The organism is Salinifilum aidingensis, from assembly GCF_054782015.1.
The window spans coordinates 1-112747 of record NZ_BAAGTH010000014.1 but is presented as its reverse complement, the minus strand read 5'-3'; the positions used below and the strand labels follow the sequence as shown (position 1 = coordinate 112747).

Sequence of the window (112747 nt, the reverse complement as noted above, 5' to 3'; positions counted from 1 at the left end):
GTGCGGTTTCGGTGCAGCGCGTGCGGCGTCCGAGGCGTCGGGGTGGTGATGAGCACGCCGACGCGCCGCGCAGCAACAGGATCCGAGCGATATGACCCGTTCGGAGGGAAATGCTTCATGATCGAATCCAAACGCCTCCTCCGTCCCTCTAAGAAGAAGACGAACGTTGACTGGGGAGTGGAGGTGTCCCATGGCCGAGACGGCTCGGTCGACGAGGAGCACGTGCACGGGGAGCTACACGAGCACTGGGGCTGAGACGAGCACTGGGGTTCAGGCGAGCACTGGGGTTGAGACGAGCACTGGGGTTGAGACGAGCACTGGGGTTCAGGCGAGCACTGGGGTTCAGGCGAGCACTGGGGTTGAGACGAGCACTGGGGTTGAGACGAGCACTGGGGTTGAGACGAGCACTGGGGTCGAGGAACGTGCTGGGGCAGGCGCGGAGACCGGAGGAGGTGGCGGTGCCGTCGGTGGGGAGTGCGCCGGATCCGCGGGGCCGAAGCGGCTCGACGGGGAGAGCGTTGAGGACAGCGGTGCTCTCGTCCGGCGTGCCGTGCGCGGCGATGAGGAGGCGTGGCGTCGGCTGGTGAATCGGCACGGCCCCGCCGTGTGGAACCTGGTCAGGACGCGGACCGACAGCCGCGCCGATGCCGAGGACGTGTACCAGGCGACGTGGTTGCTGCTCGCGGAGAACCTGGAGCGGCTGCGGGACCCGGATGCCGTGCTGGCGTGGCTGGTCACCACGGCCCGTCGGGAGTCCGGGCGAGCGCGGCGCAGCCGGCGGCACGAATCGCCGGTCGGTCATTTCGGGGTGGACTTCGACCGGGCGCAGTCCGAGGACCCGCAGCAGGCACTGCTGAGCAAGATCGCGAATTCGCGGTTGGGCGCGGCCTTCGCGCGCCTGCAGCCGGGGTGCCAACGCCTGCTCCGCGTGCTCGCGGTGACGCCGGAGGCGAGCTACGCGCAGATCAGCGATTCCCTCGGGATTCCACACGGGACGATCGGCCCGAAGAAGTCGCGGTGCCTGACCTACTTGCGGCAGCAGCTCGCGCTCGTGGAGGAGCAGACCGAGGAGGTGGCATGAGGGACATGACTTTCCACCGCGCCACCGACCGCAGGGGCGAGACCGCGCCACCCGGGCAGGTGCGCAAACCGCCGGAACTGCGCGAACTGGGGGAGCTGCTCGACTCCTGCGATCCGGTCCCACCGGAAGTGCTGCACACCGCCTACGCCGCGGTCCGGCGGCGGTGGAGCGGCCGGACTCGCGCGCTCTCGCTCGTCGGTGACGCCGTGCGGACCTCATCGGTGCGCTCGGGCGGCAGCGCTCGTGTGCTGACGTTCCGGATGGAGGCGCACGTGCTCGAGATGGACGTGTGCGAGACGTGCCCGGGCTGGTGCGCCGTCCGCGGCAGCGTCCTGCCCGCGGACGGTGCGGATGCCCCGGGTGGTGATGTGGTGCTGCGGCACGCCGCGGGCGACAGCGCTGCCGAGTTGGACGAGTTCGGGGGATTCCACCTCTCGTGGGTGGCACGAGGGCCGTTGAGCGTGGTGTTCCGGGCGGGCGGGGAGCTGCCCGCGGTCGCGGATTGGTTGGTCTGTTGAGCGCGTCGGCGGTGGTGGTGAGCGGAGAGCCCCCGCAGCGCGGCGTCCGGGGCCGGGGGGAGCACGTCATCGCCCCTCCTCGCCGCGCCGTCGAGCAGGTGCGCCCGGCGCCGGCGGGTCCCGCCGCTGACGCCGTCCCGCTGCTGCGCGCGCACCACGCCGCGGCGCTGTCCTGCGCGGAGCTCGGGGATCACCGTGCGGCCCGGTGGCACGTGCGGACCGGGTTGAGCCTGGCCAGCCAGGCCTGCTCGCCCGCGGGCGAGGCGCGGTTGCGGTTGGTGCTGGCCTGGATCGACACCGAAGCGGGGTGTCCGGAGCGGGCGCGGGCGGAACTGCGGCGGGCGGAGCCCGCGCTCGAGGGCGGCGATGCCGGGAGGGCTGCGTGCGTGCGCGGGCTGCTGTGGTCGCGCGAAGGGCGGCACCGCAGGGCTGCGGAGGCGTTCTCGGCGGCGCTGGCTCTGCTGGGGCAGGAGGATCGGCGCTGGGGGGCGCGGGCGTTGTCGCAACGCGGGGTGGAACTGCTCCACATCGGACGTTCCCGGGAGGCAGAGGCGGATTTCTCCGCGGCGGAGCGGTTGTTCGCGGCCGACGGGCAGCCCGGGAACGCGGCGGTCTGCCGGCACCGGCGGGGCTGTGCGGCCTACCGCGCGGGCGAGCTGCCGCGGGCGCTGCGCTTGTTCGACGAAGCCGTGGACGCGGGGCTCGACGCGGAATCCGCACCGGAATTCCACGTGGACCGGGCGCGGGCGCAGGCGGCCGCGGGCTTGCGCGCGGACGCGCACCGTTCGGTGGCCGAGGTGGTGGACCGGCTGGCTCGCTCGGCGTGCGGGACGCGCCTGGCGCGGACGCGGCTGAAGCTGGCCGAACTCGCCTTCCTCGACGGTGATGCGGCGTGCGCGGAACGGGAGGCGCTGCGTGCCCGGCGGCTCTTCCGGTCCGAGCGGCAGCACGCGTGGGCGCGGTTGGCCGCGGCGGTGGTGTGGGACGCGCGCCTGCGCACGGGCCGTTGTTCGTGGGGAGCGATCGTGCTCGCGCAGCGGGCTGCGCGCGCTTGTGCCCGTGCGGGCTGGGAGCGCGCGGCCGCCCGCGTCCGGCTCAGCGCCGGCCGCGCGGCACTGCGCTCCGGCTGGTGCGGGCGGGCGCGCGTTCTGCTGGGGCAGGCGGGGGTGCTGCGCGCGCTTCGGGAGGTGCCGGCCCGGGAGCGGGCGCAGGGGTGGTTGGCCCTGGCGCTGGTGGCGGAGTTGGACGGGGACGTGCGCGCGGTGCTGCGCGCCTGTCGCGCAGGTCTGCGGGAGGTGGAGCGGCACCTCGCCGGGATCGTCGCGCTCGAGATGCGCGTGCACGAGTGGTCGGCGGGGGCCGAACTCGCCGATGTCGCGATGCGCGCGGCGCTCTCCACCGGTGACCCGTGTGCGATGCTGCGCTGGACCGAGCGGCTGCGAGTCGGCGCCCTGCCCCGGCAGTGCGCCTCCGCCGCGCTGGACCGCGGCCTGGGCGAGGCGTTGGAGCGGCTGCGCGCGGCTTCCTCGGCGGTGGAACGCGCCGGTGGGCGGCGTGCGGTGGTGGCGGGGCGGCCGACGCCGGCGATCGCGGAGCTGGAGCAGCGCGTGCAGCACCGGGCGGTGCGCACCCCCGGTCGGACGCGGCCCTGGCCGGAGGTGCCGGGGCTCGCCGACGTGGGCTCCCACCTCGGTCGAACCGTGCTGCTGGCCCTGTTCGAGCACGGCGACACCCTGTTCGCCGTGTCCGGTGTGGACGGGAGGTTCTCCGCGCACGTGCTGGGGTCCCGAGCCGAGGTGGAAAAGCTCGTCGGCCGGTTGCGGCACGCGTTGGCGCGGCGCGCCTACGGGGCGAGCGCGGCGGTGGACGCCGCGCACGCCGCGCAGGCGCGGCACTGCGCGCAGCGGTTGCACGAGCTCCTGCTCGGGCCGGTGGAGGCCGAGCTGGGCGGCGAGCGTCCGCTGCTGGTGATGCCGTCGGGGAGCTTGCACGTGTTGCCGTGGGCCGCGCTGCCCGGCTGCCGGGGGCGTCGCGTCACCGTCACACCGTCGTTGCGGTGCTGGTTGCGGGGAGCGGACCGGGAGGCGCCCGCCGCCCGGACCGGAGGTTCCGGGCAGCCCGAACAGGTGTGGATCGCGGGCCCCGGGTTGGAGCACGCCGAGGACGAGGTGCGGGCGCTGCACGCCGCCGGCGGCGGGCGGTTGCTCACCGGGGAGCGGGCGACGGCGGAGGCGGCGCTGCGCGAGCTCGACGGTGCCGGGGTGGCGCACATCGCCGCGCACGGGACGTTCCGCGAGGACCGGCCGATGCTGTCCCAGCTGCGGCTGGCGGACGGCCCGCTGTACGCCTACGACTTGGAGCGGCTCTCCCGCGGGCCGCGCACCGCGGTGCTCGCGGCGTGCGAGGTGGGCGGCGCCGCGGTCGGTCCCGGCGAGCAGGTCAGCGGCGTCACCGCGACGCTGCTCGGCAAGGGCACGCGCACCGTGGTGGCCAGCGTGCTGCCGGTGCCCGACGGGCGGGCCGCGCGGGTGATGGCCTCGTTGCACGAGGGGATGCGGCGCGGGCTCGCCGCGGAGTCGGCCCTGGCCGAAGCGCAGCAGCGGTGGCGGGAGCCGGGCTTCGTCTGCTTCGGACACGGCGGGTGACGTGGTGAGGGGCCGGTTCCGCTCCCACGGCGGCGCCGGTCCCTCGCGGCACGGCGGAGCGGGGCCGGCCGCCGCCTCACGCCAGTTTGCGCAGGCGGCGGAGGCCTTCGTCGAGGACGTCGTCCTGCTTGCAGAAGGCGAACCGGACCAGGTGCCGGGTGGCATCGGGGTCGTCGCAGAAGACCTGCACCGGGATCGCCGCGACACCGACCCGTTCGGGCAGGCTGCGGCAGAACTCGGCGCCGTCGGTGAAGCCGAGCGGACGCACGTCGGTGCAGATGAAGTACGTGCCTTCGCTGCGCAGCACGTCGAATCCGGCCTCGGCGAGCCCCGCGGCCAGCCGGTCGCGCTTGCCCTGCAAGTTCTCGCGCAGCTGCCGCACCCATTCCTGCTCGGCGCGCAGCGCGTGCGCGACGGCCGGCTGGAACGGGGCGCCGCCGACGAAGGTGAGGAACTGCTTGGCGGCGCGGACGGCCGCGATGAGTTCGGCGGGGCCGCAGGCCCAGCCGATCTTCCACCCGGTGGCGTTGAACGTCTTGCCGGCGCTGGACAGCGACACCGTCCGCTCGGCCATGCCGGGCAGCGTGGCCAGGGGGGTGTGCTGGCGCTCGTCGTAGACGAGGTGTTCGTAAACCTCGTCGGTGATCGCGATGAGGTCGTTGTCCCGGCAGACCTCGGCGATCACGGCGAGCTCCTCGCCGGTGAACACGGTGCCGGTCGGGTTGTGCGGCGAGTTGAGGACCAGCGCGCGCGTGCGCGGTCCCACGGCGGCGCGCAGCGCGTCGGTGTCGAGGGCGAAGCGGCCGTCCGCCGCGGGGCGCAGCGGGACGGTGCGCCGCTGCGCGCCGGCGAGCGCGACCGCGGCCGGGTACGAGTCGTAGTACGGCTCGAGGAGGACGACCTCTTCGCCCGGTTCGACGAGCGCCTGCACGGTGGCGGTGAGCGCTTCGGTCGCGCCGACCGTGACCAGCACTTCCGTGTCCGGGTCGTGCTCGAGGCCGTAGCGCTGGCGGCGGTGCTCGGCCACGGCGGCGCGCAGCTCGGGTTCCCCGGCCCCGGGCGGGTACTGGTTCACGCCGTTGGCGATGGCGTCGCGCGCCGCCTCGAGCATGCCCGCGGGGCCGTCGGTGTCGGGGAATCCCTGACCGAGGTTGACCGCTTCGGTGCGCCGGGCCAGTTCGGTGATCTCCGCGAAGATCGTGGAGGTGAACGGGCGCAGCCGGGAGGTGAGAGCTGGGGTACGCACGTCGCGCGAGCCTAGTGCACGGCGGGGGCGGTGCAGTAGGTCCCGGCCCGCCGGTCCGCGTGGTGGGAAGCGGGCGCGTCGGAGCGGGCGGCCCGACCGTGGTGCTCGGGCCTCCTCGCGCGGTGCGGCTGGAAGAATCGAACCGTGCAGGCTTTGACGCGAGCGGAGCAGGACAAGCGGCGCGCCCTGTGGCGGATGAAGGGCATGGCCACCGGCCTGTTGGTGCTGGCCGCGGTGATCTACCTCCTCGCGCGGTGGCAGGAGCACGCGGGCGCGGGGGCGTGGGCGGGCTACGTCCGCGCGGCGGCGGAGGCGGGCATGGTCGGTGCGCTCGCGGACTGGTTCGCGGTGACCGCCCTGTTCCGGCATCCGCTGGGATTGCCGATCCCGCACACCGCGATCATCCCGACGCGCAAGGACGCGCTGGGGCGCAGCCTCGGCGACTTCGTGGGCACGAACTTCCTGTCCGAGGACGTCGTGCGGGACAAGCTGGGGCGCGCCGAGCTCGGCAGGCGGACCGGGCGGTGGTTGCAGTCCGCGGAGCACGCGGAGCGGGTGACCTCGGAACTGGCCGCTGCGCTGCGGGGTGCGGTGCGGGTGCTGCGCGACGAGGAGGTGCAGTCCTTCCTCGAGCACAACGTTCTCCGCCGGGTCGTGGACCAGCCGTGGTCGCCGACCCTGGGGCGGATCCTCGGGCAGGTGTTCGCCGACGGTGCGCACCACAAGCTCGTCGACCTCGTCTGCGACCGGGCCTACGACTGGGTGCGGGACCACCACGACACGGTGCTGCGTGTGGTCAGCGAGCGGTCCCCGTCCTGGTCGCCGCGGTTCTTCGATTCGATGGTCGCGGACAAGGTCTACGCGGAGGTGCTCTCGTTCGCCTGGGCGGTCAAAACGGATCCGGACCACCGCATGCGGCACGCGGTGGATGATTTCCTGGTGGAGTTCGCGGAGGACCTGCAGCACGATCCGCGCACGATGGCCAAGGCCGAGCAGATCAAGCACCAGATCGTCGAGCACCCGGAGGTGCGCGACATGGTCGGCGCCGTGTGGGCCACGGCGAAGCGGATGCTGCTGGAGGCGGCGGAGAACCCGGACAGCGAACTGCGCAGGAGGGTTCGCGAGGAGCTGCGCGCCTGGGGGCGCCGGTTGGACGAGGACCCCGCGGTGCGGGGGAAAGTGGACGGCTGGGTGGAGAGCGCAGCGGTGTACGTGGTGCGCAACTACCGCGCGGAGCTGACCACGTTGATCACCGACACGGTGGACCGGTGGAACGGCCGGGAGACCGCGCGCAAGGTGGAGTTGCAGGTGGGGCGCGATCTGCAGTTCATCCGCATCAACGGCACGGTCGTGGGGGCTCTGGCCGGGCTGGCCATCCACACCGTCGCGGGGCTGCTGCTGGAGTGATCCCCGCCCCCCGGAGGAACCGCCCCCGGAGGTACCGCCCCCGGAGGTACCGCCCCCGGAGGTGCCGCCCCTGGCCGGAGGCCCGTGCGCGGGAGGAGCTGGCACCGGGAGCACCGGCACCGGCGCGCTCGCAGCGGAGCGCCCTGGGAGGCCGGGTCTGAAGGCGTCCCCGGGGGCTCGGAGCGGTTGTCTGCGGCGTTCGGGGGCTTCCCGGGACGCGCCTCGGCGCCGGGGCGCAGGACGCGCGCGGGCGTGCGCCGCGCGGTGCCCGGCCCCGGCGTGCCGCGGTGCGCTGCGGGCGGCACCGCGGTCGGTGGACGGTCGTTGTCAGTCGCGGGTCTTGTCGCGGGCGAGGTCTCCCGTGTGCCGTTCGCGCCACAGGCGGGCTTTCTCCCGGTTTCCGCAGACCCGCATGGAGCACCAGGTGCGCGATCTGTTGCGCGATCGGTCGTAGAAGGCCGAGAGGCAGTCCTCCGCCGGGCAGATCTTGATGCGGTTCCAGTGGCCGGTGTGCACGAGCCGGATCGCGGCGACGAGCACCGTCCCGAGCGCATCGGTGCCGCTGAGCACGGGCAGGCCCTGCCGCAGCTCCACCCGCACCGGCCACGCGTGGGGCACGGCCGTGTCCGGCAGCGAACCGAGGGTGACGGCGGTGCGCATCGCCTCGCGGGCTTGCAGGGTCGGTTCGGTGCTGCTGGGGATGCCGAGTCCGCGTTCGAGGCACCAGTGTCGCCAGCGCACGTGGTCGCGGAGGAGTTCGGTCCCGGTTTCAGCGTCGTAGGTGTTCAGGAACGCCAGGACGAGTTCGAGGTCGTGTTCGACGGTGGGCCCTGCCGAGTCCACGACCGGGGGATTGTCCATCACTGGAGCGACAGCTCTGCTGTTCACATCCCTATCGTAAGTCACGGAACGGCGTGTACCGAGCCCCTGTAACCTGCGTTCACGCAGTGGTGGTTGCGATGTCGCCGCTGGTGGGCGGCTGCTGCGGGGCGGCCGCGGTGCCGGCGCGGGCGCCGGCTGCCCTCGGGGCGTCGCCCGCGTTCCGGGCTGAGCGGGGTGTCCGCGGGGCGGGTTCGGTGGTAACGGGAACGCGCGGAAGCGGAGCGAGGTGTGCGGATGGTCACCGCGGATTCGAGTGCGGTGCGGGTGGAAGCCGCGGAGCCGGAAGGTCCGCTGCGGTTGCTCGCGTTCGTGCTGGACTGTCCGAACCCCCGGGCGCTGGCCCAGTTCTACGGGCGCTTGCTCGGCTGGGAGATCGACGAGGGCGAGTCGGACCCGGAGTGGGTGGAGCTCGCGGACCCGTTCGGCGGGGCGCGGCTGGCCTTCCAGCAGGACCCGGAGTTCCGGCGACCCACGTGGCCGGACGCGGAGCTGCCGCAGATGGCGCACCTCGACGTCCGGGTGAGCAGTCTCGACGCCGCGCACGAGCGCGCGCTCGCGGCCGGGGCGCGGCAGTTGCCGCAGCCGCCCGATCGCCGCGAGGCGTCCTTCCGGGTGTACGCCGATCCGGTGGGGCACCCGTTCTGCCTGTGCGCCGGTGCCGGTTCCTGAGCCGCGGGCGCCGCCGCGGCCGAGCCGGGTGCAAGCAGGTTGCTTGCAAAAGTTAGCACTTGTGGGTAGGCTGCGGGCGCAGTCGGAGGTGGCAGCACATGGGTCGCGTGAACAAGTCCGTTTCCAGCGTCAACGACGCCGTGAACCAAGCTGTCACCGATCTCGGCGGCTACATCCGCGCCCAGCGCACCAACGCGCAGATCTCGGTGCGCCAGTTGGCCGAGCGCGCGGGCGTGTCCAACCCGTACCTGAGTCAGGTGGAGCGCGGGCTGCGCAAGCCCAGCGCGGAGATCCTCCAGCAGATCGCGAAAGCGCTGCGGATCTCCGCGGAAGCGCTCTACGTCCAAGCGGGCATCCTGCAACCGCGCGCAGGCGGCCCGGTGGTGGACGCGATTCTGGCCGACTCGGAGCTCACCGAGCGGCAGAAGCAAGTGTTGCTGGACATCTACGGCTCGTTCCGCAACGAGAACGACGGGACGACGTCCGACAGCGAGGAGTGATCGCATGCCCGCCGAAACGAAGACCACGACCGACGCGACCAGCGGCCCAGCCGGGGCGGCGCAGACCCTGGGCAGCGTGGCGCAGCAGGCGCGCACCCCGCTGCTCGCCGCCCTCGGGGCGGGCGACCTCGCCGCGCAGGCCCTGCTGGAGCGGCTGGAGAAGGTCCGCGCGCAGCTGAGCGAGCGGGCCGAATCCGCCCGCCAGGACCTGCCGAACGACCTGGACGAGCTGCGCGGGAAGCTGGAGCCGGCGGAACTGCGCAAGCTCGCCGACCAGTACGCGCAGTCGGCGCGGCAGCTGTACGGTTACCTCGCCGACCGGGGCGAGGAGGCCCTGGACCGGCTGCAGACCGAGCCCCGCGTGCAGCAGGTCCGCGAGCGCGTGGAAACCGCGCAGGGCAAGATCGACGACGCGGTCGGCGAGGTGCGCGAGCTCGCCGACGACGTGCTCGGCACGGTGACCCCCTCCCGCGCCGACTCCGGCGAGCAGGCGGACCAGGCCGCCGAGGAGGACTCCTCCGCGACGGGCGCCGCCGGTTCGAGCGGTGGGACCTCCAGCGGCGGGAGCTCCAGCGGCGGGTCCTCGTCGAAGAACGCCTCCGCCGCGCAGGGCGGCCAGAAGGGCGCGTCCCGGGGCGGCTCGGACAGCTGAGCTCCTCCGCGCCCGCACCGGTGCGCCCGCGCCCCGCGCTCCTCGCGGGGCGCAGGCGGGTGTGCCCTGGAACTTCGACCACGTAGGGTGGGCGCCGTGCTGTTGGCAAGTGTGATTCTGCTGGTCCTGTGGATCGCCAGTCTGCCCGTGGGCGTGTACGCGTTCATCCACGCGGCCATGCAGCGGGCCGATGCCTTCACCGCGGCGGACAAGCTGAGCAAGCCCGCCTGGCTCGGGATCACCGGTGGTGCGGTGCTGGTGCTCGCGCTGTCCCGGGGGCCCGGCGGTGGCGGCATGATCTTCTGGATCGCCGGTCTCGTGGCCGCGCTGGTGTACGTCGTGGACGTCGGGCCGAAGCTCAAGGAGGTCCAGGGGGGCAGCTACTGGTGACCCGCTGGGACGCGCACGGACGCGGTGAGCCGGTCACGCTGGTGGTGCACGGCCTGGGCGCCACACCGGGCGAGGCGCGCATCCCCGCCTCGGGCCTGCGCGGCACCCGGATCGTGGTCACGCTGCCGGGCCACGGTGCCGCGCCGGACCCCGCCCCGGACTACTGGGACTACGAGAACGTGGCGCACGACGTGCTCCGCGCGGCCGACGAGGTGGGGGCCGACCGCGCCGTCGGCGTGTCCCTCGGTGCGGGAGCGCTGACGCGGATCGCCGCGGACAAGCCGGAGCGCTTCACCCGCCTGGCGCTGATCCAACCGGCGGCGCTGGACAGCCCGCACCACCCGGAGCGCTCCCGGGTGTTCGGCGAGCTCACCGCCGCCGTCGAGCGCGCGGGCGAGGACGACGGCGCCGCGCTCCGCGAGGACATCCGCGCTTCGCTGCCGGAGGGCCTCGACGCCGGGGAGTACGTCGAGCAGCGCGCCGCAGCGCTGCGCCGGCTGGAACCCGCGCTGCGGGTGCTGCCCGAGCAGGCACCCCTGAGCGACGCGGGCGCGCTGGCCGCGGTCGCGAGCGAGGTGCTGGTGGTCGCCGCGGCGGGCGATCCGATGCACCCCGAGTCGGTGGCCCGCGACGTGGCGCGCGCGTTCCCGCGGGGCACGTGCGCGCAGCTGCCGTCGCGAGCGCCGATGACGACGCACCGGGCGCAGCTGCGCGGGCTCCTCCGGGACTTCTTGGCCCCGTAGGGCTTCGTTGCGTCGTCTGCTCGCCGAGGGGCGGCCGGGAGGGGCCTCCGGCACGTGCCGGCTGTCCGGCCGCCCGCCCCGAACAGCGGACGTCGAGTCACCACCGGTGGCCGCGATTGGTGAACGGAGAGGATTGTGGACTGGAACTCCGCAGCTGGGCACCTGCACCCCGAGCCGGCCCCGGCCCGCGGTGACGCGCTCGCCGAGCCCGCGGCGGCGGCGGTGCGGGCGCTGCCGGCCGAGGAGGCCGAGCGCATCGGCGTGGCCGACATCGACCCGGAGCTGGCCGACACCGCCGCCTTCTGCGAGCAGTACGCCTCGCCGCTGGAGCTCTCGGCGAACTGCGTGGTCGTCTCCGGCAAGCGCGCCGGCGAGGTCCGCCACGCCGGGTGCGTCGTGCTGGCCACGACCCGGTTGGACGTGAACGCGACCGTGCGCCGGCGGTTGGACGTGCGCAAGGCCTCCTTCACACCGATGGACGAGGCCGTCGAGCTGACCGGGATGGCCTACGGCGGCATCACCCCGCTGGGCCTGCCGCGGGAGTGGCCGCTGCTGGTGGACAAGCAGGTGGTGGACCAGCCGGTCGTGGTGATCGGCAGCGGCGCGCGGGCGAGCAAGCTGTTCGTGCCCGGTGAGCTGCTCGGGCGGCTGCCGAACGCCGAGGTGCTGGGCGGCCTGGCCAGCTGATCCCCGAGCGCCGGTTCAGGACGCCTCCGCGGGGGCGACGGCTGACCAGTCCACCGTGACCTCCCCGAGGCGCCACCGGCGGCGCCGGTCCCGCACGGGCCAGCCGCGGGCGGCGAACAGCTCGATCGCGCGAGTCCAGCGCGCACGCGGCCCGAACGGCACCATCGGCGCGGCCCGCTGCCAGCACCGGTCCAGCTCGGTGAACATGGCGTGCACCCGGTGGCCTCCGGTGTTGCGGTGGATGAGCGTTTTGGGCAGCCGCTCGGCGAGGTCCGAGGGCCGCTCCAGGTCCCCGGGCAGGCACGCGAGCGTCAGCGTGCGCGGCCCGGAGCGGTCGAGGGTGGCCCAGCAGCACCGGCGCCCGATCTCGTTGCAGGTGCCCTCGATGAGCAGGCCGTCCGGGGCGAGCCGCGCGCGCAGCGCGTCCCACGTGCGCCAGGCCTCCTGCTCGGTGTACTGCCGCAGCACGTTCAGCGCCCGCACCACGGTGGGTCCGCGGAACCCGCGGGCGCCTGCGGCGAGCCCGGCGAGCTCGAACCCCCCGCGGCGGAACTCCAGGTGCGGCGGTTCGGCGGCGCGCTCGCCCGCCGCCGCGCGGTCCTCGTCGATCTCCAGGCCGACGACGCGCGCCCGCGGGTGCTGCCGGTGCAGCCGGCGCGTCAGCTCGACCGTGGTGACCGGGTTCGCCCCGTAGCCGAGGTCGACGACGAGGGGTTCCCGGTCGCCGCGCAGGTGGCGGCTCGGCCACGGGTGGTCGAGCATCCACCGGTCCACGCGGCGGAGCCGGTTGGGGTTGGTGGTCCCGCGGGTGGGCGCGCCGAGCGGCCGGGCGCGTCCCGCGGCCAGGCGGGGGTTGCGCTTCTTCGGTGCGGTCGTCATCGAGCGGGCGGTGGGGACGGCGGTCACCCGCGGCGGGCCAGCCAGCGGGTGGTGAACTGCTCCTCCTCGGTGAGGAGCTTCTGGACCTGCTCGGCCGCGAGGTCTTCGAGCTTGCCGCCCACGAGCGGCACGCCGACGCGGACGGTTCCGGACACGACCAGCTCGGACGCCGGGGCGGCCCCTGGTCCGGGCAGGTCGTGCAGCCACATCGAGCCCGTGATCGAGCAGGGCACCCCGCGCACCTCCGCGGCGAGCTCGCCCGCGTACCCCTCACCGGTGGGGCGCCAGGACTCGCTGCGGTCGAGGGTGAGGTCGTCGTGGATCACGCTGCGCGCGGCCGACGGCAGCGCGTTCAGCGCGATGCTGTGCCGCACCTGGTAGCGCGCGCCCTCCTCGTCGGGGGTCGGTTCGTGCGCCACGAGCGCGGCGCGTTGGCCGCTGAGCGCGTCGAGGCGTTCCCGCAGGCACTCCACGTCGATCAGCGCTGCGAAGACGCGAGCCGCAGGCCAGTCGTTGGTGCTGCGGTGCTCGATGCGGCGGGTCATGGGGAGGAGGTTACCGTTGGCGGACGTGCCCCCTTCGACCTCCGGTGCCGAGAACTTGTCCCGTACCACAGCCCCGCCCGACGCGGCGGCCGAGAAGCGGCCGCTGGCGGAGTTCACCACGCTGCGCCTGGGGGGTCCGGCGCGCTCGCTGCTGTCCGCGGACTCGGCCGAGGCGCTGGTCGAGGCGGTGCGCGCCGCCGACGCGGCGGGTTCGCCGCTGCTGGTGCTCGGCGGCGGATCCAACGTGGTGGTCGCCGACGCCGGCTTCGACGGCCGCGTGGTGCGCATCGCCACCCGCGGGCGCGAGTGCACCGAGCTGGGCGATGGCCGGGTGCTGCTGACCGTCGAGGCGGGTGAGGACTGGGACGACGTGGTCGCCGACGCGGTCCGGCGCGGGCTGGGCGGTGTCGAGTGCCTGTCGGGGATCCCGGGCCTGACCGGGGCGACACCGGTGCAGAACGTCGGTGCCTACGGGGTGGAGATCGCCGACGTGCTGGAGTCGGTGGACCTGTTCGACCGCACCACCGGCCAGGTGCGCACGGTGCCGGCCGGCGAGCTGGGGCTGGCCTACCGGTCGAGCTCGTTGAAGCCGGGCGCGGGTGAGCGCGGCGGCAGGGCCGTGGTGCTGCGGGTGCGTCTCGTGCTCACCGCCGACGGGCTGTCCGCGCCGATCCGGTATCCGGAGCTGGCGCGCGCGGTGGAGGCGGAGCCGGGGCAGCGGGTCCCGGTGGCCGAGGTGCGGGAGGCGGTGCTGGCTCTGCGCCGCGGCAAGGGGATGGTGCTGGACCCGGGCGATCACGACACCTGGAGCGCGGGCTCGTTCTTCACCAACCCGATCGTGGCGGAGGCGGAGCTGCCCGCGGTCCTCGCCCGGATCGAGCGGACGGTGGACGGCCAGCGGGTGCCGCAGTTCCCGGCGGGCGCGGCGACGAAGCTCTCGGCCGCGTGGCTGATCGAGCACGCCGGGTTCGGCAAGGGCCACGCGGGGCCGGGCGAGCGCGTTCGGCTGTCGACGAAGCACACGTTGGCGTTGACCAACCGGGGGGCGGCGACGACGGACGATCTGCTGCGGCTGGCCCGCGAGGTCCGGGACGGCGTGACCGCGGCCTTCGGCGTGTCCTTGGCGCCGGAGCCGGTGCTCGTGGGGTGCTCGTTGTGACGTCCGTTCAGAACGGCCAGCTGTGTGACTCTTCGTGACTGATCGATAACCGTCAGTGTTTAATGGGGGATCGGTTTCGGAAACCGGCTCACCGCCCCGCGGAGCCTCCCGCGGCGGTCCCGGTGCCGAACCGGCGGCGTGCGTGGAGGGGGTGCCATGCTGACGATCAGCGAACTGCGCGATCGGGCCGTCATCCGCCCGATCAAGCGGGCCGCCGAGGACGACCTGCTGGACCTTCCCGGGGTGACCGCGGTGGACATCGGCGAGAAGCGCAGGGCCGGGCGCGGCACGGGCGCGCAGGCGGTCGTCGTCTCGGTCGCGCGCAAGCGGGACCTGTCCGACGTTCCGGTCGGCGAGCGCGTTCCCGCCGAGATCTCCGGTGTCGTCACCGACGTGATCGAGGAGGAACCGGTGCTGTGGCACATCCACTGCACCCGCGACCAGGCCCTGACCTGGCCACCGGCGCAGCGGCCCGACTCGCTCGGCGCGCTGTCCGGGCGCGGCGTCACCCCCGCGCGCACGGCGCGGCTGTTCATGCCGCAGGTTCCGGTGGCCGACGAGTACCACCGCATCGGCACGCTCGGGCCGCTCGTGCTCTCCGAGGGGAGTGCGCTGGGGCTGACCACGTTCGACGTGGCCTGCCTCGACGACGCCTGGAGCGTCGGCGACGCCATGGTCGACCCGCTGCACGGGCGCACCTGCGGTGAGCTGGACCGCGCCGCCCTGTCCGGGCGGGTGGACGCCGCCGCGGTCGGCCTGGCCGGGGCGGAGGCCGACGCGCTCCTGCCCGACCCCGGCGCGGCCGACGGCGGGCAGGCGGGACCCGCTCGCGCGGAGCGCGGTGCGACGACCGCGTTCCCCGGGGGGCGGGTGTGCAAGGTGGGGTTCGGAACCGGGCTCACCCACGGCGTCGTGACCTCGGTGGACGCGAGCGTGCGCGTGGACCACGGGGATGCCCTGGGGGTGCGCGTGCTGCGGGAGCAGCTGCGCATCACCGGCACCGGCCGGTTGTACTGCGGCGCAGGTGACGCGGGTGCCGCGGTGCTCGACCCGCTCGGCCGCGTCGCCGGCCTGCACGTGGCCGGCAGCTGCACCGGCCGGGTGGGGTTCGCCAGCCCGATCTCCGAGGTGCTCGCGGAGCTCGACGTGCGGTTGTTCCTGGCCGGAGCGCGCGTCGGCGCGTGAGCCGGGGGCTCACTCCCGCCGGTGCGCCCGGGCCGCCGAGTGCTGATCGCGCGGCTTGAGCTCGATGAAGTCGAGGTTGACGTGCTCCGGGCGGGTGACGGCGAATCCGATGACGTCGGCGACGTCCTCGGCCGCCAGCGGGGTCAGTCCGCGGTAGACGGCGGCGGCCCGTTCGGTGTCCCCGCCGAAGCGAGCCTCGGAGAACTCGGTTTCCACCAGGCCCGGCGCGATCTCGGTGAACCGCACCGGCTCGCCGAGGTGCTCACCGCGCAGGGTGCGGTGCAGCGCCGATTCCGCGTGCTTGGCGGAGGTGTAACCGCCGCCGTTGTCGTAGACCTCGCGCGCGGCCACCGACGTCACCGTGACCACGTGCCCCGAACCGGAGGCGATCACCTTCGGCAGCAGGGACCTGGTTACCCGCAGCGTGCCGAGCACGTTCGTCTCCCACATCCAGCGCCATTCCTCCTCGTCAGCGGAGGCGATCGAGGCGGTTCCCCGGGCCCCGCCGGCGTTGTTCACCAGAACGTGGCACGCGGAGATCCGGTCGACGAAGGCCTGCACCGATTCGGCATCGGTCACGTCGAGCGGAACCGCGGTGCCGCCGATCTCCGCGGCGAGGTCCTCGATGCGTTCTTTTCGCCGCGCACCGACGGTCACCTGATATCCCTCCGAGGCCAGGCGCCGTGCCGTGGCCGCCCCGATCCCGGAGCTCGCGCCTGTCACGACCGCGTGATGTTTCAACTCGTTCACGTTCACGTCCTCCCCCGCCGTGTCGATCTTCGCGCACCCGTGCGGACGCCGGTGCCGATGGGGCTCGAGCAGCGGTTCGCGCCGCCTCCGAGATCGTGTCCTAGCAGCGCAACCGGTGCCCGCCGAGGGTGACGATACGCACGACATCCACATGCGAAACCCCAGATCTTGCGGCGTCATGTGGGATGCGGGGTTCGATTCGAGCAGTGGGTAGGGCGGTAGTCGTGTGGCGGAAACAGTTTCCACGAGCGCTCACCGCGATGCTGGGGCTCATCGCGGTCGCGGCCGTCGCCGCCGGGTGCGGCGAGTCCGGTGACGAGGTCTCCCAGCCCGCCGCGCAGGTGTCCGTCAATCCCGGAGACGGTGCGCAGGCGGTCAATCCGCGCGCGCCGATCAGCGCGGAGGTGCAGCACGGCCGGCTCGACCACGTCACGCTGACCGGTTCGGACGGCTCGGTGATCCCGGGGAAGCTCTCCCCGGACCAGAGCACGTGGCGCCCCTCGCAGCAGTTGCACTACGACGTGCGCTACACCTGGGCGGGCAAGGCCCTCAACTCCGAGGGCGAGCTCGCCCCCGTGGGCGGGCAGTTCCACACCCTGGCCCCGGAGAGCACCATCGGTGCGACGATCAGCCCCACCGACGGCCAGGAGGTCGGCGTGGGGATGCCGATCAGCATCCGCTTCGACGAGGCCGTGCAGGACAAGGCCGCCGTCGAGCGTGCGCTGGAGGTGCAGCCGTCCCGGCCGGTGGAGGGCTCGTGGGCGTGGCTCACCGACGAGAAGGTGCACTGGCGCCCGAAGGAGTACTGGCCCGCGCACACGCACGTGCAGGTGGAGGCGAACCTGCGCGGCGTCGCGTTCGGCGGCGGGGCGTTCGGCGAGGACAACGTGGGAGCGGAATTCGACGTCGGGCGGCAGCAGATCGTCAAGGCCGACGTGCAGAGCCACCAGATCGTCGTGGAGCGCGACGGGGAGCCCGTGGCGACCTATCCCGCTGCCTTCGGCGCCGAGTTCGACCCGGGCCGGCGCACCATGAACGGCACCTACATCGTGATGGCGCGCGTGCGGGTGCAGTACATGACCAATCCGGAGTACGGCTACTTCAACGAGCCGTACCCGTGGGCCGTGCGGTTCTCCAACCACGGCGAGTTCATCCACGCGCACGACGGGAACGCGTCCGCGATCGGCAACACGAACAACTCGCACGGATGCGTCAACCTGACCTCCGGAAACGCCCAGGAGTACTACCAGTCGGCGATGATCGGGGACCCGGTGGAGGTGACGGGTTCGGCCAGCGACATGCCCCCCGGCTACGACGTCTACGACTGGCTCATCCCCTGGGAGGAGTGGCAGGCGAAGTCCGCGCTGCACAAGCAGAGCTGATCCGGCCGGATGCCCGCCGCTGACCTGCGGCGGACGTGCTCCTCCGCAGGTCAGTCGCGCTCAGCCCGGCCCCGGCCCAGCTCAGCCCAGCCCGGCGCAGCCGAGCTCAGCGCAGCGCTGGGCGGGCGCGCCGACCGCGGCACGTCCGCGGGGCGGGCGCGTCACGCGGGGGAGGCCGCGGCGTCGGTGCGCAGCACCGCCCCGAGCAGGCCGGGGAAGCGGGCCTCGAGGTCCGCGCGGCGCAGGGTCGAGACGATCTCGCGGCCCTCGTGGCGCTGGTGGATCACGCCGGCCTCGCGCAGCACCCGCCAGTGGTAGGTCATGGTCGACTTGGAGACGGGAGCGGTCAGGGCGCCGCAGGGCATCTCCGCGCCTTCCGCGAGGACCCGCACGATGTGCAGGCGCACCGGGTGTCCCAGCGCGTGCAGGACCTCGGTGATCTCGATGCGGTCGCGGTTCGGGTGGGGCAGCGACACGCGCCCGATCGTACGGGTGGCGGCTGCTGCGGCAAGGCCGAGCCGGGCGGGCCGCGCGGGAGAGTTCCCGGACCCCGGCAGCGGGTTCCCCGCGGCGGGCGGACTCCGGCGGTGCGCGAGCACCCGGTGGACAGCTCCGGTTCACCGCCCGGTGTGGGGGCGGTCACGTGCCCGCCGCTGGCCGTGCGGTGCTCCCCCGCTCGAGCGGTAGCGTCTGCCCCGCTCACCTCGGCACGTGCGCGTGGAGCCCGGGTGGAATGCGCGAGGCAGCACCGCCGCGGGGAATGTTTCGGCCGCTGCTGGTGTCGGGGTGGACGGCGCCCGAAGATCTCGGGCTGCCGAACGCGCTGACGATGGGCAGCAGATGACCACGAACACAGTACGTTTCCGGCCGCGCCGTGTCGCTGTTCTCTCCCTGCACACGTCGCCGCTGGAGCAGCCCGGCACGGGCGATGCGGGCGGGATGAACGTCTACGTCGCGCAGACGGCCAAGCGCATGGCCGCGCAGGGCACCGAGGTCGAGATCTTCACCCGCGCCACCTCCTCGGAGGTGCCTCCCGTCGTGGAACTGGCCGACGGGGTGCTGGTGCGCAACGTGGTGGCCGGTCCGTTCGAGGGGCTGGGCAAGGAGGACCTGCCCTCGCAGCTGTGCGCGTTCGCCGCGGGCGCGCTGCGCGTGGAGGCCCGCAACGATCCCGGCTACTTCGATCTCGTGCACTCGCACTACTGGCTGTCCGGCCAGGTCGGCTGGCTCGCGCGGGAGCGGTGGGGTGTGCCGCTGGTGCACACGGCGCACACGCTGGCGAAGGTGAAGAACGCGGCCCTGGCCGAGGGGGACGCGCCCGAACCGCGCATCCGCGTGCTCGGCGAGGAGCAGGTGGTGCGCGAGTCCGACCTGCTCGTGGCGAACACGGACGCCGAGGCCGGTGAGCTCGTCGAGCGCTACGAGGCCGAACCGGACCGGGTGCGCACCATCCAGCCGGGGGTGGACCTGGACCGCTTCACCCCGGGTGACCAGGCAGCGGCCCGCGAGGAGCTGGGGTTGCCCCAGGACGCCGTGATCCTCGGGTTCGTGGGTCGGATCCAGCCGTTGAAGGCCCCGGACGTGCTGCTGCGGGCCACGGCGGAGCTGCTGCGGCAGCACCCCGAGTTGCGCAGCCGCCTGGTCGTGCTCGTCGTGGGGGGTCCGTCGGGCAGCGGCCTGGAGCGCCCGGAGGCGTTGCAGCAGCTCGCCGCGGAGCTGGACATCACCGACGTGGTGCGGTTCCTCCCGCCGCAGCAGGAGGCCTTACCGCAGGTGTACCGGGCGGCGGACGTGATCACCGTGCCGAGCTACAACGAGTCCTTCGGGCTCGTGGCCCTGGAGGCCCAGGCGTGCGGGACGCCGGTCGTGGCCGCCGCGGTGGGCGGGCTGCCGGTGGCCGTCCCGCACGGGGAGTCGGGGCTGCTCGTGGACGGCCACGACACCCGGCGCTGGGCCGCGGCCCTGGCCGAGGTGACCACGGCGCCCGAGTACCGGCGGCGGTTGGCCTCGGCGACGACCGCGCACGCGGAGAGGTTCTCCTGGGAGCGCACCACGGACGCGTTGGTGGACACTTACGCCCGGGCCAAGTGGGCGTTCCACGCGCGACTGCGTGTTCAGGAGGTGACGGCGTGAGTTCTGCGACGGGCTCCGGTGGCGAGGAGGACGCCGGCGGAGCGGCGGTTCCGGGCGATGCGGCTGCGGTCGTGGAGTCCGCGCTGGTCGACAGCGAATTGGACTACCGCGTGCACGGGCGGGGGCGGTTCTTCGTCACGTTGCCGGGCACGAAGAAGCTGCAGACGAACTGCTGGGTGGTGCTCGACGGGCACGCCCTGGTGATCGAGGCCTTCGTGTGCCGCCGGCCGGACGAGGCCCACGAGGAGGTCTACCGGTTCCTGCTGCGGCGCAACGCCCGGTTGTACGGGGTGCACTACACGATCGACGGCGACGGCGACGTCTACCTCGTGGGGCGGCTCGGCCGGCGGTCCGTGGAGCCGGAGGAGCTGGACCGGCTGCTCGGTCAGGTCCTGGAGGCCGCCGACGGCGATTTCAACACGCTGCTGGAGCTGGGGTTCCGCACGGCGATCCGGCGCGAGTGGGGTTGGCGCGAGGCGCGGGGCGAGTCGCTGGCGAACCTGCGCCCGTTCCAGCACCTGGTGGAGCGCGAGGGGGCGCTGCCGCCTGCGGAGGACTCCGGCTGAGGTGGTGCGCCGGCACCAGGCGCAGCGGGCGCGGGACGGGGTGCGCGGGGCGGGTGCCCCGTCGGTGCTGGTCCCGCCGAGCGGGCGGTGACCGCGGGGCGGCTCGGGAGAGAGGGGGGAGTCGCGAGCTCGAACCGCCCCGCGAACATGTCCCGCCGTGCCGACTTGCACGCGGTCCGCGCTCAAGCCGGGCGGGGCGCGGTCCGTTGGGGGAGAACGAACCGCACTGAACTCTCGCAAGACCGGGGAGTGCGTGGGAGCCGATCAAGGAGAGCTCTGCCAACTTCGCAGAGTCCGAAGCCAGCCACAAGGCCGGCATATTACTCCGTTCGTGTGATGTTTGACTGGAAATGTAACACAGAGCAATCGCGTGGCCGGCGCTTTGTCAGCAGAAGTGATGTCGGACACGCCGCTGTCACGAACGCACAGTGATCGGGTAACCGTCCGATGACGTGCACAACCCCGCGCGCTCTTCGGCGCACGCGCGCAGCGGCTGGCATGGTGAAGCCGTCCGAGCACCCGGCGTGCCCGTCCGGGCGCGTGCCGCGTCCGGACGGGCACGCCCCCCGGAGGTGCACGTCCGCAGGCAGGCACCTCCGAGGCGCGTCCGCAGACAAGGAGGAGCGTGATGGCCACGACCCGCACCGCCAGGACCGAATGGCGCGGCGCGCTCGCCGACGGTTCCGGCAGCGTCAGCCTCGTCTCGTCCGGCACCGGTGACTTCCCCGTCACCTGGGCCTCGCGAAGCGAGGAGCCGAACGGTCGCACCAGCCCGGAGGAGCTCATCGCCGCGGCGCACTCCTCGTGCTTCTCCATGCAGCTGTCGGGGCTGCTCACCTCCGCGGGCACCCCGCCCGAGCGGCTCGACACCAGCGCGGAGGTCGGTTTCGGGCCGAGCGGCGACGGGTTCGCCATCACCGGCATCACCCTCCGCGTGCGCGCCTCCGTTCCCGGCGCCGACGAGTCCGGGTTCCAGCGGACCGCGCAGCAGGCGAAGGAGATCTGCCCCGTCTCGGGGGCCCTCAAGGGCGTGGAGATCGACCTCGACGCCGCGCTGCAGTAGCGGGAAGCAGCCGCCGGGCGCTCGTCCGGGGCACCCGTGCGGCGGTTCCTCCCGCCGGGCCTTCGGCGCTGCCGGACCGCGTTCGCGAGCAGGGCGCGCCCGCGCATGCGGGCGCCGCGGCGCGCAGCCCCCGACCGGCACCTCCCGGCCGGGGGCGCGGCCCGGCGCGTGCGCGGACGTGACCGCGCCGGGCCGAGCGGTCACCGCTCAACCATTAGCCTGGTTGTATGACTGGGACTGTGGTGCTGCTCAGGCACGGCGAAAGCACGTGGAACGCGGAGAACCTGTTCACCGGGTGGGTCGACGTTCCGCTGTCGGAGAAGGGGGAGAGCGAGGTCCGCCGCGGCGGCGAGCTGCTGGCCGAGACCGGCGTCCTGCCGGACGTGGTGCACACGTCGCTGCTGCGGCGCGCGATCTCGACGGCGAACATCGCGCTGGACGTGGCCGACCGGCACTGGATCCCGGTGCGCCGGGACTGGCGGCTCAACGAGCGCCACTACGGCGCGCTGCAGGGCAAGAACAAGAAGCAGATCGCCGAGACCCACGGTGAGGAGCAGTTCATGCTCTGGCGCCGTTCCTACGACACGCCGCCGCCGGAGATCGACCCCGGCGACGAGTACAGCCAGGAGGGCGACCCGCGCTACGCCGACCTCGGATCGGACATGCCGCGGACCGAGTGCCTCAAGGACGTCGTGGCCCGGCTGGTGCCGTACTGGGAGCAGGCGATCGTGCCCGACCTGCGCGCCGGGCGCACCGTGCTGCTCGCCGCGCACGGCAATTCGCTGCGGGCGCTGGTCAAGCACCTCGACGGCATCTCGGACGAGGAGATCTCCGGGTTGAACATCCCCACGGGGATCCCGCTGCGCTACGACCTGGACGAGCAGCTGGCACCCACCAACCCGGGCGGGACCTACCTCGACCCGGAGGCGGCGCAGGAGGCCGCCGCCGCGGTGGCGAAGCAGGGCCGCTGATCCCGCGGCCGGACACGCTGCGTTCATCGGCGGGGCGTCCTCGGTTCGCGAGGGCGCCCCGCGGCCGTCCCGCGGTGAACACTTGATTGCTCGTTCGGGTGATGGCGGTGCTCCTGCGTCGAAATCCATCCGATCAGCAGTTGATCGACTGGTAACGAACGGGTGAAATCCGCCCGTTCACGTGTCACGGGTGTCACGGATGGGCCTCGCGGGGTGGCCTTGCCCGGTGGCCCCTTGCTTACGATGCGGACGTGACCGCATTGGGCTCGACCGCCCTGATCGTGGCCGCGTTGGTGCTCGGCGCGGTCGGCGGAATAGTTGCTACCAGTCTCGTGCACCGCCACCGGCGGCGCTCATCGGACGGACCGACCGTCGCGGAGCTCCTCCAACGCCTCGTGCACACGAGCGACGACGGGATCGTGATCCTCAACCGGTTCGGCGACGTGGTGCTGCACAACCCCCGTGCTGACGAACTCGGGCTGCTGCGCAGCCAGCAGGCCGACCCGCGGGCGCAGCGAGCCGCCGAGCAGGCGCGGGAAACCGGCGAACGCGTGTCCGCGGACCTGACCCCGCCGCGCCGCGGAGTGGTCTCCTCCGGGCGGGATCCGGCCTCCGTGCTCGGTGAGGTGCGCAGCATCGGCGACGAGTTCACCGTCATCGACGCGGCGGACGAGTCGGAGGCCGTGCGCCTGGAGGCCACGCGCCGCGACTTCGTCGCCAACGTCAGCCACGAGCTCAAGACCCCGGTCGGGGGAATGAGCGTGCTGGCCGACGCGGTGCTCGACGCCTCCGACGACCCGGAGGCCGTCCAGCACTTCGCGGAGAAGATCCGCCACGAGTCCAACCGCCTGGGCACGCTCGTGTCCGAGCTCATCTCGCTGTCCCGGCTGCAGGGCGCCGAGGCGCTGCCCGAGCTCACCACCGTGGACGTGGACGCGGTGGTGGACGAGGCGCTCGAGCGCAGCGGGATCGCCGCCGGGTCCGCCGGCGTCGAGGTCCACGCGGACCAGCCCAGCGGGTACCTGCTCGACGGGGACCGCACGCTGCTGGTCACCGCGCTGAGCAACCTCATCGACAACGCGATCTCCTACTCCCCGGAAGCCACCCCGGTCTCCGTCAGCCGTCGCCTGACCGAGGGCTACGTGGAGATCGCGGTGACCGACCGCGGCATCGGCATCTCGCCGGAGAACCAGGGGCGCGTGTTCGAGCGCTTCTTCCGCGTCGACCCGGCCCGGTCGCGCGCGACCGGCGGAACGGGTCTGGGGCTGGCGATCGTCAAGCACGTCGCGGCCAACCACGGCGGCGAGGTCCGGTTGTGGAGCCAGCCCGGAACGGGCTCCACGTTCACCCTGCGCGTGCCGCAGCACGGCGCGGGGGCGCCGCGTTCCGGCTCGGGCGGCGGCGTGTCGTGGGAGACCGGTGCCCAGTCGGCGGCCGCCGCGCAGCCGACCGCCGCGCAGCCGGCGGACGAGTCCGACAGGACCGATCAGGTCACGACGGCGAATACAGGAGGAGTTCGGTGACCAGGGTGTTGATCGTGGAGGACGAGGAGTCCTTCAGCGACCCGCTGGCCTACATGCTCCGCAAGGAGGGGTTCACCGCGGCGGTCGCCACGGATGGTTCCGAGGCGCTCGAGGAGTTCGACCGCAGCGGCGCGGACATCGTGCTGCTGGACCTGATGCTGCCGGGGATGAGCGGCACGGACGTGTGCAAGCAGCTGCGGCAGCGCTCCGCCGTTCCGGTGATCATGGTGACCGCGCGGGACGCGGAGATCGACAAGGTGCTCGGCCTGGAGCTCGGCGCGGACGACTACGTGACCAAGCCGTACTCCTCCCGGGAGCTCATCGCCCGGGTGCGCGCCGTGCTGCGCAGGCGCGGCGAGGTGGAGGACCCCGAGCAGCAGGTCCTGGTCGGCGGTCCGGTCCGGATGGACGTGGAGCGGCACGTGGTGACGGTCTCCGGCGAGGAGGTCACGCTGCCGCTGAAGGAGTTCGACCTGCTGGAGTACCTGCTGCGCAACACCGGCCGCGTGCTCACCCGGGCGCAGCTGATCGACCGCGTGTGGGGCGCTGACTACGTCGGTGACACGAAGACGCTCGACGTCCACGTGAAGCGCCTGCGCGCCAAGCTCGAGGAGAACCCGGCGGAACCGCGCTACTTGATCACCGTGCGTGGCTTGGGGTACAAGTTCGAGACGTGAGATTGCCCGCGTAACACGGAGCGCGAACACCGCCCGGCAGGGGTGGCCGGTTCCGCTGAGCTGCGTCGATTCCCCGCTGCGGGGGTGTGCTCAGCAGGGGCGGTCGGGGTGCGGCCCCGCCCCGGCGTGTCGGAATGTGACCACCTGCCCCGAATCCCCGGTCGCGGGCGGTAACTTGTCCAGGTGCACTCCCGCCAGCGGCAGCACCGGCGGTGCAGCGGTGGGCCGGGGGCGCGTGCGGGTGGACCGCGAGCGCTCCTCCGGTCGTCCTGCCGCGGGCTCGGGGTGCGCATCCCGCGTCGGGACGTGTCGCGGCACTGGCGCGGCACGTGGTCGACCGGTGGACGGAAGGCTCAGCACGGGGCACGGTGAATGCGATGAACCGGGACAGCGGGGCGGAACAACCTACCCAGCGCACCGTTGCGGAGCTGTTGGCGGAGTACGGCAACAGCCCGGACGGCGGAGGCGGTGGGGAACGCGGTAGCTCCCGACGGCGCCGGCGCCGTGCCGAGGACCCGACCGAGACCGCGCCGCAGGCGATCATCGACCGCGTCCTCTCGGACAGCGGCAAGATGCGCCCGATCGACCCGGAGCAGGACGAGCCGCAGCGCCGCGGCCACCGGGCGCGGTCGGACGAGGAGCCGGACGCGGATGCGGGTGAGGCCTCCGCGCAGGCCGAGGCGGGCGCCCCCGCCCCGGACGCCCCCGCCCCGGAGGGGGGTGCCCAGGAGGGAGGCGCTCCGGAAGCCCCCGCGGACGGCGGACCGGCAGCGCAGGCGCACCCGCCCGCCGGTCAGGCTCCGTCCGGTGCCCAGGAGCAGTCCGGTCGCGCCGGCAAGCAGTCGGGCAAGTCCGGCAAGGCCAACTACTGGGCCCGCCGGTTGTCCGGCAAGAAGTCGCAGGCGCGGCAGGAGCAGGCACCCGCTGAGGCCCAGGCCCCCGCGGAGTTCCCGTCCAACGAGGACACCAACCGGATGATCGCGCCGGTGGGGCAGCCGGAGGCGGCGTCACCGGAGGGGCAGCAGCCCGCTGCGGACGCCCGTGCCGAGCAGGGGGGTGCCCGCCCCCAGCAGGTCGGCCAGGTCGGATCGCCGAGCGGCGACCCGGAGGCGACGCAGCAGCAGGGCGTGCCGCCCGCCGCTCCCCCTCCCGCGCAGGCGCCCGCTCCGCAACCCCCCGCTCCGCAGCCCCCCGCGGGACCTGCCGGGTCCGCGGCTCCGGAGGCGGAGCCGCGCGTGGTCGAGGGCGCGACGGAGCAGTTCCCGCCGGTGACGGGGGTCCAGCCGCCCGAGGGCGGCACGGCGGTGCTGCCGCCCGCCGCGAGCGGTGCGGCCCTGCCCGCCGGTCAGGGCGCGGCCCGTGGGGCCGAGCAGGACGACTACGCCGACGAGGCGACCTACCTGGGCGAGGCGGCCCACGCCGACGAGGCGGGCCGCCCGGACGCCGGGAGCGACCCGCGCGGCGCGGGCTACGACTACTCCGACTACGGGGACTACTCCGACTACGACGACTACGCGGCGCTCGACGAGGAGTACTCCGGCTACGACGACCTCGACGACGAGTACGACCCCGAACTGCCCGCGGGCATGGCCGCGCAGGACTACGCCGAGGACGAGGACGGGGCCGAGCCCGCTTCCGGCCGCCGCGAGTGGCTCGCGTTCGCCGGGCAGGCCGTGGTCGGGCTGCTGCTCGGCGGCCTGGTGTGGGTCGGGTTCCGGTGGCTGTGGCTGGCCTTCGCGCCCGCGGCCCTGGTCGCGGCGCTGGTGGTCACCGGTTGCCTCGTGCTGGTGGCGCGGAAGGTCCTGCGCACCGACGACCTGCAGTCCGTCCTGCTGGCGGTGCTGGTGGGGCTGGTCTGCACGGTCTCACCGGCAGCCCTGCTCCTGATCAGCCTGTAGGGCTGCTGCCAGGACCAGTCCAACGGGTGCGAGCGGACACCGCCGTGCGACCGCGCGGCGGGCTTGCGGCATGCTTGGCAGGACATGACAGCGCACCAGTCGGATTCTTCGCGCCTACCGGTGACCGATCACATCCCGGTCGGGCTGTCCACCGCGTCCGTGTGGCCGCAGCCCGCGCGCGCCGCGTTCGAGTTCGCCGCGGACCTCGGGTTCGACGGGGTCGAGGTGATGGTGTGGGCGGACGCCGTGAGCCAGGACGTGGAGGCTCTGCGGCGGCTCTCCGAGCAGTACGGGGTCCCGATCCTCGCGGTGCACGCCCCGTGCCTGCTCATCACGCAGCGCGTGTGGTCGGCTGATCCGGAGGAGCGGCTGCGCCGCGCGGTGGTCGCGGCCAGTGAACTCGGTGCGGGCACGGTGATCGTCCACCCGCCGTTCCGGTGGCAGCGGCGCTACGCGGAGCGCTTCGACGACCTCGTGGCGGAACTGGAGGAGACCAGCGGGATCGCGCTCGCAGTGGAGAACATGTTCCCGCTGCGCCCGCCGCAGGGGCTGCGCCGCCGCGGGAACCGCTCGAACGGGTTGTCGGCGTTCGCCCCCTCGCCGGACCCCACCGAGGTGGGCTACCGCAACTACACGCTGGACCTCTCGCACGCGGCCGCGGCGGAGGCGGACACGTTCGGGCTGCTCGACCGGATGCGGGGGCGGCTGGCGCACGTGCACCTCGCGGACGGCACCGGCGTGGCCCGGGACGAGCACCTCGTCCCGGGGAAGGGGACGCAGCCGTGCGCGGAGGTGTGCGCGAAGCTGGCCGCTGACGGGTTCGGCGGTTCCGTGGTGCTCGAGGTGAACACGCGCAAGGCGAAGACGGCGCAGCAGCGGGCCGCGTTGCTGTCCGAGTCCTTGCTGTTCGCCCGGTTGCACCTGAAGCCGGTGCAGGACTGAACGCGAATCGGTCTCGTTCAAGAGACGAGCGCCACGCCCTCAAGATCAACTTCTCGGATGTCGGCGCATAGAATGCGGTGTGGATCAGCCCCGAGCCGGCTTCGCGGTCCAGCGCGGTGCGGCGGATCGCCCCGCTCGCGCGGGCGGCTCTCCGGTCCGGGGCAGCGTCGAGGCGCCACGTTTCCGTGGCGGGGAGGTGGCAACCCCCGTGAACGACTCCGCATCGCCCGAACCCGAAGGGCTCTCCGCGGCGTTCTCCGCCGCCACCGCCATCCGCGAGCTCGGCGGCGGTGACTTCACCACCCACCTGCACCCGGACTGGGTGGTCGGCGGCAAACCGCACGGCGGCTACCTCCTCGCCCTGCTCGCCCGCGCGGGATGCTCCGGCACCGACCTGCCGCCCGTGGCGATCAGCGCCAACTACCTGCGGGTGGCGCAGATCGGCCCCGTGCTGCTGCGCACCGAGACCCTCAAGGAGGGCCGCACGATCACCACGCGGCGCGTCGTGCTGGAGCAGAGCGGGCGCACCTGCGTGGACGCCACCGTCACCCTCGGCGAGCTCCCCGAGGAGGAACCGGCCTGGACGGACATCCCCGACATGCCCGCGGACCCGCCGGAGACGGCCCTCGACGCGGCCACCGCGCCGAAGAGCGCCTTCGCCGGCCTCTCCCGGGGCTGCGACCTGCGGCTCGACCCGGTCGGCGCGGGTTTCCTGCGGGGCGAGTCCGCGCCGCCGCGCCTGCGGCTGTGGGTCCGCCCCCGGCACGAGGTCCCGGACCTGTTCTTCGCGCTCTGCGCCGGGGACATGACGATCCCGGTGACCTACAACCTCGGCCACGTGGGCTGGTCGCCCACGGTGCAGCTGACCGCGCTGCTGCGGCACCGCCCGGCGAGCGGGTGGCTGCGGCTGGCGGTGGAGAGCAGAGCCGTGCACGGCGGTTGGTTCGACGAGGACGTGCTCGTCGTCGACTCCGCCGGACGCGTCGTGTGCCAGGCGCGGCAGCTCGCCATCGCCGCCTGACCGCAGCCCCGGTCGTGGGCGGCTACTTCCCGAGGTGCGCCACGTCGAGCAGCCCGTCCGCGTGCTGCTGCCGCAGGCGCTTCTTGTCGAACTTGCCCACGCTCGTCTTCGGCGCCTCGGCGACGAAAGCCCAGCGCTCCGGCACCTGCCAGCGCGGCAGGCGTTCGGCCAGGAGCTCCTGCAGCTCCTCGGCACCGGTCCGCTCGCCCTCGCGCAGGGCCACGGCCACCAGCGGGCGCTCGCTCCACCGCGCGTCCGGCACCCCGATGACCACGGCCTCGGCCACCGCGGGGTGGTCCATGACCGCGTTCTCCAGCTCCACCGAGGAGATCCACTCGCCACCGGACTTGATGACGTCCTTGGCCCGGTCGGTCAGCCGCAGGTACCCGTCCGGGGAGATGTGCCCGACGTCGCCGGTGCGCAGCCAGCCGTCGTCGAAGGTCCCGGAGTTCTCCGCGCCGTAGTAGCTACCGGTGATCCACGGCCCGCTCACCTCGAGCTCGCCGACGCTGCGCCCGTCCCGCGGCAGCTCGTCGCCCGCGGCGTCGACCACGCGCGCGTGCACGCTCGCCGGGAAGCGGCCCTGCGAGGTGCGGTAGGCCCAGTACTGCTCGCCCGTGGTGCCCGCCGGCGCCCGCGCGACGCTGCCCAGCGGCGATGTCTCGGTCATGCCCCAGCCCTGCAGCACGCGCACGCCGTGGCGCTCCTCGAAGGCGCGCATGAGCGATTCGGGGCAAGCGGCGCCGCCGACGAGGACCTCGCGCAGCGAGGAGATGTCGCGGTCGCCCCCGTCCAGCTGCTGCAGCACGCCGGTCCAGATCGTCGGCACCGCCGCGGCCAGCGTCGGGCGCTCGGTCTCGATCATGTTCAGCAGCGCGTCCGGCTGCAGGAACCGGTCCGGCATGACCAGCGAGGCGCCGACGAGCAGCGCGGCGTACGGCAGCCCCCAGCACATGGCGTGGAACATGGGCACGATCGCCAGTGAGCGATCGCCCGGGCCGATCGCCGTGGCGTCGGACATGCACGCCTGCATCGAGTGCAGGTAGATCGAGCGGTGCGAGTAGACCACGCCCTTGGGCTCGCCCGTCGTGCCGGACGTGTAGCACATCGCCGCGGCGGAGCGCTCGTCCAGCTCGGGCCAGGCGTAGGTCTCCGGCCGCCCGTTGAGCACCGCCTCGTAGTCGTGCACCTGCACGCCCCGCGGGGCTTCGAGCGAGTCCGCTCCGCCGCCGGTGACGACGACGTGGCGCACGGTCTTCAGCTCCGGCAGCACCGGTTGCAGCAGCGGGACCAGGGTGCCGTCGGCGATGACGACGTGGTCCTCGGCGTGGTCGGCGATGTGCGCGATCTCCTCCGGGTGCAGGCGGATGTTCAGCGTGTGCAGCACCGCGCCGATGCTCGGCACGGCGAAGTAGGCCTCCAGGTGCTCGGCGTTGTTCCACTGGAACGTGGCCACGCGCGTGTCCCGCTCGACGCCGAGCTCGCGCAGCGCGTGGGCCAGCTGGGCCGCCCGGCGGCCCGCGTTCGCGTAGTCGGTGCGCCGCGGTCCGTCCGCGGTCCAGGTCACGAGCTCCGCGGCCCCGTGCGGGCCGGTGCCGTGGCGCAGGATGTGCGGGATCGTCAGCGGGCTGTCCTGCATCGTGCTGAGCATCGGGCGGCACTCCTTCGTGATCGGGTGCTCGGATGGCGGGAGCTCGGACCTCGGGCAGGTGGTCGGTCGGTTCGTCCGGAGCGGCGGAACCGCGCGGCCCGCTCGTCGGCCGCGGTGCGGAGCGGTACCGACCGCCTGGTTTGTGCCGGGAGTCACAATAAACTCCTGCGCCCGGTCGGCGGAACGGGCAGCAGCGCGGCGGGTGCGCGTTCCCCGCCAGCGCCGCGCGCCCCTTCCTCCCTGCGCAGACGGTCCGGGCGGTGCTCGGGTGGTTCGGGGGCGCGCGGGAGGGTCTGGCACCCTGAGCGCATGACGACGATCGCCGTGCTGGGAGCCGGGAAGATCGGTGAGTCGCTGCTGTCCGGCCTGCTCGCCGCGGGCCACGGGACCGGCGCGCTGATGTTCACCGAGCGCTACCCCGACCGGGCCGCCGAGCTGACCGAGCGCTACGGCATCGCGCCGGTGGAGGTCGCCGATGCGGTGCGCGCGGCCGACGTCCTGGTGATCGCGGTCAAGCCGCAGGACGTGGAACCGGTGCTGGCCGAGCTCGGCTCCGTGCCGGAGGGCACGCTCGTCGTCTCCATGTGCGCCGGCCTGCCGCTCTCGCTGTTCGAGGGGCGCCTGCCGGCGGGCACGCCGGTCGTGCGGGTCATGCCGAACACCCCGATGCTGGTGAGCACGGCGATGAGCGCCGTGGCCGCGGGTGCGCACGTGGACAAGACCCACCTGGACCTCGTCGACGAACTGCTCGGCAGCGTGGGGCGGGTGGTGCACGTCCCTGAGGAGCAGCTCGACGCGGTGACCGCCGTCTCCGGCTCCGGTCCGGCCTACTTCTTCTACGTCGTCGAGGCGCTCATCGAGGGCGGCGTGGCCATGGGGCTCCCGCGGGCCACCGCGGCCGAGCTCGTGGTGCAGACCGCAGCGGGATCGGCGGAGATGCTGCGCGCGGAGGGGGCGCACCCGGCCTCGCTGCGCGAGGGGGTGAGCTCGCCGGCCGGCACGACGATCGCGGGACTGCGCGAGCTGGACCGCAACGGCGTGCGGGCCGCGTTGGTGGACGCGGTCGAAGCGGCCCGGGACCGCTCGGTCGCGCTGGGGCGGGCCCACCGGGCGGAGGACGACTCGGCCTGAGCGGCCCGCTCGCACATCGCAGGCATCCCACCTGTCCCGCTACTCTCGGAAGAGCACGTGCGTGAGGTTCCGCCGGAGGGGAAGCCGGCGGCGCGGCACGTGCCGAAGGGCACGGTGAACCATGTCTGCCAACTCCGATCCGAGCCCACCACCGATCGGCGAGGTCCGGTTCCTGACCGTGGCCGAGGTCGCCAAGGTGATGCGGGTGTCCAAGATGACCGTGTACCGCCTGGTGCACGCCGGTGAGCTGCCCGCCGCTCGGGTGGGGCGGTCCTTCCGGGTGGCGGAGAAGGACGTGCACGCGTACTTGGAGAACGCGTACTACAACGCCGGCTGAGACGGTCGCCCCGGCGCCGGATCCGCTCGGCGCCGGAGCGCCGGGCAGCGCGGGGTCGACGCGCCGCGCAGGTGCGTTCCGGCCGCGCGGCCGAGGCCGTAGGCTCGGTGGCACGGCCGCGTCGCTGGCGGCCGGTCCCTTGCCGCCGAGCACCGCGGGGGAGGCATGGCGCCGAACGTGGTACTGGTCACCGGTGTGAGCCGGTTCCTGGGCGGGCACGTCGCCGCCCGGCTGGCGGCCGAACCCGCTGTCGACCGCGTCGTCGGTGTCGACGGCGAACGGCCGAGCCGGGACATGGCCCGCCGCATGGGGCGCACCGAGTTCGTCCGCGCCGACATCCGCAATCCGGCGATCGCGCAGGTCATCGAGCGCCACGACGTGGACACGGTGGTGCACACGGCGCTGAACACCCAGCACGCGGGCAGCGCGCGGTCCGCGTCCAAGGAGATGAACGTGCTCGGCACGATGCAGCTGCTGGCCGCCTGCCAGCAGGCACCGCGGCTGCGCAAGCTCGTGCTGCGCTCCACGGCCGCGGTCTACGGCATCAGCCCGCGCGACCCGGCCGTGTTCACCGAGGACATGGAGCCGAAGGACGTCCCCTCGTCCGGCTACGCCAAGGACGCGGTGGAGATCGAGGGCTACGTGCGGGGCTTCGCTCGCCGCCGCCCCGACGTGGCGATCAGCACGCTGCGGTTCACCGACGTGATCGGGCCGCGCGTGGACGCGACGCTGCCCCGGTACTTCGCCCAGCCCGTGGTGCCCGTGGTGTGCGGCTACGACGCGCGGCTGCAGCTGCTGCACTCCGACGACGCCGTGGCGGTGCTGCAGCGCGCCGCGCTGACCGACCTGCCGGGCGTGTTCAACGTCGCGGGGCAGGGCGTGCTCATGCTCTCCCAGGCGATCCAGCGCGCGGGGCGGGTGGCCGTCCCGGTGCCGCGCACGGCCGTGCCCGCGCTGCACACGCTGCTGCGCGGGGCCAACCCCGGCTTCGACTCCGAGCAGCTGCGCTACCTGGCCTTCGGCCGCGTGGTGGACACGACTCGGCTGCGCGAGCACTTCGGGTACACCCCGCGGTGGGGCACCGGGGAGGCCTTCGACGACTACGTCCGCGGCCGCGAACTGCGGCGGCTGGTCGACGACGACCAGGTGCGCTGGGTCGAGCGCGCCCTCGGCGCCGCGCTGTCCCGGGTGGCCGGGGGCCGGGCGGGCGGCGACCGGTCGGCCAGCACCCGCACGACCGGCATCCGGGCGACCGACACGAGGGAAGGGTGACCGCGATGGGCGATGCACGCGTCATCCCGCTGCACGGGCGCGGCGAGCGCTCCGGGAGCGGAGCGGCGGACGGGCGGTCCGCCCCGCCCGCGGAGGCCGCGCAGCGGCCCGGTGGCGACTCCGGTGCGGAGGACGGCGGTGCGCCGAGCGGGTGGGAGGACGCGGTCGCCGACGCGCTGGCCTTCGCGCGGCGGCGCCTGCTCGGCGACTACGAGGTCGACGAGTTCGGCTTCGACCGCGAACTCGCCGACCGGGTGCTGTACCCGGCGCTGCGGCCGCTGTACGAGAAGTGGTTCCGGGTGGAGACCTCCGGCGTGGACAACGTCCCGCACGACGGGGCGGGACTGGTGGTCGCGAACCACTCGGGCACGCTGCCCTGGGACGCGCTGATGACCTCGGTGGCGCTGCACGACGACCACCCGGCGCGGCGCGACGTGCGCATGCTCGGCGCCGATCTCGTGTTCCGCCTGCCGGTGGTGGGGGCGGCGGCCCGGCGCGCCGGGCACACCCTGGCGTGCCAGCCCGACGCGGAGCGGCTGCTCACCGGCGGGGAGGTCGTCGCCGTGTGGCCGGAGGGGTTCAAGGGCATCGGCAAGCCGTTCAAGGACCGCTACAAGCTGCAGCGGTTCGGCCGGGGCGGGTTCGTGGCCGCGGCGCTGCGCACCGGCGCCCCGATCATCCCGTGCGGGATCGTCGGCGCCGAGGAGACCTACCCCAAGCTGGCCGACGTCCGGCCGCTGGCGCGGCTGCTGGGATTGCCGTACTTCCCGGTCACCCCGCAGTTCCCGCTGCTCGGCCCGCTGGGGGCGGTGCCGCTGCCGACGAAGTGGTCGATCGAGTTCGCCGAGCCGGTGCAGACGGCCTCGTACCCGGAGGGCGCGGCGGACGACCCGATGCTCGTGTTCAACCTGGCGGACCAGGTCCGCGAGTCCATCCAGCAGACGCTGTACCGCCTGCTCTCCCGGCGGGAGAACGTCTTCCTCGGTTAGAGCCCGATGTCGCGGCGCTTGTAGCGGAGCCCGGCCGCGACCGCACCGGCCACCGCGCCGGCGCCGAGCGCGGAGTGCACGCCGATGCGCGCGGCCTTGCGCCCGGTGCGGAAGTCCCGCACGCTCCACCCGCGGGCCCGGGCGATCTCGCGGAGCCGCTGGTCGGGGTTGACGGCCACGGCGTTGCCGACGACGGAGAGCATGGGCACGTCGTTGCTGGAGTCCGAGTAGGCGGTGCAGCGGCGCAGGTCGAGCCCGTCGCTGGCGGCCAGCGCGCGCACCGCGTGCGCCTTCGCGCGGCCGTGCAGCATCTCGCCGACGAGCCGGCCGGTGTAGACGCCGTTGGCGTTCTCGGCGACGGTGCCGAGCGCGCCGGTGAGCCCGAGCCGGCGGGCGATGATCTGCGCCAGCTCGACCGGGGTCGCGGTGACCAGCCAGACGCGCTGCCCGGCGTCGATGTGCCGCTGCGCCAGGGCGCGGGTGCCGGCCCAGATGCGGTCGGCCATGAGCTCGTCGTAGATCTCCTCGCTGAGCGCGATGAGCTCGGCCACCTCGCGGCCGGCGACGAAGGACAGCGCCTGCTCCTGGCTGCTCTGCATGGTCTCGGCGCTCTCGCGGCCGCCGACGCGGAACTTGAGCTGCTTCCAGGCGAACCCGGCCAGGTCGGAGGCGGTGAAGAACTTGCGGGCGGCGAGCCCGCGGGCGAAGTGGAACAGCGAGGCGCCCATCATCATCGTGTTGTCCACGTCGAAGAACGCCCCGGCGGTGAGGTCGGGCGGGGTGGTGTCGGCCCGGTCGGTGGCGGTCTCGGCGGCTTCGGCCGAGGCCCGACCGGCCAGCTTGGCCGTGTCCACGGTGTCGTCCTGACCCGCCCCGACCTGCCGGGCGCTGTGCTGCCGGGTGCCGTTCGCCGCGGTTCCGCCGGGGCCGGCGAGGGTGCGCACGTGGTGCTCCGGTGCGTCGAGCACCGCGGCCGCGTCGAGCACCGCGGCCGGTTCGGCGTGCGCCTCGTCCGCGACGTCGGGGGCCGCCTCGTCGGCCTCCGGCGCTGCGTGGGTGCCGGGGCCGGACATGCGTTCGTCGCCGTGGTCCGCGTCGCCGGCTCCGCCGTGACGTGTGGGCACCGCCGCGCCTCCCCGGGGTGATGCGTGCGGCACCGGTCGCGCCCGCGCGGCCCGTTCCCGCGGCCTGCGCGCCGATACCTGCCTGCTGAGGTTGTTCCGGATGGGCCGCGGACATCACCTTGGCCCGATTCGGCGGACCCCTAGCCTAAGACCTGTCCTCAAACCGCGGTGGGCTGCCGGGTGAACTGGGTGGGACAGCTCTCCGCAACGGGCGGTGACCGGCGGTAACGCCTGCGCCGGTGCGGGTGCTCGCGCGGCGGGGTTCGCCCAGCAGGGCTCGCAGCAGGGGCGCTCCCCGCAGCGGCGCTCACGGGTGTTCCGCGGAGAGCAGCTGGGCCAGCCTGCGCACCGCCCGGTGCTGGAGGGCTTTGATCGCGCCCTCGTTGCGGTGCATGGCCAGCGCGGTCTCGGTGACCGACAGGCCCGTGATGAAGCGCAGCCGGATGCACTCGCGCTGGTCGGAGTTGAGCCGCCGCACGCAGTGCCACAGCTCGCGGTGGGTGACCTCGGCGAGCACCTGGTGCTCGGGGTCGAGCTGCTGGTGCCCCCGCGCGGCCGCGGGCGAGTCGGCGGGATCCGAGGTGGGCACCTCCAGCCGCGCCCGGCTGGACTTGGCGTGGTCGAGGATGAGGTTCTTGGCGATCGTGATGAACCACGCGGCGACGTCCCGCCCCTGGTAGCTGATGGAGGCGATGCGGCGCAGCGCGCGCAGGAAGGTCTCGCTGGTGATGTCCTCGGCGAGGCAGTGGTCGCTGACCCGGAACAGCACGTAGCGGTACACCAGCTGGGCGTACTCGTCGTACAGGCGGCCGAACGCGTCGTTGTCCCCGTTCTGCGCGGCGTCGACGTACGCCCAGGAGTCGCCGGTCCCGTCGGGGCCGGGGGCGGCTCCGGGCGCGGTGCCGGTTCGGGTTCCGGCGTCGGTCCGCACCGGTGCGGTGGCGGTCGCGGGCGCGGTGGCGGGGGCGTCGAGTGCTGAGCGCGAAGCGGGCGGTGTGAGCGTGTGCGTGCTGCCCATGCCGACCTCCTGCCGTGGTGGTTGTGCGGACCGCGCGACTTCTTCCTGCGCATCGGCCCGACAGGCGCGGGGAGCGCGTGTTGGGTGATGCAGCATACGTGTTGTTACTCGGAAGTAGATAGTGGCGCGCCGTGTCGATCTCGGTCGCGGGCGTGGCCGGCGAGCGGGTTCCGGGTGATTCTTCGCACGTGGTGGGCATGATCACGGTCCGGGCGGGCGCTACCGTGGGCGGAAGAAATTTTCACTTCGGGAGGGTGGGTGCATGCCTCAGGTCAGCGTGCTCGTGCGCGAGCACTGCCCCGCGTGCGAGACCGCGGTCGCCGACGCCCGCGCGATCTGCGCCGAGCTCGACGTCGCCTGCGAAGTGCGCGACGTGGACGCCGACCGGGAGCTGCGCGCCGAGTACGGCGACCGCGTTCCCGTGGTGCTGATCGACGAAGTCGAGCACGGCTTCTGGAAGGTCGAGCCGGAGCGGTTCCGCGCCGCGCTGCACGCGGCCGGGGTGTGATTCGTGCCGGTTCGTCCGTCCGGTCGCCCTCCCGCCGGGCCGCGCCCGGGAGGGGCGCGTCGGACCGCCCGCGTGCCGCATACCACGCGTTTTGGCACGTCGGGGGGCGATCAGCGATGATGTGCGCGGAGGTTCGCACGGCCGTCCGGGTGACCCTGTGACGGTGGTCCTGTGACTTTGTTCCCGCGTTCACAAGTTCGGTACCGTGGGGCAGGCGCGTCATCGGGACACCGAACGCGGAAGGGTCGAACGCGGAAGGCCAGTGCTCGCGACCGCCCCGGTGCGGAAGTCGTCCGGCGGGAGAACCTCACCACTGCCCGTGCGGATCGCGCAGGCCGCGGTGCGCACCGGGTACGGACAGGCGAACGAGCAGCAAGAGGAGAGCCAGCGTGACGGCGCACCCAAAGTCGGGGCACGCGGAATCCGGGCAGGGCCGGGACTCGCCGGACGGTGCCGAGCGAACCGCGGCCGACGTCCCGACTGGCCGGTCCGCCGCGCCGGAGGAGTCCGAGGCGCAGCGCGCCAAGGTCATCCCGGAGGCCGCCGTCGCGAGGCTCGCCGTGTACCTGCGCGTGCTCTCCGAGATGCGCGCCCAGGAGGTCAGCACGGTCTCCAGCGAGGCGCTCGCCTCCGCGGCCGGGGTCAACTCGGCGAAGCTGCGCAAGGACCTGTCCTACATCGGCTCCTACGGCACGCGCGGCGTCGGCTACGAGATCGCGGTGCTCATCGGGCAGATCGAACGCACCCTCGGCCTGACCCGCAGCCACAGCGTCGCCGTGGTCGGCATCGGCAACCTGGGCCACGCGCTGGCGAACTACCCCGGCTTCCCCGGGCGCGGGTTCCCCGTGTCGGCCCTGTTCGACCTCGACGAGGACCTCATCGGTGTGCCGGTCGGTGGCCTCGCCGTGCAGCACGTCGACGAGATCCCCGGGGCGTGCACCGAGCGCGGCATCACCATCGGCGTGATCGCCACTCCCGCGCAGGGGGCGCAGGAGGTGTGCGACCGTCTCGTGGCCGGTGGCGTGACCTGCATTCTGAACTTCGCCCCGGTCGTTCTCCAGGTCCCGGAGAACGTCGAGGTGCGCAAGGTCGACCTGGCGGTGGAGATGCAGATCCTGTCGTTCCACATGGCGCGGCGGCAGCAGGAGGGGGCCGAGGTCGCCGCGGTCGACGGTTCCCCCGCTTCTCCGGACGGCCCCGCCCCTGCGGAGGGGGCCGAGCCGTTCGCGGCGCCCGCTGCCGCGGGCGGGAGCGGTCCGGACGCCTCCGCCAACGGCGCCGCGGCAGGCGGGGCAGCCAGCGGCGCGGCAGGCGGCCCTGTCGATGCCAGCACGGCCGGCGGCGCGAGGGCACCGGGCCGTGATCCGTTCGCGTCCGATCCGGTTTCCGGGATGGTGGTCTAGTCATGAACCTGCTCGCCGTCGGTATCTCGCACAACAGTGCGGCCGTGCGCACGCTCGAGCGGGTCGCCATCGGCGCCGACGACCTCGGCAAGGTGCTCGACGAGCTGCTGAGCTGCCCGCAGCTGGGCGAGGTGTTCGTCGTGTCCACGTGCAACCGCGTGGAGGTCTACGCCGTGGCGGAGACCTTCCACGGCGGTCTGGACGAGATCAGCTCCGTGCTCGCGCGGCACGCGGGCGCCGAGGTCGCCGAGCTCGCCGACGAGCTGTACGTGCTCTACGCGGGCGCTGCCGTGGAGCACCTGTTCAACGTCGCCTCCGGGCTGGACTCGATGGTCGTCGGCGAGGCGCAGATCCTCGGCCAGCTGCGCCAGTCCTACGCCACCGCGGACGAGCTCGGCACCGTCGGCAAGACGCTGCACGAGCTGGCCCAGCGGGCGCTGCGCGTGGGCAAGCGCGTGCACGCGGAAACCGACATCGACACCGCCGGGGCCTCGGTCGTCTCCGAAGCCCTGGCCGATGCCGACCGCGCACTGGACGGGGTCGCGGGCCGCAGCGCCCTGCTCGTCGGTGCCGGCGCGATGGGCGGACTCGCCGCGGCGGCGCTGCGTCGCGCGGGCATCGGCGACGTGGTGATCGCCAACCGCACGGCGGAGAACGGCCGGCGCCTCGCCGAGTCGCTGGAGTCGGAGGGCGTGCCGGCGCGGGTCACCGGGCTCGACGAGCTCTCCGGCGCGATCGCCGGTGCCGACCTCGTGGTCACCTGCACCGGGGCGGTGGGCGCCGTGGTCACCGAGGACGTGGCCGCCTCGGCCGTGGCCGAGCGCGCGGTGGGCGCGGCGGGCGGGCCCGCCCCGCTCGTCCTCTGCGACCTCGGGCTGCCGCGGGACACCGCACCGGCCGCCGCCGAGCTGCCCGGTGTCTCGGTGGTGGACCTGGAGACCCTCCGCGAGCGCCTGGCCGGGGAGGGCGGCACCGGAACCGAGCGCGCCGAGGCCGTCGTCGCCGAGGAAGTGCGCAACTACTTGGCCGAGCAGCGCTCCGCCGAGGTCACACCGACGGTGACGGCGCTGCGCAAGCGAGCCGCCGAAGTCGTCGACTCCGAGCTCGTGCGGCTGGACTCGCGGCTGCCCGAGCTGGACGAGGACGTGCGCGGCGAGATCAGCCGCACCGTCCGCCGCGTGGTGGACAAGCTCCTGCACACGCCGACGGTGCGGGTCAAGCAGCTCGCCTCGTCCCCCGGCGGCAGCGGCTACGCCGACGCGTTGCGCGAACTGTTCGAACTCGACTCGCAGACCACCGCGGCGATCGCGTCCACCAAGGCCGCAGCCAGCCCGGAGACCGAGGGCCGGACCAGCGTGTCCCGGGCCGGTCGAGCGCGGGATCTGCCCCAGCAGGACGGTGAGGACCGTTGACGAACATCCTCCGGATCGGCACCCGCAGCAGTGCGCTGGCCATGGCGCAGACCGGCTGGGTGGCCGAGGCGCTGGAGCGGGCCGGCTACACGACCCAGCTCGTCACCGTCTCCACCGCGGGCGACCAGGACTCCCGCCCGGTCTCCGAGATCGGCGTCGGGGTGTTCACCTCCGCGTTGCGCGAGGCGCTGGCCGCCGGTGAGGTGGACGTGGCGGTGCACTCCTTCAAGGACCTGCCGACCGAACCGGACCCGCGGCTGTCCCTGGCAGCCGTGCCCGAGCGCGAGGACCCGCGGGACGCGTGGATCGGGCGGGACGGTTTGGCGCTCGGCGAACTGCCCCCGGGCTCCGTCGTGGGCACCGGATCGCCGCGCCGCGCCAGTCAGCTCCGGGCCCTGGGCCTGGGACTGGAAGTGCGGGACATCCGCGGCAATGTGGACACCCGGATGCGCAAGGTGGGCGACGGCCAGGTGGACGCCGTCGTGCTCGCCCGCGCCGGGCTGGCCCGAACGGGCCGCCTCGAGGTGATCACCGAAACGCTCGATCCGCAGCGGATGCTGCCGGCGCCCGCGCAGGGGGCGTTGGCAGTGGAGTGCCGCGTTGACGATGTGGATACCGAGCACCTTCTGCAGTCCGTGCTGGACGATGCGGCCAGTCGTGCCGCCGCGTCCGCCGAGCGCGCCCTGCTGGCCGCGCTCGAAGCGGGGTGCAGTGCGCCGGTGGGCGCGCTGGCCGAGGTGGTGGAGGACTTCGACGACGACGGCCGCGAGGTGCAGCGGCTGTTCGTGCGCGGAGTGGTGGCGACCGACGACGACGTGTTGGTCCGCGCCTCCGTCACCGGAGAGACGACCGCAGCCGAGCAGCTCGGCCGAGACCTGGCCGGCGAGCTGCTCGAAGCCAGGGACGCTCAGTTGAGCGGTCCCGGGCAGTAGTTGATGGAGAGTGCCTTGATGACGCGTGCAGGCAGTACGCCCGGGCGGATCGCCTTCGTGGGGTCCGGTCCCGGGGATGCGGGATTGCTCACGGTTCGGGCCCGGGACGCGATCAGCCGCGCTTCGCTGGTGGTCACGGACCCGGACGTGCCCGCTGACATCGTGGGATACGCCGCCGAGGGCGCGGAAGTGCGCCCGGCCGTGGGGGAATCGGCGGACGTGGCCAAGGACCTGGCCAACGAAGCGCTGACCGGACGACCCGTCGTCCGGCTCGTCGCGGGGGATCCGCTGACCGCCGACGCGGTGGTCCGCGAGGTCCGCGAGACCGCCAAGACCGAAGCGCCGTTCGACGTGATCCCGGGTGTGTCCACCGGCATCGCGGTGCCCGCCTACGCGGGTGTCGCGCTCGGCGCGGTGCACACCGAGGTCGAAGTGCGCGGTGACGTGGACTGGGCGGCGCTGGCCGGGGTTCCCGGCGCGCTCGTGCTGCACACCACCGGCAGCCACCTGGCCGAGGCGTCCTCGGCGCTGATCGAGCACGGCCGCCCCGCGCAGTCGCCGGTGGCCGTGACCTCCTCGGGCACGAGCGTGCAGCAGCGCACGATCGACACGACGCTGGCGTCGATGGCCGCCGACGCGGGCGAGCTGCAGGGCCAGCTGGTGGTGACGATCGGCGAGATGGCCGGCCAGCGCAGCGGTCTGTCCTGGTGGGAGTCCCGCGCGCTGTACGGCTGGAAGGTGCTCGTGCCGCGGACCAAGGAGCAGGCCGGCGCGATGAGCGAGCGGCTGTGGACGCACGGTGCCGTCTCGCACGAGGTGCCGACGATCTCGGTGGAGCCGCCGCGCAGCCCGGCGCAGATGGAGCGCGCCGTCAAGGGGCTGGTGGACGGCCGCTACCAGTGGGTGGTGTTCACCTCGGCCAACGCGGTGCGCGCCGTGCTGGAGAAGTTCGCCGAGTTCGGTCTGGACGCGCGCGCGTTCTCCGGTGTGAAGGTCGCCTGCGTCGGCGAGGCCACCGCGGAGAAGATCCGCTCGTTCGGCATCACCCCCGAGCTGCTGCCCTCCGGCGACCAGTCCAGCGAGGGGTTGCTGCAGGACTTCCCGCCGCACGACGACGTGCTCGACCCGGTCAACCGCGTGCTGCTGCCGCGGGCGGACATCGCCACGGAGACGCTCTCGGCCGGTCTGCAGGAGCAGGGCTGGGAGGTCGACGACGTCACCGCCTACCGCACGGTGCGGGCCGCGCCGCCGCCGGCGGAAACCCGCGAGATGATCAAGACCGGTGGCTTCGACGCGGTGTGCTTCACCTCCTCGTCCACGGTGCGCAACCTGGTCGGCATCGCCGGCAAGCCGCACGCGCGCACGCTCGTGGCGTGCATCGGGCCGCACACGGCGGAAACGGCCAAGGAGTTCGGGCTGCGCGTCGACGTGCGGCCGGAGTTGGCCCAGGTGGGCGCCCTGGTGGACGCGCTGGCCGAGCACACGGCCAAGCTCCGCGCGGAGGGGGCGCTCCCGCCGCCGCGCAAGACCAAGCGCACGCGCCGCAGCTGACGGTGCGGGCCCGCGCGCGGAACCGTCCACTGCGGACGCTCCGCGCGCGGGCGGTGCGCGCACGGTGAGTTCCGCCGCCGGCGCGGGGACACCGCACCGGCGGGCCGCCCGCCCCGCCCCGCGGCGCGTCCGCGGAGCAGCGCGGCGGCACCGGCGTCGGCTGAACGAATGGAGACGCTTGATGTATCCCGCGCATCGTCCGCGGCGGTTGCGGCGCAACGCCGCGGTGCGCCGCCTCGTGTCCGAGACCACCGTCGAACCGCGGCAGCTGGTGCTGCCGATGTTCGTCCGCGAGGGCATCGACGCGCCCGTGGAGATCCCGTCGATGCCCGGCGTGCACCAGCACACCCGGGATTCGCTGCGGCGGGCCGCCGTCGACGCGGTCGACGCCGGGGTCGGCGGGCTGATGCTGTTCGGCGTGCCCGCCGAGCGCGACGCCGAGGGCTCGGCCGCCCTCGATCCGGACGGCGTGCTCAACGCCGCCCTGCGGGACCTGCGCTCCGAGGTCGGCGAGGACACGGTGCTCATGGCCGACCTGTGCCTGGACGAGTTCACCGACCACGGGCACTGCGGGGTGCTCGACGGGAGCGGTGCCGTGGACAACGACCGCACGCTGGAGCTCTACGCCGAGATGGGCGTGGTGCAGGCGCAGTCCGGTGCGCACGTGGTCAGCCCGAGCGGGATGATGGACGGCCAGGTGGGCGTGATCCGCGAAGCGCTGGACTCCCGCGGGTTCACCGACACCTCGGTGCTGGCCTACTCGGCGAAGTTCGCCTCCGCCTTCTACGGCCCGTTCCGCGACGCGGTGGACTCGCAGCTGTCCGGCGACCGCAAGACCTACCAGCAGGACCCCGGCAACGGCCGGGAGTCGCTGCGCGAGGCCGACCTGGACCTGGCCGAGGGGGCGGACATGGTCATGGTCAAGCCGATGCTGTCCTACTTGGACGTGCTGCGCGAGGTGGCGACCGTGGCCGATGTCCCGGTGGCCAGCTACCAGGTCTCCGGCGAGTACGCGATGGTCGAGGCCGCCGCGTCCCGCGGTTGGCTCGACCGGGAGCGCACCGCGCTCGAGTCGATCACCGCCGCGCGCCGCGCGGGCGCCGACATCGTGCTCACCTACTGGGCCGCCGAAGCGGCGCGCTGGCTGCGGCGGGACGGCGATCGCGGATGAGCGAGCCGAACGGCGGGTCCGCCGCCCCGACCGCGCCGCGGTGGCTGGTGCTGGCGTGGCGGCTGTGGGTCGCGGGGGCGTGCGTGGCGGTGCTGCGGTCCGCGGTGCAGTTCGCCGACCGGCACCGCCTGCTCGAGGACCTGGGCCGCATGCGCCCCGAGCTGCACCAGTCCCAGATCGACGAGCTCGCCACCAGCACGATCGTGTTCGGGCTGCTGTGGGCCGTGCTGGCCGCGCTGGTGTACGTGCTGCTGGCCACGCGCATGCTCCGCGGGCGCAACTGGGCGCGCGTGGTGCTGACCGTCTTCGGCGCGTTCACCGCGTTCAGCGCCGCGGTGCTGGTGCTGGTGGTGCCGGTGTTCCCGGAGGAGCTGCTGCGCGAGATCGCCGGCCGCGCCGTGTCGGGCTGGGAGGTGCTGCTGGCCGCGGTGGGCGCGGTGCTGCACGCGGCCGCGATCGTGCTCATGTACCTGCCGGAGTCGAACCGCTTCTTCCGGCAGGTGAAGGCGCACCGCCGCGCCGCCGGCTGACCGCCGCCGGCGCGTGCGCCGAGCGCGGAAACGTGCGCCACGTCGCCCGCCGCGATCGGTGACCTGAGTGGACAGGGGACGTGCCGGGTTCCTACGGTTTTGCCGTGACATCTCCACAGGACCCCTGGCAGCAGGGCGGTTCTCCGCAGCAGCCACCGGGCGGGAATCCGCAGCACCCCGGCAACCAGCCCCCGCAGCACCCCGGCGGCCCGCCGTCCGGCGGCTTTCCCCAGTACCCCGGTGGCCCGCCGTCCGGCGGCTTCCCGCAGTACCCCGGTGCGCCGCAGGGGATGCCCGACCCGTACGCCGCGCCGCCGCCACCCGGGCAGCAGGGCGGTGCCCCGCGTCCGAGCACCGTCGAGACCGCGTTCTGGATCGCGGTGGTCGTGCCGATCCTCGCCACCGTGCTGACGGTGCTCGGGTTCGTGCTCGGCCAGCCCTTCGCCGAGGAGGTCATGGCGCGCCAGATCGGCGACACGACGCCGGAGGCCCTCGAGTTCGGCCGCGCGGTCATGATCGTGACCTTCGGGCTGCAGACGTTCTTCTACCTCGTCCTCACCGGACTGTGGATCCTGTTCGGCTTCAAGATGCGCGGCGGCCGCAACTGGGCGCGCGTGACGCTGACCGTCTTCGCCGCGATCTGGGTCGTGCAGAGCCTCATCGGGCTGCTCACCGGCGGCACGGGGATGACCCCGCAGGCAGCGGGGCTCCCCGCGGGCGTGGAGGTCCCCACGTCGATGCTGGTGCTGAGCTACGTCACGAACGGCGTCGGCCTGGCGGGGATGGGCGCGTTCCTCGTGCTCGTCTACCTCAAGCGGTCCAACTGGTACTTCCAAGCGGCGCGGTTCCGGGGGTAGGCGGTGGCGGACGCTGATCACGGCCCCGCCCGGAGCGGCCCGCCGCGCACGGTGCGCGTGGCCGTCGTGCTCTGGTGGATCATCGCGCTGCTGCTGCTCGCCCAGCTGGCCGTGATGTGGGCCGGCCACGACCAGCTGGGCCGGACGCTCGTCGACCAGGGCGCGGTCGCGCCGCAGGAGGCGGGCAGCCGGGCGGCGCGGCTGCTGTGGGTCAACACCGGCTTCGCCGCCGTGCTCGCGGTCGCCTACCTCGTGCTGGGCTCGCTGATGTACGGCAGGCGGCCGTGGGCGCGGCTGGTGCTGACAGTGTTCGCGATCGTGCACCTGGTCATGGTGCTGGGCACGGGGGCCGTGTTCGGCCCGCAGATCGTGCTCGTGCTGCTGGGCGTGCCGGCCACGGTGCTGCTGTGGGGGCCCTCGGGCGCGGCGTGGGTGACCGGTGAGCACGACTGAACCGGTGCTGCACGCCGAATCCGGCAGCGGGTGGGCGCCCGTGCTGTGGGGCCCGGCCTTCGCCGCGGTGGGGCTGCTCGTCGAAGTGCTCTCCCCCGGCCCGGTGCACCTCGTGGCGTGGGCGTTCGTGGCGGCGGTGCTCGCGGTCGCCGCGGCCGTGTGGGTGCACGGCCGGCGCCGCGTGTGCTCGCTGCGGTTGACGCCGACCGAGCTGGTGCAGGGCCGGGAGCGGTTGGAGCTCGCGCGGGTGCGCGCGGTCACCGAGGTCGGGGCGCCCGTGGGGGCGCGCGTGCTCGGCGGCACGCTCACCGCGCCGCGCGGCACGCACGAGGTGCCGCTGCGGCTGGAGGACGACCGCGTGGTGCTGGCGTGGGCGCGGGACCCGGAGGCGTTGCGCGCGGCGCTGGCGCGGCTGGTCGAGTGATCGCGGGCGCGGATACGCCCGCGCGCCGGGCTGTGAGATGCTGCGGTCGTGCCCGAAGCCTCGTCGCAGCGTGCTGACGATCGCTCCGCCGGTGTGCACCGCCCCGCGCGCGCCGCTGTCGCCGGTGTCGAGCTGGTCCTCGCGGTCGCGTGCGCCCTCGCCGCGTGGTGGGCGTGGCAGCACGGCACCACCGCGGTCCCCGTGGGCGAGTCGGTCTCCGTGCCGCGCGTGCTCGGTGACCGGGTGGCGCTGTCGGTCGGCGCGGCGGCGGCGGGCGGACTGCTGCTGCTGGACATGCCCCGGCAGCTCGCGCTGGCCTGGCGCGTGCGGAGCTGATCGGGCGGCGGGTGGACCGGGTCCGCCGCGGTGCCGGACTGCCGCGGTGTCAGACTGGGGACGTGACAGCTCCTGCGAATGAGAACAACGATCCCGCCCCCCGTTCCCGGCAGCTGTTCGCCCGCGCCGAGGCGGTCACGCCCGGCGGCGTGAACTCCCCGGTGCGCGCTTTCCGCTCGGTCGGGGGCACGCCCCGGTTCATGGTCCGCGGCGAGGGCCCGTTCCTGTGGGACGCCGACGACCACCGCTACGTCGACCTCGTGTCCTCCTGGGGGCCGATGGTCAACGGCCACGCCCACCCGGACGTGGTGCAGGCGGTGCGGGACGCCGCCGTCCACGGCCTGTCCTTCGGCACCCCGGCCGCGGGGGAGATCGATCTCGCGCAGGAGATCATCGACCGGGTCGAGCCGGTCGAGCAGGTGCGGCTGGTCAACTCCGGCACCGAGGCCACCATGACCGCGGTGCGGCTGGCCCGGGCGCACACCGGTCGCCGCAAGATCGTCAAGTTCGCCGGGTGCTACCACGGCCACGTGGACGCGCTGCTGGCCAGCGCCGGTTCCGGGGTGGCCACGCTGGGACTGCCCAGCACCCCCGGTGTGACCGGGGCGCAGGCCACGGACACGATCGTGCTGCCGTACAACGACTTGGAGGCGGTGCGGCAGGTCTTCGCCGAGCAGGGCGGCGAGATCGCCGGTGTGATCACCGAGGCCGCCGCGGGCAACATGGGCGCGATCGCCCCGGTCGACGGCTTCAACGCCGGGCTGCGGGAGATCACCCGCGAGAACGGCTCGCTGCTCGTCATGGACGAGGTGATGACCGGCTTCCGCGTCTCCGCGGCCGGCTGGTACGGCGTGGACGGCGTCGCCGGCGACCTCTACACGTTCGGCAAGGTGATGTCCGGCGGGCTGCCCGCCGCCGCGTTCGGCGGCCGCTCCGACGTGATGGCCCACCTCGCCCCGTCCGGGCCCGTGTACCAGGCGGGCACGCTGGCGGGGAACCCGGTGGCGGTGGCCGCGGGGTTGGCGAACCTGCGCGCCGCGACGGCCGACGTCTACGCCGCGCTCGACGCCAACGCCAAGCGCGTCAGCGACCTGGTCACCGCGGCGCTGACGGCCGAGGGCGTGCCGCACCGGATCTCCTTCGCCGGCAACATGTTCAGCATCTTCTTCACCGACGACCCGGTGCACGGCTACGAGCAGGCGCAGGACCAGCAGGTGTGGCGCTACCCGCCGTTCTTCCACGAACTGCTCGCCCGCGGCGTGTACCCGCCGCCGAGCTCGTTCGAGTGCTGGTTCGTCAACGCCGCCATGAACGACGAGTCGTTCGAGGTGCTCGCCGACGCGCTGCCGCACGCGGCCCGGGCCGCGGCGGGCGCGACCGCGCCGGAGCAGGCATGAGCGCCACCCGCACCGTGGTGCACCTGCTGCGGCACGGTGAGGTGCACAACCCGGAGGGCGTGCTCTACGGCAGGCTGCCCGGCTACGCCCTGTCCGACCGCGGGCAGTGGCAGGCGAAGGTCGTGGCCGAGTTCCTCGCCGAGCGGGAGGTGGCCCACGTGGTCGCCTCGCCGCTGCTGCGCGCGCAGCAGACCGCGGCCCCGCTCGGCGAGGCGTTCCGGTTGGACGTGGCCTCCGACGAGCGGTTGCTCGAGGCCGAGAACCGCTTCGAGGGGCTGAAGGTCTCCGTCGGCGACGGGGCGCTGCGCTCCCCGCAGCACTGGCCCAAGCTGTGGAACCCGCTGCGCCCGTCGTGGGGCGAGCCGTACAAGGAGATCGCCTGGCGGATGCTCGGCGCGGTGTACCGTGCGCGCGCCGCGGCGGAGGGCGCCGAGGCCGTGTGCGTGTCGCACCAGTTGCCGGTCTGGACGCTGCGGCGGTTCCTGCAGGCCCGGCCGCTGTGGCACGACCCGCGCCGCCGGCAGTGCTCGCTGGCCTCGCTGACCAGCCTCGTCTTCGACGACGAGCAGTTGGTGGGCGTGGCCTACGCCGAGCCCTCGGGTGGTAGCGATCCCCAGGTCACCGGGGCCTGATGAGTCGAAGGGGAGTGGACATGGCACGGCTGCTGCGGCGACTGGCCGCCTTCGGGGTCGCGCTCGCGCTCGTCGGCGGCTGCGCGACCCAGGGCGACGACGCGGTCGACGAGAACGGCGAGTTCACGTTCGTCTCCCCGGGAGGGCAGACGCGCCTGTTCTACTCCCCGCAGGAGCGCGGCCGGGTGTCCGGGCTCGAGGGCGAGAGCCTGATGCGGCCGGGCGAGCAGGTCTCCCTGGGCGACTTCCGCAACCAGGTCGTGGTGCTCAACATCTGGGGCTCGTGGTGCGGCCCGTGCCGCGCGGAGGCCGATGACCTGCAGCGGGTGCAGGACCGGACCCGCGAGCAGGGGGTGCGGTTCCTCGGCATCGACGTGCGCGACGAGCGCAGCGCGGCGCAGGACTTCCACGACAGCCACGACATCAGCTACCCGTCGCTGTTCGACCCGTCCGGCCGTTCGCTGCTGGCGCTGGACAACTTCCCGCGCAGCACGGTTCCGGCGACGATCGTGCTGGACCGGCAGCACCGGGTCGCGGCGATCTTCCTGACGCAGGTGCGCGACGACGAGCTGCTGCCGCACGTGCAGCGCGTGGCGCAGGAGCGGCCGCAGGCCTGACGCGAGCGGGGCACGAACGTCCCCGACTGCGCGGGACCTTGGTCCCGCGCTGGGGGCGCGCGTCCGGTGAACCCGCTTTGTCCTGGGCAAAGAGTGCGCCGAGTCACCAAGCCCGGTGGCGGGCCGCGTTTTCGCCTTGCCTACCCTCGAACGCGTGGATCCCACCGAGCTCGCGAAGACCGGCCCGCTGCTGCTCGCGGCCGTCGTGTCGGTGCTCGCCGGCGGGGTCAGCTTCGCCTCGCCCTGCGTCGTCCCGCTCGTGCCCGGTTACCTCGCGTACCTGGCCGGCCTCGTCGGAGCCGAATCCCCGCCGGTGACCAGCGCGGAAACGCGGGATGCGCGGCGTGGCCGCTGGCGGGTCGCGGGCGCGGCGCTGCTGTTCGTGCTCGGCTTCAGCGCGGTGTTCGTCTCGGCGACGTGGATGCTGCTCGGGCTCTCCGACGCGCTGCTGGCGAACGAGCTGCTGCTGCAGCGCATCGGCGGGGTCGTCACCGTGGCCATGGGTCTGGTCTTCCTCGGCCTGGTTCCCGCGCTGCAGCGGGACGTGCGGATCCACCGCGTGCCGAAGGCCGGGGTGTGGGGCGCTCCGCTGCTCGGCGCCGTGTTCGGTCTCGGGTGGACGCCGTGCCTCGGCCCGACGCTGGCCGGTGTCATGTCGCTGACCGTCGCCACGCAGCCGGACTCGCCCGCGGCCGTGCGCGGACTGGTGCTGATCCTCGCGTACTGCCTCGGCCTGGGCCTGCCGTTCGTCCTGCTGGCGCTGGGCGCGCGGTGGGCCGTGCGCAGCACCGAGTGGGTGCGCCGCAGGAGCCGCGCCATCCAGGTCACCGGCGGTGCGCTGCTGGTGGTCGTGGGCCTGGCGCTCGTCACGGGATTGTGGGGAGAACTGATCGCGATGCTCCGGAGCCCGATCAACGCGACCGAGCTGCCGATCTGATGCGCGAGCACCTGAGAACCGGCTGGGCCTTCCTGCGCAACACCTGGCGCGGGCTGACGTCGATGCGCACCGCTCTGGTGCTGCTGTTCCTGCTGGCGGTGGCCGCGCTGCCCGGGGCGCTGATCCCGCAGCGCTCGCTGAACCCGAGCGAGGTGGACCGGTACTTCCAGGACTACCCGACGCTGGCGCCGATCCTCGACAAGCTCGGCGTGTTCGAGGTCTTCAGCTCGGTGTGGTTCGCCGCGATCTACGTGCTGCTGTTCATCTCCCTGGTCGGGTGCCTGGTGCCGCGGTGCTGGGAGTACTACAAGCAAGCCCGCGGCAAGCCCGTGCGCACGCCCCGCAACCTCGGCCGCATGCCGCACTACGCCCACATCACCACCGATTCCGGTGTGGACGACGTGCTGGCGGACTCGCGGCGGCGGCTGAAGCGCTGGCGCCGCACCGAGTTCACCGAGTCCGCGGGCGCCGAGTCGCTCAGCGCCGAGCGCGGCTACCTGCGCGAGGCCGGCAACCTCGTGTTCCACTTCGCCCTGCTCGGCCTGCTCATCGCGGTCGCGGGCGGCAAGCTGTACTCCTACGAGGGCCAGGTCATCGTCCAGGCCGACGGTTCCGCCTTCTGCAACTCGGGCACGTACAACTACGACTCGTTCAACGCGGGGTTGAACGTGGACGGCACGGACCTGAGCGAGTTCTGCGTGCGCGTCAACGGCTTCCACGTGAACTACCTGCACAACGGGCAGGCGGTGGACTACCGGGTGGACATGGACTACCAGTCCGGCGAGGCGCTCGAGCGCGGCGAGTGGAAGCCGCACGAGCTGCGGGTGAACCACCCGCTGCGCACGGCCGGCGACCGCGTGTACCTCACCGGCAACGGCTACACGCCGCAGTTCACGGTCATCTTCCCGAACGGCGAGCGGCGCACGAAGACGACCCAGTGGCAGCCGGTGGACACGGTGACGATGCTCTCGCAGGGGGCGACGAAGTTCGACCCGCCGGGCATCGAGGACCCGTTCAAGCGGCGGCAGAAGCAGCTGGCGGTCACCGGGCTGTTCGCCCCCACCGCCTCGATGCAGGGCAAGGTGCTCAGCTCCGGGTTCCCCGCTCTCAACGACCCGGCCGCGGCGGTGGACATCATGCGCGGCGACCTGGGGTTGGACTCCGGCCGCGGCCAGTCGATCTTCAACGTCGACCAGAAGATGGTCGAGCAGGGCCGGCTGCAGCGCGTCGCCCGGGAGAACCTGCGGCCCGGCGAGGAGATCCGGCTCGACGACGGCACCCGCGTGCGCTTCGACGGCGTCCAGCGGTGGGTGAACCTGCAGGTCTCGCACGACCCGTTCCAGCCGTTCGCGCTGGGCTTCGCGGTGGCGATCATCTTCAGCCTGGGCGCCTCGCTGATGATCAAGCGGCGGCGGATCTGGGTGCGCGCCACGCCCCGGGCCGACGGGTCGACGCTCGTGGAACTCGGCGGGCTCGCCCGCACCGACCAGGCCGGGTACGGCGAGGAGTTCACCCGGCTGGCGCGTGATCTGCTGGGTGAGGACCGCGCGGAACCGACGGATCCGCGCGCGGCGGCGCCCGCTCCGGAAAGGAAGAACTGATGCAGGTCAATGAGATGCTGGCCGAGTTCAGCGACTGGGCCTACGCCACTTCGGTGGTCGTCTACATCCTCGCGATGCTGCTGTACTTCGCGGAGTTCTCCGCGGGGCGGCGCGCGAGCCGGGCGCAGCGGACCGAGGCCGAGCTCGTCGGTGCGGGCGGCCCGCGCACCGTGGCCCCGGGCGATGCCGGCGCCGTCGGCCGCGTGCCCGAGCAGCCGAAGCGCCCGTTCAGCGAGCGGCTCGGCGGCATGGCCGTGTCGATGACCGTGCTCGGCGCGCTCGTGCACGGGCTCTCGCTGCTCCTGCGCGGGGTTTCCGTCGGCCGCGCCCCGTGGGGCAACATGTACGAGTTCGGCTCGGCGATCACCCTGGCCGCCGTCATCGCCTGGCTGATCGTGCTGGTGCGGCAGATGCGGGCGCGCCGCGCGGACGCCCAGCCGGCGCAGCTGCGGGCGCTCGGCGGCTTCCTCATGCTGCCGGTGGTCGTGCTGCTGTTCCTGTCCGGCACGTTGCTGTACGCCCAGGCCCAGCCGCTGCAGCCGGCGCTGCAGTCGTACTGGATCGTCATCCACGTGACCGCGGCGATCATCTCGACCGGTTCGTTCATGTTCGCCGGTGTGGCCAGCATCCTGTTCCTGCTGCGCAAGCGCTACGAGAACTCCGGGGGGCTGGCGGCTTTCGCCGCGCGCCTGCCGAGCGGCGAGGCGCTGGACCGGATGGCCTACCGCGCCACCGTGATCATCTTCCCGGTGTGGACGTTCGCGATCGTGGCCGGTGCGATCTGGGCCGAGGCCGCCTGGGGCCGCTTCTGGGGCTGGGACCCGAAGGAGACCTGCTCGTTCATCGCCTGGATCGTGTACGCGGCCTACCTGCACGCCCGGGCCACGGCGGGCTGGCGCGGCAGCCGCGCGGCCTGGGTGAACATCATCGGCCTCGCCGTGATGATCTTCAACCTGTTCTTCGTGAACATCGTCATCTCCGGACTGCACTCCTACGCGGGCCTGTGATCGCCCCGCCGCGATGATCCCCCGAACGGGGGCAGCATCGCCCGCGGTGCCGAGCCCCGGTGCCTCCCACGCGTCTGATGCGCTGTGCCCTGCGCGTTCGTGCGGCCCGGTGCAGTGGTGCGGCCCATCCCCGCGTGACGGGACCGGGCGGACCCGACTACCGTGCACGATCGGGGTTGCTCCCGCGGAGATCGCTCCTCCGCGGGCTCGACGTGAACTGGGAGGGAAGGCAACGGTGACCGGACGGTACGAGGAGCCCGAGACGCGGCCGGATTCCGGTACGACGCAGGACGACGTTCCCGCCGCGGACGTCGCGAATCCCGGTGGCGGCAACGACGGGTACGCGGAACCGGCCACCAAACCGGCCCACCCGACTCCGTCCTACGTGGACCCGAACGCGCACCGGGACGCCGCGCCGCAGCCGGACTCCGCTCCCTCCGGGGCGCAGCCCGCGGCACCGGCCCCGCAGGCGGGGAACGGTGCGCAGTCCGGCCCCTTCCCGGCGCAGCAGCCGGGCAGCGGGCAGCCGGGCAGCGGGGAGGGCTCCGGCGGCTTTCCGGTCGCGCCCGCCTGGTACCAGCAGCCGCCAGCCCCGGGGCAGCCGCCAGCCCCGGGGCAGCCGCCAGCAGCGCCCGGGCAGCAGGCACCGGGCCAACCTGCGCCGGGCCAGCCCGTGCAGCCCGGACCGCCCCCGTCGCCGGGCCAGGCCGGACCGCCCGCCCCGGTCGGGGGCTACGCCCCCGGCCAGCCGTCCGGCACCCCCGTGCCGCAGGGACGGCCCCCTGCACCGCAGGGGCAGGGCGGTGCTTCCGCCGATCCGGCGCAGGACCTGTCCTCGGCGCAGCTGCTCCGGCAGGCCAAACGCCCGCCCCGCTCCGGGTGGCGCAAGGCCGTGTACGTGGCCAGCGGCAAGACCATCAACCTCGGGGAGAGCCCCGCCGACAAGCAGCGCCGCGAGCTCGTCAACCGGATCAACCAGCCGCTGCACGGCTGCTACAAGATCGCGATGCTGAGCCTGAAGGGCGGCGTCGGCAAGACCACGGCCACGGCGGGGCTCGGCTCCACGTTCGCCTCGCTGCGCGGTGACCGCGTCGTCGCCGTCGACGCGAACCCGGACCGGGGGACGCTGAGCCAGAAGATCCCGCAGGAGACGGCGGCCACCGTGCGGCACCTGCTGCGGGACTCCCAGCGCATCCGCAAGTACAGCGACGTGCGCGCCTACACCTCGCAGGGCCCGAGCCGCCTCGAGGTCCTCGCCAGCGAGCAGGACCCGGCCGTGTCCGAGGCGTTCAGCGAGGACGACTACCGGCGCACCGCCACCGTGCTCGAGCACTTCTACAACCTCGTGCTCACCGACTGCGGCACGGGGCTGATGCACTCGGCGATGAAGGGCGTGCTCGACCTCGCCGACTCGCTGGTCATCGTCTCGTCCAGCTCGATCGACGGGGCGCGCAGCGCCTCGGCCACCGTCGACTGGCTCGACGCGCACGGCTACGGCGACCTCGTCTCCCGCTCGATCGCGATCATCAACGGGGTGCGGCCGTCCTCCGGGAAGGTCGACGTGTCCAAGCTCGCCCAGCACTTCGAGGCGCGCTGCCGCGCCGTCATCAAGATCCCCTTCGACGCGCACCTCGAGGAGGGCGCCGAAGTGGACCTGGACCGGTTGGCGGGGCCGACGCGGCTGGCGATGCTCCAGCTGGCGGCGCTGGTGGCCGACGACTTCCCCTACGCGCCGGGGCGGCAGGCGCAGGGCTGACAGCGCCGCGGACGCGGGGCGTCCGCGGCGCTCGGTGGCGTAGCGGGCCGGCGGCCGCCGGTCACTCGCCCTCGTCGCTGTTGTTGGACTTGCGCTGCTGCTCGTCGATGCGTCGGAGGAACTCGGGGTCGTCGTCGGGGGCGAGGGGGGCCTGGCGCGGCGTGTCGTCCGACGCCTGGTCCGGCGTCGGTCCGAACGCCTTCCACACCAGCACGATGAGCGCCACCGCACCGATCGCTGCCAGGACATAGATCATCGGTCCACCTCCAACGCGTCCACTTCCGAGAGTAGCCAATCGTGGCGGGGATGTCGCTGACTCGAGCGGGTTCCGCCACCGGCGGGCCGGCGTCGCGGCCCGCGCCGAAGGGGACCGGTGCTCCGGAGCCACGTCCGCCGTCGTCGGGGGCGGAGGAAGACCTCCTGCAGGACGGGCGTGGCCCCGGGCCGCGCGTCAGAAGTTCTGGCCGGCACCCGCGTCGTTGGTGAGCTCGGCGAGCAGGGTCCGCACCTCGGATTCGCGGAAGCGGCGGTGCCCGCCCGGGGTGCGGATGGAACCGATCCGGCCGGCCGTGGCCCAGCGGGTCACGGTCTTGGGGTCCACGCGGAACATCGCGGCGACCTCGCCGGGAGTCAGCAACTGCTCCTGACCGCTCTGGTTCTGCTGCGGCGTCGTCGCTTGGGTTGTCACGGTCACGAGCGACCTCCTCAATGCGGGCATTCGGGCATTCCGGTCGCATGTTGGCATCGGTGCGGCCAGGTACTCGAACCTTTGGGTCCAGGTAAAGGGAAAGTAAGGGATGAAGCGCCGGATCAGGATCATTCCGGGCGCGACGAGCCGTCGACCGCTGCCGCCGGCGCCCTGCGTATGCTGGTTGACGTGCGAGAACAGGAATCTGCGGAGCAGCCCGGCACGCCCGGGCGCTCCGACCCGGTGGAGCAGCCCGACGCGGCCGAGCAGTCCGCGCCGGACAGTCGGCAGTCCGCTGAGCAGGAGTGGCCCGCGGCGCGGCTCGCCGGTGACATCGCGCTGTACACGCTCGCGCGCCTGGGCATGCTCGTGGTCGTCGCGGCCGTGCTCACCCTGCTCGGTGTGCCGTTCCTGGTGGCCGCGGCGGTGTCCGTGGTCGTGGTGATGCCGGTGTCGATGCTGGTCTTCGGCGCGCTGCGGCGGCGCGTCGCCACCGGGATCGCGGTGCGCAAGCAGGCGCGGCAGGCCCGGCGCGAGGTCCTGCGCGCGGAGCTGCGCGGCGAGGGCGGCGGTTCGGCGGGCGCCTGAGCGGCCGGCGGCTGCTCCGGGCGGGCGCCCCCGGTGGTCGTCCGCGGGTGGGGCCGTGTCTCCTTTACCAGGGCCGTGCCTGTTTTACCTCTTCGGTAAACGGTCGTTGGTCCGCGGGCCCGCAGCGGGCCCGCGAGCCGCCCGCGCACCACCCTCCTGTGATGTAAATCTCCCCGATCGGTGCTCGAGGGGGGCGCAGGAGGGCGCCTGCTGCTGTCCCCCCGCCGGGGGGGACACTGGTGCCGCCACGAGGAGGGGGCCACCACGAGGAGGAGGTGCGTGTGCGGTCAGCAGGACGCGCGGTCGCGGCTGTCGGCGCGGTGGCGCTGGGACTCGCCGCGTGGGGACTCGCCGCGTGCTCCCCCGGGGAGCCGGAGGGCCCGCAGGAGCAGCAGCCGTCCACCTCCAGCGCCCCGCCGACCTCGACGGCCCCGAGCGCTCCCCGCCACGTGCCGCCGCAGCAGCGCGTCCGGCTCTCCGACCTCACCGCCGAGGACATCTGCGGGCTCGTCTCCCCGGGCAAGCTCGCGGGGCTCGCGTTCCCGGTCGACAGGGGGACGCCGCGCACCGCGGGGACCGGGCCGCGCGTGCCCGGCTGCGAGTTCCCCGCTCCCGACGGGCCCCGCTCGGTCCTGCTCGGGGCCCAGCCCCCCGGCTTCGCCGATCTCGGGCGCGAGGAGGTCGAACTCGACGAGCTGAGCGCGGAGACGTCCACCTCGGCGGCCCCGACCTCCTCGGCGCAGGAGGAGCCGCCGCAGGCCACGCGCACCCTGCGGGCGAACAGCTGCACCGTTTACACCCCCGTCGCGGACGCGACGCTGCAGGTCACCCTGGTCCAGCCCGAGTCGGGCACCGACCAGTGCGAGCTCGCCGAGGACGTCACCACCTACCTCAGGCCCGCGCTCGTCGAGTAGTTCGCGCTGCACGACATCGCGGAAACGACCGGCCAGGCCGGCGTCCCCGCGACCGCCCTCCCGCGTTCCGTCCGAATCGGACCCGAGCGTCCGCCCGGCCCGAACTCCTCGGGGCAGCCCGGACTCCCCGCGGCCCTCGTGCCGGAGCGGCTCGTTCCCCGGGTCCGCAGCTGTCCGAAGAGGACACAGCACGGATCGGGCGGCGCGCCCGCGCTCAGCCGATGGCGAGCGCGGCGCCGGTGACCACCGACCACACGAGCATCGCGATGCCCGTGTCCCGCACCGCGGGGATCAGGGCGCGGCCCTGGGCGCCGCGGATCACCACGCGCAGCGGGAGGAACAGCAGCGGCAGCGCCACCAGGCCCAGCAGAGCCCACGTGTTGCGCACGCCGGTGAGCACGCTCAGCAGGAACGGGATCAGCGCCAGCGCCACGTAGAGCGTGCGCGTGTCCCGGTCGCCGAGCAGCACGGCCAGCGTGCGCTTGCCCGTCTCGCGGTCCGAGGGGATGTCGCGGAGGTTGTTGGACACCAGCACCGCGCTGGACAGCGCGCCCACACCGACGGCTCCGCCGATGCCGAACCCGCTGATCTCACCGGCCTGGGCGTACTGGGTGCCGAGCACGGCGATGATCCCGAAGAAGAGGAACACGGCGATCTCGCCCCAGCCCCGGTAGCCGTACGGGCGGGACCCGCCGGTGTAGAACCACGCCCCGGCGATGCACACCGCTCCGATGAGGACCAGCCACCAGTGCCCGCTGAGCAGGCTCACGCCGATCCCCGCCAGCGCGGCCACGCCGAAGCACGTCCACGCCGCGGCCCGCACCGCCCAGGGCCGGGCCGCTTCGGAACCGACCAGCCGGAACGGCCCCACCCGGTCCGCGTCGGTGCCGCGGATCCCGTCCGAGTAGTCGTTGGCGAAGTTCACGCCGATGATGAACCCGAGCGCGACGACCAGCGCCAGCGCAGCGATCACCGGCCGGAAGCCGTCGACGCCGGCGGCGGCGCCGGTGCCCACGAGCACCGGGGCGATCGCGTTCGGAAACGTGCGGATGCGGGCGCCTTCCACCCACTGCGCGACTGTTGCCATGCCCGCCATCTTCGCGCACGGGCTCGATCACCCGGAGCGGTGCCCGTCCGGTGTGATCTGCCGCTCGAGGGCCCGGCGGTCCGGTTTGCCCGGTCCCCGCAGCGGCAGCTCCGCGCGGAACACCCAGCGCTTCGGCACCGCGGCCGGCCGCGCCCGCGTCCGCACGGCCGCGCGCAGCCGCGCGACCAGCGGGTGCTGCCCCGCGTCGGCATCGGCCGGCAGCGGCTCGCCGCCGGCCGGCACGACCGCCGCGGCCACCGCCCGCCCCCACTCGGCATCGTCGACGCCGAACACGCACACCTCCCGCACGCCCTCCTCGGCGGCGAGCACGCGTTCCACCTCGGCGGGGGCGATGTTCACCCCGCCGGTGACGATCACGTCGTCGGCCCGGCCGAGGACGCGCAGCAGTCCGCCCTGCCACCGGCCCAGGTCGCCGGTGCGGAACCAGCCGCCGGCGAAGGCCGGGTGCTCCGGCCGGTCCCGGTAGCCGCGGGCGAGCATCGGCCCGCCCAGCCGCACCGGACCGGGCTCGGCGGGCTCGTCCGCGTCGACCGCGACCTGCGCGACGTCCAGCGGGGAACCGCCGTAGACGCAGCCGCCGGCGGTCTCGCTCATGCCGTAGGTGGTGACCACGTGCACGCCCGCCTGCGCGGCCCGCTGGAGCAGGTGCGCCGGGGTGGCGGCCCCGCCGAGCAGCACCGCGTCGAAACCGCGCAGCGCCGCGCACCCCGCGTCGTCGTCGAGCAGGCGGCCGAGCTGCGTGGGCACGAGCGCGGTGTAGCGGGGGGCGTCGTCCGGCACCGCGCGCGCCGCGGCGGTGAACCGCTCGGTGCGGAAGCCGTCCGCGGTGTCCACCGCGTGCGGCGCGGTCCCGGCCCGGAGCGCGCGCACGAGCACCTGGATGCCGGCGATGTGCTGCGCGGGCATCGCCAGCAGCCAGTGCCCCGGGCCGCCGAGCGCCCGGTGCGTCGCGTCGGCGGAGGCGCGCAGCGCCGAGGCCGGCAGCAGCACGCCCTTCGGCGTGCCCGTGGAGCCGGAGGTGGGCACGACCAGCGCCGTCGGGTCGTCCGCGGCGTCCTCGCCGGGCCCCAGCGGTTCCCCGGCGCGCAGCGCTGCGCGCACGGTGCGGGCGTGCTCCCCGCCGTCCTCGCCGACCGGCAGCAGCGCTGGTCCCCCGCCGCGCAGCGCGCGGCGCAGGGCGGGGAGGACGCTGAGCGCCCCGGCCCCCGCGGGCACGGGCAGCGGCTGCAGGGGGCGGGCGGGGGGCGTGGAGGCCATGCGTTCATTCTCCCGCCGCGCGGTGCGCGGAACCGACGGCTCCCGGCGCGTTCGCGCACGGCCGGAGCGCCCGTCTCCGGCGCAGCCAGCGACGGGCGCAGCGCGGGAGCGGCGCGGTGCAGCCGTTCCGGTTGCGGACTTCCCGGTGCGGTCGTCCCCGGAGCGCGGAACCGGGACGTGATCCGCGGTCCTGCGGAGCGGCTGCTCGGGGAACCCCGCATCCGGGGGCGCCCTCCCGGTTCTCGCGCCTCGCCCGGCCGCGCCCTCGGGCGCGGCCGAGCCTCGCGGGGCGTCAACTGGCGTCGAAAGTCACCTCCTGGGTCGCGCCGCGGGTGCACGTGTAGTGGTGCTCGGGGAGTTCACCCGGACTCCTCCGGGGCTGGCAGGAGAACCCGCCGGGGGTCGTGTAGGGCTCGCCCAAGTTCCGATCAGCCAGCGCGGCGGCGTCCCGGGCCGGGCCGCAGCCGATACCGCTGGCACTGATGCCGAACGCGCCGTGGTCGCTCTGGGGCGCGAACGCGACGTCACCGCACGCGCCGGGGTGGGCGACGTCGATGACGAGACGGTCGGGGTCGCGCAGCGTGAACACGTTGAGCGGTGCCCTGTCCGGGCCGTTGATGCCCAGTCCGACCTCGGCGGCGCCTTCGAAGAAGGTGTGGTAGTTCACCTCGGCCAGCTGGGGCAGGTCCGGCAGCAGCCTTTCCGGCGGCTTCTGCGAGTTCCACGCCACGTGCTGCATGGAGACCGCCAACGAGCGCTCACCCGCCAGGTCGACCGGGTGTCCCGAGCCGCCTCGCCTGACCTCGCCGTACTCCACGTCCGCGTCGGGCACGCCGCCGCGGTAGTCGAACACCACGCGGTCGAAGGTGGGATGCGTCCCGACGCGGATGTCGACCAGCTGCGGCTGACCGGCGTCCGGTGAGTCCGCGGTTCGCAGCTGCGGGGCGGCGTGGGCCGTTCCCGCCAATGCCGCGACCGCGGCGATGAGCACGGACGTGCTCAGGATTCGCGTTCGGAAGAACATGGGGCCTCCTCGCGGGCCGCCGGTCGGGATGGCCGACGCGGGTGAGTTCGTTCTTGCCGCCCGGTGGACGCGGAGCCGGTCGGTGGGGTTGCGGGCGGCAGATCGTCCGGATCGTCCAGATCATCCAGCACCCCCGCCCGGGTGGCAGCCCGGTGCCGGGTCCGTTCGACTGCCGGGACGTGGCCGACGCGGTGCTGGAGCACCTCGACGCGCTCGGCCCGCACCGCGTGCTCGTCGGCGGTCTCTCGCAAGGCGGGTTCGTTCGACACCGCCCTCGACGACCACTCCCGGCTGGCCTGCACCGGGACCTCGGCCGATGAGAAGGCCGCGACCTGCGCCGAGTTCCTGTGCCGAACCCGTGCCCGGTTCGCCTGCCACGACATCACCGTTGAACGCGTGCTCACCGGCAACACCAACGCCCGGAGCGCCGCATGACCCTCCACGAGTTCACGTTCGTGCTCGATCGTGACCCCACCGACGACGAGGTGGACGCCCTGTTCGACGCGACGCAACGCCTGAACTGCGCAGGGGCGCGTCGCTGCTGCGTTTCGATCGGGAGGCCGACACCCTGCCCGCGGCACTCGTGTCCGCACGAGCACGTGCGAACGCGAGATTGCTGCTGCTGACCATCTGGTGCGGCGCGCCAGCTGCTGTCCGCGGAGGTCGACAAGAAGACCGTCACTGAACTGCTCAGCACTCGACCGGCCGCGCCCGCCGGGAGAACGGAGAAAGCCGGGCTGCGCCTGCATCCCGGCAAACGTGGCGAGCGGTCCCCGGTCGGCCCGGAATCGCTGCGCTGCAGCGCGCAATCCAGCAGCGGGTGTGACGGCGCGCGGTGCGGGGTAGTCAGCGGCAAGCCGTCGATCTCGTTCTGCTGAAAAGGAGCACCATGAGCATTTCCTACACCGCAGTGGCCACCTCGACCGGCGGCGGCCGGGACGGCCAGGTGCACACGTCGGACGGTCAGATCAAGCAGCCGGTGCGGACGCCGAAGGCGATGGGCGGCGACGGCGAGGGCACCAATCCCGAGCAGCTGTTCGCAGCGGCCTACGCCGCGTGCTTCCACGGCGCGATGCGGCTGGCGGCCAAGAACAGCGGTGCCACGGTCCCCGACGGGACGACGATCGACGCGGAGGTCGGCATCGGGCCGGACGAGACCAGCTTCGGCCTCGCCGTGACCCTGATCGGCCACTTCCCGGGGCTGGAGCAGGAGGCCGCCGACAACCTCATGCACCAGGCCCACCAGGTCTGCCCGTACTCGAAGGCGACGAGCGGCAACATCGAGGTCGCGCTCCGAGCGACCGTGTAACCCGGGATCGCCTCGCCCCGACCGCCTCACCCCCGGACCTGCCGGGCGCGCACCGGCAACGCGCCCGGCAGGTCCGGGGGTCCGTGCCCGGAGGTCGCTCCGGGCACCCGTGAAAGACGCCGAGGATCGAGGAGCAGCGACGATGCGAGCCGTGCAGGTCGCCGAAGCGGGTGCCCCGCTGGAACTGGTCGAACGCGAGGTCCCCGAGGTCCGCGGGGACCAGGTGCGGGTGCGCGTGGAGGCGTGCGGGGTCTGCCACAGCGACATGTGGGCCAAGGAGGGAGTGCTGCCCAGCACCCCTTATCCGATCGTGCCCGGGCACGAGGTCGTGGGGGTGATCGACGAGCTCGGCCCAGCGGTGACCGGACCGTGGCAGCGGGGAGAACGAGTGGGGGTCGGCTGGTTCGGCGGGTCCTGCCACCACTGCGAGTCCTGCCGGCGGGGCGACTTCATCACCTGCCCGAACGGCGTGGTCCCCGGCATCACCTTCGACGGCGGGTACGCCGAGCACGTCGTGGTCCCGGCCGATGCTCTGGCTCGCACGCCCGACGAGCTGTCCTCGGTCGAAGCCGCGCCACTGCTGTGCGCCGGGGTCACCACCTACCACGCGCTGCGGGAGAGCACCGCTCGTCCCGGGGACCGCGTCGCCGTGCTCGGCGTCGGCGGGCTGGGGCACCTGGGCATCCAGTTCGCCGCGCGGATGGGCATGGAGGTCGTCGCGATCTCCCGCGGGCCCGGCAAGGCCGACCTCGCCCGCCAGCTGGGCGCGCACCACCACATCGACAGCCAGGCCAACGATCCCGGTCAGGCCTTGGCCGATCTCGGCGGCGCGCAGGTGGTGCTGGCGACGGCGTCCAGCGGGGCGGCGGCGAGTCGAACCGTGCCCGGACTCGCGGCCCGCGGACAACTGCTGGTGCTCGGTGCGGCCGACGATCCGCTGCAGGTGACCGCTCCCGCGCTGATCATGCCGGGTGCCTCGCTCGTGGGCCACCCCTCCGGGACCTCGAAGGACTCCGAGGACACGCTCCGGTTCAGCCGGCTGACCGGGGTCCGGCCGATGATCGAGACCGCGCAGCTGGAAAAGGCGCCCGAGGCCTACGAGAGGATGATCAACAACGAGGCGCGGTTCCGGATGGTGCTCACCCCCTGACCGGTACCACCGCGGACACGCCGGCGGGCGGCGCGCACCGCCGCTGACCCGGCCCGACGAGGTCGTCGCGCTGATCGGCGACTGGCTCGCCGAACTCGGCTGGGCCGGGACGAGCGCGCACGTCGAAGTGCCGGCGGTGTTCCCCGCCGCCGAACGCCGCCGCACGGCGCCCAGCGGCGGGGCCGCGGCGCTCAGCCGATGTCGCGTTGCCGGTCGGACCAGTACGGCTCGCGGAGCTTGAACTTCTGCAGCTTGCCCGTGGCGGTGCGGACCAACCCCTCGCGGAACTCGACCGTGGTGGGCGCCTTGTACCGGGCCAACCGGGCCTTGCAGTGCTCGATCAGCTCGGCCTCCGCGGCGTGCGAGTCCGGCTCCAGCACGACGAGCGCCTTGACCGTCTCGCCCCACTTCTCGTGCGGCACCCCGATCACGGCGACCTCGGCCACCGCGGGGTGGCTGAACAGCGCGTCCTCGACCTCGACGGAGGACACGTTCTCGCCGCCGGTGATGATGACGTCCTTCTTGCGGTCGCTGATGGTGAGGTAGCCGTCGTCGTCGAGGAACCCGCCGTCGCCGGTGTGGAACCAACCGCCGGCGAGCTTCTCCTCCGTCTCCTCCGGCTGGCGCCAGTAGCTCTTGAGCACCACGTTGGACTGCGCCAGCACTTCGCCGTCGCTGGAGATGCGCATCCTCGTGCCCAGCCCGGGCGCGCCGGCGCGGACGATCTTGCCGGCGCGCTGCTCGGCGTCGAGCTCGTCCCACTCGGAGCGGGTGCGGTTGATGGTGAGCAGGGGCGAGGTCTCGGTCAGCCCGTAGATCTGGACGAACTCCCAGCCCAGCTCGGTCTCCACGCGCGCGGCGGTGCGGGTGGGCGGGGGAGCGCCCGCGACGATGATCCGCACCCCGTCGCGGCCGGGGATCTCGCCGTCCCACTCGGCGGCCGCGGCCAGCACGGCGTTGACCACGGCCGGGGCCGCGCACATGACGGTGACCCCGTGCTCGGCGACGCGCCGCAGGATCTCCGCCCCGTCGACCTTGCGCAGCACGACGTGCTTGGCGCCGACGCCGGTCATGCCGAACGGCATGCCCCAGCCGTTGGCGTGGAACATCGGCAGCGTGTGCAGGTACACGTCGCGGTCGGTGGCGCCGGCGTGCAGGGCGAAGGTGGTGGCGTTGACCCAGATGTTGCGGTGGGTGATCTCCACGCCCTTGGGGCGGGCGGTGGTCCCGCTGGTGTAGTTGATCGTCGCCGTCGCGTTCTCGTCCGGCTGCCACGGCCGCGGCTCGACGCCGAACCGGTACATCGCGGCGTCGCCGTCGGCGCCCAGCACGATCGTGCGCTCGCACGGCACGTCGGCGAGGTGCTCGGCCAGGTCGGGGTCGACCAGCAGCACGCGGGCACCGGAGTGCTCGACGATGTAGGCGACCTCGTCGCGGGAGAGGCGGTAGTTGATCGGCACGAGGACCCTGCCGTACCCGCACACGCCGAAGAACGAGGCCAGCAGGCGCGCGCTGTTGTGCGAGACGACGGCGACGCGTTCGCCGGGTTCGACGCCGAGCGCGTCCAGCCCGGCCGCCTGGGCGCGCGCCAGCTCCTCGAGGCGCGCGTAGGTCAGGTCGCCCAGCGGCTGCGCGGGCTGGTCGGGCTCGTCGACGACGCCGACGCGGTCGCCGTAGGCGGTCGCGGCGCGGTCGAGGAAATCGCGCGCGCCGAAGGGGATGAACATGCTCGCCTCCTCGGTGGTCCTGCCCTGGTCGGTGGTTCTGCGTCGGGGGCGGTGCCGGATCGCCGGCGCGGCGCCCGCGCCCCTCCGCCGGCTCGGGTCGGGCGGGTACGCTGCAGCGCCACGTGAGGTGAGGGTGCGCGGTGGGTCACACTTCCGCCACCCCCGCGCGGGGGTGGGCGCACGCGCGCACTGCGAGGAGGTGCGATCCGTGGTGGTCCAGGCGTGCGGCGGCGCGGGCGAGGACGATCAGCTCCTGCGCAACGCGGTGCGCGCGCTGCAGCGCCAGGTGGGGCTCGGGGTCGTGTTCGGCGGACGCGTCGACGGCTCCGACGCGCTGGTGCTGAGCGCGCTGCGGGGCACCGAGACCGGGGCGCTGCAGGACCTGCGGGTGCTTCCCAGCGCGGGCCTCGGCGGGCGCGTGGTGGCCTGCCGCCGGCCGAGCGCGGTGGACGACTACCCGGCCTCCAGCGGGATCAGCCACGACTACGACCGGCCGGTGGCCCGCGAGCGGTTGCGGACGATGTTCGCCGTGCCGGTCACCGCGAACCGCTCCGTGCGGATGGTGCTCTACGGCGGGATCCGCCGGGTCGAGCCGTTCGGCGACCGCACGCTGCGCGCGGCGATGCGGGTGGCGGAGTCCGTCGGCAGGGAGGTGGCGGTCCGCGAGGAGGTCGACCGGCGGGTGGCGGCGTTGTCGCAGGGCGCTGAGCTGCGGTCGCGGCAGGTTCCGCCGGACAGCGCGGACTGGGACGCGGTCCGCGCGGCGCACGCGCAGCTCCGCCAGCTCGCCGCCGAGGTCGACGACCCGGAGTTGCGGGAGCGGATCACGTCGATCACCGACGGCCTCGCGGGCCGTTCGGCGCCCGCCGGCGGCTCGGCTCCGCGGCTGTCGGAGCGCGAGCTCGACGTGCTCGCCTGCATCAGCTTGGGCTGCACCAACGCCGAGGCGGCGCAACGGCTGCAGATCCTGCCGGAGACCGTGAAGAGCTACCTGGGCGGTGCCATGCGCAAGCTCGGGGTGCACGACCGGCACAGCGCGGCGTTGGCGGCGCGCCGCCTCGGGCTGCTGCCCTGATGGGGCGAGGACTGAGGAACGGGGACGTGGGGCGGATGCGGGACGAGCACCTGCAGGGCGGGAAGCGCGCCGAGGCGGACGCCGCCGGGGAGCGGATCACCGGGGAGCAGGACGCCGGTCAGCACGGGGGCGGCGATCCCGCGTGCTGGCTCGCGCTCCTGTGCCCCGAGTGCGGAGCGGTCGCCGAGCAGGAGCCGCCCACCCGGTGCGCGCGCTGCGGGGCCGAGCTCCCGGCGGGCTGAGCTCTCGAGCGCTCAACCGTCCTCGCCCGCCGGCTCCTCCAGCACGAGCCACGACATGTTCTCCGGTTCCCTGCGCCCGGGCAGGTGGGCGTGAGCAGCGCGGGCAGCCAGGTCGCCACCGGCACGCCGAGCTCGCCGGACAGCTCGTCCAGCACCGCCGCCTGGTCCGCGGAGGGGCGGACGCGGACCAGCACCGGCCCCACGTGGGTATTGCCCACATTCCCACATTCGGGCACAGCGGGGAGCGCGCGGCAATGACACGCCACAGGGAGGGCGGTCATGACCACACTGGCCGGGTTCGAACCCGTCACCGAAGTCGCCGCCGATGAGAGGGGGCGCGTCGCCGTCGGCCGCGCGCTGGGGGAGAACTCCGCGACCCGCTTCGCCGTCTCCCGCAACGAGGAAGGGCAGATCCTGCTGACCCGCTGGTGGGCATTCCGCAGCGGGAGAAGGTCGTCTGGGAGGACGAACAGGTCAAGGCGTCGCTGCTCCGTGGCATGCACGACGCCGCCGAGGGCGGCGTGTCCCGGCGGGACGACTTCATCGACCGCAACGCGACCGACGATGACGACGAGGACGCCCAGGCGTGAGCGCACCGCCCTACCACCTGTTGTTCACCAGTGAAGCCGAGAAGGTCCTCGAGGATCTGGAGAACTCGACCTCCTACCGCGCCAAACGCGAGAAGGTGGCCGAGGCCCTGCGGAAACTGCGCGATGCAGGGCCGGGGTATCCGGCCCTGCAGTCGCACGAGTACGAGTCGATGCGGGGTCTCGACGGCGAGGACGTGTGGGAGTCGTACGTCGAGAACCGCACGCCGGGCGCGTGGCTGATCTGGTGGTACTACGGCCCGCGGGCGGACGCGATCACGATCCTCACCATCGGCCCGCACCCCGACTGACCGCCCAGCGACTGGTGGACTGCGCCGCGTCAGCCGCCCGACCCGCGGCCGGGTCTCCGGCGCGGCACGTGCTCGTGGCGGTGCTCAGCGGGCCCCGCGGCCGCGCTCAGCAGTCGGAACGAACCGCGGTGACCCGGCTGATCCGACACCCCTCGGCAGCGCAGCGGCGCGGGAGCGGGCGATGCTACTGGTCGATCAGTAGTACCAGGGGAACTGCTCCCAGTCGGGTCGGCGCTTCTCCAGGAACGCGTCGCGGCCCTCCTGGGCCTCGTCGGTCATGTAGGCCAGGCGGGTGGACTCGCCGGCGAACAGCTGCTGGCCGACGAGACCGTCGTCGAGCGCGTTGAAGGCGTACTTGAGCATCCGCTGCGCCGTCGGCGACTTGCCGTTGATCTCGCGGGACCACTGCAGCGCGGTGCGTTCCAGCTCCTCGTGCGCGACGACCTCGTTGACCATGCCCATCTCGTGGGCCTGCTCGGCGTCGTACGGGCGGCCGAGGAAGAAGATCTCGCGGGCGAACTTCTGCCCCACCTGCCGCGCCAGGTAGGCCGAGCCGAAACCGCCGTCGAAGCTGGCCACGTCCGCGTCGGTCTGCTTGAACCGGGCGTGCTCGGCGCTGGCCAGCGTCATGTCGCAGACCACGTGCAGGCTGTGCCCGCCGCCGGCGGCCCAGCCGGGCACCACCGCGATGACGGGCTTGGGCATGAACCGGACGAGCCGCTGCACCTCGAGGATGTGCAGCCGGCCGGCCTGCGCCGGGTCGGCCGTCTCCGCCGTCTCCCCCTCGGCGTAGCGGTAGCCGGAGCGCCCGCGGATGCGCTGGTCCCCGCCGGAGCAGAACGACCAGCCGCCGTCCTTGCCGGAAGGGCCGTTGCCGGTGAGCAGCACGCAGCCGACGTCGCTGCTCATGCGGGCGTGGTCGAGCGCGCGGAACAGCTCGTCGACCGTGTTCGGGCGGAAGGCGTTGCGCACGTCGGGCCGGTCGAAGGCGATGCGCACCGTGCCCCGGCCGGGGCCGTCCTCGGTGCAGCGGTGGTAGGTGATGTCGGTGAACTCGAACCCGGCGACGGGGTCCCACACGTCCGGGTCGAACAGCTCGGAAACGTTCGCGTTCTGCACGCCTGGGACGATAGTCGGCGCGCGGTTCCGGGGTGACCGCGGCCGCGAGTTCCCGAGTGGGCGGGCCCACCCTCGGCCAGGGGCGGTGCGCCCCGGGTGCGCGGCGGGGAGACGATGGCGGGTGCGGAGCCCACCGGCGGGCCGCCCCGGTCGGGGCTTCCACCGATTGGAGGCTAGGTGAATCCGTCCACGGCGCAGGCCGAGGTCCTGGTCGACGAGCTGGTCCGGAACGGTGCGGAGCACGTCGTCCTCGCTCCCGGCTCCCGCAACGCTCCGCTGTCCTTCGCGCTGCACCGCGCCGAGCAGGCCGGCCGGCTGCGGTTGCACGTGCGCATCGACGAGCGCAGCGGCGGGTTCCTCGCCCTGGGGCTGGCCGCGCGCACCGGCGTTCCGGTGGCCGTGGTGTGCACCTCCGGCACCGCGGCGGCGAACCTGCACCCCGCGGTCGCCGAGGCCGACCACTCCGGGGTGCCGCTGCTCGTGCTCACCGCCGACCGCCCGCCGGAGCTGCGGGCCGCGGGCGCGAACCAGGCCATCGACCAGCACGGGCTGTTCGGCACCGCGGTGCGGATGTTCGACGAGCTCGCCGTGGCCGAGCACCGCGCCGGGCAGAACGCCTACTGGCGCAGCCAGGTCTGCCGCGCGCGCGCCGCCGCGCTCGGGCCGGGCAGGCCCGGTCCGGTGCAGCTGAACCTGCCGCTGCGGGAACCGCTGGTGCCCGACGGCGAGCAGGACTGGTGCGAGCCGCTGACCGGCCGCGCCGACGGCGGGCCGTGGACGGACGTGCGCAGCGCCGAAACGGCCCCGAGCGCGCTCACGCGGATCACCGCGCGCCGCGGCGTCGTGCTCGTCGCCGAGGCCGACCTGCGCGGTGAGGCCGCCGAGCTGGGGCGGCGGCTCGGCTGGCCCGTGCTGGCCGAGACCGGTGGTGTCGGCGCGGGCGGCGACGGCGCGTTGAGCACCGGGATGTGGCTGCTGAACCTGCCGGAGTTCCTCGCCGAGCACCAGCCGGAGCAGGTGGTCTGCTTCGGGCGCCCCACCGTGTTCCGCCAGGTGCAGCGGCTGCTCGCCCAGGACGGGGTGGAGGTGCTGCTGGTGCGGTCCGGCGCGGACTGGCCAGCTCCCGCGCACAACGTCCGCCAGGTCGCCGACGCGGCCGGCCTGCCCGAGGCCGGCACGGCTGATGCGGAGTGGACCACCGCGTGGCAGCAGGCCGACCAGAAGGCCGCCGCGGCGCTGCACCACGCGCTCGACCTGGAGCGCTGGCCCAGCGGTGTGGCCGTGGCGCGGGACGTGGTGGACGCGCTGCCGCCGGAGTCGCTGCTCGTGCTCGGCTCGTCGAACCCGACGCGGGACGTCGCGCTGGCCGCGCGGCAGCGGCCGGACGTCGCGGTGCACCGCAACCGGGGCGTGGCCGGCATCGACGGCACGGTGTCCACGGCCGCGGGGGCGGCGCTCGCGCACGAGGGCCCCGCGTACGCGCTGCTGGGGGACCTGACGTTCCTGCACGACAGCAACGGCCTGCTGGCCGGGTCGGGCGAGGCGCCACCGGACCTGACGGTCGTCGTGGTCAACGACGACGGCGGCGGGATCTTCGCGCTGCTGGAGCAGGCGCGACCGGAGCACGCGGCGGCGTTCGAGCGCGTCTTCGGCACCCCGCACGGCACGGACCTGGCCGCGCTGTGCGCCGCGCACGGGGTGGAGCACGTCGTCGCCACTGAGCGGGTCGAGCTGGTCGAGGCGTTGCAACCCCGACCGGGGCTGCGCGTGGTGGAGGTGCGCACCGAGCGCGCCGGGCTCGCCGGGGTGCACGAGCGGTTGCGCGAGGCCGTGCGCTCGGCCGTGCTGGGTTGAGCGCTCGGGCTCGGGGAGCGCTCGGGCCCGGAGTCAGATTGGATTCGTTCCAGAGAGGGGATCGCAGGTCAGCGCGGGTAGTGCGGGCGTGCACGTGATACAGCGCCGGCGTGTCGTGCTCATCCTGAAGAGTGGTTGGCGGCGGGTGGTGGGGTCGACTGCGCTCGCTGCCTGCCCGCTCGAACGTCCTGGCCCGCAGCTGGCCGCTGATCCGTCCACCGGGGGAGGGGATCACGGAGCGGGGGCCTCCGGAACACTTCGTGCCTGGCGCGCGTTGCACCCGGCCGTGGTGCGCAGCGGCCTGATCGGCCGGCCAGCGACGAGGACGTCGTGCTGCACGCGGCCGCGCGGTGCGCCAGCTCCCACGTCCCTCGCGCGCCGCGAAAGTTCGGGCACGCCCCGCCGTCTCGGTGCACGCCTCTGCCGTGCGGTGCCGGGCGCCCGGCTGGGACCGCGCATCGACGTCAGCGCGGTCGGTGCTTCTGCCGGTGCGGTGTTGGGCAGGTCGAATTCGCCGGTTCGGGCGCCTGCGGTGAAGGCGTCCCATTCGGCGTGGGTGCCTCAGCCCGCTCGGTTCGAGGCTTCCGCCCCGCAAGACGCGGTCGACCCCGCCCAGCGGGGCCGGAGCGCAGCGGGGCCGGAGCGAAAAAAGGGCGCCGCCCGTCTGGCGGCGCCCTTCGAAGCCGAAACCTCAGCGGTTTGGCCTGTCACCGAGGTGACTACCAGGGACCGTTCTGAGGTCTTCGTCAATTACAGTACCCGAGCGTGCTGTTCGCTCACAACTCGCACGACGGCGAGCACGCGGGAAGCACCGTGCTGCTGTTCGGGCGGCCCCGGATGCAGGGGTATCTCGACGTTTGCGGCGGTGACCCGGCTATGGCGCTCGAGTTGTACCGGTGGAATACCCGGATCAGCGGCGCGTTCTGGGAGACCCTGAGCCATCTGGAAGTGGTGCTCCGCAACGTGCTGGCCAGCCGTCTGAGCGAACGGCACGCTGCTGCTGGCCGCACAGGCTCCTGGCTGGAGGACACGGCCCGTGAACTGGACGGGCGTGCGCGGAAGGACATCGCCAAGGCTCGGCAGCGTGTCCGCACCAAGGGCAAGCCGGAGAGCGACGGGCAGGTGCTCAGCGAACTCGGATTCGGTTTCTGGCGGTTCTTGCTGGCCAAGCGCTACACCGCCTTGTGGCCCGACCTCGCCGGCGGCTTCCCCCACGCCCCCGACCGGGCACGCACCACCATCGAACGGCCGGTCATCAACCTGCACGAATTCCGGAACCGGCTCGCTCACCACGAGAGGATCTGGAACCACCCCCTCAAAGAGCGCCACGACGAAATCACGGCGCTGCTGAGCTACATCGACGAGGCCCTCGTCGGCTGGGTCGCAGCAGGCTGCCGGGTTCCGAGCGTGCTGGCTGCTTGCCCGCTCGAACGGCCTCACCCGTAGCCGTACGCCGGCCGGGACACCAGCTGGCAGGAACTCCCCGTGCTCGGGACGCGCCGCGTTCGGCGGCTCGCCACGAAAGGTCGGGCAAGTTCCCCTGGTCGTCGGTGCCGCGGAGCCCGGTCGGCTCCTAGCCGGGGCGTCAGCGCATGGCCGGTGCTTCGGCGTGACGTGCGTTGGGGAGGTCGAATTCGCCGGTTCGGGCTCCTGCGGTGAAGGCGTCCCATTCGGCGGGGGTGAAGGTCAGCGCGGTGCCGCCGTCGGGGGTGCGCAGCCGGGCGCCGCCGTCGTCGGTCGGTCGGATGCGCAGGGCGCGGTTGCTGCCGGTCTCAACGGTGCCGAGCGCTTCGGCGAGGAAGTCGGGCCAGTGCCGGGCGTCGAGGGTGAGGACCAGTCCGGTGCCCTGGTCCTTGCTGTCGCGGACGTGGACGTGCTCGGTGTCGAAGAGGACCTCGACGCAGTCCTGCGACGGGTTGCTGAACGTGCTCTTGAACCAGCCCGTGGCCGGGCCGGGGGACCGGGTGTCGGTGTTCATCGCCTCTCCATCTCCTCGCGGACCTCGTGGATGATCTCAAGCGAGTCGTCGAGGTCCAGCGCGCGGTCGGTCGCCTCGTCGAGGCTGGCGCTCAACTCCCTGACCACGTGGGGCTTCTCGATCAGGGAGCCCGTGGTGACGGTTTCCTGCCAGGCCATGTCGGGCAGCAGGCGGGATTCGAAGGAGAGGATTTTGAGCGCTCCACCGATCACGGGGTGCGCGCCGGCCGCGTAGGGCATGACGTGGATCTTGATCTGGTCGCGGCGCTCCTCGCTGAGCTTGGCCAAGCGGGCGAGCTGGTAGGCCATGACTTCGCGGTTGCCGACCTCCTGCCGCAGAGCCGTCTGTCCGATGACGACCGTGAGGTCGATCGGTTCGGGATCGTCCAGTCGCACCTGCCGGGCGAGACGCGATTCGACGCGGGGGCCGACGTCGACGGGCTTGATGTAGGGCGATCCGCCTCGAATCATCGCCCGCGCGTAGTCCGCTGTCTGCAACAGGCCGGGGACGGTCTCGGCCGCGTACTCGCGGACGGTCGAGGCGCCCGCTTCCAAGCCGATGAACCGCAGGAACTCCTCCGAGTACAGCCGGGCGTAGTCGTCCCACCACTCCCGCTGCTCGGCCCGGCTGCGCAGCGCCTCGAGCTCGCCGAGCTGCTGCTCGGACAGCTCGTAGACCTTCGCCAGCTCGGTGAGCTTCGTCGCGGTGAGCTTGCGCTTGGCGATCTCGATCGAGGACAGGTTGTTACCGCCGACACCCGTTTCCTTGCCGACCGCGTTCAAGGTCAATCCCAGCTGCTCACGGCGCTCGCGCAGACGCAGGCCCAGCTCCAGTGCCTGCACCGTGCTCGATTCCGGCGCGTGTCCCATCAGTGCCGCTCCCACCTGTCCTGAATCAGCAGTGCACTGATCTCAGTACCACAGCCTGACATCAGCAAGTGCACACGATCAGGCTATTCCATCATGAGTACTCTCGAAATAACTTGATAGTACTCATGAAGTGATCGAAAACTAGTCGAGTAGTCGCGGTGATGGCTCAGGTCATGTCGTTCGTCTCGGCACGTCTTGGCCGTTCCTGCTGGTGCTCGTCCGAAACCAGCCTCGTGCGAGGAGTTGGAGGGAACATGCCGCATCCGTTCTCGTGGGTGCCGGCTCGGGGGGCAGGCGCGCCACGACCGATCCGCGCCCTCCGGGGGCTGCGTGCGCCTACCCGCCGGACATGGCGGTGTCCACGTTGTGCGGAGCTGAGGTGACCACGGCGACCGGTGAGGTGCCGTGGCTGTGGGGCACGTGCCCGGAGTGCGACGAGCGGGCCCGCGCGATGGTGGGCGCGCCCTCCCGCGCGGTCATCCGGGCCCACCGGAGCGCGAAGGAGTGCGCATGAGCCAGCAGGCGCGGCCGCACATGGCGAAGCGGCCGGGTGAGACCGACGAGCAGCACCGGGAGCGGCTCTCCCGCTCGTGCTACCGCTGCGGCTGGTACAGCACCGATCTCGCGGAACTGGACGCGCACGAGGACGACTGCGGAGGTGGGCTGTGAGCGTGCTCTTCCTCTCCACCGCGCCGTTCTGCACCGCGCTGGCCGCGCTCGCGCTCGCGGTGTGGTGCGCGGAGCGGCGGTCGTTGCGCGCGGCCTGTGCCGGTGTGTCCACCGCGGACCAGCTCCGCGCGCGTGCGGCGGCCCTCGCGCAGCTGCGCGCGCTCCCCGCGCGGTGCAGCTCCCCCGGGCAGTGCGGTCCAGGGCAGTGCGGTCCTGGGCGGGCCGGTTCACCCGAGCAGCCCGGGCTCGGTCGGACCGGTTTCCCAGTGCGGGCCGGCCTCCCCGCGCGGCCGGGTTTCCCCGCGCGGCCGGGTCTGCCCGAACACCCCCTCCTCTCCGGGCAGCGCGCCCTCCGCCCGCCGGTGGTGTGGCCGGCAGCCGACCCGGACGGGTACTGATCCGGCCCCGCGGGCTGCCCCGGTAGCAGCAACCCGCCGGGACCGCACGCGAAGTACGCAATCCGCAGGAATTGCTCCTGTCAGCGGAGGAGCGCGCGCCGCACCGGGACTACGGTCCGGCACGGGCACCAGTCCGAGGTGTGCGCCGGTGCGGCGCTGGGCGCGTGCGCGCCCGGGCCGCGGCGCACGCGACGAGCGTGGAGGTGAGGGCGTGACCAGGAAGGTGCTTCGCACCGGCGGAACCGGAGGAGAACTGCGCACCGGCGCGACGGGCAGGGGGCTCCGCTCCGGCGTGGCCCGGAACGTCGTGCGCACCGGCGTGGCGTGCTGCGCGACCGCGCTGCTCGCCGCCCCGGCCGCTGCGACGGGGGCGCAACCGGGTTCCCCGGGGATCGGCGATCCGTACTTCCCGAACTACGGCAACGGCGGCTACGACGTCGAGCACTACGACATCGACGTGAACTACCAGCCGAAGACGGACCACCTCAGCGGCACCACGCGGATCACCGCCCGTGCCACGCAGGAGCTGTCCTCGTTCAACCTGGACTTCGCGCTGCAGCCGGAGTCGGTGGCGGTCAACGGCCAGCCGGCGCAGTTCTCCCAGCAGGGCAGCGAAGTCACCGTCACGCCGGGATCCGAGGTGTCCACGGGGGACACCCTGTCCGTGGTCGTGGACTACTCGGGCGTTCCGTCCGAAGTGGAAGCCGACGGGGTGTCGCCGTGGATCCGCACGCAGGACGGTGCGATGGCCGTGGGGCAGCCGGAGATCTCCGCGTGGTGGTTCCCCGGCAACGACCACCCGCGGGACAAGGCCCGCTACGACGTCGCGGTCACCGTGCCGCAGGGGACTCAGGTGCTGTCCAACGGACTGCCCGCGGGCCACCGGTCCGGAGCCGGGAGCACGACGTGGAACTGGCACAACGCCACCGGGACGGCGACGTACCTGCAGTTCCTGGCGATCGGCAAGTACGACGTGGAGAACAAGAGCGGCGCGTTCGGGCAGCCGTTCATCACCGGCTACTCCCGCGGGCTGGGCGAGCTGCGGGAACCGGCGCGGGCGAGCGTCGAGCGCACACCGGAAGTGCTGCGGTTCCTGTCCGGACTGGTCGGTGACTACCCGTTCCCCGCGCAGGGCGGTGTCGTGGCGTCCACGAAGGACATGGGCTTCGCGCTGGAGAACCAGACCCGCCCCACCTACAGCCCGCTGTTCTTCACCGACGGCCAGAACACCTCGGTCGTGGTGCACGAGCTCGCGCACCAGTGGTTCGGCGACTCGGTGTCGGTGGACACCTGGCGCGACATCTGGGTCAACGAGGGCTTCGCCAGCTACGCCGAGTGGCTCTGGTCGGAGCACCAGGGCGAGGGCACCGCGCAGGAGCTGTTCGACCACTACTACTCCCAGTACCCGGCCGACGACCCGTTCTGGCAGGTCACCCCGGGTGATCCGGGCAAGGACAACGTGTTCGCGAGCGCGGTCTACGACCGGGGCGCCATGACGCTGCAGGCGCTGCGCAACCGCATCGGCGGCGAGGCGCTGAACGCGGCCGCCCGGGAGTGGGTCAAGGACAAGGCCGACAGCACCGGCACGGTCGAGGAGTTCATCGCGCTCGCCGAGAAGCACTCCGGGCAGGACCTGGGCGGGTTCTTCGACACCTGGCTGTTCACACCCGGCAAGCCCGAGCCCACCCCGGAGAACGGCTTCCCGCAGGGGCGGGCGCGCACGAGCGCGCACGCGCCCGCCTCGGTCGCCGAGCTCGACCGGACGCACCGGCTGCTCGCGCAGCAGCACGCGCACGAGTAGCCGACCGCGGCGCCGGGTTCCGCGCGTTTCCCGAAGGAGGCGCGGAACCCGGCGCCGGGGAGCGCGGGCGGCCGGGCGAATCGCCAGGTGACCAGGAGTGGCCCGGTGACCAGGAGCGGTGCTGCCGCCGCACCTACAATCGGGGCTCGTGGCCAGCGAAACGCGGGAAGCGACGACCGGTGAGCAGCTCCGGGAGACGGTCGAGGCCCCCGAGGACTCCGGGGGCGAGGCCGCGGAGGCCGCCACGTCCCCGGCGTCCGCGGAGAGCGGCGCGGGCGCCGACAGCGGGCGAGCGCGGGCGGACGCGGGCTCCGACCGGGCCGGCGCCTCCGGGGACCCCGACCTCGGGGGAACCGGTGCTGGGCGCTCCGGCGCCGGAGGCTCCGAGGCCGGGGACGCCGAGGTGTCGGCCGAGCCCGCCCCGGCCGGTGCGGGCGGCGCGCGGCACCGGACCGGCCGCGCCCGGCGCTTCGTGGCGCGCACCGCGCTCGTGCTCGGCGCCCTGGCCGCGGTGATGGCGGGCGCGCTGCTGGGGGCGTGCGCCATCAACGACCGCACCATCGCCGAATCGCAGGGCAGCGCCGTCGCCGAGGTGGTGGACACCTCCCCGGTGCGCGCGGCGGTGCGGTTCACCACCGATGACGGCCGCGTCTACATCCCGGCCGCCGGTGTGCTCTACCCCAGCGGGCTGAAACCGGGGCAGCAGGTCTACGTGGAGTACGACACGCGCAACCCCGACCTGGTCCGCGTGGCCGACCGCACCGTGGCCGTGGCGCTGTTGCCGGTGGGCACCGCGCTGGGCGGAACGTGGCTCGTGCTGGGGACCGTCTACCTGGCGGCGCGCCGCAGGTGAGCCCCCGCACCGCGCGTATGCGCGATCGCAACCTCGAGATGAGTACTTTCCCGGAGGTGTCCGACCGCTCCGACCGGGCAGAGTAGCGCGAGCGGATCTCACGCAGGCGCCGGACCCCGCGGGCGCGCTGCGGTCGCGCATCGTGCCCGCACCGCAGGTCAGCGGTGCCACGGAACAGCGGAGGATACGACTCGACATGGAGAGCTTCTGGCCAGTGCTGGCGGTCGTCCTCGTCGGTCTCGCCGTCGCGGCGGTCGTCTGGCGCCGGCGGCAGCGCGCCCAGCACCCGCCGGTGTCCGCGGGTGCGCAGTGCGGCGAACCGGCTGCTGCGGCGGGCGACTCGGCAGTGCCCAGCGGTCCGGCCGCGCCCGGCGCCCCGGCCGCTTCGGGTGGCCCGGCAGCCTCGGGCGACTCGGCAGTGCCCAGTGACCACGCCGCTCCGGGCGACCAGGACGCGTCCTGCGGTGCGGAGGTGTCCGGTGGGTCGGACACCTCCGAGTGCGCGGGCGCGGCCGAGGTCGCTGGTGCGGTCGGGCGACGGCGCTGCGAGCGGCACTGCGAGCAGGCGGTGCAACGCTGCCTGCGCGCGGTGGAGGCGGTGACCGCCGAATCGGCGCGGTCCGAGCTGGCGGCGCTGGTGCGCCGGATGGACGCGGAGCTGCCGACCGTGCGCGCGCTGGTCGCGCTGGCCGACGAGCTGGCCGCGGGCTCGGACGGGCGCACCGCGGTGGCGCACGTGGACGCGGGCTTGGCCGAGGCCGCCCGCGGCTTCGACGCGCTGGCCGCCGAGGTGCTCGCCCTCATCGACGAGCTGCCGCGCCTGCCGGGCCGGCAGCGGACGTCCGAGCGGACCGCGCGGCTGCGCAGCCGGTTCCCGCTGGCCCCGCCGATGTCCGCGGTCACCCGGGTCGGCGAGGCCGGTGCCGCGGGCGAACGCGGTGGTCAGCCGCTCCGAGCCGGGTGACGGCCGCGCCGCGCGGCGGCGTAGGCTGCCGGTGTGCCACGGGCCGAGCTGGACAAGGACCCGCGCGAGGTCGCCGCGATGTTCGACGACGTCGCGCGCCGCTACGACCTGACCAACACCGTGCTGTCCTTCGGGCAGGACCACGTCTGGCGGCGCGCCACGCGGCGCGCCCTGCGGCTGCAGCCCGGTGAGCGCGCGCTCGACCTCGCCGCGGGCAGCGGTGTGTCCACCGCGGAGCTGGCGCGTTCCGGGGCGTGGTGCGTGGCGGCGGACTTCTCGATGGGCATGCTCTCGGTCGGGCGCGGCCGGGGCGTGCCGATGGCCGCTGCGGACGCGCTGGCGCTGCCGTTCGCGGACGCGTCGTTCGATGCGGTGACGATCTCGTTCGGCCTGCGCAACCTGGTCTCGCCCGTGGACGGGCTGCGGGAGATGCTGCGCGTGGTGCGGCCCGGCGGGCGCCTCGTCGTCTGCGAGTTCTCCACGCCCACCTGGGCGCCGTTCCGCGCCGCGTACATGAATTACCTGATGCGCGCGCTGCCGGGCATCGCGCGCGCCGTCTCCTCGAACCCGGAGGCGTACGTCTACCTGGCCGAGTCGATCCGCGCCTGGCCGGACCAGCGGGGGCTCGCCCGCGTCCTCGCCGAGGCGGGCTGGAGCCGGGTGGCCTGGCGCGACCTCACCGGCGGGATCGTCGCCCTGCACCACGCGGTCAAACCGGCCTGAACCCTCCCCGCCCTCCTTCCGCGGCTCTGTCTGGAACCGTTCCAGATAATCCAATTTTCATGAAAATTGTCTTTACCGGTTCAGTGGAAATTGGGGCCGTGCGCTGGGAAGACGCGGAGGGGCGGCGGGACTGGGAGTCACCCGTTCGGGATTCGCTGGGCTGTTCGGGCGATGAATTCCGAATCGTTCAAGCCCGTGCTGCGGACGCCGCTCGGAGGGTGAACACCCGGTGACGCGTGCCGGATGAGCGGGCTTTCGGGCTCGATCGTGCTGTTCATCCGACTTAGACTCGAATTAGTGAACTCGTTCACAAGCGGGATCACCGCGGCAGGGGGAAGCAGACCCCGTCGCGCAGTGCGAGCACCGAGTCGAGGAGAGCCATGACGAGCGCCCCCAGCCGCCGCCGCGCCCACGACGACGCCGAGGTCATCGTCGTCGGAGCCGGACCGGCCGGAGCCACCGCGGCGACCTGCCTGGCCCGCGCCGGCCTGGACGTGCTGCTGCTGGAGAAGAGCAGCTTCCCGCGCGAGAAGGTCTGCGGCGACGGCATCACGCCGCGCGGCGTGAAGCAGCTGATCGACCTGGGCATCGACACCCGGCAGGAAGCGGGGTGGCTGCACAACCGCGGCCTGCGCGTCGTCGGCGGCGGGGTGAGCCTCGAGCTGGACTGGCCGGACCTGGCCGACTTCCCCCCGTACGGGGTGGTCCGGCCGCGCGATGACTTCGACGAGCTGCTCGCCCGCACCGCGCAGCGCGCCGGGGCGCGGCTGCTCGAGCGCACCTCGGTGACCGGGGCGGTCGTCGACGAGCGCAGCGGACGCGTCACCGGCGTCGAGGCCAAGGCGGGCGCGGAGCGCCGCCCGGTCACCTACCGGGCGCCGCTGGTCGTCGGGTGCGACGGCGTGTCCGCGCGGCTGGCCCTGTCGGTGGGCCTGGAGAAGCGCGACGACCGCCCGATGGGCGTGGCCGTGCGCCGCTACTACACCAGCCCCCGGGACAAGGACGACTACCTGGAGTCGCACCTGGAGCTGTGGGACCGCTCCACGCCCGGCGAGCCCCGGCTGCTGCCGGGCTACGGGTGGCTGTTCGGCATGGGCGACGGCACGGTCAACGCCGGTCTGGGGATCCTGTCCACCTCCAGCGCCTACGGGAAGACGAACTACCGCGACCTGCTGCGCACGTGGCTGGACGGCACGCCGGAGGAGTGGGGCTTCCGCGAGGGGAACGCGCTCGGGCGCGTCGGCGGGGCGGCCCTGCCCATGGGCTTCAACCGGACGCCGCACTACCGCGACGGACTGCTCCTGGTGGGGGACGCGGGCGGCATGGTCAGCCCGTTCAACGGCGAGGGCATCGCCTACGCCATGGAGTCGGCGCGGCTGGCGGCCGACTGCGTGGTGCAGGCGATGGCGCGGACGAGCGGCGTCTCGCGGGAGCAGGCGTTGCGCCGCTACCCCTCGGCGGTGTCGGACGCGCTCGGCGGCTATTTCCGCATGGGCAACATCTTCAGCAAGTTGATTGGTCATCCGACGGTGATGCGGATGGCGACCAAGCACGGTCTACCTCGGACAACGCTGATGCGCTTCGTGCTGAAACTGCTCGCGAACCTCTACGACTCGAAGGAGGGCGACATGACCGACCGTGTGATCAGCGCCACTACTCGGCTCACCCCTAGCGCGTGACGGACGGTGTCTGGTCAGATATTCGCCGCGTTGTGCTGGAAGTCATAGAGTTAGGTTCGCCTCACAGCGGAGGCGAGTCGGGCGACCGCATAGAGTGCGCATGAACGCGGCTTCCGCCACGGTCAGCTGAAGGAGGGCAGCGCGATGCTCGATGCGTACATCCCGCTGGTGCTCATGTTCGCGTTGGCGTTCGGCTTCGCGCTGTTCTCCGTGGTGGTCGCGCGCCTGGTCGGCCCGCGGCGCTACAACAGGGCGAAGCTCGACGGCTACGAGTGCGGGATCGAACCGTCCCCGGCGCCCGTGGTGGGCGGCGGCCGCGTGCCGGTCGGCTACTACCTCGTCGCGATGATGTTCATCCTCTTCGACATCGAGATGGTGTTCCTCTTCCCGTACGCCGTCTCCGCCGATGTGCTCGGGCTCTGGGGCGCGTTCGCGGTGGTGCTGTTCATCGTCACGTTCGGTTTCGCCGACGTCTACGCGTGGCGGCGAGGTGGTTTCGACTGGAACTGACCCGGAACTGACGCCGCCGGCGGCCTTCCGGTGGGCCGTGCGGTGGCACAGGAGTGATGCGGTCGACTCGTGGAAGGAGCGCCGGGATGGGGCTCGAACAGCAGCTGCCGAACGGCATCCTGTTGGCCAACGTCGAGAAGCTCGTCAACTGGACCCGGAAGACCTCGGTGTGGCCCGCGACGTTCGGGCTCGCCTGCTGCGCGATGGAGATGATGACCATCGGCGGCTCCCGCTACGACGTCGCGCGCTTCGGCATGGAGCGGTTCTCCGCGACGCCGCGGCAGGCCGACCTGATGATCGTCGCCGGCCGGGTGACGAACAAGATGGCCCCGGTGCTGCGGCAGATCTACGACCAGATGCCGGAGCCCCGCTGGGTGCTCGCCATGGGCGTCTGCGCCTCCACCGGCGGGATGTTCAACAACTACGCGGTCGTGCAGGGCGTGGACCACGTCGTCCCCGTGGACATGTACCTGCCGGGCTGCCCGCCGCGTCCGGAGATGCTGCTGGACGCGATCCTCAAGCTGCACGCCAAGATCATGAACGAGCCGCTGAACTCGGCGCGCGCGGCGGAGAAGCTCGAGCAGGGGGAGACCACCCCGATGCTCCCGTCCTCGGAGCGCTACGCCCCGCGCAACCGCACGCAGCGCAAGCGCGCCGAGCGCCAGCAGGCCGCGCAGGTGCGCGAGATGGGCAGCGGGCAGCGCTCCGTCAGGGACGACACGGCTGACCGGAGGAGCTCCGGCGAGATCGGCGCGGGCAGGTGAGAACCGGTGACGCAGAACGAATCCGAGCAGCAGCGGACTGACGGGTCCCCCTCCGGGGCGGTGCGCCCGTCCGAGGGCGCCGCGGACCGGGGCGCCCCGGTGGCCGGCCGCGAGCGCCGCGGCATGTTCGGCGTCGGTGACGCGGGGGACACCTCCGGTTACGGCGGGCTGCGCCTGCCCGCCCACGTGCCGCCGCCGGCGCAGCGGCCCTTCGGCGGCTGGTTCGACGAGGTCGCCGACGCGCTGATCGCGGCGCTGGAGGACGACGGCGTCCCGGTCGGCGAGGCGATCCGGCAGATCACTGTGGACAGAGGGGAGATCACCTTCTACGTCGGACGCGACCGCCTGGTCGCGGTGTGCCGGAAGTTCCGCGACGACCCGGCGCTGCGCTTCGAGCTGTGCAGCTCGATGTCCGCTGTGGACTACGGCGAGGAGGTGCCCGAGCGGTTCCACTCGGTGTACCACCTGACCTCGATGACCTACCGGCGCCGGGTGCGCGTCGAGGTCGCCGTCGATGCGGAGGACCCGCACGTGCCGTCGGTGGTGGAGGTGTACCCGACCGCGGACTTCCAGGAGCGCGAGGCCTGGGACATGTTCGGCATCGTCTACGACGGGCACCCCGGCCTGACGCGCATCCTCATGCCGGACGACTGGGACGGCCACCCGCAGCGCAAGGACTACCCGCTGGGCGGCATCCCCGTCGAGTACAAGGGCGCCGAGGTGCCGCCGCCCGATGAACGCCGTGCCTACACGTAGGTCGCCGCGCCCACCACGGCGCGGGCCGGTGCCGCCCCCGGTGCGGCACATCGCGGAGAGGTGCTCGAGATGACTACCGAACCACTGGCCGACAACTCCACAAGCGGCCGCGGTGACCCGTACGCCGACGCGCGGGAGACCACCGAAGGCCGCGTCTACACCGTGACCGGCGGCGACTGGGACGAGTTCCTCGACGAGGCCGCCGGGGACGACCGCGTCGTCATCAACCTCGGCCCGCAGCACCCGTCCACGCACGGCGTGCTGCGCATCGTGCTGGAGCTCGAGGGCGAGATCGTCACCAAGGCCCGCACGGTCATCGGATACCTGCACACGGGCATCGAGAAGAACTGCGAGGTCCGGAACTGGACCCAGGGCGTCACCTTCGTGACGCGCATGGACTACCTCGCGCCGCTGCACAACGAGGCCGCCTACTGCCTGGCCACGGAGAAGCTGCTCGGCATCGAGGCACCGAAGCGGGCCCAGACGTTCCGGGTCATGCTGCTGGAGCTCAACCGCATCTCCTCGCACCTGGTCTTCCTGGCCACCGGGGCGATGGAGCTCGGTTCGACCACGGGCATGACCTTCGGGTTCCGGGACCGCGAGGAGGTGCTGCACCTGCTCGAGTACCTCACCGGGCTGCGGATGAACCACGCCTTCATCCGGCCCGGCGGGGTGGCGCAGGACCTGCCGGAGGACTTCCGGGAGCGCGTGCTGCAGTTCATCAAGGTGATGGAAAAGCGCATGCCCGACTACGAGAAGCTCTTCAGCGGGCAGCCCATCTGGAAGCAGCGCCTGCGCGACGTCGGCTACCTGCCGCTGGACGGGTGCCTGCAGCTCGGCGTCACCGGCCCGATCCTGCGCTCCGCCGGTGTGGCGTGGGACCTGCGCAAGGTGCAGCCGTACTGCGGCTACGAGGAGTTCGACTTCGAGGTGCCCACCAGCACCGACGCCGACTGCTACGCGCGGTTCCTGCTGCGCGTGGAGGAGGTCTACCAGTCGCTGCGCATCATCCGGCAGTGCCTGGACAAGATGGAGTCCGGTCCGGTCATGGTGGACGACCCGAAGGTCGCCTGGCCGGCCCAGCTGAGCATCGGTCCCGACGGCATGGGCACCTCGCTGGAGCACGTGCGGGAGATCATGGGCCAGTCGATGGAGTCGCTGATCCACCACTTCAAGCTGGTTACCGAGGGCTTCTCCGTCCCGCCGGGGCAGGCGTACCAGGCGATCGAGTCCCCGCGCGGCGAACTCGGCTACCACCTGGTCTCCGACGGCGGCACCCGTCCGCTGCGCGTGCACGTGCGCGATCCCAGCTTCATCAACCTGCAGGCACTGCCGGCGATGGCCGAAGGCGGCCTCGTCGCGGACGTCATCGCCGCGGTGGCGTCCCTCGACCCGGTGATGGGCGGGGTGGATCGATGACCGACGGAACCGGCGAACGACCCGCGGAGGCGGCCGTGGAGGACCAGCAGCACCCGGAACCGGACACGTCCGCGTTCGGCGCGGACGTGCGCGCCGACGCGGACCGCATCATCGCGCGCTACCCGCAGTCCCGGTCGGCGCTGCTGCCGCTGCTGCACCTGGTGCAGTCGGTGCAGGGCCACGTCAGCGAGGCCGGCGTGGCCTTCTGCGCCGAGCGCCTCGGGCTGGGCACGGCCGAGGTGAGCGCCGTGGCCACCTTCTACACGATGTACAAGCGCCGCCCGTGCGGGCAGCACCTGGTCAGCGTGTGCACCAACACGCTGTGCGCCGCGCTCGGCGGCGACGAGATCTACCGGCGGGTGAGCGCGGAGCTCGGCGCCGGCCACGAGGAGACGGCCGGCGAGCCGGGCGAAGTCGGCTCGCTGACCGTGGAGCACGCCGAGTGCCTCGCCGCCTGCGACCTGGCACCGGTGCTGCAGGTCAACTACGAGTACTACGACAAGCAGACCCCCGAGTCGGCGCTGGAGCTCGTGCGGGCGCTGCAGCGCGGGGAGAAACCCGCCCCGTCCCGCGGCGCCCCGCTCTCCGACTTCCGCACCGTCGAGCGCGAGCTCGCCGGGTTCTACGCGGACCTGGAGTCCGAGGCCGCCGGCGGCACCGGCTCGGCGGAGACCCTGCGCGGCGCGGAGCTGGCGCGCGAACGGGGTTGGAGCGCACCGGCCAAGCCCGACCCGGACAGCGCGGAGGCGGCGCTGCCACCGCTACCGGAGAAGAACTGAGAGGTCGCCATGACTGAGTCGCCCGGTACGCAGACGTCCGGCACGCACCCGCTCACCCCGGTGCTGACCCGGCGGTGGTCCACGCCCGACGCGTGGCGGCTGCCCACCTACGAGCAGCTCGGCGGCTACACCGCGCTGCGCAAGGCGCTGGCCGCCGAACCCGACCGGATCATCGAGGCGGTCAAGGCAGCGGGGCTGCGCGGACGCGGAGGTGCGGGCTTCCCCTCCGGGGTGAAGTGGGGCTTCATGCCGAAGGACCCGGTGAAACCGCACTACCTGGTGATCAACGCCGACGAGGGCGAGCCGGGCACGTGCAAGGACGTGCCGCTGATGATGGCCGACCCGCACTCGCTGATCGAGGGCTGCGTCATCGCCGCCTACGCGATGCGCGCGAACACGTGCCTGATCTACGTGCGCGGCGAGGCGCTGCAGTGCCAGCGGCGGCTCGCGCACGCGGTCAACGAGGCCCGCAGCGCCGGTTACCTCGGCGAGGACATCCTCGGCTCCGGGTTCGACCTGGACGTCGTGGTGCACCCCGGCGCGGGCGCCTACATCTGCGGCGAGGAGACCGCGCTGCTGGACTCGTTGGAGGGCAAGCGCGGCCAGCCGCGGCTGAAACCGCCGTTCCCCGCGCAGGCCGGGCTCTACTCGTGCCCCACCACGGTGAACAACGTGGAGACGATCTGCTCGGTGCCCGACATCGTGGGCGGCGGCGTCGACTGGTTCCGCTCCATGGGGCGGGAGAAGAGCCCCGGCCCGAAGATCTACTCGATCTCCGGCCACGTCGAGCACCCCGGGCAGTACGAGGCGCCGCTCGGCACGACCCTGCGGGAGCTGCTGGAGCTGGCCGGCGGGATGAAGGAAGGCGTCCCGCTGAAGTTCTGGACGCCCGGCGGGTCGTCCACCCCGCTGCTCACCGCCGACCACCTGGACGTGCCGCTGGACTTCGAGGGCGCTGGCGAGGCCGGGTCGATGCTCGGCACGACGGCGCTGATGGTGTTCAACGAGACCGTCTCCGTGCCGTGGGCGGTGATGAAGTGGACCCAGTTCTACGAGCACGAGTCCTGCGGCAAGTGCACCCCCTGCCGCGAGGGGACGTTCTGGCTGTCCCGCGTGCTGGAGCGCATGCTCGCCGGCAACGGCACGCACGAGGACATCGACACGTTGCTCGACGTCTGCGACAACGTGTTCGGCCGGTCGTTCTGCGCGCTCGGCGACGGCGCGGTCAGCCCCATCACCAGCGGCATCCACTACTTCCGCGAGGAGTTTCTGGCCCTGTGCCGGGCCAACGAGCACCCCGGGCAGGAGCAGTCCGGCGAATCCGCACTGGTAGGAGCGGCGCGATGACGGTGGCACCCGAAACCGAGACGCACCCGGTACCCGAGGGCCATGTTCGGCTCACCATCGACGGTGTCGAGGTCGACGCCCCCGAGGGGGAACTGATCATCCGCGCCGCCGAGCGCATCGGCGCGGTGATCCCGCGGTTCTGCGACCACCCGCTGCTCGACCCGGCGGGGGCGTGCCGCCAGTGCCTGGTCGAGGTCGAGGTGAACGGCAAGCCGATGCCGAAACCCGCCGCCTCGTGCACCATTCGGGTCTCCTCGGGCATGGTGGTGCGCACGCAGCAGAGCTCGGCCGTGGCGGACAAGGCGCAGCAGGGCGTGATGGAGCTGCTGCTGATCAACCACCCGCTCGACTGCCCCATCTGCGACAAGGGCGGGGAGTGCCCGCTGCAGAACCAGGCGCTCAAGCACGGCCGCGCCGTGTCCCGGTTCCGGGACGAGAAGCGCACCTTCCCCAAGCCGATCTCGATCAACTCGCAGATCCTGCTGGACCGCGAGCGCTGCGTGCTGTGCCAGCGGTGCACCCGCTTCGCCCAGCAGATCGCCGGCGATCCGTTCATCGAGATGCTGGAACGCGGCCCGCAGCAGCAGATCGGCACCGCCGAGGGGCACCCGGGCACGTCCTACTTCTCCGGCAACACCATCCAGATCTGCCCGGTCGGTGCGCTGACCAGCGAGCAGTACCGGTTCCGCTCCCGCCCGTTCGACCTGGTGTCCACCCCGGGGCAGTGCGAGCACTGCGCCTCCGGCTGCGAGATCCGCAACGACTGGCGCCGCGGCTCGGTGATGCGCCGGCTGGCCGGCAACGACCCGGAGGTCAACGAGGAGTGGATCTGCGACAAGGGCCGGTTCGCCTTCCGCTACGCCGACGCCGACGACCGCATCAGGCGGCCGCTGGTGCGCGAGAACGGCGCGCTGCGCCAGAGCTCGTGGACCGAGGCGCTGCGGCTGGCCGCGGACGGGCTCGCGCGGGCGCGCGCCGACCGCGGTGTCGGCGTGCTCCCCGGCGGGCGGCTCACCCGCGAGGACGCCTACGCCTACGCGAAGTTCGCGCGCGCGGTGCTCGGCACGAACGACGTGGACTGCCGCGCCCGCCCGCACTCGGCGGAGGAGCTGCGCTTCCTCGAGTCCACCGTCGCGGGCACCACGCCCGGCACCGGCGGGGTGACCTACCGGGACCTGGAGTCCGCCCCCGCGGTGGTGTCGGTGGCGTTCGAGCCGGAGGAGGAGTCGCCGATCGTCTTCCTCCGCCTGCGCAAGGCCGCGCGCGACCACGGGACCCGGATGTACCACGTCGCCCCGTGGCGCTCGCCCGGCGTGGACAAGACCACGACGATCGCGCTGGCCGGCGGTCCGCTGCGCGCGGGAGACCTCGTGCCCTGCGCACCCGGCGGTGAGGCGGCCGTGCTGGCCGATCCGCCGGCGGAGCTGGCCGAAGCGCTCGCCTCGCCGGGATCGGTGCTGCTCGTCGGGGAGCGCGCCGCCGAAGTGCCCGGGCTGTACTCGGAGGTGCTGCGCACCGCGCACCGCACGGGAGCGCGGGTGGCCTGGGTCCCGCGGCGCGCCGGGGAGCGCGGCGCGATCGACGCGGGAGCGCTGCCCTCGCTGCTGCCCGGCGGGCATCCGGTGGGCGACGCGGCGGCCCGCGAGGCGCTGGAACGGGCCTGGGGCCTGGCTGCGGGCGCGGTGCCGTCCGCGCCGGGCCGCGATGCGGCGGCCATGCTGCGCGCCGCGGCCGAGGGGGCGTTGTCCGGCCTGCTGTGCGGGGGGTTCGAGGTCGACGACCTGCCCGATCCGCAGCTGGGCGGGCAGGCGCTGGCGAGCGCGGGGTTCGTCGTCAGCTGCGAGATCCGCCCGAGCGCGGTGACCGAGCACGCCGACGTGGTGCTGCCGGTGGCGCCGGCCGTGGAGAAGTCCGGGACGTACCTGGACTGGGAAGGCCGCGAGCGCCCGTTCAGCACGACCATCGACGGCACCGGAGCCGTCGCCGACTGCCGCGTGCTGGACACGCTCGCCGTGGAGATGGACGTCGACATCTACACCCAGACGCCGGCGGTGTCCGGCCGCGAGCTGGCCCGGCTGTCCGATCAGCTGGGCCCGCCGGCCCGCCCGCGCGAGCCCGACGACCCGCTGGTGGCCGCGCCGCCGGCGGGACCGGAGCAGGCGCTGCTGGCGACGTGGCAGCAGCTGCTGGACAACGGTTCGATGCAGGTGGACGAACCCGCGCTGGCGGGAACGGCCCGCGAGGTGCGGGCGGTGCTCTCGCCGGGCACGGCCCGCGGTCACGGGCTCGCCGAGGGGCAGTCGGTGTCCCTGCGCACCGCGCGGGGTGCGATCACGCTGCCGGTGACCACGGCGGAGATGCCCGACGGCGTCGTCTGGGTCCCCGGCAACTCCGGGCACGCGCGGGTGCGCCGCGAGCTCGGGGGCGGGCACGGGACGCGGGTGGACCTCGTCCCCGTCGGCGCCGCGGACCCGGGGGCCGAACCGGCCGGGGCGCGCCGCAACGGGCACCACGCCGCACGCGCGGGGGCGGCGCACGACGGGACGGCGCACGACGGGGGTGGTGAGGCATGACCGAGAACGCGCGCCTGATCGCCGACGACCCGCTCTGGCTGATCCTGCTCAAGGTCGTGGCGATCTTCGCGTTCCTCGTCGTGATGACGCTGCTGACGATCTGGGGCGAGCGGCGGGTCCTCGGCAGGATGCAGCACCGCCCCGGTCCGAACCGGGCCGGCCCGTTCGGCATCCTCCAGTCGCTGGCCGACGGCATCAAGCTCGCGTTCAAGGAGGACATCCGGCCGGTCCTGGCGGACAAGTGGGTGTACTTCCTCGCGCCGGTGATGTCGGCGACCCCTGCGCTGGTGGCGTTCTCGGTGATCCCGGTCGGCGGCGAGGTGACGATCTTCGGCGAGCGCACCGCGCTGCAGCTGGCCGACCTGCCGGTGGGGCTGCTGGTGGTGCTGGCGGCCACCGCCGTCGGCGTGTACGGCATCGTGCTCGGCGGCTGGGCCTCCGGCTCGCCCTACCCGCTGCTGGGGTCGCTGCGCTCGGCGGCGCAGGTGATCTCCTACGAGATCGCCATGGGGCTGGCGCTGATCGGGGTCATCCTCTACTCGGGCACGCTGTCCACGTCCGGCATCGTCGAGGCCCAGTCCGGCGGGTGGTTCGCGTTCATCCTGCCGATCAGCTTCGTCGTCTTCGCCGTGTCGATGGTCGGCGAGACCAACCGCGCCCCGTTCGACCTGCCCGAGGCGGAGTCCGAACTGGTCGGCGGCTTCCACACGGAGTACTCGTCGCTGAAGTTCGCGCTGTTCTTCCTCGCCGAGTACATCAACATGGTCAACGTCTCCGCGCTGGCGACGACCCTGTTCCTCGGCGGGTGGCACGCCCCCTGGCCGCTGTCGGTGATCGGCGGCGGCGTGCTCAACGAGGGCTGGTGGCCCGTCCTGTGGTTCCTGGGCAAGACGCTGGTGCTGCTGTTCGTCTTCATCTGGCTGCGCGGCACGCTGCCGCGGATGCGCTACGACCAGTTCATGGACCTCGGTTGGAAGGTCCTCGTCCCGGTCAGCCTGCTGTGGATCGTGGCGCTCACGCTGATCCGCGCCGTGCGCGCCGAGGGCGTGCTGACCACGCCGCAGTTCCTCGCCGTCGGCGGTGTGGTGGTCGCGCTCGCGGTGCTCGCGGCCGTCGCGCTGCCCAGGCGCGAACCCCCGCAGCGCAGCGCGGAACCGCCGGTCGGCGACAGCGGTTTCCCCGTGCCGCCCGCGGATCTGCAGGTGCCGCCCGCGCCGCGGCGTCCGGAGCCTGGCTCGGGGCCGCCCGCGGAGCCGGTGGGCGCCGGTGAGCGGTCCGCAGCGGACGGCACCGCTGATGACAACTCGGGCAAGGAGGCGCCCTGATGGGAATGTTCGATTCGGTCAAAGGCTTCGGCGTCACCTTCTCGACCATGTTCAAGAAGGTGGTCACCGAGGAGTACCCGGAGGTCAAGAAGATCCCGGCGCCCCGCTTCCACGGGCGGCACCAGCTCAACCGGCACCCGGACGGGCTGGAGAAGTGCGTCGGCTGCGAGCTGTGCGCCTGGGCCTGCCCCGCCGACGCGATCTTCGTCGAGGGCGGGACGAACACCGAGGAGGAGCGCTACTCGCCCGGGGAGCGGTACGGCAAGGACTACCAGATCAACTACCTGCGCTGCATCGGCTGCGGCCTGTGCATCGAGGCGTGCCCGACGCGCGCGCTGACGATGACCAACGAGTACGAGACGGCCGATGACGACCGGCAGAACCTGATCTACACCAAGGAGGACATGCTCGCCCCGCTGCTGCCGGGGATGGAGTCCCCGCCGCACCCGATGCGACTGGGTTCGGACGAGCAGGACTACTACGTGCGCGGGCCGGAGATCGCGCGGGAGAGCGGGGTCCCGGAAGGCGCCACGGTCGAGTCCGGAAACGAGGAGGCCCGGTGATGGACGTCGCCGGCACGATTTCCCCGCACGCCCACGTGCTCGCCCAGGCCGGCAGCCCCATCGGCCTGGGCGAGGCGGTGGTCTTCTGGGTCGTCGGGCCGCTGGCCCTGCTCGGGGCGCTGGGCATGGTGTTCGCGCGCAACGCGGTGCACTCGGCGCTGTGGCTGGTGCTGACGATGCTCGGGCTCGGGGTGCTGTACATGGCCCAGAGCGCGCAGTTCCTGGGGTTCACCCAGATCATCGTCTACACCGGCGCGATCATGATGCTGTTCCTGTTCGTGCTCATGATGGTCGGCCGCGACGCCTCCGACTCGGTGGTGGAGGTGCTGCGCGGGCAGCGCGTCTGGGCCGGCATCGGCGGCATCGCGCTGGCCGCGCTGCTGGCCACCGGCCTGGCCCGCGCGGTGGCCGACGTCCCGGTGGCCGCGCCGCTGAACCCGTGGGACCCGGCCGGCGGCGGTGCCGGCGGTCTGGGGCGCGTGATCTTCACCGACTACCTGCTGCCGTTCGAGCTCACCTCGGCGCTGCTGATCACCGCCGCGGTGGGCGCGATGGTGCTGGCCTACGGCGGCAAGGGCAAGCGCCCGCGCACGAGCCAGAAGCACTGGGTGCAGGAGCGGCTGCGCAGCGGGCGGCCGTCGCCGCTGCCCGGCCCCGGCGTGTACGCCACGGCGAACTCGGTGGCCACGCCCGCGCTGCTGCCGGACGGTTCGGTCGCGCCGGACTCGCTGTCGGAGATCCTGCGGAGCGTCCCCACCGAGGAGCTGCTGGCCGAGCGCGAGGTGGTGTCCGGCTCCGGTGCCGAGCCGAGCCCGCACGCGCTCACCGGCGAGGAGAGCGGGCAGGCCGAGGCCGCCGCGGAGTCGCGCGCGGAGGAACCGCGGTGGCGCGGCAAGAACGGTGATGCGCCCGCGGGCGGTGCGCAGCACGCCGGGCAGGCCGGTCCCGCCGGCGGGGACGACGCTGCAGCGCCGCGGCAGCGGGACGCGTCCGCCGACGACCCGGTGGATCCGGATTCGGGGCCCGTCTCGTCCGAGGAGGTCCGCCAGTGACGCCGACGCACTACCTGCTGCTGTCCGCGCTGCTGTTCACCATCGGTGTCGTCGGCGTGCTCGTGCGCCGCAACGCGATCGTCGTGTTCATGTGCATCGAGCTGATGCTCAACGCGGTGAACCTGTCGCTGGTGACGTTCGCGCGCATCGAGGGAACGATCCACGGCCAGGTGATGGCGTTCTTCGTGATGGTGGTCGCCGCCGCCGAGGTCGTCGTGGGCCTGGCGATCATCATGTCCATCTTCCGCACGCGTCGGTCGGCTTCGATCGATGACTCCAACCTGCTGAAGTACTGAGGGGGCGCGTGGTGACGGGAATCCGCAGTACCGGGCCGATGCTCGCCGAGCCCGCGGAGGTCCTGCAGGCGACCGGCGGTGTGCAGCAGAACGCGTGGCTGCTCGTCGCCCTGCCCGCGTTGGGCGCGCTGGTCCTGCTCCTGGCGGGACGGCGCGCCGACGGGTGGGGCCACCTGCTGGGCTGCGCCACCGTTGTCGCGTCGTTCGCGTACGGGCTCGCCCTGTTCGGGTCGGTGGCCGGGACGCCGCAGTCCGGGCAGGTGCGCGAGCTGCACCTGCTCTCGTGGATCCCGGTGGGCAGCCTGCAGGTCGACTTCGGCATGCGGCTCGACCCGCTGTCGCTGGTGTTCGTGCTGCTGATCACCGGCGTGGGCGCGCTGATCCACATCTACTCGGTCGGCTACATGGCCCGCGACCAGCAGGGCCGCACCGGGCGGGACAACGTCGAGCGCCGCCGGTTCTTCGGCTACATGAACCTGTTCGTCGCCGCGATGCTCGTGCTGGTGCTCGGCAACGGGTTCGTGACGCTCTACCTCGGCTGGGAGGGCGTCGGACTCGCCTCGTACCTGCTCATCGGGTTCTGGCAGCACCGGGCCTCGGCGGCGGGCGCGGCGACGAAGGCGTTCGTGATGAACCGCGTCGGCGACGTGGGACTGGCGCTGGCGATCTTCCTGCTGTTCGCGCACCTCGGCACCACGCAGTACACCGAGGTGTTCGCCCGCGCCGGGGAACTGCCCTCGGGCGTGCTGCTGGCGATCACGCTGCTGCTGCTGCTGGGCGCGTGCGGCAAGTCGGGCCAGGTGCCGCTGCAGGCGTGGCTGCCGGACGCGATGGCCGGCCCCACCCCGGTCTCCGCGCTGATCCACGCCGCGACGATGGTCACCGCCGGGGTGTACCTCATCGCCCGGGCGAACCCGCTGTACTCGCTCTCGCCGGGCGGGCAGCTGGCCGTGGCGCTCGTCGGTGCGGTGACGCTGCTGGTCGGCTGCGTCATCGGCTGCGCCTACGACGACATCAAGAAGGTGCTGGCCTACTCCACGGTCAGCCAGATCGGGTACATGATGCTGGCGGTCGGCCTCGGACCCGCCGGCTACGCGCTGGGCATCATGCACCTGCTCACGCACGGCTTCTTCAAGGCCGGGCTGTTCCTCGGCGCCGGTTCGATCATGCACGCCATGTCCGACGAGGTGAACATGCGCCGCTTCGGCGGGCTCTGGCGCTACCTGCCGGTCACGTTCGCCACCTTCGGCCTCGGTTACCTGGCCATCATCGGGTTCCCGTTCCTGTCCGGGTTCTACTCCAAGGACGCGATCATCGAGGCCGCGTTCGCCCAGGAGGGCTGGCGCGCCTGGGCGTTCGGCGGTGCGGCGTTGCTCGGCGCGGGGCTGACCGCGTTCTACATGACGCGGCTGGTGCTGCTGACGTTCTTCGGCGAGCGGCGCTGGGCGCGGTTGCGCACCGAGACGGACGCCGAGTACCACCCGCACGAGTCCCCGGCGGTGATGACGGTGCCGATGGTGCTGCTGGCGGTCGGTTCGGCGGGGGCGGGCCTGTTCTTCGCCTCCGGTGACCGGCTGGTCGGCTTCCTGCAGCCGGCGCTCGGGGCGTTGGAGGAGGGGCACACCGCGCTGCCGCACGCGGCGATCCCGGTGCTGACGGTGGGCGTGTCCGCGCTCGGCGTGCTCGTGGCGTGGTTGGCGGTCGGCCGCGACGAGGTGCCGGTGCGGCGTCCGCAGCGGGTCTCGCCGCTGGTGCGCGCGGCCCGCGCCGACCTCGGCGGCAACGCGCTCAACGACGTGCTGGCGGTGCGGCCGGCGTTCGCGCTCACCCGAGGTCTGGTGACAGTGGACCAGTCCGCTGTGGACGGTACGGTGCGCGGCGTGGGCGGCGTGCTCGGCGTGGGATCCAGCTACGCGCGCAGGCTGCAGACCGGGTTCGTCCGCTCGTACGCGTTGTCCATGCTCGTCGGCGGGGTCGTGCTGATCGCCGCCCTGATGGCGGTGGGAGTGCCGGTATGACCTGGGTCGGAGAGCGTTTCAGATGTGAGTTGCGTACGGGCTTCCGCAGCGGAACCTCGGCGCTCCCCCGGAGTGCGGGTGCCCCTCCCCACGCAGACCCCTGCACCGCGTCGGGGCCGTCCTCTCCAGGAAGAGCGCTGAGAACCCGCGGCGGTGCACGTTGCTTGGGCAGCGGCGGGACAAGCGGCTACGCCGTCGATGGAACAGGCCGTAGCGGTGTGCGGGAGCCCAGCCCGGTTTGCGCGCTTCGGGAGGAGAGCCGATGACCCTGTTGCCCGTCCTGATCCTGCTGCCGCTGGCCGGATCGGTGGTCGTCGCGCTGCTGCGGGCAGCTCCGTCGGCGGCGAAGTGGACCGCCCTGGCCGTGTCGCTGGCCGAGCTCGTCGTGGCCGCGGTCGCCTGGGGCGCCTACGACCCGGCGGGCGAGCGGCTGCAGCTGGCCTCCTCGGCGCCGTGGATCCCCGCGTTCGACGTGCGCTTCGCCTTCGCCGTGGACGGCATCGCGCTGGTGATGATCGCGGTCATCGCGCTGCTCGTGCCGCTGGTGCTGGCCTACAGCTGGGAGGAGCGGTTGCCCGCGGGGCGCACCCACGGCGGGTTCTTCGCGCTGCTGCTGGTGCAGCAGGCCGTGCTCGTCGGCGTCTTCGCGACCACCGACCTGTTCCTGTTCTACGTGCTGTTCGAGCTGATGCTCATCCCGATGTACTTCCTCATCGGCGGCTACGGCCGGGGTGAGCGCCGCCAGTACGCCGCGGTGAAGTTCTTCCTGTACTCGTTCTTCGGCGGGCTGCTCATGCTCGGCTCGGCGATCGGCGCGTACGTCTACAGCGGACAGGTCACCGGCCGCGGGACGTTCGACTGGGAACGGCTCGTCCCGGTGCTGGCGGACGCGCCGCTGTCGGTGCAGGTGTGGCTGTTCCTCGGCTTCTTCGCCGCCTTCGCCATCAAGGCGCCGCTGGTGCCGTTCCACACGTGGCTGCCGGACGCGGCGCAGGCGAGCCCGATCGGGGTGACCGTGCTCGTCGTCGGCGTGCTCGACAAGGTCGGCACGTTCGGCTTCCTGCGCTACGGGCTGCCGCTGGCCCCGGACGCGGCGCGGACCCTGGCGCCGTTGGGGCTGGTGCTGGCCGTGGTCGGCGTGCTCTACGGCTCGCTGCAGGCGTTCGGGCAGCGCGACCTGACCCGGCTGGTCGCCTACGTCTCCATCGCGCACTTCGGGTTCATCGCGCTGGGGATCTTCGCCTTCACCGCGCAGGCGCAGGTGGGCGCGGCCTCGTACATGGTCAACCACAGCATCGCCACCGGCATGCTCATCCTCGTCATCGGCATGATGATCACCCGCGGCGGGTCCACCCGGATCGCCGACTACCGCGGCATGGCGCAGGTGACCCCGGTGCTGGCGGGCATGCTGCTCGTCGGCGGGTTGAGCACGCTGTCGCTGCCCGGGACGAACTCCTTCGTCAGCGAGTTCCTCGTGCTGCTCGGCGCCTTCCGCAGCGAACCGGTGTACGCGGTGCTGGCCTCGGTGGGCATGGTGCTGGCCGCGGTGTACGTGCTGTGGTTCTACCAGCGCACGATGCAGGGTCCCCTCGGCGGTGACGCGCTGCTCGCCGCCGCGCCCGGTCCCGGCGCGGTCGGCGATCCGGAGCGCACGGCCCCGCGCGGCATCCGCGACCTGGGCGGGCGCGAACTCGCGGTGCTCGCCCCGCTGGTGGTGCTCGTGATCGGGCTGGGGCTGTACCCGAAGCCGGTGCTGGACGTGATCAACCCGTCGGTCGCGGCGACCATGCAGGAAGTCGGCGTCAGCGACCCCGCCGCCGTACAGGGAGGTAACTGACGTGGTCACGGGGCTCTTGACGGGCAACGCGGTGCTCGCGCAGCCGCAGCCGCCGCCGTCGATCGACTGGGCCGCGGTCGCCCCGCTGCTGGTGGTCTTCGGCGCGGCCTGCGTCGGCGTGCTCATCGAGTCGTTCGCGCCGCGGCGGCAGCGCTGGTCGTGGCAGGTGGTCACGACACTGGCGGCGCTCGTCGCCGGCGTGGTCGCGGTCGTCGCCCGGGCGGGCGCGCCGGGGACGGTGACCTTGGCCGACCGCCTCGCCGTGGACGGCCCGGCGCTGTTCCTGTGGGGAACGCTGCTGGTGCTGGGCCTGGCCGCGGTGCTGCTGCTCGCGGACCGCTCGGTCGAACCGGGCGGGGCGTTCGTCGCCGAGTCCGGCCCGGAGCAGGCGGAGCCGGCCGGGGTCGGCGGGCCCGGGGCGATGAGCCGCGCCGAGGCCGCGGCGGTGGACATGCGCACCGAGGTCTTCCCGCTGGCCCTGTTCTCCCTCGGCGGGATGATGGTCTTCGTCGCGGCCAACGACCTGCTGACGATGTTCGTCGCCCTGGAGGTGCTGAGCCTGCCGCTGTACCTGCTGTGCGGGCTGGCCAAGCGGCGCCGGCTGCTGTCGCAGGAAGCCTCGGTGAAGTACTTCCTGCTCGGCGCGTTCGCCTCGGCGTTCTTCCTGTACGGCCTGTCGCTGCTGTACGGCTACGCGGGCTCGGTGCACCTCTCGGCGATCGCGGAGGCCACCGCCGGCACGGACCGCTCGGACACGCTGCTGTTCGCCGGGCTGGGACTGCTCGTCGTGGGGCTGCTTTTCAAGGCCTCGGTCGGCCCGTTCCACACCTGGACGCCCGACGTGTACCAGGGCGCGCCGACCTCGGTGACCGCGTTCATGGCCGCCTGCACGAAGGTGGCCGCGTTCGGCGGGATCCTGCGCGTGCTGCACGTGGCGTTCGAGGCCTCCAGCTGGGAGTGGAACGGCGTGCTGCAGGTCGTGGCGGTGGCGTCGATGCTCATCGGCGCGGTGCTCGCGCTGACCCAGCAGGACGTCAAGCGGATGATCGCCTACTCCTCGGTGGCGCACGCGGGCTTCCTGCTCATCGGCGCGATCGCGCTGACCGGGCGGGGCCTGTCGGCCACGTTGTTCTACCTGCTCGCCTACGGGTTCACCACGATCGCCGTGTTCGGTGTGACGAGTCTGGTGCGCTCCGGACGCGGTGAGGCTGGTCACCTTTCCGACTGGAACGGTTTGGCGAAACGTTCCCCGCTGCTCGCCTGGGTATTCACCTTCCTGCTGCTCTCGCTCGCCGGCATTCCGCTGACCAGCGGTTTCATCGGGAAGTTCGTCGTGTTCGAGGCCGCGTGGTCGGCCGGCATGGCGCCGCTGGTGGTGGTGGCCCTGGTGGCGAGCGCGGTCGCGGCCTACTTCTACCTTCAGGTGGTCGTGCGGATGCACTTGCGCGAACCCGCCGAGGACGGTCCGACGGTCAGCGTGCCGGGCGCGTTCACGACAGCGGCGATCACGCTCGGTGTCGTGGTGACCCTGCTGCTGGGCGTCTGGCCCACTCCGGTCCTGGACTGGGCGAACGTCGGTGGCTTCGTGTCGTAGAGTGCTCGCCGGCAGGCGAGGATCCGGGGAGCGAAGGCGACGGTGACGTGAGCACGCCAGCGGGTGATCCGATCAGTGAGCTGACCAGGGGTGTGGCCGATGCTCCGGGACGAGCGGTCGACGAGGCGTTGGCCGACTCCGTGCGGGAGGGCATGCTCCGCGTGGAGCAGCTCCTGCACGAGTCGGTGCGCAGCGATCTCGAATTCGCGACCCGCACTTCGCTGCACCTGGTGGAGGCGGGCGGCAAGCGGTTCCGCCCCCTGTTCGCGTTGTTGGCCGGCCACTTCGGCGACCCGCGGGCCGAAGGCGTGATCAAGTCCGCCGCCACCGTCGAGATGGTGCACCTGGCCACGCTCTACCACGACGACGTGATGGACGAGGCCACGATGCGGCGCGGGGCGACCAGCGCCAACGCCCGCTGGGACAACTCGGTGGCCATCCTCACCGGCGACCTCCTGTTCGCCCAGGCCTCGCGGCTCATGTCCGAGCTGGGCAGCGAGGCCTCCCGGCACATGGCGGAGACGTTCGAGTCGCTGGTCACCGGGCAGATCCGCGAGACGACCGGGCCGGGCAACGACACCGATCCGGTCGACTACTACCTGCGGGTGATCTACGAGAAGACCGGTTCGCTCATCGCGGCCGCCGGCCGGTTCGGCGCGTGGTTCTCCGGCTCCCCGGCGGAGCACGTGCGGGCGCTCGAGCGGATCGGGCAGGCCGTGGGCGCGGCGTTCCAGATCTCCGACGACATCATCGACATCGCCTCCCCGGCCGCGGAGTCCGGCAAGACGCCGGGCACCGATCTCCGCGAGGGGGTGCGGACGCTGCCGATGCTCTACGCGCTGAGCGAGCCCGACGCCGACCCGCGGTTGCGGGACCTGCTGGGGTCGCCGCTGACCGAGGACGCCGACGTCGCGGAGGCGTTGCGGTTGCTGCGCGCGTCGAACGGGCTGGAGCGGACCCGGGCGAAGCTGGACGAGTTCGCGGGCGACGCGCGCAAGGAGCTGGCGCAGCTGCCGGAGTGCGCGGCGCGGGACGCGTTGGCCGCGGTCGTCGACTACGTGGTGGACCGGACGCGGTAGTGCTCGCGGATGGGAGCCGTGCGCTGCGACGAGGCGGCCGGGCCGCGCTCGCCGGGGCGGGACGCGGCGTTTCCGCGCGGGTGCCGCGCATGCACGACGATCCTCGGATGTCGGTGAGGAGGCAGCGGACGTGACGTCCTGGTTGTTCACCCAGGTCTGGCTGTGGAGCTTCGCGGCGTTCGTGCTCGGCGTGCTCGTGAACTTCGTGCTGTTCGTGCGGCCGCTGCAGAAACGCCTGCGCGCCCGCGAGGAGGACCTCGCCCGGCTCGAGGAGGAGCTGGCGGCCGGGCCGCTGCGCGAGGCGGAACCGCCGACTGAACCGCCGCGCGAGGCGGAGCTGCTGGACATCCTCGACGAGCGCGGCGAGGACGACGAGCGCGGTTGGCGCGGCGACGGCGACGAGCGCGGTTGGCAGGCCTGGACCGCGCCGGCCGAGCGGGGCGAGCCGGCTGCGCCCGCGGAATCGAGCGATATGGCCGCACCGGCCGAACGGGGCGCGCCGGCTGAGCGGGGTGCGTCGGCGGAGCGGGGTGCGTCGGCCGAGCGGGCCGGGGAGCAGCCGGCGGACGAGAGCCGCACGCGTCCGCAGCTGCGAGCTCCGCACCCCGCGCGGAGCCCCGCCGCGCAGGACCCGGCTGCGCAGGATCCCGGGGCCGCCGACACCCCGGCCGCGCAGGAGACCGGTGCAGTGCGGAGGACGGTAGCGCAGAACGAGGGGGCCGATCCGCACGCGCCCACCGCGGGGGCCGCTCCGGTCGAGCAGCCCGGCGCCGAGCCGGCGCGGCGCGCGCCGCACCCGTTCGAGCAGGGGGAGCACGACGTCTCGGCCGGACCGCTCGCCCCGCGCCCGTACACCTTCGACGAGCCCGCGACCCGGCCGCCGCGGCCCGACACCCCCGGCCTCGAGGCTCCCGGCGGAGCCACGCGCGAGGTCCCGGTGGAGCCGGAACTGCCGATCCGGTTCAGCGCGACCCCTCCGGGGGCCGTGCCGTTCGAAGCGGTTGAGCAGGACGCGAGCGGGAACACCTGGTTCCAGAAGCCCGCGCTCGAGGAGCCGGCGGGCGCGGACACCGCGGCGGAGCAACCCGCGCCGCCACGGCCCGCCCAGCAGGAACCAGAGCAGCGAGAACCCGCCGAGCAAGAACCCGCCGAGCAGGAGCCCGGGACCCGCGCCGACGAGGGGACGTCGGAGGCGGCGGCGCGCGCCGCCGCGGCGACGGCTGCGCGCTGGCGCAGGCGGGGGGAGGTGTCCGTGCGCGGCAGCCTCACCGGGGTGGCCCCGGACGGCGCCGAGCGCTCCGAGCACGACAGCGGCGCACCGGAGGGTGCGCGGGACGAGGGCGCTGCCCAGCCCGCAGCGGCCCCCGAGGAGCCGGAGGAGGCCGAGCGGGACTCGGCCGCACCGGAGACCGGGAGCGCCGAGGCGGCGCCGGGGGAGGCCGACGCGGGCCTGCCGCGCCGCACCCCCGGAGCGGCGGAGCGCCCCGGGCCGGACGGGGAGATCCTCGCCGGTTCGGTGGGGCCGCTGATCAAGGGGCACGCCGCCTCGCGCCAGTACCACACGCCGGACTCGCCGCAGTACGACGGGATCGTGGCCGACGTGTGGTTCCGCACCACCGAGGACGCGGAAACGGCCGGATTCCGGAGCTGGGACGGGTAATGCGGTCGGCGTCCTTCTGAGCACGAGCTCTCGTGGCGGAACCTCCTGCGCTCCCAGCCGCCCCGACCTCCCAGCTGCCCCCCGACCTCCCGCCCCGGACAGCGGACGGGCGCAGCATCGCCGGGGCCGTCCTCGCGAGGCCAGCGCCGGAGAACCCCCAGTGGGTCGTTCTGCGCGTGGGGAGGAAGCGGCTGCGCCGCTTGCCTGACGGGCCGGTGCGGCCAAGCACACGGCCATCGGGTCGCGCGGAAACTTGCCCTCAGGTGTCCCAGCCGGGGCTCGGCGATCGCTCCAGCAGCCGCGAGAGCACGACGGTGGAGACGGTGCGCTCGATGAAGCGCACGGCGCGCAGCCGTTCCATCGCCTGCTCCAGGTGGTGGATGTCGGCCGCGCGGAGGTGCACGATGGCGTCCGCCTGCCCGGAGACGGTGTAGGCCGCGACGACTTCGGGCAGCGGTTCGAGGCCCTGGCGGAGGTTGCCCGCGGGGACGTTGCCGTTGCAGTGCACCTCGACGAACGCCTCGGTGCCCCAACCGAGGGCTTCGGGGTCGACGACCGCGGTGAACCCGCGCAACGTTCCTTCGTCGAGCAGCCGGTCCACCCGCCGCTTCACGGCAGGCGCGGACAGGCCCACCGCGGCCCCGATCTCCGCGTAGCTGGCGCGCGCATTCGCCACCAGGTGCGAAACGATTAGCTGATCCAGCGCATCCATGTGCAACATTCTGCCGCAGTCGGTGCAACAAACGCCGATTGAAGGTCGTCGCGAGCGTCATTAGATTTCGATTCATGACGGTACTCGCTGGCCCTGACGCGGTGACGGCGGGCACGCCCGCGGCCCGAACGCGGCGGTACGTGATGTGCCCGCCGCGGTACTTCGCGGTCGAGTACTCGATCAACCCGTGGATGGACCCGGACACCCCGGTGGACGCGGAGCTGGCCATGCGCCAGTGGGAAGCGCTGCGGGACTGCTACACCGCGCTGGGGCACGAGGTGCGCACGGCGCCGCCGGTGCCGGGCCTGGTCGACATGGTCTTCGCGGCGAACTCCGGCACCGTGGTCGGCTCGCGCGTGCTGGGCGCGCGGTTCCGCTCGCACGAGCGCGCCCCGGAGGCCGAGCACTTCCGCCGGTGGTTCCTCGAGTCCGGTTTCCGCGACGTGGTGATGCCCGAGCACGTCAACGAGGCCGAGGGGGACTTCGCGTGGACGGGGCGCCTGCTGCTGGCGGGCAGCGGTTTCCGCACCGATCCGCGGGCGCACGGAGAAGCGCAGGAAGTGCTCGGCGTGCCGGTGGTGTCGCTGCGCCTGATCGATCCGCGCTTCTACCACCTGGACACGGCGCTGTTCGTGCTCGCCCAGGGCGAGCGGGCGCGGATCGCCTACTACCCGGGGGCGTTCTCGGCCGGCTCGGTCGCGGTGCTGCGCCGGTTGTTCCCGGACGCGGTGGAGGCCTCGGCGGCCGACGCGGCCTGCCTGGGGTTGAACGGCATCTCGGACGGACGCCACGTGGTCCTGCCGCAGGAGGCCACGGGGCTGGCCGAGCAGCTCTCCCGGCGCGGGTACGAACCGCTGCTGGTGGACGTCTCCGAGCTGCGGAAGTCCGGCGGCGGGCCCAAGTGCTGCACGATGGAGCTGCACGCCGAGCACCCGGCCGACGCGTCCGCCTGAGCCGCATCCCCGTGCCGGTGTGCATTCCCCGCGAGATGCACACCGGCACGGGGCGGTCGGCGGGGTGCGCCGGACCGCCCGCGGGGGTCGCCCGGACGTCAGCTCTCCTTGACCGCCTGGAGTCCCAGCTTCACCTCGATGGTCGGGCCGACCACGGCGATGCCCTTGGCGAGAGTGGCCTGCCAGTTCACCGCGTAGTCCTCGCGGCGCAGCCTGGTCTCGGCCTGCGCGCCGAGCCGCATGTCCCCCTCGAAGCCGGGGCCCTGCCAGCGGCGCTGGCCGAGGTAGACGGCGTCGAGCTCGACCGGGCTGGAGTGCCCGCGCAGCGTGAGCTGGCCGTGCACCGACCACTGGTTGCCGCGCAGCGGGGTGAGCCGCTCGCTGGTGAAGTACAGCCGCGGGTGGTTCTCCACGTCGAAGAAGTCGGACGACCGCAGGTGGTCGTCGCGCATGGACACGCCGGTGTCGACGCTGGCCGCGTCGATGACGACCTCGATCCGCGAGTCCTCCAGCCGCGGGGCGACGATGATCCGCCCGTCGAAGCTGGTGAACATCCCGTGGATCTGGGACATCCCGACGTGCTGGGCGATGAACCGGATCTCGGTGTGGTACGGGTCGAACTTCCACACGCCGGGTGCGGGCAGCTCCAGCGCGGGGTCCTGCTCCAGCTGCACACCGCCGAGGGTGGTGTGCTGGTTGACGCGGATCTCGCAGCGCTTGGCGAGCCGCTGGTAGCCGCCCGCGGAGATCGCGACCCGGTGCTCGCCGGGCGGCAGGGCGGTGACGAAGTACCCGTAGGTGTCGGTGGTGCACTGCGCGACCTGCTGGTTGAGCCGGTTGGCCACGGTCACCGTGGCCCCGGGCAGCAGCCGCTCCTCGTCGTCGTGCACCTGCCCGCTGAGGATGCCGCTGTCCAGCGGTGTCGGCGGGAGGATGGACCCGGCGCGTTCCGCGCGACCGCTTCCGCCCGAGCGCTTCGAGCGGCGGCGCAGCAGCCTAGCCAGTGCCATGCAGACCCCTTTCGTAGTGTCTTCGCGCGGACGATCGCTTCCTGCTCGCTCGCCTGGCCCTCCGGCATGATCGTCGATTACTGAAAGTGATCCGCATTCGGGTTCGTGCGGCTCGCCACAACACCCCCGCGAGGAGGAGGTCCGAGGGAACCTGAGCCCCTCGCGGAGCGTTCTTGTTACCAGAGGTGGAAAACACGCGGGAGGGCCCGGAGGGCGGGAACCCGCCCCCGTTCGGGTACGGAACGTGAAAGGCAGGCACGGTGCACGGTCGGTTCAACGGTCTGAAGACCGCGCTGCTGCTGGGCGGCATGAGCGCGCTCGTGCTGCTCGTGGGGCGCATGTTCGGCTCGTTCGGTCTGGTCGTCGCGCTGGTCGTCGCGCTCGGGATGAACGGCTACGCCTACTTCAACTCCGCCAACCTGGCGCTGCGCGCGATGCGCGCACGGCCCGTCTCCGAGGCCGAGCAGCCGAAACTGCACCGGATCGTGCGGGAGCTGTCCACCTCGGCGCGGCAGCCGATGCCCGCGCTGTACATCAGCCCGACGCAGGCGCCGAACGCCTTCGCCACCGGCCGCAACCCGCGCAACGCGGCGGTGTGCTGCACCGCCGGCATCCTGGAGCTGCTCGACGAGCGGGAGATCCGCGCGGTGCTCGGGCACGAGCTCTCGCACGTGTACAACCGCGACATCCTCATCTCCAGCGTGGCCGGGGCGCTGGCCAGCGTGATCACCTTCCTGGCGAACTTCGGGCTGCTGTTCGGCATGTTCGGCGGCTCCCGCGAGGAGGGCGGCAACCCGTTCGGGATGCTGCTCGTCGCGCTGCTCGGCCCGATCGCCGCCGCCGTGGTGCAGATGGCCGTGAGCCGCTCGCGCGAGTACCAGGCCGACTCCTCCGGCGCGGAGCTCACCGGCGACCCGCTCGGCCTGGCCTCGGCGCTGCGCAAGCTGGAGCGCGGCACCCAGCGGGCGCCGCTGCCGCCGGAGCCGAAGCTGGCCTCGCAGTCGCACCTGATGATCGCCAACCCGTTCAGGCCGGGCGAGCGGATGGCGCGGCTGTTCTCCACGCACCCGCCGATCAGCGAGCGCGTGCAGCGGCTCGAGGGCATGGCGGGACGCGAGCTCCCGCGGATGTGATCCGCCCGCCGGGCGCCCGCGGGCACCCGGCGGGCGGTGCGCTCAGCCCTGCGCGCCGGCGTCGCGCGCGAGCGCCATGACGTACTCGCCGTAGCCCGACTTGGCCAGCAGCCGGCCGCGTTCGAGGCACTCCTCGGCGGTGATGTAGCCCATGCGCAGGGCGATCTCCTCCAGGCAGGCGATGCGCACGCCCTGGCGGTGCTCCAGCACCTGCACGAACTGGCCCGCCTCCAGCAGGGAGTCGTGCGTGCCGGTGTCCAGCCAGGCGAAACCGCGCCCCAGCCGGGCCAGGTGCGCGCGCCCGCGCCGCACGTAGGCGAGGTTGACGTCGGTGATCTCCAGCTCGCCCCGCTGCGAGGGCCGCAACCCCGCCGCGATGTCCACGACCTCGTTGTCGTAGAAGTACAACCCGGTGATCGCCGTGTTCGACCGCGGAGCGCTGGGCTTCTCCTCCAGGGAGACCAGCTTGCCGGCGGCGTCCACCTCGCCGACGCCGTAGCGCTCCGGGTCGCGCACGGCGTAGCCGAACAGCGTGCAGCCGTCCAGCTCCGCCGCGCAGCGCTGCAGCATGCCGGAGAAGCCCTGCCCGTAGAAGATGTTGTCGCCGAGCACGAGGGCCACCGAGTCGTCGCCGATGAAGTCGGCGCCGATGCGGAAGGCCTCTGCGAGTCCGTTCGGCTCGGGCTGCTCGGCGTACTGCAGGTGCAGGCCGAACTGCGAGCCGTCGCCCAGCAGGCGGCGGAACAGCGGGACGTCCTGCGGCGTCGAGATGATCATGATCTCGCGGATGCCCGCGAGCATCAGCACCGACAGCGGGTAGTACACCATCGGCTTGTCGTACACCGGGAGCAGCTGCTTGGACACCGCCTGCGTCAGCGGGTGCAGGCGCGTGCCGCTGCCCCCCGCGAGGACGATTCCCCTCACCGAATCACCCGGTCACCGGTAGTTCTCGAACTGCAGCGCCACCTCGAAGTCCGCCTCCTTGAGCAGCTGGATCACGGCCTGCAGCTCGTCCTTCTTCTTCGCGGTCACGCGCAGCTGCTCGCCCTGGATCTGCGCCTGCACCCCCTTGGGCCCCTCGTCGCGGATCTTCTTGCTGATCTTCTTGGCCACCTCCTGCGAGATGCCCTGCACGATCGAACCGGCGATGCGGTAGGTCTGCCCGGACGAGCGGGGTTCGCCGAGGTCGAGCGCCTTCAACGAGACGCCGCGCTTGACGAGCTTCTCCTTGAACACGTCGACGGCGGCGCGGCAGCGCTCCTCGGTCTCGGCCTCGACGGTGACCGCGTCCTGGCCGGCCCAGGAGATCTTCGTGCCCGTGCCGCGGAAGTCGAAGCGGTTCGCCAGCTCCTTCGCCGTCTGGTTCAGGGCGTTGTCGACTTCCTGCGTGTCGGTCTTGCTGACCACGTCGAACGACGAGGTTGATGCCACCGAAGTCACCTCCAGCTGTGTCGGGTCAACGGTTTCACGCTACCCGGGTCCCCACCCCCTTCGGAGATGGCTGAGAGCGGCGGGTAGGGTATGTCCCCGACAGCGATGAAGAGCTGCCAGCCGGGTTGCCCGAGCGGCCAAAGGGAGCTGACTGTAAATCAGCCGGCACTGCCTTCAGAGGTTCGAATCCTCTACCCGGCACCCAGCACCGACGACCCCGTGACCTGCACCCGCAGGGCACGGGGTCGTTCACGTGCGGTCCGGTTGTGGCCGGCTGGTGGCGGCCGTCTACGGTGAGCTGTTCCCTATGTGTTCCCAAAGGGTGCAGTCCCTGGTGATCCAACCCGGGACGCTCGGCCATGGCTGGGCTCGACGTACGCTGCCCATCCAGCAACAGTCCCCGCACATACCACTCACCTTTGGCCCGCTGATCCCGCCGCGGCCTGATGGGTGGACGGGTGAGCCGCGGCCGCCGGGATCCTTCAAGGGCGACGAACCGCCGAAGAATCAGGATTCCGAGCGCGACTACAGCCAGCGCCGTAAGCCCTCCTCCGGAGGGGCAGGGGCCGGTGCTGGAGCGGCACCGGCCCAGGATGTGTCGGTCCAAAACTCCTTCTTCAAGGATTCGTGACCGGTGCGGCGGTGCGGCGCTTCGGTGGCCAGATCGTGCGGAAACACTCCGCGCTGCGCAGGATCGGCTCCTGGAAACCCAGCCCGATCATGATCGTGCGCATCCTGTCCGAAGCTTCGGACAGAGCCAATCTCTGCGCAGTCCTGTTCTTCTGACGGACCCGCACCGGTGGTCGACGAACGTCGCACCACGGGTGACTTCGAGGGTTCACGACGAGTTTTCGGTGATCTGGGTGGAGTCGTGGCCAGTCCGGCCAGTGGCGTTCTCGATGTGGTATTCGTTGATCTTTCGGTAGATGGTTGCCCGGGAGATTCCCAGGCTGCGCGCCGCCTGCGCACGGTTTCCCCGGCTTTCCGTGAGCGCGTTGACGATGGCGTCGCGCTCCATGGACTCGATCGGGTTGAGCACCCTGCCGCTCTGACTGCGGCACTCCGGTGGCAAGTCGTCGACGTTGATGGTGCCTGCTCTGGTTCTCTTGGCCGCCAGCTGGATGACCCTGCGGAGCTCGGCGGCGTTGCCGGGCCAACTCCGCTGCAGCAGCTTTCGCATCGCCGCTGAGGAGAACTCCAGGTCGGATCTCTTGGTGATTTGCTGCAGCATCAGCGGAGCGATCTTTTTGATGTCCTCGACGTGGTGCCGCAAGGGCGGCACTTCGACGGAGTGGGGGAAGGCAGCAAGGAGGTTGTCGAGCGCCGAGCTGCGCTTGGCGTTCTTGTCCAAGGTCGCCGCGACCCACTTCGTCGAGTGGTCGTGGAGCGACGCTAGCAGCACGACTTTCAGACGCTTCATCGTGCGCGCATCGAGGTGATCGAGGTGGCGCAGAACGATGGAACCGTGCCCGGCCTCGAGTTCGCGTTGCACCTCTTGCGTGAACTGTTGGTTCGAGGTGGTCTCCGCTGCATCGATGATTCGCAGGTGTGACTCCGGGCTGTGGTGGAGATGGATGGCCCGGATCAGAGCGAGTTTGCCGACGCCGGGTTCTCCTTCCAGGGCGGTCCAGCTCTGTTCGAGGAAGTCGCGGTTCAGCGTGCGACAAGCCTGTTTCCACAGTGGTCCGGAACCCTTTACTCCCGGCAGGTTTGGCGCGTCTCCGAGTGCGGGCACGGCGAACCGGTGGGCTGGTTCGGCGAGTTGGGCGCGGGCGAGCGTGCCGGCGTACTGGTTTCCGTGGTGCACTTGCTCGGCGTAGACGCAGCAGTGCGCACCGCTGGGGAGATCGATTTTGGCGCTGAGTCGTCGGGTGGAAGCGTCGAGCTCATTGCGCAGGTGTTCGCTCACCGCGGTGTGGTCCTGGGAACTCAACAACTGCCGGGCTTCGTCGTTCAGCATGAAGACGTCCGCGTTGAAGGCGAGAACGGGGCCCGGGTGACGTCGGCAAATCCGGAGGTACTCGTTCAGCAGAGCCGTTTCGCGTCCCCGGGCACTGGCGAGCAGGGCCGCCTCGATGTTTTGGGCGGCGCTGCGCGCCATCGCCATCAGCAGCGGGTTCGCGTCCTGCGCCCAGCACGTGATGTCCAGCAGACCTTCGAGTTGCCGGGTCGTCGGGCTGTACAGCGGCACTCCGGCGCAGGCGAGTTCGCCGAGCGGGTCGGTGTAGTGCTCCCGCTGGTAGACGTACGTCGCCTGACCGGACTCGAGGGCTGTACCGATCCCGTTGGTGCCGATGAACTGTTCGGCGTAGCTGAAGCCCGGGGCCAGGTAGACCTCGTCGAGGTGCTGTTCCAGATTCGGGGTGCCGGTGCGCCGGTCGAGCACGTAGCCCTGGGGATTGGTCAGGACGACGCTGACCGGCTGATCGCTGACCTCGCCCTGCAGCCGATCGAGGACTGGTGTCGAAGCGTGTACGAGGCGTCCTTCGATGTCCACGTTCTCGTGGTACGGGGCCAGCAGTTGGTCCGCCGTGACGTTCCAGCGTGCTGACCGCTGCCACGAGGCCGCGATGGTGTTCCGGACCGTCTCCGGAGTTTGCTGGTCGGCGAGGAACTTCTCACGCGCCGGCGCCAGGTCGGAACCCGGCGTACCGGGTGGGCTCTGCGGTGGCGACTCGTGGTGGGGGTGGCGGGTCATGGTCGGGACCTCCTCCGGGGGCGGCCGCTCGATGGGAAGTGGCCGCCCCTGTGATCCCAAGCCTGACATCAACGCGCAAGTGAGTCGTACCCCAGAGTGTCTCACATTGAGATGAACACGGGGGAGCCGGCCTGCTGTGATTCGTGTCATCCCGGAACCGCGACCACAGCCGGGAGCACGTGACATCCAGGAGGCAAGCGTGAGCCGACAGAGCCTGAGCAAAGCTCACCAGAAGATCACGGAGTTGTCCTGGGAGCCGTCCTTCAAGACACCGGCGCAGCGGTTCGGCACCGACTACAAGTTCGAGAAGTCGCCGAAGAAGGACCCCCTTAAGCAGATCATGCGCTCCTACTTCCCGATGGAGGAGGAGAAGGACGACCGCGTCTACGGCGCCATGGACGGTGCGATCCGCGGCAACATGTTCCGCCAGGTGCAAGAACGCTGGATGGAGTGGCAGAAGCTGTTCCTGTCGATCATCCCGTTCCCGGAGATCTCGGCGGCCCGGGCGATGCCGATGGCCATCGACGCGGTACCGAACCCGGAGATCCACAACGGGCTCGCCGTGCAGATGATCGACGAGGTACGCCATTCGACGATTCAGATGAATCTCAAGCGCCTGTACATGAACCACTACGTCGATCCCGCCGGGTTCGACATGACCGAACAGGCTTGGGCCAACAGCTACTCCGGCACGATCGGTCGCCAGTTCGGGGAAAGCTTCATCACCGGCGACGCCGTCACCGCCGCGAACATCTACCTGACGGTGGTCGCCGAGACTGCCTTCACGAATACGCTGTTCGTGGCCATGCCGGGTGAGGCCGCGGCCAACGGGGACTACCTGTTGCCAACGGTGTTCCACTCGGTGCAGTCGGACGAGTCGCGGCACATCAGCAACGGCTATTCGATCCTGCTCATGGCCTTGGCCGACGAGGACAACCGCCAGCTGCTGGAACGGGACCTGCGGCACGCGTGGTGGAACAACCACTGCGTGGTCGACGCGGCGATCGGGACGTTCATCGAGTACGGCACGAAGGACCGCCGCAAGGATCGCGAGAGCTACGCGGAGATGTGGCGGCGGTGGATCTACGACGACTACTACCGCAGCTACCTGCTCCCGCTGGAGAAGTACGGTCTGGAAATCCCCCACGACCTCGTCGAAGAGGCGTGGAACCGCATCGTCAACAAGTTCTACGTCCACAAGGTGGCGCAGTTCTTCGCGACGGGCTGGCCGGTGAACTTCTGGCGTATCGATCCGATGACCGATGCCGACTTCGAGTGGTTCGAGGAGAAGTACCCCGGCTGGTACAACCAATTCGGCCGCTGGTGGGAGGAGTACAACCGGCTGCGCTACCCGGGGCGGAACAAGCCCATCGCTTTCGAGGACGTGGGTTACGAGTACCCGCACCGCTGCTGGTCCTGCATGGTGCCGTGCCTCATCCGCGAGGACATGGTGGTGGACAAGGTCGACGACCAGTGGAAGACCTATTGCTCCGAGGCCTGCCACTGGACCGACGCCGTCGCCTTCCGGCCCACCTACCAGGGCCGGGAGACGCCGAACATGGGCCGTCTGACCGGTACCCGCGAGTGGGAGACCCTCTACCACAACTGGGACTTGGCCGATGTGCTGCAAGACCTGCAGTACGTGCGCGATGACGGAAAGACGCTGATTCCGCAGCCGCACCTCGATCTCGACGACCCCAAGAAGTTGTGGACCTTGGACGACGTCCGCGGCATACCGTTCGCCAGTCCGAACGTGACGCTCAACGAGATGTCCGACGAGGAACGCGAACGACACGTCGCCGCCTACCGGGCCAACCCGAACGTGACGGCCTGAACGACGCGGGCCTCGTCCCTCCACCGGAGGGGTTCGCCTTCGGGTGGCGGCCTGTTGTGGGGCCGCAGGCCGCCACCCGAGGTCACCGCGGGGTGCACCGCCTCCCTGAGCGAGAGGGGAAGGGAAATCCCATGACCGATAAGCACCGCGTCCGCTTCGAGCCGGTCGACATAGAGATCGAGGCGACCGAAGACGAAACAGTGCTCGATGCCGCGTTCCGCCAAGGCATCATGCCGCTGCACGGCTGCAAGGAAGGGCAGTGCTCCTCGTGCAAGTCCTTCCTGCTCGACGGCGACATGCAGATGGATCGCTACTCGACCTTCGCGTTGGCCGACTACGAGAGCGACGAGGGATACGTGCTGTTGTGCCGGGCGCACGCCTACAGCGACCTGGACATCGAGCTGATCAACTACGACGAGGACATGCTGCGGGCCGGTCTGCCCGTGGTCACCGTGTCAGCCCGGGTGCAGGCAGTGGAGGAGCTCACCCACGACATCACGCTGCTGCGGCTCAGCGTCGACGGTGCTGACGAGCTCAAGTTCCATCCCGGCCAGTACGTGGACATCGCCATTCCCGGCAGCACCGAGCACAGGTCGTTCTCCATGGCGAACCTGCCGAAGAGCCGCAACGGAGAACTCGAATTCCTCATCAAGCGCTATCCCGGCGGCAAGTTCTCGGGCCTGCTCGGCGGTGGTCTCAACACCGGCGACGACCTCGAGGTCACCGGACCGTACGGCACGTTCACGCTGCGGGCCGACTCCGACCGCCGGCTGGTGTTCATCGGCGGCGGTGCGGGTATGGCGCCGATCTTGTCGCTGCTGCGGCAGATCGCTGCCAAGGACGCCTTCGACCGGGAGGTCGTCTTCTACTACGGAGCCCGCACGGCGGCCGACCTGTTCCTGCTCGACGAACTGGCCTCGTTGGCCGAGCAGATCCCCCGCTTCCGGTTCGTGCCGTGCCTGTCCGACAGCGACCAGGCCGACTGGCGGTCGCTGGGACTCGACGGCCGGCTCGGCGTGGTCACGACCGTGGTGGATGAGCACGAGTCCACCTTGGCTGACGCGGACGTGTACATGTGCGGACCGCCGCCGATGATCGACGCCGGTCTGGAAGTGCTCGCCTCCCGCTCCGTTCCCGCGGAGCAGATCTTCTACGACAAGTTCACCGTTTCGGCTGAAGCCTGACAACCGCCCGCATGGTGCCCACCGCACGCGTGTCGTGGGGCAGGCCCATCGGGGAAAGGAACGCCAACGATGGTCACCAGGGACACGAGCAAGCAGCGCAGCTTTCCCAAACCCGAGTTCACCGACGCCGAAGCCGGAGCCGTGACATTTCCCAGCTCGGAAAGCCGTCGCTACAACTACTTCACGCCGAAGAAGAAGCGCGCCACCGTGTACGAGGACGTCACGGTCGACGTCCAGCCGGATACCGATCGGTATCTCAGCCAGGGATGGATCTACGCCTTCCCGGACGGTCCCGGCGGGTATCCGCACGACTGGACCGCGCTGAAGTCCAGCGATTGGCACCGTTTCCGCGATCCCAACGAAGAGTGGGAAAAGACCATTTACCACAACAACGCCAACGTGGTGCGGCAGGTCCAGCAGAACCTGGAGAACGCGAAGAAGGCCAATGCCTACCACCGCTGGTCCCGCGGGTGGATGCACTTCGTGGAACGGAACTTGGGCGCGTGGATGCACGCGGAGAACGGGCTGGGTATGCACGTGTTCGTGGCTGCGCAGCGCTCCGGCCCGACGAACATGATCAACACGGCGATCGCGGTCAACAGCACGCACAAGCTGCGGTTCGCCCAGGACTTGGCGCTCTACAACCTCGACCTGAGCGAATCCGTCGAGGAGTTCGACGGCGGTGCGCACCGCGAAGTGTGGGACTCCGAGCCGGCGTGGCAAGGGGTGCGCGAGGTCGTGGAGAACCTCACAGCCGTCGAGGACTGGGCTGAAGCCGTGTTCGCCACCAACGTCGTTTTCGAGTCGCTGGTGGGCGTGTTGTTCCGCAGTCACCTGGTGATGCAGATCGCCGCTCGCAACGGCGACTACATCACGCCGACGTTGGTCGGCTCCGGCGAGAAGGACTACGAGCGCGATCTGAACTACACGCGCGAGCTGTTCGGGATGCTGCTCGGTGACGACGAACACGCGGACACCAACAAGCACCGACTGCAGCAGTGGGTCGACGCGTGGACGCCGATGTGCGTGCAGGCCGCCCGCGAACTGCAACCGATCTGGTCTCAGCCACAGGAGAAAGTGATCACGTTCAACGAGTCGTGGGACACGGCTGTGGACGGTTTCCGGAACGTGCTGGCCGAATTCAGCCTCGACGAGCCGAAGGAGCTGACGAAGTGAGCAAATCAAGGAATTTCACCGCGAACGAGACGGCATCGGACTTGTGCGGCGTGACGTTGATGAACAATCAGAACGGGCACGCAGTCGCCGAGATCATGGCGGGCAAGGACGACGTGGATGTCGACCACTTGCCATCGATGATCCGCGTCGACGGCCGCGGGAAGCTCGTGTTCGACTTCGACGAGATCGCCGAGGAACTGGGCTTCGAGTTCGATCAGTCCGACTTCGAAGAGATCATGTCCACCCATTACGGGCGCATGGTGCACCTCGACGACAAGACGGTCCTGTTCGCACGCCCCGAGGACGCCGCCGAGTACATCGATTTCGATCTGAAGCCGGTGCGTTAACGCACCGCGCTGGGGAAGGGACGGAGGCGGGCGGGTCGAATCCCCGCCTCCGGCTTCCACAACGACCCCCGTTGTCCCGGCGCAAGGCCGGCCGAGATCGCACGCCCCGCGAGGAGCTCTGTTGCACATGCCCACCCGGACCCGAACCCACCTGTTGCACGAGGTTTGGCAGGCCCTCGACGACATCGTGCCCGCCGGTCGGACCGCGTCGCTGGCCGAGTCGGGAATGGTGGCGGCGGCATCGACCGATGGAGCCGTCGTGCGGGCGCTGCTGCGCGTGCCGACCACTCTGCGCGGAAGAGGCCCGACGGGCGACCTCCTCTCCGATGTCGTGGAGGCGCTCGAGGTGCTGCCCTCGTTCAGCGACATCGAACTGAACGTGAAACCGAGCCGGCCGGCCTGGACGGTCGGACAACCCGCCTACGACGCCGTCTGGGACGCGCACGCCGCGTCGATGGCGCCTGCTGCACATACCGCGTGCGCGCAGCAGGCGGCACCGGATCTGTCCCGCATGGGATGGGTTCTCGACGCCGAACACGCCACCGGCGGTGAACGCACCCCGGCTTTCGACAAGGTGTGCGTGATCATCCACGCGCACATCCGCCCGGACGAAACCCTGCTCGCGTCGGCCTGACCACGCGCACGGCCACGCAACCACCGCGACACATCACGAACCAGAAGGGCGAGCTGACATGGCAAAGGATCTCCGCTTCAACGTCCAGGCACGGCAACTGCTGGTCGACGGGGTCGACGCCCTGGCCGATGCGGTCAAAGTGACACTGGGCCCGAAAGGCCGCAACGCGGTCATCGAAAAGCTCACGGGGCCTCCCAGCATCACCAACGACGGTGTGACCATCGCCCGCGAGATCCAGCTTCGCGACCCGTTCGCCGACATGGGCGCACAACTGGTCAAAGAAGTGGCCAACAAGACCAACGGCGTGGCCGGGGACGGCACGACCACGGCTACCGTGCTCGCGCAGGCACTGGTGCACGAGGGGCTGCACGCTGTCGACGAGGGTGCCAACCCCATGCTGCTGAAGGCCGGAATACAGCACGCCGCGAACGCGGTCATCGACGTGCTTCGCGCGGGTGCCCGCGGGATCAGCGGCAAGGACGATCTCGCGCACGTGGCCATGCTCTCAGCCAACAACGATCCGGAGGTCGGCGAGATGATCGCCGTGGCCATGGATCGCGTGGGCACGACCGGTGTCGTCACCGTGGAAGAAACCCCGACGTTCGGGCTGGACGTCGATTTCGTCGACGGCTTGGAGTTCGACCACGGCTACATTTCCCCGTACATGATCACCGACGAGAACCGGATGGAAACGGTCTTCGACGGCGCTTACATTCTCCTGACGAACGAGAAGATCGCGCACGTGCAGACCCTCATGCCGGTGCTCGAGCAGGTGACCCGCACCGGCAAGCCGCTCGTGGTGCTCGCCGAGGACGTGCAAGGACCTCCCTTGGGCATGCTCGTGCACAACAACGTGCACGGCACCTTCAAATCCGTGGCTGTGCGCTCCCCCGGCTTCGGCCACCGGCGCCTGCAGCAGCTCGGCGACATCGCCACCCTGTGCGGCGGTGAAGTCATCAGCGGTGACGCCGGCCTGCAGTTGGAGTCGGCCAAGCTGGAACATCTCGGTTGGTGCGACAAGATCACCGTTACGGAAAGCAGCACCACCATCGTCGGCGGTGCGGGGGACGACACGAGCGTCAAGGCGCGGATCGAACAGCTCAAACGGGAGCTCGAACGCGCGGAGAACCCGCACGACCAGGACTCGTTGCAGGAACGCATCGCCCGCCTGTCCGGTTCCATCGCCGTGCTGCGCGTCGGCGCCGCCACCGAGGTGGAACTCAAGGAAAAGCAGCACCGCGTCGAGGACTCCGTCTCGGCCACGCGCGCTGCCATCGAAGAGGGCGTTCTCGCCGGGGGCGGAGCCGCGCTCGCCAAAGCAGCCGCGAATCTCAGCCCCACCGGGCTGGACGGAGACGCGGCCCGCGGCCACGAGATCGTTCGACGGTCGCTGATCGAGCCGTTGCGGTGGATCGCGGTCAATTCCGGACATGTGGCCGACGACGTCCTCGACCACGTCGCCGCCCTGCCGGAAGGCCACGGCTTCAACGCGTTGACCGGCGAGTACGGGGACATGTTCACAGCCGGAGTGATCGATCCGGTCAAGGTGACGCGGTCCGCGCTGGAAAGCGCCGCCTCGATCGCCTCGCTGCTGCTGACGACCGAAACCTTGCTCGTCGAGGAGCACGCGCAAAATCCCGGTGCGATTACTGCTCCCGGAATCGGCGATCTCGCGGAGGGAATGGTACGCCCCTCCAACATCGCCTGACCCGGCTCGGAACCAACCGCGGGCCCGGCGGGCATGCGGAGCTACCGGCCGCAGGTCGGTAGGAAAGCTCGTGGGGTCTCGGGCGAGTCGCGGCGCTCGGAACCCCACGAGCGCTTTCCCCGCGCAACCGGTGTCGCTGAAAAGCAATGCAAACGGACGAGGGAGTTCTCCAGTGAAAGCAGTACGAGTGCACGCCTACGGCGAACCGGCGAAGCTGGACACCGTGCCGGACCCGGCTCCGGCGGGGCCGCTCGACGTCCTCGTCGAAGTCGGCGCGGCCGGGGTGTGCCGGACGGACCTGCACATCA

Annotated in this window: 109 protein-coding genes, 1 tRNA gene and 1 pseudogene; 86 read left to right on the top strand and 25 right to left on the bottom strand. The window is 72.5% G+C overall.

Annotated features, from left to right (window positions below; genetic code table 11):
* The first annotated feature begins 550 nt into the window (after positions 1-550).
* Genes ACYVJE_RS18615 through ACYVJE_RS18605 form a run of 3 tightly spaced genes read left to right on the top strand, consistent with a single transcriptional unit; the run spans position 551 to position 4244 of the window.
* A complete protein-coding gene (locus ACYVJE_RS18615; protein WP_461145446.1) occupies positions 551-1081 on the top strand; it encodes an RNA polymerase sigma factor in 531 nt (176 codons plus the stop codon).
* Positions 1078-1599, top strand: coding sequence for a hypothetical protein (locus tag ACYVJE_RS18610; RefSeq protein WP_461145445.1), 522 nt, complete (start codon positions 1078-1080; stop codon positions 1597-1599). The genes ACYVJE_RS18615 and ACYVJE_RS18610 overlap by 4 nt, the downstream gene beginning before the upstream one ends.
* Positions 1600-1616: 17 nt before the next feature.
* Positions 1617-4244: a CHAT domain-containing protein gene (locus tag ACYVJE_RS18605; protein WP_461145444.1), complete on the top strand. Its 2628-nt coding sequence runs from the start codon at positions 1617-1619 to the stop codon at positions 4242-4244.
* A gap of 76 nt (positions 4245-4320) precedes the next feature.
* On the opposite strand, the gene ACYVJE_RS18600 is transcribed toward ACYVJE_RS18605, so the two are convergent.
* On the bottom strand, positions 4321-5490 hold the full coding sequence (locus ACYVJE_RS18600; RefSeq protein ID WP_461145443.1) for a pyridoxal phosphate-dependent aminotransferase: 1170 nt from the start codon (positions 5488-5490) through the stop codon (positions 4321-4323).
* A 195-nt stretch (positions 5491-5685) separates the two neighbouring features.
* Here ACYVJE_RS18600 and ACYVJE_RS18595 point away from each other — a divergent pair, with 195 nt between their 5' ends.
* Positions 5686-6897 carry a DUF445 domain-containing protein gene (locus ACYVJE_RS18595; RefSeq protein WP_461145477.1) on the top strand — a complete coding sequence of 404 codons (1212 nt, stop codon included), beginning with the start codon at positions 5686-5688 and terminating at the stop codon, positions 6895-6897.
* A 327-nt stretch (positions 6898-7224) separates the two neighbouring features.
* Here the strand turns inward: ACYVJE_RS18595 and ACYVJE_RS18590 are convergent, their stop codons facing one another.
* Positions 7225-7785 (bottom strand): CGNR zinc finger domain-containing protein, encoded by a 561-nt coding sequence (locus ACYVJE_RS18590; protein WP_459157554.1) that lies wholly within the window; start codon positions 7783-7785, stop codon positions 7225-7227.
* Positions 7786-8013: 228 nt separating this feature from the next.
* Between ACYVJE_RS18590 and ACYVJE_RS18585 the strand changes: the two genes are divergently transcribed.
* From ACYVJE_RS18585 to ACYVJE_RS18560, 6 genes are all read left to right on the top strand, one after another.
* Positions 8014-8448, top strand: coding sequence for a VOC family protein (locus tag ACYVJE_RS18585; RefSeq protein WP_459157553.1), 435 nt, complete (start codon positions 8014-8016; stop codon positions 8446-8448).
* A gap of 98 nt (positions 8449-8546) precedes the next feature.
* The gene (locus ACYVJE_RS18580) at positions 8547-8948 is read left to right on the top strand and encodes a helix-turn-helix domain-containing protein (protein WP_459157552.1); all 402 of its coding nucleotides are present in this window, start codon (positions 8547-8549) and stop codon (positions 8946-8948) included.
* A gap of 4 nt (positions 8949-8952) precedes the next feature.
* Positions 8953-9600, top strand: coding sequence for a hypothetical protein (locus ACYVJE_RS18575; protein ID WP_461145442.1), 648 nt, complete (start codon positions 8953-8955; stop codon positions 9598-9600).
* A gap of 96 nt (positions 9601-9696) precedes the next feature.
* Entirely contained in the window at positions 9697-9990 is a 294-nt protein-coding gene (locus ACYVJE_RS18570; RefSeq protein ID WP_459157550.1) for a DUF2516 family protein, read from the top strand.
* Positions 9987-10733: an alpha/beta fold hydrolase gene (locus ACYVJE_RS18565; protein ID WP_461145441.1), complete on the top strand. Its 747-nt coding sequence runs from the start codon at positions 9987-9989 to the stop codon at positions 10731-10733. The genes ACYVJE_RS18570 and ACYVJE_RS18565 overlap by 4 nt, the downstream gene beginning before the upstream one ends.
* 132 nt (positions 10734-10865) lie before the next feature.
* Positions 10866-11420, top strand: coding sequence for a YbaK/EbsC family protein (locus ACYVJE_RS18560; protein ID WP_461145476.1), 555 nt, complete (start codon positions 10866-10868; stop codon positions 11418-11420).
* 15 nt (positions 11421-11435) lie between these two features.
* Here ACYVJE_RS18560 and ACYVJE_RS18555 read toward each other — a convergent pair whose 3' ends face one another.
* Both ACYVJE_RS18555 and ACYVJE_RS18550 read right to left on the bottom strand, forming a co-directional pair.
* Positions 11436-12299, bottom strand: a complete 864-nt coding sequence (locus tag ACYVJE_RS18555; protein ID WP_461145440.1) for a class I SAM-dependent methyltransferase — start codon at positions 12297-12299, stop codon at positions 11436-11438.
* Between the two features lie 23 nt (positions 12300-12322).
* Positions 12323-12844, bottom strand: coding sequence for a DUF2505 domain-containing protein (locus ACYVJE_RS18550; RefSeq protein WP_459157547.1), 522 nt, complete (start codon positions 12842-12844; stop codon positions 12323-12325).
* Here ACYVJE_RS18550 and ACYVJE_RS18545 point away from each other — a divergent pair.
* Both ACYVJE_RS18545 and ACYVJE_RS18540 read left to right on the top strand, forming a co-directional pair.
* A complete protein-coding gene (locus tag ACYVJE_RS18545; protein WP_461145439.1) occupies positions 12831-14003 on the top strand; it encodes a UDP-N-acetylmuramate dehydrogenase in 1173 nt (390 codons plus the stop codon). The two genes, ACYVJE_RS18550 and ACYVJE_RS18545, sit on opposite strands and share 14 nt — an antisense overlap.
* Positions 14004-14159: 156 nt before the next feature.
* A complete protein-coding gene (locus tag ACYVJE_RS18540; RefSeq protein WP_461145438.1) occupies positions 14160-15188 on the top strand; it encodes a chymotrypsin family serine protease in 1029 nt (342 codons plus the stop codon).
* Between the two features lie 9 nt (positions 15189-15197).
* On the opposite strand, the gene ACYVJE_RS18535 is transcribed toward ACYVJE_RS18540, so the two are convergent.
* Positions 15198-15938, bottom strand: coding sequence for an SDR family NAD(P)-dependent oxidoreductase (locus ACYVJE_RS18535; RefSeq protein WP_461145437.1), 741 nt, complete (start codon positions 15936-15938; stop codon positions 15198-15200).
* 260 nt (positions 15939-16198) lie between these two features.
* Here ACYVJE_RS18535 and ACYVJE_RS18530 point away from each other — a divergent pair, with 260 nt between their 5' ends.
* Positions 16199-17320, top strand: coding sequence for a L,D-transpeptidase (locus tag ACYVJE_RS18530; RefSeq protein ID WP_461145436.1), 1122 nt, complete (start codon positions 16199-16201; stop codon positions 17318-17320).
* Between the two features lie 161 nt (positions 17321-17481).
* On the opposite strand, the gene ACYVJE_RS18525 is transcribed toward ACYVJE_RS18530, so the two are convergent.
* On the bottom strand, positions 17482-17796 hold the full coding sequence (locus tag ACYVJE_RS18525; protein WP_459157543.1) for an ArsR/SmtB family transcription factor: 315 nt from the start codon (positions 17794-17796) through the stop codon (positions 17482-17484).
* 364 nt (positions 17797-18160) lie between these two features.
* On the opposite strand from ACYVJE_RS18525, the gene mshA reads away from it, so the two are divergent.
* The 9 genes from mshA (at position 18161) to ACYVJE_RS18480 (ending at position 28114) form a co-directional block, all read left to right on the top strand.
* Entirely contained in the window at positions 18161-19453 is a 1293-nt protein-coding gene (gene mshA, locus ACYVJE_RS18520) for a D-inositol-3-phosphate glycosyltransferase (protein WP_459157542.1), read from the top strand.
* 71 nt (positions 19454-19524) lie between these two features.
* Positions 19525-20019 (top strand): type III secretion system chaperone family protein, encoded by a 495-nt coding sequence (locus ACYVJE_RS18515; protein ID WP_459160094.1) that lies wholly within the window; start codon positions 19525-19527, stop codon positions 20017-20019.
* Between the two features lie 628 nt (positions 20020-20647).
* A complete protein-coding gene (locus ACYVJE_RS18510) occupies positions 20648-21082 on the top strand; it encodes an OsmC family peroxiredoxin (RefSeq protein WP_461145435.1) in 435 nt (144 codons plus the stop codon).
* Between the two features lie 227 nt (positions 21083-21309).
* Positions 21310-22053, top strand: a complete 744-nt coding sequence (locus tag ACYVJE_RS18505) for a phosphoglyceromutase (RefSeq protein ID WP_461145434.1) — start codon at positions 21310-21312, stop codon at positions 22051-22053.
* A 251-nt stretch (positions 22054-22304) separates the two neighbouring features.
* Complete coding sequence (locus tag ACYVJE_RS18500) at positions 22305-23576, top strand: sensor histidine kinase (RefSeq protein WP_461145433.1); 1272 nt, start codon at positions 22305-22307, stop codon at positions 23574-23576.
* Positions 23573-24253, top strand: a complete 681-nt coding sequence (locus tag ACYVJE_RS18495; RefSeq protein WP_459157538.1) for a winged helix-turn-helix domain-containing protein — start codon at positions 23573-23575, stop codon at positions 24251-24253. Before ACYVJE_RS18500 ends, ACYVJE_RS18495 begins: the two co-directional genes overlap by 4 nt.
* 377 nt (positions 24254-24630) lie before the next feature.
* Positions 24631-26151: a hypothetical protein gene (locus ACYVJE_RS18490; protein WP_461145432.1), complete on the top strand. Its 1521-nt coding sequence runs from the start codon at positions 24631-24633 to the stop codon at positions 26149-26151.
* Between the two features lie 84 nt (positions 26152-26235).
* Positions 26236-27093: a sugar phosphate isomerase/epimerase family protein gene (locus ACYVJE_RS18485; protein ID WP_459157536.1), complete on the top strand. Its 858-nt coding sequence runs from the start codon at positions 26236-26238 to the stop codon at positions 27091-27093.
* Between the two features lie 208 nt (positions 27094-27301).
* Complete coding sequence (locus ACYVJE_RS18480; RefSeq protein ID WP_461145431.1) at positions 27302-28114, top strand: thioesterase family protein; 813 nt, start codon at positions 27302-27304, stop codon at positions 28112-28114.
* A 22-nt stretch (positions 28115-28136) separates the two neighbouring features.
* Here ACYVJE_RS18480 and ACYVJE_RS18475 read toward each other — a convergent pair whose 3' ends face one another.
* Positions 28137-29765, bottom strand: coding sequence for a fatty acid--CoA ligase (locus ACYVJE_RS18475; RefSeq protein ID WP_461145430.1), 1629 nt, complete (start codon positions 29763-29765; stop codon positions 28137-28139).
* A 309-nt stretch (positions 29766-30074) separates the two neighbouring features.
* On the opposite strand from ACYVJE_RS18475, the gene proC reads away from it, so the two are divergent.
* The 4 genes from proC (at position 30075) to ACYVJE_RS18455 (ending at position 33494) form a co-directional block, all read left to right on the top strand.
* On the top strand, positions 30075-30896 hold the full coding sequence (gene proC, locus ACYVJE_RS18470; protein ID WP_461145429.1) for a pyrroline-5-carboxylate reductase: 822 nt from the start codon (positions 30075-30077) through the stop codon (positions 30894-30896).
* 121 nt (positions 30897-31017) lie between these two features.
* On the top strand, positions 31018-31233 hold the full coding sequence (locus ACYVJE_RS18465; RefSeq protein WP_461145428.1) for a helix-turn-helix domain-containing protein: 216 nt from the start codon (positions 31018-31020) through the stop codon (positions 31231-31233).
* 165 nt (positions 31234-31398) lie between these two features.
* Positions 31399-32505: an NAD-dependent epimerase/dehydratase family protein gene (locus ACYVJE_RS18460; RefSeq protein ID WP_461145427.1), complete on the top strand. Its 1107-nt coding sequence runs from the start codon at positions 31399-31401 to the stop codon at positions 32503-32505.
* Positions 32506-32510: 5 nt separating this feature from the next.
* A complete protein-coding gene (locus tag ACYVJE_RS18455) occupies positions 32511-33494 on the top strand; it encodes a lysophospholipid acyltransferase family protein (protein WP_461145426.1) in 984 nt (327 codons plus the stop codon).
* Here ACYVJE_RS18455 and ACYVJE_RS18450 read toward each other — a convergent pair.
* Entirely contained in the window at positions 33491-34348 is an 858-nt protein-coding gene (locus ACYVJE_RS18450) for an HAD family hydrolase (RefSeq protein ID WP_459160093.1), read from the bottom strand. The two genes, ACYVJE_RS18455 and ACYVJE_RS18450, sit on opposite strands and share 4 nt — an antisense overlap.
* A gap of 577 nt (positions 34349-34925) precedes the next feature.
* Positions 34926-35636: a sigma-70 family RNA polymerase sigma factor gene (locus ACYVJE_RS18445; RefSeq protein WP_461145425.1), complete on the bottom strand. Its 711-nt coding sequence runs from the start codon at positions 35634-35636 to the stop codon at positions 34926-34928.
* Positions 35637-35898: 262 nt separating this feature from the next.
* On the opposite strand from ACYVJE_RS18445, the gene ACYVJE_RS18440 reads away from it, so the two are divergent.
* The 18 genes and pseudogenes from ACYVJE_RS18440 (at position 35899) to ACYVJE_RS18355 (ending at position 53160) form a co-directional block, all read left to right on the top strand.
* A complete protein-coding gene (locus ACYVJE_RS18440; RefSeq protein WP_459157528.1) occupies positions 35899-36144 on the top strand; it encodes a glutaredoxin family protein in 246 nt (81 codons plus the stop codon).
* A gap of 389 nt (positions 36145-36533) precedes the next feature.
* Positions 36534-37349: pseudogene (locus tag ACYVJE_RS18435) on the top strand (redox-sensing transcriptional repressor Rex); the annotation flags it as partial.
* A gap of 200 nt (positions 37350-37549) precedes the next feature.
* Positions 37550-38959, top strand: coding sequence for a glutamyl-tRNA reductase (locus ACYVJE_RS18430; protein ID WP_461145424.1), 1410 nt, complete (start codon positions 37550-37552; stop codon positions 38957-38959).
* Positions 38956-39891 carry a hydroxymethylbilane synthase gene (gene hemC, locus ACYVJE_RS18425; RefSeq protein ID WP_459157526.1) on the top strand — a complete coding sequence of 312 codons (936 nt, stop codon included), beginning with the start codon at positions 38956-38958 and terminating at the stop codon, positions 39889-39891. The genes ACYVJE_RS18430 and hemC overlap by 4 nt, the downstream gene beginning before the upstream one ends.
* Before the next feature lie 18 nt (positions 39892-39909).
* Positions 39910-41442: a bifunctional uroporphyrinogen-III C-methyltransferase/uroporphyrinogen-III synthase gene (locus ACYVJE_RS18420; protein WP_459160092.1), complete on the top strand. Its 1533-nt coding sequence runs from the start codon at positions 39910-39912 to the stop codon at positions 41440-41442.
* 181 nt (positions 41443-41623) lie between these two features.
* Complete coding sequence (gene hemB / locus ACYVJE_RS18415; RefSeq protein WP_459157525.1) at positions 41624-42613, top strand: porphobilinogen synthase; 990 nt, start codon at positions 41624-41626, stop codon at positions 42611-42613.
* Positions 42610-43143, top strand: a complete 534-nt coding sequence (locus tag ACYVJE_RS18410) for a hypothetical protein (RefSeq protein ID WP_461145423.1) — start codon at positions 42610-42612, stop codon at positions 43141-43143. The genes hemB and ACYVJE_RS18410 overlap by 4 nt, the downstream gene beginning before the upstream one ends.
* A 104-nt stretch (positions 43144-43247) precedes the next feature.
* On the top strand, positions 43248-44000 hold the full coding sequence (locus tag ACYVJE_RS18405; protein WP_461145422.1) for a DUF485 domain-containing protein: 753 nt from the start codon (positions 43248-43250) through the stop codon (positions 43998-44000).
* 3 nt (positions 44001-44003) lie between these two features.
* Complete coding sequence (locus ACYVJE_RS18400) at positions 44004-44453, top strand: hypothetical protein (protein WP_461145421.1); 450 nt, start codon at positions 44004-44006, stop codon at positions 44451-44453.
* Positions 44440-44877 carry a hypothetical protein gene (locus ACYVJE_RS18395; protein ID WP_459157521.1) on the top strand — a complete coding sequence of 146 codons (438 nt, stop codon included), beginning with the start codon at positions 44440-44442 and terminating at the stop codon, positions 44875-44877. The genes ACYVJE_RS18400 and ACYVJE_RS18395 overlap by 14 nt, the downstream gene beginning before the upstream one ends.
* Positions 44878-44925: 48 nt before the next feature.
* Positions 44926-45213, top strand: coding sequence for a hypothetical protein (locus tag ACYVJE_RS18390; RefSeq protein WP_461145420.1), 288 nt, complete (start codon positions 44926-44928; stop codon positions 45211-45213).
* A 62-nt stretch (positions 45214-45275) separates the two neighbouring features.
* A complete protein-coding gene (hemL, locus tag ACYVJE_RS18385; RefSeq protein ID WP_461145419.1) occupies positions 45276-46610 on the top strand; it encodes a glutamate-1-semialdehyde 2,1-aminomutase in 1335 nt (444 codons plus the stop codon).
* On the top strand, positions 46607-47242 hold the full coding sequence (locus ACYVJE_RS18380) for a histidine phosphatase family protein (protein ID WP_459157518.1): 636 nt from the start codon (positions 46607-46609) through the stop codon (positions 47240-47242). The genes hemL and ACYVJE_RS18380 overlap by 4 nt, the downstream gene beginning before the upstream one ends.
* Positions 47243-47262: 20 nt before the next feature.
* Positions 47263-47859, top strand: a complete 597-nt coding sequence (locus ACYVJE_RS18375) for a TlpA family protein disulfide reductase (protein WP_461145418.1) — start codon at positions 47263-47265, stop codon at positions 47857-47859.
* Positions 47860-48013: 154 nt separating this feature from the next.
* Positions 48014-48796, top strand: coding sequence for a cytochrome c biogenesis CcdA family protein (locus ACYVJE_RS18370; protein ID WP_459157516.1), 783 nt, complete (start codon positions 48014-48016; stop codon positions 48794-48796).
* Positions 48796-50397: a cytochrome c biogenesis protein ResB gene (gene resB / locus ACYVJE_RS18365; RefSeq protein ID WP_461145417.1), complete on the top strand. Its 1602-nt coding sequence runs from the start codon at positions 48796-48798 to the stop codon at positions 50395-50397. Before ACYVJE_RS18370 ends, resB begins: the two co-directional genes overlap by 1 nt.
* Positions 50397-51404, top strand: coding sequence for a c-type cytochrome biogenesis protein CcsB (ccsB, locus tag ACYVJE_RS18360; RefSeq protein ID WP_459157514.1), 1008 nt, complete (start codon positions 50397-50399; stop codon positions 51402-51404). The genes resB and ccsB overlap by 1 nt, the downstream gene beginning before the upstream one ends.
* A gap of 235 nt (positions 51405-51639) precedes the next feature.
* Positions 51640-53160: a MinD/ParA family ATP-binding protein gene (locus ACYVJE_RS18355; protein ID WP_461145416.1), complete on the top strand. Its 1521-nt coding sequence runs from the start codon at positions 51640-51642 to the stop codon at positions 53158-53160.
* Positions 53161-53221: 61 nt separating this feature from the next.
* On the opposite strand, the gene ACYVJE_RS18350 is transcribed toward ACYVJE_RS18355, so the two are convergent.
* Both ACYVJE_RS18350 and ACYVJE_RS18345 read right to left on the bottom strand, forming a co-directional pair.
* Entirely contained in the window at positions 53222-53416 is a 195-nt protein-coding gene (locus ACYVJE_RS18350; protein ID WP_459157512.1) for a hypothetical protein, read from the bottom strand.
* Positions 53417-53611: 195 nt separating this feature from the next.
* Positions 53612-53848, bottom strand: a complete 237-nt coding sequence (locus ACYVJE_RS18345; protein WP_459160091.1) for a BldC family transcriptional regulator — start codon at positions 53846-53848, stop codon at positions 53612-53614.
* A 189-nt stretch (positions 53849-54037) separates the two neighbouring features.
* On the opposite strand from ACYVJE_RS18345, the gene ACYVJE_RS18340 reads away from it, so the two are divergent.
* Positions 54038-54436 carry a DUF4229 domain-containing protein gene (locus tag ACYVJE_RS18340; protein WP_461145415.1) on the top strand — a complete coding sequence of 133 codons (399 nt, stop codon included), beginning with the start codon at positions 54038-54040 and terminating at the stop codon, positions 54434-54436.
* Positions 54437-54717: 281 nt separating this feature from the next.
* Entirely contained in the window at positions 54718-55350 is a 633-nt protein-coding gene (locus ACYVJE_RS18335) for a DUF3558 family protein (protein WP_461145414.1), read from the top strand.
* A gap of 214 nt (positions 55351-55564) precedes the next feature.
* On the opposite strand, the gene ACYVJE_RS18330 is transcribed toward ACYVJE_RS18335, so the two are convergent.
* The 4 genes from ACYVJE_RS18330 to ACYVJE_RS18315 form a co-directional block, all read right to left on the bottom strand.
* Positions 55565-56437 carry a 1,4-dihydroxy-2-naphthoate polyprenyltransferase gene (locus tag ACYVJE_RS18330; protein ID WP_461145413.1) on the bottom strand — a complete coding sequence of 291 codons (873 nt, stop codon included), beginning with the start codon at positions 56435-56437 and terminating at the stop codon, positions 55565-55567.
* 27 nt (positions 56438-56464) lie between these two features.
* Positions 56465-57715, bottom strand: a complete 1251-nt coding sequence (menE, locus tag ACYVJE_RS18325) for an o-succinylbenzoate--CoA ligase (RefSeq protein ID WP_461145412.1) — start codon at positions 57713-57715, stop codon at positions 56465-56467.
* Positions 57716-58007: 292 nt separating this feature from the next.
* Positions 58008-58739 carry an AMIN-like domain-containing (lipo)protein gene (locus ACYVJE_RS18320; protein WP_461145411.1) on the bottom strand — a complete coding sequence of 244 codons (732 nt, stop codon included), beginning with the start codon at positions 58737-58739 and terminating at the stop codon, positions 58008-58010.
* On the bottom strand, positions 58715-59251 hold the full coding sequence (locus ACYVJE_RS18315; protein WP_461145410.1) for a hypothetical protein: 537 nt from the start codon (positions 59249-59251) through the stop codon (positions 58715-58717). The genes ACYVJE_RS18320 and ACYVJE_RS18315 overlap by 25 nt, the downstream gene beginning before the upstream one ends.
* Positions 59252-59628: 377 nt before the next feature.
* Between ACYVJE_RS18315 and ACYVJE_RS18310 the strand changes: the two genes are divergently transcribed.
* Both ACYVJE_RS18310 and ACYVJE_RS18305 read left to right on the top strand, forming a co-directional pair.
* Positions 59629-60048 (top strand): organic hydroperoxide resistance protein, encoded by a 420-nt coding sequence (locus ACYVJE_RS18310; RefSeq protein ID WP_459157504.1) that lies wholly within the window; start codon positions 59629-59631, stop codon positions 60046-60048.
* A 142-nt stretch (positions 60049-60190) separates the two neighbouring features.
* On the top strand, positions 60191-61198 hold the full coding sequence (locus ACYVJE_RS18305; RefSeq protein ID WP_461145409.1) for an alcohol dehydrogenase: 1008 nt from the start codon (positions 60191-60193) through the stop codon (positions 61196-61198).
* Positions 61199-61389: 191 nt separating this feature from the next.
* On the opposite strand, the gene ACYVJE_RS18300 is transcribed toward ACYVJE_RS18305, so the two are convergent.
* On the bottom strand, positions 61390-62925 hold the full coding sequence (locus ACYVJE_RS18300; RefSeq protein ID WP_461145408.1) for an AMP-binding protein: 1536 nt from the start codon (positions 62923-62925) through the stop codon (positions 61390-61392).
* 208 nt (positions 62926-63133) lie between these two features.
* Here ACYVJE_RS18300 and ACYVJE_RS18295 point away from each other — a divergent pair, with 208 nt between their 5' ends.
* The 4 genes from ACYVJE_RS18295 to ACYVJE_RS18280 all read left to right on the top strand — a co-directional run bounded on the left by ACYVJE_RS18295 (position 63134) and on the right by ACYVJE_RS18280 (position 65140).
* Positions 63134-64000 (top strand): LuxR C-terminal-related transcriptional regulator, encoded by an 867-nt coding sequence (locus ACYVJE_RS18295; RefSeq protein WP_461145407.1) that lies wholly within the window; start codon positions 63134-63136, stop codon positions 63998-64000.
* Between the two features lie 26 nt (positions 64001-64026).
* Positions 64027-64242, top strand: coding sequence for a hypothetical protein (locus ACYVJE_RS18290; protein WP_461145406.1), 216 nt, complete (start codon positions 64027-64029; stop codon positions 64240-64242).
* A 428-nt stretch (positions 64243-64670) separates the two neighbouring features.
* Positions 64671-64832: a hypothetical protein gene (locus ACYVJE_RS18285; RefSeq protein WP_461145405.1), complete on the top strand. Its 162-nt coding sequence runs from the start codon at positions 64671-64673 to the stop codon at positions 64830-64832.
* Positions 64829-65140, top strand: coding sequence for a hypothetical protein (locus tag ACYVJE_RS18280; protein ID WP_461145404.1), 312 nt, complete (start codon positions 64829-64831; stop codon positions 65138-65140). Before ACYVJE_RS18285 ends, ACYVJE_RS18280 begins: the two co-directional genes overlap by 4 nt.
* A 195-nt stretch (positions 65141-65335) precedes the next feature.
* Here ACYVJE_RS18280 and ACYVJE_RS18275 read toward each other — a convergent pair whose 3' ends face one another.
* Positions 65336-66259: a 1,4-dihydroxy-2-naphthoyl-CoA synthase gene (locus ACYVJE_RS18275; RefSeq protein ID WP_461145403.1), complete on the bottom strand. Its 924-nt coding sequence runs from the start codon at positions 66257-66259 to the stop codon at positions 65336-65338.
* Positions 66260-66436: 177 nt separating this feature from the next.
* On the opposite strand from ACYVJE_RS18275, the gene menD reads away from it, so the two are divergent.
* Both menD and ACYVJE_RS18265 read left to right on the top strand, forming a co-directional pair.
* On the top strand, positions 66437-68113 hold the full coding sequence (menD, locus tag ACYVJE_RS18270) for a 2-succinyl-5-enolpyruvyl-6-hydroxy-3-cyclohexene-1-carboxylic-acid synthase (RefSeq protein ID WP_461145402.1): 1677 nt from the start codon (positions 66437-66439) through the stop codon (positions 68111-68113).
* A 765-nt stretch (positions 68114-68878) separates the two neighbouring features.
* Positions 68879-69559, top strand: a complete 681-nt coding sequence (locus ACYVJE_RS18265) for a hypothetical protein (protein WP_461145401.1) — start codon at positions 68879-68881, stop codon at positions 69557-69559.
* 139 nt (positions 69560-69698) lie between these two features.
* On the opposite strand, the gene ACYVJE_RS18260 is transcribed toward ACYVJE_RS18265, so the two are convergent.
* From ACYVJE_RS18260 to ACYVJE_RS18250, 3 genes are all read right to left on the bottom strand, one after another.
* Positions 69699-70091 carry a DUF397 domain-containing protein gene (locus ACYVJE_RS18260; protein WP_461145400.1) on the bottom strand — a complete coding sequence of 131 codons (393 nt, stop codon included), beginning with the start codon at positions 70089-70091 and terminating at the stop codon, positions 69699-69701.
* On the bottom strand, positions 70088-70960 hold the full coding sequence (locus tag ACYVJE_RS18255; protein WP_461145399.1) for a helix-turn-helix domain-containing protein: 873 nt from the start codon (positions 70958-70960) through the stop codon (positions 70088-70090). The genes ACYVJE_RS18260 and ACYVJE_RS18255 overlap by 4 nt, the downstream gene beginning before the upstream one ends.
* 336 nt (positions 70961-71296) lie before the next feature.
* Positions 71297-71440: a hypothetical protein gene (locus tag ACYVJE_RS18250; protein ID WP_461145398.1), complete on the bottom strand. Its 144-nt coding sequence runs from the start codon at positions 71438-71440 to the stop codon at positions 71297-71299.
* 30 nt (positions 71441-71470) lie between these two features.
* Here ACYVJE_RS18250 and ACYVJE_RS18245 point away from each other — a divergent pair, with 30 nt between their 5' ends.
* The 22 genes from ACYVJE_RS18245 to ACYVJE_RS18140 all read left to right on the top strand — a co-directional run bounded on the left by ACYVJE_RS18245 (position 71471) and on the right by ACYVJE_RS18140 (position 97619).
* Positions 71471-71629, top strand: coding sequence for a hypothetical protein (locus tag ACYVJE_RS18245; RefSeq protein ID WP_459157489.1), 159 nt, complete (start codon positions 71471-71473; stop codon positions 71627-71629).
* 609 nt (positions 71630-72238) lie between these two features.
* The gene (locus ACYVJE_RS18240; RefSeq protein ID WP_461145397.1) at positions 72239-73828 is read left to right on the top strand and encodes a M1 family metallopeptidase; all 1590 of its coding nucleotides are present in this window, start codon (positions 72239-72241) and stop codon (positions 73826-73828) included.
* A 148-nt stretch (positions 73829-73976) separates the two neighbouring features.
* Positions 73977-74681, top strand: coding sequence for a DUF3592 domain-containing protein (locus ACYVJE_RS18235; RefSeq protein ID WP_461145396.1), 705 nt, complete (start codon positions 73977-73979; stop codon positions 74679-74681).
* A 196-nt stretch (positions 74682-74877) separates the two neighbouring features.
* Entirely contained in the window at positions 74878-75645 is a 768-nt protein-coding gene (locus ACYVJE_RS18230) for a hypothetical protein (RefSeq protein ID WP_461145395.1), read from the top strand.
* 33 nt (positions 75646-75678) lie between these two features.
* Positions 75679-76368 (top strand): demethylmenaquinone methyltransferase, encoded by a 690-nt coding sequence (locus ACYVJE_RS18225; protein WP_461145394.1) that lies wholly within the window; start codon positions 75679-75681, stop codon positions 76366-76368.
* A 380-nt stretch (positions 76369-76748) separates the two neighbouring features.
* Positions 76749-78047, top strand: a complete 1299-nt coding sequence (locus ACYVJE_RS18220) for a geranylgeranyl reductase family protein (protein ID WP_459157484.1) — start codon at positions 76749-76751, stop codon at positions 78045-78047.
* 144 nt (positions 78048-78191) lie between these two features.
* Positions 78192-78557 (top strand): NADH-quinone oxidoreductase subunit A, encoded by a 366-nt coding sequence (locus ACYVJE_RS18215; protein WP_459157483.1) that lies wholly within the window; start codon positions 78192-78194, stop codon positions 78555-78557.
* Between the two features lie 86 nt (positions 78558-78643).
* Positions 78644-79321: a NuoB/complex I 20 kDa subunit family protein gene (locus ACYVJE_RS18210; protein ID WP_459157482.1), complete on the top strand. Its 678-nt coding sequence runs from the start codon at positions 78644-78646 to the stop codon at positions 79319-79321.
* 6 nt (positions 79322-79327) lie between these two features.
* Entirely contained in the window at positions 79328-80077 is a 750-nt protein-coding gene (locus tag ACYVJE_RS18205) for an NADH-quinone oxidoreductase subunit C (protein WP_461145393.1), read from the top strand.
* A 69-nt stretch (positions 80078-80146) separates the two neighbouring features.
* Positions 80147-81496, top strand: coding sequence for an NADH-quinone oxidoreductase subunit D (locus tag ACYVJE_RS18200; protein WP_461145392.1), 1350 nt, complete (start codon positions 80147-80149; stop codon positions 81494-81496).
* Positions 81493-82275: an NADH-quinone oxidoreductase subunit NuoE gene (nuoE, locus tag ACYVJE_RS18195; RefSeq protein ID WP_459157479.1), complete on the top strand. Its 783-nt coding sequence runs from the start codon at positions 81493-81495 to the stop codon at positions 82273-82275. The genes ACYVJE_RS18200 and nuoE overlap by 4 nt, the downstream gene beginning before the upstream one ends.
* A 9-nt stretch (positions 82276-82284) precedes the next feature.
* Positions 82285-83622, top strand: a complete 1338-nt coding sequence (gene nuoF / locus ACYVJE_RS18190) for an NADH-quinone oxidoreductase subunit NuoF (RefSeq protein ID WP_461145391.1) — start codon at positions 82285-82287, stop codon at positions 83620-83622.
* On the top strand, positions 83619-86195 hold the full coding sequence (locus tag ACYVJE_RS18185; RefSeq protein WP_461145390.1) for an NADH-quinone oxidoreductase subunit G: 2577 nt from the start codon (positions 83619-83621) through the stop codon (positions 86193-86195). Before nuoF ends, ACYVJE_RS18185 begins: the two co-directional genes overlap by 4 nt.
* Entirely contained in the window at positions 86192-87520 is a 1329-nt protein-coding gene (gene nuoH / locus ACYVJE_RS18180) for an NADH-quinone oxidoreductase subunit NuoH (RefSeq protein WP_461145389.1), read from the top strand. Before ACYVJE_RS18185 ends, nuoH begins: the two co-directional genes overlap by 4 nt.
* Complete coding sequence (nuoI, locus tag ACYVJE_RS18175) at positions 87520-88083, top strand: NADH-quinone oxidoreductase subunit NuoI (RefSeq protein WP_459157475.1); 564 nt, start codon at positions 87520-87522, stop codon at positions 88081-88083. The genes nuoH and nuoI overlap by 1 nt, the downstream gene beginning before the upstream one ends.
* Positions 88083-89135, top strand: a complete 1053-nt coding sequence (locus tag ACYVJE_RS18170; protein WP_461145475.1) for an NADH-quinone oxidoreductase subunit J — start codon at positions 88083-88085, stop codon at positions 89133-89135. Before nuoI ends, ACYVJE_RS18170 begins: the two co-directional genes overlap by 1 nt.
* The gene (nuoK, locus tag ACYVJE_RS18165; RefSeq protein WP_459157474.1) at positions 89132-89431 is read left to right on the top strand and encodes an NADH-quinone oxidoreductase subunit NuoK; all 300 of its coding nucleotides are present in this window, start codon (positions 89132-89134) and stop codon (positions 89429-89431) included. The genes ACYVJE_RS18170 and nuoK overlap by 4 nt, the downstream gene beginning before the upstream one ends.
* A 38-nt stretch (positions 89432-89469) precedes the next feature.
* Complete coding sequence (nuoL, locus tag ACYVJE_RS18160) at positions 89470-91449, top strand: NADH-quinone oxidoreductase subunit L (protein WP_461145474.1); 1980 nt, start codon at positions 89470-89472, stop codon at positions 91447-91449.
* Positions 91450-91711: 262 nt separating this feature from the next.
* A complete protein-coding gene (locus ACYVJE_RS18155; protein WP_461145388.1) occupies positions 91712-93286 on the top strand; it encodes an NADH-quinone oxidoreductase subunit M in 1575 nt (524 codons plus the stop codon).
* A 31-nt stretch (positions 93287-93317) separates the two neighbouring features.
* On the top strand, positions 93318-94880 hold the full coding sequence (gene nuoN, locus ACYVJE_RS18150) for an NADH-quinone oxidoreductase subunit NuoN (RefSeq protein ID WP_461145473.1): 1563 nt from the start codon (positions 93318-93320) through the stop codon (positions 94878-94880).
* Positions 94881-94927: 47 nt separating this feature from the next.
* On the top strand, positions 94928-95959 hold the full coding sequence (locus ACYVJE_RS18145; RefSeq protein ID WP_461145387.1) for a polyprenyl synthetase family protein: 1032 nt from the start codon (positions 94928-94930) through the stop codon (positions 95957-95959).
* A gap of 130 nt (positions 95960-96089) precedes the next feature.
* Complete coding sequence (locus ACYVJE_RS18140) at positions 96090-97619, top strand: sunset domain-containing protein (protein ID WP_461145386.1); 1530 nt, start codon at positions 96090-96092, stop codon at positions 97617-97619.
* 259 nt (positions 97620-97878) lie between these two features.
* On the opposite strand, the gene ACYVJE_RS18135 is transcribed toward ACYVJE_RS18140, so the two are convergent.
* Positions 97879-98331 (bottom strand): Lrp/AsnC family transcriptional regulator, encoded by a 453-nt coding sequence (locus tag ACYVJE_RS18135; RefSeq protein WP_461145385.1) that lies wholly within the window; start codon positions 98329-98331, stop codon positions 97879-97881.
* A gap of 74 nt (positions 98332-98405) precedes the next feature.
* Here ACYVJE_RS18135 and ddaH point away from each other — a divergent pair, with 74 nt between their 5' ends.
* On the top strand, positions 98406-99284 hold the full coding sequence (gene ddaH, locus ACYVJE_RS18130; protein ID WP_459157469.1) for a dimethylargininase: 879 nt from the start codon (positions 98406-98408) through the stop codon (positions 99282-99284).
* A 98-nt stretch (positions 99285-99382) separates the two neighbouring features.
* Here ddaH and ACYVJE_RS18125 read toward each other — a convergent pair whose 3' ends face one another.
* Positions 99383-100294: a YceI family protein gene (locus ACYVJE_RS18125; RefSeq protein ID WP_461145384.1), complete on the bottom strand. Its 912-nt coding sequence runs from the start codon at positions 100292-100294 to the stop codon at positions 99383-99385.
* A 260-nt stretch (positions 100295-100554) separates the two neighbouring features.
* Between ACYVJE_RS18125 and htpX the strand changes: the two genes are divergently transcribed.
* Complete coding sequence (htpX, locus tag ACYVJE_RS18120; RefSeq protein WP_461145383.1) at positions 100555-101427, top strand: zinc metalloprotease HtpX; 873 nt, start codon at positions 100555-100557, stop codon at positions 101425-101427.
* 42 nt (positions 101428-101469) lie between these two features.
* Here htpX and rfbA read toward each other — a convergent pair whose 3' ends face one another.
* Positions 101470-102351, bottom strand: a complete 882-nt coding sequence (rfbA, locus tag ACYVJE_RS18115) for a glucose-1-phosphate thymidylyltransferase RfbA (RefSeq protein WP_459157466.1) — start codon at positions 102349-102351, stop codon at positions 101470-101472.
* A gap of 12 nt (positions 102352-102363) precedes the next feature.
* The gene (locus ACYVJE_RS18110; RefSeq protein ID WP_459157465.1) at positions 102364-102858 is read right to left on the bottom strand and encodes a YajQ family cyclic di-GMP-binding protein; all 495 of its coding nucleotides are present in this window, start codon (positions 102856-102858) and stop codon (positions 102364-102366) included.
* Between the two features lie 119 nt (positions 102859-102977).
* Between ACYVJE_RS18110 and ACYVJE_RS18105 the strand changes: the two genes are divergently transcribed.
* Both ACYVJE_RS18105 and ACYVJE_RS18100 read left to right on the top strand, forming a co-directional pair.
* Positions 102978-103059: transfer RNA gene (locus tag ACYVJE_RS18105), tRNA-Tyr, on the top strand.
* A 426-nt stretch (positions 103060-103485) separates the two neighbouring features.
* The gene (locus ACYVJE_RS18100) at positions 103486-103644 is read left to right on the top strand and encodes a hypothetical protein (RefSeq protein WP_461145382.1); all 159 of its coding nucleotides are present in this window, start codon (positions 103486-103488) and stop codon (positions 103642-103644) included.
* Between the two features lie 52 nt (positions 103645-103696).
* On the opposite strand, the gene ACYVJE_RS18095 is transcribed toward ACYVJE_RS18100, so the two are convergent.
* Complete coding sequence (locus tag ACYVJE_RS18095) at positions 103697-105556, bottom strand: sigma-54-dependent Fis family transcriptional regulator (RefSeq protein ID WP_461145381.1); 1860 nt, start codon at positions 105554-105556, stop codon at positions 103697-103699.
* 199 nt (positions 105557-105755) lie between these two features.
* Here ACYVJE_RS18095 and ACYVJE_RS18090 point away from each other — a divergent pair, with 199 nt between their 5' ends.
* The 6 genes from ACYVJE_RS18090 to groL all read left to right on the top strand — a co-directional run bounded on the left by ACYVJE_RS18090 (position 105756) and on the right by groL (position 112439).
* A complete protein-coding gene (locus ACYVJE_RS18090) occupies positions 105756-107390 on the top strand; it encodes a ferritin family protein (protein WP_461145380.1) in 1635 nt (544 codons plus the stop codon).
* A gap of 131 nt (positions 107391-107521) precedes the next feature.
* Positions 107522-108574: an FAD-binding oxidoreductase gene (locus ACYVJE_RS18085; RefSeq protein WP_461145379.1), complete on the top strand. Its 1053-nt coding sequence runs from the start codon at positions 107522-107524 to the stop codon at positions 108572-108574.
* A 69-nt stretch (positions 108575-108643) separates the two neighbouring features.
* Entirely contained in the window at positions 108644-109750 is a 1107-nt protein-coding gene (locus tag ACYVJE_RS18080) for an aromatic/alkene monooxygenase hydroxylase subunit beta (protein ID WP_461145378.1), read from the top strand.
* 59 nt (positions 109751-109809) lie between these two features.
* Positions 109810-110097, top strand: coding sequence for a propane 2-monooxygenase effector subunit MimD (gene mimD, locus ACYVJE_RS18075; RefSeq protein WP_461145377.1), 288 nt, complete (start codon positions 109810-109812; stop codon positions 110095-110097).
* Between the two features lie 127 nt (positions 110098-110224).
* Positions 110225-110731, top strand: a complete 507-nt coding sequence (locus tag ACYVJE_RS18070; protein ID WP_461145376.1) for a hypothetical protein — start codon at positions 110225-110227, stop codon at positions 110729-110731.
* A 58-nt stretch (positions 110732-110789) separates the two neighbouring features.
* Entirely contained in the window at positions 110790-112439 is a 1650-nt protein-coding gene (gene groL, locus ACYVJE_RS18065) for a chaperonin GroEL (protein WP_461145375.1), read from the top strand.
* Positions 112440-112747 lie beyond the last annotated feature (308 nt).

What these genes read in the sequence shown, in the direction of transcription:
- ACYVJE_RS18250 (WP_461145398.1), bottom strand. Translation starts at nt 71,440, where the DNA reads ATGACCGCGCGGGAGGGCGCGCCCACCATCGCGCGGGCCCGCTCGTCG.
- ACYVJE_RS18305 (WP_461145409.1), top strand. Translation starts at nt 60,191, where the DNA reads ATGCGAGCCGTGCAGGTCGCCGAAGCGGGTGCCCCGCTGGAACTGGTC.
- ACYVJE_RS18350 (WP_459157512.1), bottom strand. Translation starts at nt 53,416, where the DNA reads ATGATCTATGTCCTGGCAGCGATCGGTGCGGTGGCGCTCATCGTGCTG.
- nuoL (WP_461145474.1), top strand. Translation starts at nt 89,470, where the DNA reads ATGCTCGCCGAGCCCGCGGAGGTCCTGCAGGCGACCGGCGGTGTGCAG.
- menE (WP_461145412.1), bottom strand. Translation starts at nt 57,715, where the DNA reads ATGGCCTCCACGCCCCCCGCCCGCCCCCTGCAGCCGCTGCCCGTGCCC.
- ACYVJE_RS18445 (WP_461145425.1), bottom strand. Translation starts at nt 35,636, where the DNA reads ATGGGCAGCACGCACACGCTCACACCGCCCGCTTCGCGCTCAGCACTC.
- ACYVJE_RS18555 (WP_461145440.1), bottom strand. Translation starts at nt 12,299, where the DNA reads ATGACGACCGCACCGAAGAAGCGCAACCCCCGCCTGGCCGCGGGACGC.
- ACYVJE_RS18530 (WP_461145436.1), top strand. Translation starts at nt 16,199, where the DNA reads ATGCTGGGGCTCATCGCGGTCGCGGCCGTCGCCGCCGGGTGCGGCGAG.
- ACYVJE_RS18460 (WP_461145427.1), top strand. Translation starts at nt 31,399, where the DNA reads ATGGCGCCGAACGTGGTACTGGTCACCGGTGTGAGCCGGTTCCTGGGC.
- ACYVJE_RS18080 (WP_461145378.1), top strand. Translation starts at nt 108,644, where the DNA reads ATGGTCACCAGGGACACGAGCAAGCAGCGCAGCTTTCCCAAACCCGAG.
- ACYVJE_RS18255 (WP_461145399.1), bottom strand. Translation starts at nt 70,960, where the DNA reads ATGGGACACGCGCCGGAATCGAGCACGGTGCAGGCACTGGAGCTGGGC.
- ACYVJE_RS18125 (WP_461145384.1), bottom strand. Translation starts at nt 100,294, where the DNA reads ATGGCACTGGCTAGGCTGCTGCGCCGCCGCTCGAAGCGCTCGGGCGGA.
- ACYVJE_RS18585 (WP_459157553.1), top strand. Translation starts at nt 8,014, where the DNA reads ATGGTCACCGCGGATTCGAGTGCGGTGCGGGTGGAAGCCGCGGAGCCG.
- ACYVJE_RS18580 (WP_459157552.1), top strand. Translation starts at nt 8,547, where the DNA reads ATGGGTCGCGTGAACAAGTCCGTTTCCAGCGTCAACGACGCCGTGAAC.
- ACYVJE_RS18490 (WP_461145432.1), top strand. Translation starts at nt 24,631, where the DNA reads ATGAACCGGGACAGCGGGGCGGAACAACCTACCCAGCGCACCGTTGCG.
- ACYVJE_RS18410 (WP_461145423.1), top strand. Translation starts at nt 42,610, where the DNA reads ATGAGCGAGCCGAACGGCGGGTCCGCCGCCCCGACCGCGCCGCGGTGG.
- ACYVJE_RS18245 (WP_459157489.1), top strand. Translation starts at nt 71,471, where the DNA reads ATGAGCCAGCAGGCGCGGCCGCACATGGCGAAGCGGCCGGGTGAGACC.
- ccsB (WP_459157514.1), top strand. Translation starts at nt 50,397, where the DNA reads ATGCAGGTCAATGAGATGCTGGCCGAGTTCAGCGACTGGGCCTACGCC.
- ACYVJE_RS18220 (WP_459157484.1), top strand. Translation starts at nt 76,749, where the DNA reads ATGACGAGCGCCCCCAGCCGCCGCCGCGCCCACGACGACGCCGAGGTC.
- ACYVJE_RS18505 (WP_461145434.1), top strand. Translation starts at nt 21,310, where the DNA reads ATGACTGGGACTGTGGTGCTGCTCAGGCACGGCGAAAGCACGTGGAAC.
- ACYVJE_RS18475 (WP_461145430.1), bottom strand. Translation starts at nt 29,765, where the DNA reads ATGCTCAGCACGATGCAGGACAGCCCGCTGACGATCCCGCACATCCTG.
- ACYVJE_RS18230 (WP_461145395.1), top strand. Translation starts at nt 74,878, where the DNA reads ATGGAGAGCTTCTGGCCAGTGCTGGCGGTCGTCCTCGTCGGTCTCGCC.
- ACYVJE_RS18330 (WP_461145413.1), bottom strand. Translation starts at nt 56,437, where the DNA reads ATGGCAACAGTCGCGCAGTGGGTGGAAGGCGCCCGCATCCGCACGTTT.
- ACYVJE_RS18320 (WP_461145411.1), bottom strand. Translation starts at nt 58,739, where the DNA reads ATGTTCTTCCGAACGCGAATCCTGAGCACGTCCGTGCTCATCGCCGCG.
- ACYVJE_RS18465 (WP_461145428.1), top strand. Translation starts at nt 31,018, where the DNA reads ATGTCTGCCAACTCCGATCCGAGCCCACCACCGATCGGCGAGGTCCGG.
- ACYVJE_RS18575 (WP_461145442.1), top strand. Translation starts at nt 8,953, where the DNA reads ATGCCCGCCGAAACGAAGACCACGACCGACGCGACCAGCGGCCCAGCC.
- ACYVJE_RS18595 (WP_461145477.1), top strand. Translation starts at nt 5,686, where the DNA reads ATGAAGGGCATGGCCACCGGCCTGTTGGTGCTGGCCGCGGTGATCTAC.
- ACYVJE_RS18215 (WP_459157483.1), top strand. Translation starts at nt 78,192, where the DNA reads ATGCTCGATGCGTACATCCCGCTGGTGCTCATGTTCGCGTTGGCGTTC.
- ACYVJE_RS18135 (WP_461145385.1), bottom strand. Translation starts at nt 98,331, where the DNA reads ATGGATGCGCTGGATCAGCTAATCGTTTCGCACCTGGTGGCGAATGCG.
- ACYVJE_RS18550 (WP_459157547.1), bottom strand. Translation starts at nt 12,844, where the DNA reads ATGACCCGCCGCATCGAGCACCGCAGCACCAACGACTGGCCTGCGGCT.
- ACYVJE_RS18095 (WP_461145381.1), bottom strand. Translation starts at nt 105,556, where the DNA reads ATGACCCGCCACCCCCACCACGAGTCGCCACCGCAGAGCCCACCCGGT.
- ACYVJE_RS18185 (WP_461145390.1), top strand. Translation starts at nt 83,619, where the DNA reads ATGACGGTGGCACCCGAAACCGAGACGCACCCGGTACCCGAGGGCCAT.
- ACYVJE_RS18455 (WP_461145426.1), top strand. Translation starts at nt 32,511, where the DNA reads ATGGGCGATGCACGCGTCATCCCGCTGCACGGGCGCGGCGAGCGCTCC.
- nuoF (WP_461145391.1), top strand. Translation starts at nt 82,285, where the DNA reads ATGACTGAGTCGCCCGGTACGCAGACGTCCGGCACGCACCCGCTCACC.
- ACYVJE_RS18085 (WP_461145379.1), top strand. Translation starts at nt 107,522, where the DNA reads ATGACCGATAAGCACCGCGTCCGCTTCGAGCCGGTCGACATAGAGATC.
- groL (WP_461145375.1), top strand. Translation starts at nt 110,790, where the DNA reads ATGGCAAAGGATCTCCGCTTCAACGTCCAGGCACGGCAACTGCTGGTC.
- mimD (WP_461145377.1), top strand. Translation starts at nt 109,810, where the DNA reads ATGAACAATCAGAACGGGCACGCAGTCGCCGAGATCATGGCGGGCAAG.
- ACYVJE_RS18510 (WP_461145435.1), top strand. Translation starts at nt 20,648, where the DNA reads ATGGCCACGACCCGCACCGCCAGGACCGAATGGCGCGGCGCGCTCGCC.
- ACYVJE_RS18210 (WP_459157482.1), top strand. Translation starts at nt 78,644, where the DNA reads ATGGGGCTCGAACAGCAGCTGCCGAACGGCATCCTGTTGGCCAACGTC.
- ACYVJE_RS18375 (WP_461145418.1), top strand. Translation starts at nt 47,263, where the DNA reads ATGGCACGGCTGCTGCGGCGACTGGCCGCCTTCGGGGTCGCGCTCGCG.
- ACYVJE_RS18200 (WP_461145392.1), top strand. Translation starts at nt 80,147, where the DNA reads ATGACTACCGAACCACTGGCCGACAACTCCACAAGCGGCCGCGGTGAC.
- ACYVJE_RS18260 (WP_461145400.1), bottom strand. Translation starts at nt 70,091, where the DNA reads ATGAACACCGACACCCGGTCCCCCGGCCCGGCCACGGGCTGGTTCAAG.
- ACYVJE_RS18300 (WP_461145408.1), bottom strand. Translation starts at nt 62,925, where the DNA reads ATGTTCATCCCCTTCGGCGCGCGCGATTTCCTCGACCGCGCCGCGACC.
- ACYVJE_RS18610 (WP_461145445.1), top strand. Translation starts at nt 1,078, where the DNA reads ATGAGGGACATGACTTTCCACCGCGCCACCGACCGCAGGGGCGAGACC.
- ACYVJE_RS18310 (WP_459157504.1), top strand. Translation starts at nt 59,629, where the DNA reads ATGAGCATTTCCTACACCGCAGTGGCCACCTCGACCGGCGGCGGCCGG.
- ACYVJE_RS18170 (WP_461145475.1), top strand. Translation starts at nt 88,083, where the DNA reads ATGGACGTCGCCGGCACGATTTCCCCGCACGCCCACGTGCTCGCCCAG.
- ACYVJE_RS18070 (WP_461145376.1), top strand. Translation starts at nt 110,225, where the DNA reads ATGCCCACCCGGACCCGAACCCACCTGTTGCACGAGGTTTGGCAGGCC.
- ACYVJE_RS18420 (WP_459160092.1), top strand. Translation starts at nt 39,910, where the DNA reads ATGACGCGTGCAGGCAGTACGCCCGGGCGGATCGCCTTCGTGGGGTCC.
- ACYVJE_RS18380 (WP_459157518.1), top strand. Translation starts at nt 46,607, where the DNA reads ATGAGCGCCACCCGCACCGTGGTGCACCTGCTGCGGCACGGTGAGGTG.
- proC (WP_461145429.1), top strand. Translation starts at nt 30,075, where the DNA reads ATGACGACGATCGCCGTGCTGGGAGCCGGGAAGATCGGTGAGTCGCTG.
- resB (WP_461145417.1), top strand. Translation starts at nt 48,796, where the DNA reads ATGCGCGAGCACCTGAGAACCGGCTGGGCCTTCCTGCGCAACACCTGG.
- hemB (WP_459157525.1), top strand. Translation starts at nt 41,624, where the DNA reads ATGTATCCCGCGCATCGTCCGCGGCGGTTGCGGCGCAACGCCGCGGTG.
- ACYVJE_RS18430 (WP_461145424.1), top strand. Translation starts at nt 37,550, where the DNA reads ATGAACCTGCTCGCCGTCGGTATCTCGCACAACAGTGCGGCCGTGCGC.
- ACYVJE_RS18155 (WP_461145388.1), top strand. Translation starts at nt 91,712, where the DNA reads ATGACCCTGTTGCCCGTCCTGATCCTGCTGCCGCTGGCCGGATCGGTG.
- ACYVJE_RS18485 (WP_459157536.1), top strand. Translation starts at nt 26,236, where the DNA reads ATGACAGCGCACCAGTCGGATTCTTCGCGCCTACCGGTGACCGATCAC.
- mshA (WP_459157542.1), top strand. Translation starts at nt 18,161, where the DNA reads ATGACCACGAACACAGTACGTTTCCGGCCGCGCCGTGTCGCTGTTCTC.
- nuoH (WP_461145389.1), top strand. Translation starts at nt 86,192, where the DNA reads ATGACCGAGAACGCGCGCCTGATCGCCGACGACCCGCTCTGGCTGATC.
- nuoI (WP_459157475.1), top strand. Translation starts at nt 87,520, where the DNA reads ATGGGAATGTTCGATTCGGTCAAAGGCTTCGGCGTCACCTTCTCGACC.
- ACYVJE_RS18545 (WP_461145439.1), top strand. Translation starts at nt 12,831, where the DNA reads ATGCGGCGGGTCATGGGGAGGAGGTTACCGTTGGCGGACGTGCCCCCT.
- ACYVJE_RS18440 (WP_459157528.1), top strand. Translation starts at nt 35,899, where the DNA reads ATGCCTCAGGTCAGCGTGCTCGTGCGCGAGCACTGCCCCGCGTGCGAG.
- nuoE (WP_459157479.1), top strand. Translation starts at nt 81,493, where the DNA reads ATGACCGACGGAACCGGCGAACGACCCGCGGAGGCGGCCGTGGAGGAC.
- ACYVJE_RS18540 (WP_461145438.1), top strand. Translation starts at nt 14,160, where the DNA reads ATGCTGACGATCAGCGAACTGCGCGATCGGGCCGTCATCCGCCCGATC.
- ddaH (WP_459157469.1), top strand. Translation starts at nt 98,406, where the DNA reads ATGACGGTACTCGCTGGCCCTGACGCGGTGACGGCGGGCACGCCCGCG.